The organism is Stenotrophomonas ginsengisoli (assembly GCF_001431485.1).
Taxonomy (GTDB): Bacteria; Pseudomonadota; Gammaproteobacteria; order Xanthomonadales; family Xanthomonadaceae; genus Stenotrophomonas; species Stenotrophomonas ginsengisoli.
Map to the genome: position 1 here is coordinate 1 of NZ_LDJM01000021.1, position 114,339 is coordinate 114,339.

General features: G+C 66.3%; 105 protein-coding genes, 2 tRNA genes and 2 pseudogenes (1 of these 109 only partly in view). 61 read left to right on the forward strand and 48 right to left on the reverse strand.

Annotation, left to right across the window (positions count from 1 at the left end):
* Together ABB30_RS08485 and greB are read left to right on the forward strand one after the other, a co-directional pair.
* The coding region (locus tag ABB30_RS08485; RefSeq protein ID WP_057637875.1) for a DUF4013 domain-containing protein at positions 1-1,262 on the forward strand (1,262 nt) is incomplete at its 5' end.
* 73 nt (positions 1,263-1,335) lie between these two features.
* Entirely contained in the window at positions 1,336-1,839 is a 504-nt protein-coding gene (greB, locus tag ABB30_RS08490) for a transcription elongation factor GreB (RefSeq protein WP_057637876.1), read from the forward strand.
* A 9-nt stretch (positions 1,840-1,848) separates the two neighbouring features.
* Here the strand turns inward: greB and ABB30_RS08495 are convergent, their stop codons facing one another.
* Together ABB30_RS08495 and rimO are read right to left on the reverse strand one after the other, a co-directional pair.
* A complete protein-coding gene (locus ABB30_RS08495) occupies positions 1,849-2,673 on the reverse strand; it encodes a DUF3025 domain-containing protein (protein WP_057637877.1) in 825 nt (274 codons plus the stop codon).
* Between the two features lie 136 nt (positions 2,674-2,809).
* Complete coding sequence (gene rimO, locus ABB30_RS08500) at positions 2,810-4,177, reverse strand: 30S ribosomal protein S12 methylthiotransferase RimO (protein ID WP_057637878.1); 1,368 nt, start codon at positions 4,175-4,177, stop codon at positions 2,810-2,812.
* 161 nt (positions 4,178-4,338) lie between these two features.
* Here rimO and ABB30_RS08505 point away from each other — a divergent pair, with 161 nt between their 5' ends.
* From ABB30_RS08505 to ABB30_RS16620, 3 genes are read left to right on the forward strand one after another with little or no spacing between them, the layout of a single operon-like run.
* Entirely contained in the window at positions 4,339-5,001 is a 663-nt protein-coding gene (locus ABB30_RS08505) for a dienelactone hydrolase family protein (protein WP_057637879.1), read from the forward strand.
* The gene (locus ABB30_RS08510; RefSeq protein WP_057637880.1) at positions 4,998-5,426 is read left to right on the forward strand and encodes an HIT domain-containing protein; all 429 of its coding nucleotides are present in this window, start codon (positions 4,998-5,000) and stop codon (positions 5,424-5,426) included. The genes ABB30_RS08505 and ABB30_RS08510 overlap by 4 nt, the downstream gene beginning before the upstream one ends.
* Positions 5,427-5,459: 33 nt before the next feature.
* Positions 5,460-5,624, forward strand: a complete 165-nt coding sequence (locus ABB30_RS16620) for a LiaI-LiaF-like domain-containing protein (RefSeq protein WP_169788484.1) — start codon at positions 5,460-5,462, stop codon at positions 5,622-5,624.
* Positions 5,625-5,689: 65 nt separating this feature from the next.
* On the opposite strand, the gene dcd is transcribed toward ABB30_RS16620, so the two are convergent.
* The gene (dcd, locus tag ABB30_RS08515) at positions 5,690-6,259 is read right to left on the reverse strand and encodes a dCTP deaminase (RefSeq protein ID WP_057637881.1); all 570 of its coding nucleotides are present in this window, start codon (positions 6,257-6,259) and stop codon (positions 5,690-5,692) included.
* Positions 6,260-6,404: 145 nt separating this feature from the next.
* Between dcd and ABB30_RS08520 the strand changes: the two genes are divergently transcribed.
* On the forward strand, positions 6,405-8,468 hold the full coding sequence (locus ABB30_RS08520; RefSeq protein WP_245626463.1) for an alpha/beta hydrolase family protein: 2,064 nt from the start codon (positions 6,405-6,407) through the stop codon (positions 8,466-8,468).
* A 132-nt stretch (positions 8,469-8,600) separates the two neighbouring features.
* Positions 8,601-11,453 (forward strand): TonB-dependent receptor plug domain-containing protein, encoded by a 2,853-nt coding sequence (locus tag ABB30_RS08525; RefSeq protein ID WP_057637882.1) that lies wholly within the window; start codon positions 8,601-8,603, stop codon positions 11,451-11,453.
* 159 nt (positions 11,454-11,612) lie between these two features.
* Here the strand turns inward: ABB30_RS08525 and apbC are convergent, their stop codons facing one another.
* The gene (apbC, locus tag ABB30_RS08530; RefSeq protein WP_245626464.1) at positions 11,613-12,470 is read right to left on the reverse strand and encodes an iron-sulfur cluster carrier protein ApbC; all 858 of its coding nucleotides are present in this window, start codon (positions 12,468-12,470) and stop codon (positions 11,613-11,615) included.
* A 166-nt stretch (positions 12,471-12,636) separates the two neighbouring features.
* Here apbC and ABB30_RS08535 point away from each other — a divergent pair, with 166 nt between their 5' ends.
* Complete coding sequence (locus ABB30_RS08535) at positions 12,637-14,772, forward strand: M13 family metallopeptidase (RefSeq protein ID WP_057637883.1); 2,136 nt, start codon at positions 12,637-12,639, stop codon at positions 14,770-14,772.
* Positions 14,773-14,916: 144 nt separating this feature from the next.
* Complete coding sequence (locus ABB30_RS08540) at positions 14,917-16,929, forward strand: M13-type metalloendopeptidase (RefSeq protein ID WP_057637884.1); 2,013 nt, start codon at positions 14,917-14,919, stop codon at positions 16,927-16,929.
* Positions 16,930-17,004: 75 nt separating this feature from the next.
* Here the strand turns inward: ABB30_RS08540 and ABB30_RS08545 are convergent, their stop codons facing one another.
* The 6 genes from ABB30_RS08545 to ABB30_RS08570 form a co-directional block, all read right to left on the reverse strand.
* Entirely contained in the window at positions 17,005-17,673 is a 669-nt protein-coding gene (locus ABB30_RS08545; RefSeq protein WP_152980652.1) for a rhomboid family intramembrane serine protease, read from the reverse strand.
* A gap of 28 nt (positions 17,674-17,701) precedes the next feature.
* Positions 17,702-18,112, reverse strand: a complete 411-nt coding sequence (locus ABB30_RS08550; protein WP_425477389.1) for an MGMT family protein — start codon at positions 18,110-18,112, stop codon at positions 17,702-17,704.
* Complete coding sequence (locus tag ABB30_RS08555; RefSeq protein ID WP_245626465.1) at positions 18,040-18,984, reverse strand: DMT family transporter; 945 nt, start codon at positions 18,982-18,984, stop codon at positions 18,040-18,042. Before ABB30_RS08555 ends, ABB30_RS08550 begins: the two co-directional genes overlap by 73 nt.
* A 76-nt stretch (positions 18,985-19,060) precedes the next feature.
* Positions 19,061-20,416 (reverse strand): glutathione-disulfide reductase, encoded by a 1,356-nt coding sequence (locus ABB30_RS08560; RefSeq protein WP_057637887.1) that lies wholly within the window; start codon positions 20,414-20,416, stop codon positions 19,061-19,063.
* 191 nt (positions 20,417-20,607) lie between these two features.
* Positions 20,608-21,846 carry a DUF418 domain-containing protein gene (locus tag ABB30_RS08565; RefSeq protein ID WP_083489772.1) on the reverse strand — a complete coding sequence of 413 codons (1,239 nt, stop codon included), beginning with the start codon at positions 21,844-21,846 and terminating at the stop codon, positions 20,608-20,610.
* 107 nt (positions 21,847-21,953) lie between these two features.
* The gene (locus ABB30_RS08570) at positions 21,954-22,436 is read right to left on the reverse strand and encodes an FKBP-type peptidyl-prolyl cis-trans isomerase (RefSeq protein WP_057637889.1); all 483 of its coding nucleotides are present in this window, start codon (positions 22,434-22,436) and stop codon (positions 21,954-21,956) included.
* A 118-nt stretch (positions 22,437-22,554) separates the two neighbouring features.
* On the opposite strand from ABB30_RS08570, the gene ABB30_RS08575 reads away from it, so the two are divergent.
* The 3 genes from ABB30_RS08575 (at position 22,555) to ABB30_RS08585 (ending at position 25,441) form a co-directional block, all read left to right on the forward strand.
* Positions 22,555-23,061, forward strand: a complete 507-nt coding sequence (locus ABB30_RS08575; RefSeq protein ID WP_245626466.1) for a C40 family peptidase — start codon at positions 22,555-22,557, stop codon at positions 23,059-23,061.
* Positions 23,062-23,159: 98 nt separating this feature from the next.
* Positions 23,160-23,915: a C40 family peptidase gene (locus ABB30_RS08580; protein ID WP_152980653.1), complete on the forward strand. Its 756-nt coding sequence runs from the start codon at positions 23,160-23,162 to the stop codon at positions 23,913-23,915.
* 161 nt (positions 23,916-24,076) lie between these two features.
* Complete coding sequence (locus ABB30_RS08585; RefSeq protein WP_057638021.1) at positions 24,077-25,441, forward strand: sigma-54 interaction domain-containing protein; 1,365 nt, start codon at positions 24,077-24,079, stop codon at positions 25,439-25,441.
* Here the strand turns inward: ABB30_RS08585 and ABB30_RS08590 are convergent.
* The 7 genes from ABB30_RS08590 to ABB30_RS08620 all read right to left on the reverse strand — a co-directional run bounded on the left by ABB30_RS08590 (position 25,429) and on the right by ABB30_RS08620 (position 32,738).
* Positions 25,429-26,775 carry a transporter family protein gene (locus tag ABB30_RS08590; protein ID WP_057637891.1) on the reverse strand — a complete coding sequence of 449 codons (1,347 nt, stop codon included), beginning with the start codon at positions 26,773-26,775 and terminating at the stop codon, positions 25,429-25,431. The genes ABB30_RS08585 and ABB30_RS08590 overlap by 13 nt on opposite strands.
* Positions 26,776-26,821: 46 nt before the next feature.
* Positions 26,822-27,610, reverse strand: a complete 789-nt coding sequence (locus ABB30_RS08595; protein WP_057637892.1) for a hypothetical protein — start codon at positions 27,608-27,610, stop codon at positions 26,822-26,824.
* 25 nt (positions 27,611-27,635) lie between these two features.
* Positions 27,636-28,328, reverse strand: coding sequence for a C39 family peptidase (locus tag ABB30_RS08600; RefSeq protein WP_057638022.1), 693 nt, complete (start codon positions 28,326-28,328; stop codon positions 27,636-27,638).
* A gap of 187 nt (positions 28,329-28,515) precedes the next feature.
* Positions 28,516-29,931: a hypothetical protein gene (locus ABB30_RS08605; RefSeq protein WP_057637893.1), complete on the reverse strand. Its 1,416-nt coding sequence runs from the start codon at positions 29,929-29,931 to the stop codon at positions 28,516-28,518.
* Positions 29,932-29,980: 49 nt separating this feature from the next.
* On the reverse strand, positions 29,981-30,595 hold the full coding sequence (locus ABB30_RS08610; RefSeq protein ID WP_057637894.1) for a hypothetical protein: 615 nt from the start codon (positions 30,593-30,595) through the stop codon (positions 29,981-29,983).
* Positions 30,592-31,116, reverse strand: a complete 525-nt coding sequence (locus ABB30_RS08615) for a hypothetical protein (protein ID WP_057638023.1) — start codon at positions 31,114-31,116, stop codon at positions 30,592-30,594. Before ABB30_RS08615 ends, ABB30_RS08610 begins: the two co-directional genes overlap by 4 nt.
* Positions 31,117-31,430: 314 nt before the next feature.
* Positions 31,431-32,738 (reverse strand): dicarboxylate/amino acid:cation symporter, encoded by a 1,308-nt coding sequence (locus ABB30_RS08620; protein ID WP_057637895.1) that lies wholly within the window; start codon positions 32,736-32,738, stop codon positions 31,431-31,433.
* 136 nt (positions 32,739-32,874) lie between these two features.
* Here ABB30_RS08620 and ABB30_RS08625 point away from each other — a divergent pair, with 136 nt between their 5' ends.
* Genes ABB30_RS08625 through ABB30_RS08645 form a run of 5 tightly spaced genes read left to right on the forward strand, consistent with a single transcriptional unit; the run spans position 32,875 to position 37,677 of the window.
* The gene (locus ABB30_RS08625) at positions 32,875-34,596 is read left to right on the forward strand and encodes an alkaline phosphatase family protein (RefSeq protein WP_057637896.1); all 1,722 of its coding nucleotides are present in this window, start codon (positions 32,875-32,877) and stop codon (positions 34,594-34,596) included.
* On the forward strand, positions 34,586-35,119 hold the full coding sequence (locus ABB30_RS08630; RefSeq protein ID WP_057637897.1) for a hypothetical protein: 534 nt from the start codon (positions 34,586-34,588) through the stop codon (positions 35,117-35,119). Before ABB30_RS08625 ends, ABB30_RS08630 begins: the two co-directional genes overlap by 11 nt.
* A 53-nt stretch (positions 35,120-35,172) precedes the next feature.
* Positions 35,173-36,489: a tRNA lysidine(34) synthetase TilS gene (tilS, locus tag ABB30_RS08635; protein WP_057637898.1), complete on the forward strand. Its 1,317-nt coding sequence runs from the start codon at positions 35,173-35,175 to the stop codon at positions 36,487-36,489.
* Between the two features lie 58 nt (positions 36,490-36,547).
* A complete protein-coding gene (locus ABB30_RS08640) occupies positions 36,548-36,802 on the forward strand; it encodes an exodeoxyribonuclease VII small subunit (RefSeq protein WP_057637899.1) in 255 nt (84 codons plus the stop codon).
* Positions 36,799-37,677: a polyprenyl synthetase family protein gene (locus ABB30_RS08645; protein WP_057637900.1), complete on the forward strand. Its 879-nt coding sequence runs from the start codon at positions 36,799-36,801 to the stop codon at positions 37,675-37,677. Before ABB30_RS08640 ends, ABB30_RS08645 begins: the two co-directional genes overlap by 4 nt.
* A gap of 69 nt (positions 37,678-37,746) precedes the next feature.
* Here the strand turns inward: ABB30_RS08645 and ABB30_RS08650 are convergent, their stop codons facing one another.
* Both ABB30_RS08650 and pmbA read right to left on the reverse strand, forming a co-directional pair.
* A complete protein-coding gene (locus ABB30_RS08650; protein ID WP_057637901.1) occupies positions 37,747-38,142 on the reverse strand; it encodes a DUF4870 domain-containing protein in 396 nt (131 codons plus the stop codon).
* Between the two features lie 84 nt (positions 38,143-38,226).
* Positions 38,227-39,594: a metalloprotease PmbA gene (pmbA, locus tag ABB30_RS08655; protein WP_057637902.1), complete on the reverse strand. Its 1,368-nt coding sequence runs from the start codon at positions 39,592-39,594 to the stop codon at positions 38,227-38,229.
* A 62-nt stretch (positions 39,595-39,656) separates the two neighbouring features.
* On the opposite strand from pmbA, the gene yjgA reads away from it, so the two are divergent.
* Complete coding sequence (gene yjgA, locus ABB30_RS08660; protein WP_057637903.1) at positions 39,657-40,301, forward strand: ribosome biogenesis factor YjgA; 645 nt, start codon at positions 39,657-39,659, stop codon at positions 40,299-40,301.
* 17 nt (positions 40,302-40,318) lie between these two features.
* Here yjgA and tldD read toward each other — a convergent pair whose 3' ends face one another.
* The 4 genes from tldD to ABB30_RS08680 are packed head-to-tail and all read right to left on the reverse strand — an operon-like array spanning position 40,319 to position 47,691.
* Complete coding sequence (gene tldD / locus ABB30_RS08665; RefSeq protein WP_057637904.1) at positions 40,319-41,764, reverse strand: metalloprotease TldD; 1,446 nt, start codon at positions 41,762-41,764, stop codon at positions 40,319-40,321.
* Position 41,765: 1 nt separating this feature from the next.
* Positions 41,766-45,569, reverse strand: a complete 3,804-nt coding sequence (locus ABB30_RS08670; RefSeq protein ID WP_245626467.1) for a YhdP family protein — start codon at positions 45,567-45,569, stop codon at positions 41,766-41,768.
* Positions 45,570-45,602: 33 nt separating this feature from the next.
* A complete protein-coding gene (rng, locus tag ABB30_RS08675) occupies positions 45,603-47,090 on the reverse strand; it encodes a ribonuclease G (protein ID WP_057637906.1) in 1,488 nt (495 codons plus the stop codon).
* A gap of 19 nt (positions 47,091-47,109) precedes the next feature.
* Entirely contained in the window at positions 47,110-47,691 is a 582-nt protein-coding gene (locus ABB30_RS08680) for a Maf family nucleotide pyrophosphatase (RefSeq protein WP_057637907.1), read from the reverse strand.
* Positions 47,692-47,821: 130 nt separating this feature from the next.
* Between ABB30_RS08680 and ABB30_RS08685 the strand changes: the two genes are divergently transcribed.
* Positions 47,822-48,547, forward strand: coding sequence for an SIMPL domain-containing protein (locus ABB30_RS08685; RefSeq protein ID WP_057637908.1), 726 nt, complete (start codon positions 47,822-47,824; stop codon positions 48,545-48,547).
* 128 nt (positions 48,548-48,675) lie between these two features.
* A complete protein-coding gene (locus ABB30_RS08690) occupies positions 48,676-49,350 on the forward strand; it encodes an energy transducer TonB (RefSeq protein WP_057637909.1) in 675 nt (224 codons plus the stop codon).
* Positions 49,351-49,408: 58 nt separating this feature from the next.
* Here ABB30_RS08690 and ABB30_RS08695 read toward each other — a convergent pair.
* The 12 genes from ABB30_RS08695 to ABB30_RS08750 form a co-directional block, all read right to left on the reverse strand.
* Positions 49,409-49,485: transfer RNA gene (locus tag ABB30_RS08695), tRNA-Asn, on the reverse strand.
* 155 nt (positions 49,486-49,640) lie between these two features.
* Positions 49,641-49,717, reverse strand: a tRNA-Asn gene (locus ABB30_RS08700).
* 80 nt (positions 49,718-49,797) lie between these two features.
* Complete coding sequence (gene rlmH / locus ABB30_RS08705) at positions 49,798-50,268, reverse strand: 23S rRNA (pseudouridine(1915)-N(3))-methyltransferase RlmH (protein ID WP_057637910.1); 471 nt, start codon at positions 50,266-50,268, stop codon at positions 49,798-49,800.
* A 67-nt stretch (positions 50,269-50,335) separates the two neighbouring features.
* Positions 50,336-50,764, reverse strand: a complete 429-nt coding sequence (rsfS, locus tag ABB30_RS08710; RefSeq protein WP_057637911.1) for a ribosome silencing factor — start codon at positions 50,762-50,764, stop codon at positions 50,336-50,338.
* Between the two features lie 60 nt (positions 50,765-50,824).
* Positions 50,825-51,508 (reverse strand): nicotinate-nucleotide adenylyltransferase, encoded by a 684-nt coding sequence (nadD, locus tag ABB30_RS08715; protein ID WP_057637912.1) that lies wholly within the window; start codon positions 51,506-51,508, stop codon positions 50,825-50,827.
* Complete coding sequence (gene holA / locus ABB30_RS08720; RefSeq protein ID WP_057637913.1) at positions 51,505-52,557, reverse strand: DNA polymerase III subunit delta; 1,053 nt, start codon at positions 52,555-52,557, stop codon at positions 51,505-51,507. The genes nadD and holA overlap by 4 nt, the downstream gene beginning before the upstream one ends.
* Before the next feature lie 33 nt (positions 52,558-52,590).
* Positions 52,591-53,169, reverse strand: a complete 579-nt coding sequence (locus tag ABB30_RS08725; RefSeq protein ID WP_057637914.1) for an LPS-assembly lipoprotein LptE — start codon at positions 53,167-53,169, stop codon at positions 52,591-52,593.
* 93 nt (positions 53,170-53,262) lie between these two features.
* Entirely contained in the window at positions 53,263-55,908 is a 2,646-nt protein-coding gene (leuS, locus tag ABB30_RS08730; protein ID WP_057637915.1) for a leucine--tRNA ligase, read from the reverse strand.
* 104 nt (positions 55,909-56,012) lie between these two features.
* Entirely contained in the window at positions 56,013-56,594 is a 582-nt protein-coding gene (locus tag ABB30_RS16210) for a hypothetical protein (RefSeq protein ID WP_057637916.1), read from the reverse strand.
* A gap of 152 nt (positions 56,595-56,746) precedes the next feature.
* Positions 56,747-57,517 carry an OmpA family protein gene (locus ABB30_RS08740; RefSeq protein ID WP_057637917.1) on the reverse strand — a complete coding sequence of 257 codons (771 nt, stop codon included), beginning with the start codon at positions 57,515-57,517 and terminating at the stop codon, positions 56,747-56,749.
* A gap of 56 nt (positions 57,518-57,573) precedes the next feature.
* Positions 57,574-62,229, reverse strand: a complete 4,656-nt coding sequence (locus tag ABB30_RS08745) for an ESPR-type extended signal peptide-containing protein (protein ID WP_057637918.1) — start codon at positions 62,227-62,229, stop codon at positions 57,574-57,576.
* A gap of 164 nt (positions 62,230-62,393) precedes the next feature.
* On the reverse strand, positions 62,394-63,335 hold the full coding sequence (locus ABB30_RS08750; RefSeq protein WP_057637919.1) for a helix-turn-helix domain-containing protein: 942 nt from the start codon (positions 63,333-63,335) through the stop codon (positions 62,394-62,396).
* A 371-nt stretch (positions 63,336-63,706) separates the two neighbouring features.
* On the opposite strand from ABB30_RS08750, the gene ABB30_RS08755 reads away from it, so the two are divergent.
* The 15 genes from ABB30_RS08755 to ABB30_RS08825 all read left to right on the forward strand — a co-directional run bounded on the left by ABB30_RS08755 (position 63,707) and on the right by ABB30_RS08825 (position 77,763).
* Positions 63,707-63,892, forward strand: a complete 186-nt coding sequence (locus ABB30_RS08755) for a Flp family type IVb pilin (RefSeq protein ID WP_057637920.1) — start codon at positions 63,707-63,709, stop codon at positions 63,890-63,892.
* Positions 63,893-63,926: 34 nt separating this feature from the next.
* Positions 63,927-64,469: a prepilin peptidase gene (locus ABB30_RS08760; protein ID WP_083489775.1), complete on the forward strand. Its 543-nt coding sequence runs from the start codon at positions 63,927-63,929 to the stop codon at positions 64,467-64,469.
* On the forward strand, positions 64,466-64,954 hold the full coding sequence (locus ABB30_RS08765) for a TadE/TadG family type IV pilus assembly protein (RefSeq protein WP_057637922.1): 489 nt from the start codon (positions 64,466-64,468) through the stop codon (positions 64,952-64,954). The genes ABB30_RS08760 and ABB30_RS08765 overlap by 4 nt, the downstream gene beginning before the upstream one ends.
* A 21-nt stretch (positions 64,955-64,975) precedes the next feature.
* A complete protein-coding gene (cpaB, locus tag ABB30_RS08770) occupies positions 64,976-66,037 on the forward strand; it encodes a Flp pilus assembly protein CpaB (protein ID WP_057637923.1) in 1,062 nt (353 codons plus the stop codon).
* Between the two features lie 34 nt (positions 66,038-66,071).
* The gene (locus tag ABB30_RS08775; protein WP_057637924.1) at positions 66,072-67,361 is read left to right on the forward strand and encodes a type II and III secretion system protein family protein; all 1,290 of its coding nucleotides are present in this window, start codon (positions 66,072-66,074) and stop codon (positions 67,359-67,361) included.
* On the forward strand, positions 67,362-68,648 hold the full coding sequence (locus tag ABB30_RS08780) for a CpaE/TadZ family protein (protein WP_057637925.1): 1,287 nt from the start codon (positions 67,362-67,364) through the stop codon (positions 68,646-68,648). It begins immediately after the preceding gene.
* Complete coding sequence (locus ABB30_RS08785; protein WP_057637926.1) at positions 68,633-69,961, forward strand: TadA family conjugal transfer-associated ATPase; 1,329 nt, start codon at positions 68,633-68,635, stop codon at positions 69,959-69,961. Before ABB30_RS08780 ends, ABB30_RS08785 begins: the two co-directional genes overlap by 16 nt.
* The gene (locus ABB30_RS08790; protein WP_057637927.1) at positions 69,955-70,887 is read left to right on the forward strand and encodes a type II secretion system F family protein; all 933 of its coding nucleotides are present in this window, start codon (positions 69,955-69,957) and stop codon (positions 70,885-70,887) included. The genes ABB30_RS08785 and ABB30_RS08790 overlap by 7 nt, the downstream gene beginning before the upstream one ends.
* Positions 70,888-70,914: 27 nt before the next feature.
* Positions 70,915-71,862, forward strand: coding sequence for a type II secretion system F family protein (locus tag ABB30_RS08795; RefSeq protein ID WP_057637928.1), 948 nt, complete (start codon positions 70,915-70,917; stop codon positions 71,860-71,862).
* Complete coding sequence (locus ABB30_RS08800; protein WP_057637929.1) at positions 71,859-72,716, forward strand: tetratricopeptide repeat protein; 858 nt, start codon at positions 71,859-71,861, stop codon at positions 72,714-72,716. The genes ABB30_RS08795 and ABB30_RS08800 overlap by 4 nt, the downstream gene beginning before the upstream one ends.
* On the forward strand, positions 72,713-73,195 hold the full coding sequence (locus tag ABB30_RS08805) for a DUF3613 domain-containing protein (RefSeq protein WP_057637930.1): 483 nt from the start codon (positions 72,713-72,715) through the stop codon (positions 73,193-73,195). Before ABB30_RS08800 ends, ABB30_RS08805 begins: the two co-directional genes overlap by 4 nt.
* 20 nt (positions 73,196-73,215) lie before the next feature.
* Positions 73,216-75,315, forward strand: coding sequence for a TadG family pilus assembly protein (locus ABB30_RS08810; protein ID WP_152980655.1), 2,100 nt, complete (start codon positions 73,216-73,218; stop codon positions 75,313-75,315).
* Between the two features lie 174 nt (positions 75,316-75,489).
* Entirely contained in the window at positions 75,490-76,164 is a 675-nt protein-coding gene (locus ABB30_RS08815; RefSeq protein WP_057637932.1) for a DUF2968 domain-containing protein, read from the forward strand.
* Positions 76,165-76,317: 153 nt separating this feature from the next.
* On the forward strand, positions 76,318-77,184 hold the full coding sequence (locus tag ABB30_RS08820; RefSeq protein ID WP_057637933.1) for a tetratricopeptide repeat protein: 867 nt from the start codon (positions 76,318-76,320) through the stop codon (positions 77,182-77,184).
* Between the two features lie 126 nt (positions 77,185-77,310).
* Positions 77,311-77,763: a DUF4442 domain-containing protein gene (locus tag ABB30_RS08825; RefSeq protein ID WP_057637934.1), complete on the forward strand. Its 453-nt coding sequence runs from the start codon at positions 77,311-77,313 to the stop codon at positions 77,761-77,763.
* A 62-nt stretch (positions 77,764-77,825) separates the two neighbouring features.
* Here ABB30_RS08825 and ABB30_RS08830 read toward each other — a convergent pair whose 3' ends face one another.
* Both ABB30_RS08830 and ABB30_RS08835 read right to left on the reverse strand, forming a co-directional pair.
* Positions 77,826-79,199 (reverse strand): hypothetical protein, encoded by a 1,374-nt coding sequence (locus ABB30_RS08830; RefSeq protein ID WP_152980656.1) that lies wholly within the window; start codon positions 79,197-79,199, stop codon positions 77,826-77,828.
* A 63-nt stretch (positions 79,200-79,262) separates the two neighbouring features.
* A complete protein-coding gene (locus ABB30_RS08835; protein ID WP_152980657.1) occupies positions 79,263-80,627 on the reverse strand; it encodes a hypothetical protein in 1,365 nt (454 codons plus the stop codon).
* A gap of 220 nt (positions 80,628-80,847) precedes the next feature.
* Here ABB30_RS08835 and ABB30_RS08840 point away from each other — a divergent pair, with 220 nt between their 5' ends.
* The 9 genes and pseudogenes from ABB30_RS08840 to ABB30_RS16900 form a co-directional block, all read left to right on the forward strand.
* The gene (locus tag ABB30_RS08840) at positions 80,848-81,525 is read left to right on the forward strand and encodes a DUF502 domain-containing protein (protein ID WP_057637937.1); all 678 of its coding nucleotides are present in this window, start codon (positions 80,848-80,850) and stop codon (positions 81,523-81,525) included.
* Between the two features lie 153 nt (positions 81,526-81,678).
* Entirely contained in the window at positions 81,679-83,466 is a 1,788-nt protein-coding gene (locus tag ABB30_RS08845) for a DUF885 domain-containing protein (RefSeq protein WP_425477392.1), read from the forward strand.
* A 5-nt stretch (positions 83,467-83,471) separates the two neighbouring features.
* Positions 83,472-84,557, forward strand: a complete 1,086-nt coding sequence (locus ABB30_RS08850) for a serine hydrolase domain-containing protein (protein ID WP_057637939.1) — start codon at positions 83,472-83,474, stop codon at positions 84,555-84,557.
* A gap of 102 nt (positions 84,558-84,659) precedes the next feature.
* Positions 84,660-85,100 carry a DUF2147 domain-containing protein gene (locus tag ABB30_RS08855; RefSeq protein ID WP_057637940.1) on the forward strand — a complete coding sequence of 147 codons (441 nt, stop codon included), beginning with the start codon at positions 84,660-84,662 and terminating at the stop codon, positions 85,098-85,100.
* Positions 85,101-85,285: 185 nt separating this feature from the next.
* Positions 85,286-85,717 carry a hypothetical protein gene (locus ABB30_RS08860; RefSeq protein WP_057637941.1) on the forward strand — a complete coding sequence of 144 codons (432 nt, stop codon included), beginning with the start codon at positions 85,286-85,288 and terminating at the stop codon, positions 85,715-85,717.
* Between the two features lie 3 nt (positions 85,718-85,720).
* The gene (locus ABB30_RS08865; RefSeq protein WP_057637942.1) at positions 85,721-85,945 is read left to right on the forward strand and encodes a helix-turn-helix transcriptional regulator; all 225 of its coding nucleotides are present in this window, start codon (positions 85,721-85,723) and stop codon (positions 85,943-85,945) included.
* 103 nt (positions 85,946-86,048) lie between these two features.
* Positions 86,049-88,133: a methionine--tRNA ligase gene (gene metG / locus ABB30_RS08870; protein ID WP_057637943.1), complete on the forward strand. Its 2,085-nt coding sequence runs from the start codon at positions 86,049-86,051 to the stop codon at positions 88,131-88,133.
* A gap of 471 nt (positions 88,134-88,604) precedes the next feature.
* Positions 88,605-88,916 carry a hypothetical protein gene (locus ABB30_RS16215; RefSeq protein ID WP_152980658.1) on the forward strand — a complete coding sequence of 104 codons (312 nt, stop codon included), beginning with the start codon at positions 88,605-88,607 and terminating at the stop codon, positions 88,914-88,916.
* Positions 88,917-89,146: 230 nt separating this feature from the next.
* Positions 89,147-89,245: pseudogene (locus tag ABB30_RS16900) on the forward strand (DUF1153 domain-containing protein); the annotation flags it as partial.
* Positions 89,246-89,412: 167 nt separating this feature from the next.
* Here the strand turns inward: ABB30_RS16900 and ABB30_RS16220 are convergent.
* The 4 genes from ABB30_RS16220 to ABB30_RS08890 form a co-directional block, all read right to left on the reverse strand.
* Positions 89,413-90,006, reverse strand: coding sequence for a hypothetical protein (locus ABB30_RS16220; RefSeq protein WP_152980659.1), 594 nt, complete (start codon positions 90,004-90,006; stop codon positions 89,413-89,415).
* Positions 90,007-90,179: 173 nt separating this feature from the next.
* Complete coding sequence (locus ABB30_RS08880; RefSeq protein WP_057637945.1) at positions 90,180-90,722, reverse strand: hypothetical protein; 543 nt, start codon at positions 90,720-90,722, stop codon at positions 90,180-90,182.
* A gap of 247 nt (positions 90,723-90,969) precedes the next feature.
* The gene (locus tag ABB30_RS08885) at positions 90,970-92,319 is read right to left on the reverse strand and encodes a hypothetical protein (RefSeq protein ID WP_057637946.1); all 1,350 of its coding nucleotides are present in this window, start codon (positions 92,317-92,319) and stop codon (positions 90,970-90,972) included.
* A gap of 52 nt (positions 92,320-92,371) precedes the next feature.
* On the reverse strand, positions 92,372-93,679 hold the full coding sequence (locus tag ABB30_RS08890) for a zinc ribbon domain-containing protein (protein ID WP_161808847.1): 1,308 nt from the start codon (positions 93,677-93,679) through the stop codon (positions 92,372-92,374).
* Between the two features lie 479 nt (positions 93,680-94,158).
* Between ABB30_RS08890 and ABB30_RS08895 the strand changes: the two genes are divergently transcribed.
* The 7 genes from ABB30_RS08895 (at position 94,159) to ABB30_RS08925 (ending at position 99,406) form a co-directional block, all read left to right on the forward strand.
* On the forward strand, positions 94,159-96,051 hold the full coding sequence (locus tag ABB30_RS08895) for a PAS domain-containing hybrid sensor histidine kinase/response regulator (protein WP_057637948.1): 1,893 nt from the start codon (positions 94,159-94,161) through the stop codon (positions 96,049-96,051).
* Positions 96,052-96,137: 86 nt separating this feature from the next.
* Positions 96,138-96,602, forward strand: coding sequence for a YciI family protein (locus tag ABB30_RS08900; protein WP_057637949.1), 465 nt, complete (start codon positions 96,138-96,140; stop codon positions 96,600-96,602).
* Positions 96,599-97,546, forward strand: a complete 948-nt coding sequence (bla, locus tag ABB30_RS08905; RefSeq protein ID WP_057637950.1) for a subclass B3 metallo-beta-lactamase — start codon at positions 96,599-96,601, stop codon at positions 97,544-97,546. The genes ABB30_RS08900 and bla overlap by 4 nt, the downstream gene beginning before the upstream one ends.
* Before the next feature lie 75 nt (positions 97,547-97,621).
* The gene (rnfB, locus tag ABB30_RS08910; protein ID WP_057637951.1) at positions 97,622-98,038 is read left to right on the forward strand and encodes an Rnf electron transport complex subunit RnfB; all 417 of its coding nucleotides are present in this window, start codon (positions 97,622-97,624) and stop codon (positions 98,036-98,038) included.
* A 21-nt stretch (positions 98,039-98,059) separates the two neighbouring features.
* Positions 98,060-98,425: a DUF6404 family protein gene (locus ABB30_RS08915; protein ID WP_057637952.1), complete on the forward strand. Its 366-nt coding sequence runs from the start codon at positions 98,060-98,062 to the stop codon at positions 98,423-98,425.
* A 61-nt stretch (positions 98,426-98,486) separates the two neighbouring features.
* A complete protein-coding gene (locus tag ABB30_RS08920; protein WP_057637953.1) occupies positions 98,487-98,999 on the forward strand; it encodes a GNAT family N-acetyltransferase in 513 nt (170 codons plus the stop codon).
* 41 nt (positions 99,000-99,040) lie between these two features.
* Complete coding sequence (locus tag ABB30_RS08925; protein ID WP_057637954.1) at positions 99,041-99,406, forward strand: VOC family protein; 366 nt, start codon at positions 99,041-99,043, stop codon at positions 99,404-99,406.
* Between the two features lie 82 nt (positions 99,407-99,488).
* Here ABB30_RS08925 and ABB30_RS08930 read toward each other — a convergent pair whose 3' ends face one another.
* The 5 genes from ABB30_RS08930 to ABB30_RS08950 form a co-directional block, all read right to left on the reverse strand.
* Positions 99,489-99,836, reverse strand: a complete 348-nt coding sequence (locus ABB30_RS08930) for a RidA family protein (protein WP_057638024.1) — start codon at positions 99,834-99,836, stop codon at positions 99,489-99,491.
* Positions 99,837-100,510: 674 nt separating this feature from the next.
* Complete coding sequence (locus ABB30_RS08935; protein WP_057638025.1) at positions 100,511-100,681, reverse strand: oxidoreductase-like domain-containing protein; 171 nt, start codon at positions 100,679-100,681, stop codon at positions 100,511-100,513.
* Positions 100,682-100,747: 66 nt separating this feature from the next.
* Positions 100,748-101,368, reverse strand: a complete 621-nt coding sequence (locus ABB30_RS08940) for an HD domain-containing protein (RefSeq protein WP_057638026.1) — start codon at positions 101,366-101,368, stop codon at positions 100,748-100,750.
* A 45-nt stretch (positions 101,369-101,413) separates the two neighbouring features.
* Positions 101,414-102,007 carry a 2'-5' RNA ligase family protein gene (locus ABB30_RS08945; protein WP_057637955.1) on the reverse strand — a complete coding sequence of 198 codons (594 nt, stop codon included), beginning with the start codon at positions 102,005-102,007 and terminating at the stop codon, positions 101,414-101,416.
* Between the two features lie 604 nt (positions 102,008-102,611).
* Positions 102,612-102,950 carry a zinc ribbon domain-containing protein YjdM gene (locus ABB30_RS08950; protein ID WP_057637956.1) on the reverse strand — a complete coding sequence of 113 codons (339 nt, stop codon included), beginning with the start codon at positions 102,948-102,950 and terminating at the stop codon, positions 102,612-102,614.
* A 110-nt stretch (positions 102,951-103,060) separates the two neighbouring features.
* Between ABB30_RS08950 and ABB30_RS08955 the strand changes: the two genes are divergently transcribed.
* The 9 genes and pseudogenes from ABB30_RS08955 to ABB30_RS09000 all read left to right on the forward strand — a co-directional run bounded on the left by ABB30_RS08955 (position 103,061) and on the right by ABB30_RS09000 (position 112,180).
* Positions 103,061-103,876, forward strand: coding sequence for a DUF6491 family protein (locus ABB30_RS08955; protein WP_152980661.1), 816 nt, complete (start codon positions 103,061-103,063; stop codon positions 103,874-103,876).
* A 97-nt stretch (positions 103,877-103,973) separates the two neighbouring features.
* Positions 103,974-105,341 carry an Hsp70 family protein gene (locus ABB30_RS08960; RefSeq protein ID WP_057637958.1) on the forward strand — a complete coding sequence of 456 codons (1,368 nt, stop codon included), beginning with the start codon at positions 103,974-103,976 and terminating at the stop codon, positions 105,339-105,341.
* A 283-nt stretch (positions 105,342-105,624) separates the two neighbouring features.
* On the forward strand, positions 105,625-105,852 hold the full coding sequence (locus tag ABB30_RS08965; RefSeq protein ID WP_425477390.1) for a YkgJ family cysteine cluster protein: 228 nt from the start codon (positions 105,625-105,627) through the stop codon (positions 105,850-105,852).
* Positions 105,853-105,875: 23 nt separating this feature from the next.
* Positions 105,876-106,070, forward strand: a complete 195-nt coding sequence (locus ABB30_RS08970) for a hypothetical protein (RefSeq protein WP_057637960.1) — start codon at positions 105,876-105,878, stop codon at positions 106,068-106,070.
* A 75-nt stretch (positions 106,071-106,145) separates the two neighbouring features.
* Entirely contained in the window at positions 106,146-107,453 is a 1,308-nt protein-coding gene (locus tag ABB30_RS08975) for an alkaline phosphatase family protein (RefSeq protein ID WP_057637961.1), read from the forward strand.
* A pseudogene (locus tag ABB30_RS08980) lies at positions 107,453-108,022 on the forward strand (mechanosensitive ion channel domain-containing protein); the annotation flags it as partial. The gene ABB30_RS08975 and the pseudogene ABB30_RS08980, both read left to right, overlap by 1 nt.
* 173 nt (positions 108,023-108,195) lie before the next feature.
* Complete coding sequence (locus tag ABB30_RS08985) at positions 108,196-108,813, forward strand: hypothetical protein (protein ID WP_057637962.1); 618 nt, start codon at positions 108,196-108,198, stop codon at positions 108,811-108,813.
* Between the two features lie 380 nt (positions 108,814-109,193).
* Positions 109,194-110,423: a sugar transporter gene (locus ABB30_RS08995; protein WP_057637964.1), complete on the forward strand. Its 1,230-nt coding sequence runs from the start codon at positions 109,194-109,196 to the stop codon at positions 110,421-110,423.
* Positions 110,424-110,518: 95 nt separating this feature from the next.
* On the forward strand, positions 110,519-112,180 hold the full coding sequence (locus ABB30_RS09000; protein WP_057638027.1) for a dipeptidyl-peptidase 3 family protein: 1,662 nt from the start codon (positions 110,519-110,521) through the stop codon (positions 112,178-112,180).
* A gap of 667 nt (positions 112,181-112,847) precedes the next feature.
* Here the strand turns inward: ABB30_RS09000 and ABB30_RS09005 are convergent.
* Both ABB30_RS09005 and ABB30_RS09010 read right to left on the reverse strand, forming a co-directional pair.
* On the reverse strand, positions 112,848-113,114 hold the full coding sequence (locus ABB30_RS09005) for a DksA/TraR family C4-type zinc finger protein (protein ID WP_057637965.1): 267 nt from the start codon (positions 113,112-113,114) through the stop codon (positions 112,848-112,850).
* A 72-nt stretch (positions 113,115-113,186) separates the two neighbouring features.
* The gene (locus ABB30_RS09010) at positions 113,187-113,966 is read right to left on the reverse strand and encodes a hypothetical protein (protein ID WP_152980663.1); all 780 of its coding nucleotides are present in this window, start codon (positions 113,964-113,966) and stop codon (positions 113,187-113,189) included.
* A 274-nt stretch (positions 113,967-114,240) separates the two neighbouring features.
* On the opposite strand from ABB30_RS09010, the gene ABB30_RS09015 reads away from it, so the two are divergent.
* Positions 114,241-114,339, forward strand: the start of a protein-coding gene (locus ABB30_RS09015) for a hypothetical protein (RefSeq protein ID WP_152980664.1). Its footprint extends 489 nt past the window's final position; 99 of the gene's 588 nt are visible here — the first part of the coding sequence; the start codon lies at positions 114,241-114,243; its stop codon lies off the right edge, out of view.

Genomic DNA, 114,339 nt, shown 5'->3' on the forward strand with positions numbered 1-114,339 from the left:
GCCCTGCCACCCGGCGCGAACTGCCGTTCTGGGAACAGCTGCCGCAGGTACTGCTGTACCCATTGCACGCCTCGGTGCTGTTGGCCAGCGCCGCCTTGAGTCTGTTCTCGGTACTGGCCTCCCTGCCCGGGCTGGTCGGCACGATCATGCTCTGCATCACCTGGCTGGCCACCTACGGCTACGGCTTCGAGATCCTGCGCCGCAGCGCGCACGGCAACCCGGCCCCGCCCGAGCAGCTGGGTGAATTGTTCGATGGCGGCGTACTGCGCCTGGTGGCCCTGATGGTCCTGTGCCTGGCCGCGGTGATCTGCGGCACGGTGCTGTTCGGTGCGTGGGCGATGCTGGGCCTGACCGCCCTGCTGTTCGTACTGCACCCGGTGTGGCTGATCTCGCTGGCCCTGGATGGCAGCCTGCGCCAGGCACTGAACCCGGCCACCGCCATATTCACCCTGCAACGCATTGCCGGCCCTTACGCCGTATCGCTGCTGTTGATCGGCGTGCTGCAGTTCGCTGCTCTGCTCCTGTATGCCCTGGCCCACCGCGGCCTGCCCGGGGTGCTGGCCTGGCCGCTGTCCACCTTCGGTTACGCCATGGCGCTGGCAGCCAGCTTCCGCCTGCTCGGGGTGATGGTGCACAGCCACCGCCACGAACTGGGTTTCCAGGCCGATGGCGCTCCTTCAGAAGAACGCCTGCCCAGCCCCACCGAACGCGCCGACCAGGCGCTGCTGACCAAGGTCGACGGGCTGCTGCAGGAGGGCCGCCGCGACAGCGCACGCCAGTTGCTGCAGCAAAGCGTGCGCAGCAGCCCGGCCGGCGATGCCGTGCACGAACAATTGCAGGCACTGCTGGCCGATCAACCGCTGGCCGAGCGACAGGCCCATACCGGGCAGTGGCTGCTGCACCTGCTGCAGTCCGGGCAGAGCCTACGCGCCTTGGGCCTGTGGCGTGCGGCACTGGCCGAGGACGCCCACTTCTGCCCGACCCTGACCAGCACGGCCGAACAGCTGGTGCAGCTGGCCAGCGAACGCAACCAACGCCAACTGGCACACGACGGCCTGCGCGCCCTGTTGCACCAGCACCGGCAAGCGCCCGGTGCGGCCGGCTGGGCATTGCAGGCGGCGCTGCTGACCTGCGACCTGCACGGCGACGTGGCCGCCGCCCGCCAGCTCATCGCCCAGGGCCTGGGCAGCCAGCCCAGCGCCGAGCTCGAGCGGCGCCTGCACGCTGCGCTGGCCACCCTGCCCGCCGATACCCCGGCCTGAGCCAACGGCAGCATGGCCGGCCTGCACCGGCAACGGCTATCCTTGCCACCCCGTCGTTACACATGCCTGTCCCATGAGCCGTTGGCGCCCACCGGGCGAGAAAAGCACTGCCCTGATCACCCGTACCGGCCACGACCGGCTGAAGGCCGAGCTGGACGAGCTGTGGCGCGTGCGCCGCCCGGAGGTGGTCAAGGCCCTGGCCGATGCTGCCGCCGAAGGCGACCGCTCGGAGAACGCCGAGTACACCTACCGCAAGAAGCAGCTGGGCGAGATCGACCGCCGCGTGCGCTACCTGTCCAAGCGGCTGGAAGTGCTGCGCGTGGTCGAAGGTGCGCCCAGTGACCCGGAAGCGGTGTTCTTCGGTGCCAGCGTGGTGCTGGAGCGCATTGATGACGGCAGCGAGCTGACCTACCGCATCGTCGGCCCGGACGAGACCGATGCGCCGACCGGCTACATCTCCATCGATTCGCCACTGGCCCGCGCCCTGCTCAAAAAACGCGTTGACGATGAGTTCGAGGTGGACCTGCCCGGTGGCCGCACCGGCTTTGTGATCGTGGACGTGGCCTACGAAGGCTGAGCCCGGGCTTCAGCCCGGCACCTGCAACGGGGACGGATAGGCCCGCCCCTCGCGCAGTGGGCGGAAGTAATCGGCATCACGGTAGAAGGCGGCATCCTGCGCCGCCTGCCAGCCGGCAATGCCGGCCAGCGGCAGCGGCCGTAGTTCGCTGGCCGCCTGCAGCACGCGCGCGCCGGCGATTGCACCGGCCACGTGGGCGATCGCGGCTGCATCGTCCTCACCGACCACCACCAGGGCCTTGCCGACCAAGCGGCGGCCCGGCAGCAGGCACTGCTCCAGCAGGGCATGGCCGAAGCTGGCGACCACGGCGATGTCGCCGCGCTGCCAGGCCGGTGCCTGGTCGACAAACAGGGCCTGCCAGTGGTGCGCATCCCAGGCGGCCAGCAGCGCCGGATCGCGCACCCGCACCACCAGGCCGCTTTCGTCGAACTGGGTCAGTGCCTGCTGGGCAGCATTGCGGGTCTTGTTGCCGACCTCGGCAATGGCCGCGCACTGGCGCCCGTTCAAGGCCCGCTTGATCGCCGGGTAACGGGCCCAGGCCAGGGCATTGAAAAAGTCGTGCCAGTTCTGCGCCCGGGTGGCGATGCGCCCGGCGGCAATGCGCTGCTCGTAGTGCAGGCCATCGGCCAGCAGTGCCGCGTCCTGGGCCACAAAACATGCGCCGGCCACCGGCGCGGCGGCATTGAGTGCGGCCATGTCCGGCCAGTGTGGTGCCCGGATCAGATCCGCCCAGGCAGCGAACGGGGCCAGCAGCGGGTGATCGAAACACGCCGCCTGCACCTGCCCGCGCAGCGGTGGCACGAAGCGCCGGGATGCACTGCCTTGCCCGCTCATGCCCTGCGGCCTTGTGCCGCCATCACGCGTACACCGCCTGCGCGCGCCCGGCCGCTGCCGGCCCACGCCACTGCCCTGCCAACGCAACAGGGCGGCACATGGCCGCCCTGTCGCTTCAGCCGGACGTCGCCCTGGCTCACAGCACCTTGAGGTTGAACGCCGGGCCGGTGGGCTCTTCAGCGGCAATGGCATCACCGAACAGGTCATGCTCATCGCAGTCGGTGATTTCCACATCCACGAACTGGCCCACACGCAGGCCGGCTTGCTCACCGTTCTGGATATGCACCAGGCCGTCGATTTCCGGCGCATCGGCCTTGGAACGGGCCACGGCAATGCCGTCCTCGATCACATCGACCAGGCACTGCTGCACAGTCCCGACCTTGGCTTCCAGCTTGGCAGCGGAGATTTCGGCCTGCACTTCCATGAAGCGGGCCAGACGCTCCTGCTTCACTTCTTCTGGCAGCTGGTCCGGCAGGGCGTTGGCGGTGGCGCCTTCCACCGGCGAATAGGCAAACGCACCGACGCGGTCCAGCTGGGCGGTCTTCAAGAAGCCCAGCAGGTCCTCGAACTCGGCCTCGGTCTCGCCCGGGAAGCCGACGATGAAGGTCGAGCGCACGGTGATGTCCGGGCAGATCTGCCGCCAGCGCAGCACCCGCTCCAGGGTCTTGTCCACCGCGCCCGGGCGCTTCATCAGCTTGAGGATGCGCGGGGAGGCGTGCTGGAACGGGATGTCCAGGTAGGGCAGGATCTTGCCTTCGGCCATCAGCGGGACCACGTCGTCCACGTGCGGGTACGGGTAGACGTAGTGCAGGCGGGTCCAGGCATCCAGCTCACCCAGGCCCTCGCACAGGGCCTTCATGCGGGTGGCGTATTCCTTGCCACGCCAGGTGCCCGGGGCGTACTTGCGGTCCACGCCATAGGCCGAAGTGTCCTGGGAGACCACCAGCAGCTCGCGCACGCCGCCCTTGACCAGGCGCTCGGCCTCGCGCAGCACCTCGTCCACCGGGCGGCTCATCAGGTCGCCACGCATGGAGGGAATGATGCAGAAGCTGCAGCGGTGGTTGCAGCCCTCGGAAATCTTCAGGTAAGCGTAGTGACGCGGGGTCAGCTTGATGCCGTAATCGGGCACCAGGTCGATGAAGGGATCGTGCTTGGGCGGGATGGCCGCATGCACCGCTTCCATCACCGTGGTGTAGTCCTGCGGGCCGGACACCGACAGCACGTTGGGATAGTGCTCGCGGATCATCTCCGACTTCTTGCCCAGGCAGCCGGTGACGATGACCTTGCCGTTCTCGTTCATCGCCTCGCCGATGGCGTCCAGCGATTCGGCCACGGCCGACTCGATGAAGCCACAGGTATTGACCACCACCACGTCGGCCGAATCGTAGGACGGGACGATGTTGTACCCCTCTACCCGCAACTGGGTGAGGATGCGTTCGGAATCGACGAGGGCCTTCGGGCAGCCGAGGCTGACAAAGCCCACCTTGGGGTTGGTCTTGGACATGGGACTCAAGCAATCGGGGCGCCGCCACCGGGATGGCGCGGGCGCAAACGGCACATTATAGCCGCCTGCGCCTGAGCATCCGCCCACCATACTTTCCACACCTGCAAGCGAGGGGCCGGCCTGCTAATGTCAACACCAGTTCTTCACATAGGCCGCCCCCCATGTCCCGATGGATCGAACTTTCCACCCCGCACGGCGTTGTACATGCCTGGGAACAGCTGCCACTGGGCACCCCGCGCGGCGCCCTGGTCATCATCCAGGAGATCTACGGCGTCAACGCGCACATGCGCGCGGTCTGTACCCGCGCCTCGATGGCCGGCTACGCGGTGCTGGCCCCGGCTTTCTTCGACCTGGTCAGCGCCCCGGGCACCGAGCTGGACTACAGCCCCGATGACACCGTGCGCGGCAAGGCCCTGGTCGATGAGCTGGGCCTGGAACGCGCCCTGGACGTGGTGGACAGCGCCGCGACCTACCTGCGCAAGTACGGCAAGGTCGGCACCTCTGGCTATTGCTGGGGCGGCACCGTAGCCATGCTCGCCGCGCAGCGCCTGGGCCTGCCTTCGGCCAGCTATTACGGCGCCCGCAACGCGCCCCTGCTCGATGCCCCGTTCAAGGCCCCGTGCATCTTCCACTTCGGCCTGCTCGATGCCTCCATCCCGGCCGACGTCGTTGCACTGCATCGTGAAAAGCAGCCGGCGATGCCTGTATACGTGTATCCAGCCGACCATGCCTTCAACCGCGAGGTGGGCCGCAACTACCATGCCCCCAGCGCCGACCTGGCGCGGGACCGCACCCTGGCCTTCTTCAGCGAGAAACTGAAATGACCGATACCGCAACCGTGGATTGTGATTTCCAGCTTGATGCGCGACTGCTTGCCGACAGTGTGTTCGTTATCGATGGTCCGTTGTCCCAGATCCGCCTGATCAATGACACCCGCTTCCCGTGGCTGGTGCTGGTGCCGCGCATTGCCGGCCTGACCGAGCTGCCCGAGCTGGATGACGCGCAGCAGCAGCTGCTGCTGCGCGAACTCAACCGCGCCGGCCGGGCCATCCGCCAGGAACCCAAGGTGCACAAGGTCAACATCGGCGCGCTGGGCAACATCGTGCGCCAGCTGCACATCCATGTGGTCGGCCGGCACGAGGAAGACGCCGCCTGGCCGGGCCCGGTATGGGGCTCGGGCGCGGCCGAGCGATTCACCCCTGAAGCCCTGGCCGAACGTGTCGCCCACTGGCGTTCGCGGCTAGGATAAGCACCTGTCCTCCAACGAGCTGCCGCCATCACCATGGGTTCGAATCTGTTTGCCGCCGTCGTCCTGATCCTGGTCGGCCTGTTTTTCCTGGCCCGCAACCTGGGCTGGATCGATGGCAACCTCGGCGCCATCCTGGCCACCTGGTGGCCGACCATCCTGGTGGCCTGCGGTATCGGCATGCTGTTCAAGCGCAAGTAAACCGCGCTGCGAACAGACACAAAAAGGGCGCCATCCGGCGCCCTTTTTCGTTGATCCTGCCCGCATCAGGTCCGCGGCAGGGTCACCCCGGTCTGCCCCTGGTACTTGCCGCCGCGGTCGGCATAGGAGGTGGCGCAGACCTCGTCGGACTGGAAGAACAGCATCTGCGCCACGCCTTCATTGGCATAGATGCGCGCCGGCAACGGCGTGGTGTTGGAGAACTCCAGGGTCACATGACCCTCCCACTCCGGCTCCAGCGGGGTCACGTTGACGATGATGCCGCAGCGGGCATAGGTGCTCTTGCCCAGGCACACCACCAGCACGTCGCGCGGGATCTTGAAGTACTCCACGGTGCGCGCCAGGGCGAAGCTGTTGGGCGGAATGATGCACTCATCGCCGACCACATCGACAAAGCTGCCCGGGTCAAAGCGCTTGGGGTCCACGATGGTCGAGTTGATGTTGGTGAACACCTTGAACTCGTTGGAGCAGCGCACGTCATAGCCGTAGGACGAGGTGCCGTAACTGACGATGCGGTTGCCGTCACTGCCGTGCTTGACCTGGCCCGGCTCGAACGGATTGATCATGCCGTGCTGCTCGGACATCCGGCGGATCCAGTGGTCACTCTTGATGCTCATGGGGCTCCTGAAGCGGTGGCCGGCGGGCGCCGGATCAGCGCTGATTCTGACAGGCCAGCCCCGGCCTGCACCAGCTGCTGGCGGTGTTGAAAATGATCAGTTTCTGTTAGCTTTCGCCCAGCAATACATGAACAGAGCATTAAAAATGATCAATCTGCGCCATTCCACCATGACCAGCAAGGCTCCTCGGGCCTTGGCACTGGCCCTCGCCCTCACCCTGGGCACCACCTTCGCTGCCGGCTCGGCCGTCGCCGGGCCGATCCCGGCAGAGCAACTGGCGCGCCTGCCCGCCATCCAGTCGGTGTCCATGAGCTCGGATGGCAAGACCCTGGTGGCCCTGATCGCCGCCCCGGGCGATGCCAGTGGGCAGAACACCGCCCTGGCCAGCTGGAGCATGGACCGCCTGGAAGCCGGCCCGACCCGGATCACCCCGTCGGCCGACCGCATGAAATTCATTGCAGCCAATGCCCTGAAGGGTGACCACATCCTGGCCATTGCGCGCCAGGAATGGACCGGAGCCCTGGGCGGCTGTGGTGAAGGCAACTCCACCGGCTCGACCAAGACCTTCATCAGCAAGGCCTACCTGACCAACCTGGAACACAGCCAGTTCGACGAGGCGTTTGCCAGCAACAAGCGCACCACCGGCGTCAGCGAGGCCACCTTGCGTTGCCTGGAGCTGGCCGGCACGGCATCGCTGGCCAACGCACTGCCGCTGGATCCGGAGCACGTGATCATCTCGCGCCTGGATCCGACCTCTTTCAGCTCCAACTACCTGCGCTACAACCTGCGTACCGGCAACAGCGAACTGCTGTTCAGTGGCGGTGGCCGTTCCTCGCCCGGCCTGTTCCATCCGCGCAGCGGCGACCTGCTGACCCGTTCGCAGATCGAGCCGGTTGGCGGCTCGGAATACGAAGTGCAGGTCCTGATCCGTGATGCCAACGGCCAGTTCGTGGTGCACAAGCCGCTGAGCACCCGTCTGACCGAACGCTATACCGTCAGCGTCGAGGGCATCGACGATGCGACCGGCAACTTCTACGTCATTACCGATCAGTTCTCCGAGCACGCGCAGCTGCGCCTGTACGACCCCAAGGCACAGCAGTACCTGCCGGACGTACTGGCCGCCCATCCGGAGTTCGACATCGCTGATGTTGTCTTCGGACAGCACGAAAGTGACTTCAACCAGGTGCTTGGCTTCCGCGTCAACGGCCCACAGGTCAGCACGGTCTATACCGATACCACCATGGAGCAGCTGCAGGCCGCACTGCAGGGCAGTTTTGCCGGCAAGGACATCAACATCATCGATTACAACGATGACAAGAGCCGCGTCCTGTTCCGCGTCAGCGCCCATGACACCCCGCCCAGCTACCACGTACTGGCCGATCGTCGTCGCCTGATTGCCCTGGGCGCTGAGCTTCCCGATCTGGACACCAGCAGCATTGGCGAACAGCGCTGGGTCACCTACCCTGCGCGCGACGGCAAGCAGATCCCGGCCATCCTCGACCTGCCGGCCGGCTGGAGCGCCGACAAGGGCCCGCTGCCGACCATCATCCATCCGCATGGCGGCCCCTGGGCGCGTGACTACACCGGCTGGGATCGTTCGGGCTGGGTGCCGTTCCTGACCTCGCGTGGTTATGCCGTACTGCGCCCGCAGTACCGCGGTTCGGCCGGGCTTGGCCGTGACCTGTGGATGGCCGGTGACAACCAGTGGGGCCTGGCCATGCAGGATGACAAGGACGACGGCGCCAAGTGGCTGGTCGAGCAGAAGATCGCCGATGCCGACCGCATCGCCATCTTCGGCTACTCCTATGGTGGCTTTGCCGCAGCGGCGGCCGCTGTGCGTTCGCCCTCCCCGTACCAGTGCGCGATTTCCGGCGCTCCGGTCACCGATCTGGGCCGGTTGGGCACCAGCTGGAGCGACAACCGCCTGCAGCGGATCCTGCAGGGCCGCACGGTCAAGGGCATGGATCCGATGCTCAACACCGACAAGGCCGTGCTGCCGACCCTGCTGTACGTGGGCGACCGTGACGTACGCACACCGGCCTTCCATGCCCGCGGTTTCTACAACGCGATCAAGGGCAAGGTGCCGGCGAAGTTCGAGCTGATTGCCGACATGCCGCACAGCATGCCGTGGTACCCGCGCCATGCGCAGCAGACCCTGACCCTGATGGAATCCTTCCTGCGTGACGAGTGCGGGCCCGGCGGCTTGTAACGCCAAACCTGAATGCAGTGACGACAGAACCAGCGAACGCTGCACAAAAAAATGTGATGTTAATGTTGCGTTTACGTTAAGCCTGCACATACACTCAATTAACTCAGCTGTAACAGATTCACGGAGAGACACATGAAGAAAACAAATTCCCGCTTCGGTCGCCTGCCGCTGACCGTTGCCGTCGTCGCCGCCCTGCAGGCTACCGCTGGCCTGGCCATGGCCCAGGAAGCCCCGGCCCAGCCGGCCCCGAAGGCCGGCGCGACCGATCTGGACCGCATCCAGGTCACCGGCTCGCTGATCCGTCGCCCGGATTACGAGACCACCTCGCCGGTGTTCACCATCGAAACCGAAGCCAACCAGGCCCAGGGCCAGGTCAACGTCGGCGAGTTCCTGCAGAAGTCGGCCATCGGCGCTGCCGAAACCCAGATCAACCACCAGTTCGGCGGCTTCGTCGTCGACGGCGGCACCGGCGTGCAGACCTTCTCGCTGCGCGGCCTGGGTGCCAACCGCACCCTGGTCCTGCTGGACGGCCAGCGCCCGGGCCCGGCCGGTACCCGTGGTGCCGTCGGCGCGTTCGACCTGAACGTCATCCCGACCGCCATCCTGCAGCGTGCTGAAATCGTCAAGGACGGTTCGTCCTCGATCTACGGCTCCGACGCTGTGGCCGGCGTGGTCAACCTGATCACCAAGAAGAACTTCGACCGTCCGGAACTGACCGTGACCTCGCGTATCCCGCAGCACGGCGGCGGCGAAGTGTTCTCGGCCTCGCTGGCCAATGGCTGGAACTTCGACAACGGCTCGATCGTCGCCGCTGCCGAGTGGTACCGCCACAATGAACTGACCCGCGGCGAGCGCGACTTCCTGGCCTGTGCTGAAGATCTGGCCATGGACGAGAACGGCAACCGCATTGATCGCGTGGACAACTCGATCAATGCCGGCACCTCGCTGGCCGGCTGCAACAACATGCTGCACAACGTGATCGACCAATACGGCAGCACCGTGCGTTACGTGCCGACCCGCGATGGCAGCACCGTTGGTCCGTTCGCCGGCTATGCCCCGCGCCAGAACACCACCTATGCCAACAGCGCCCAGGCCTCCTATCAGGATCCGCTGAACTTTGCCGACTACGGCAATGCGCACATCATCAACCGTCAGGAGCGCAAGTCGGCCTATATCGCCGCTGACTTCGGCTTCGGTGACGTGAACTGGAAGGCCCAGGCCCTGTTCAACCGCCGCGAGACCGAAAACTTCTCCTGGCGCCAGTTCTTCCCGATCGTGGCCGCCCCGGCCGGCGCCGGTTTTGCCTACGCCAACCCGGTGATGCCGTTCCACTCCAAGTCGGCCGTGCAGGTTGACTACATCTATGTCGCCAACAAGCTGGATGGCCTGTTCTCGGGCAGCGACAGCTGGGGCTGGCAGGTCAATGCCAACTACAGCCGTTCCAGCGGCGACTACAGCAGCCTGGGCATCAACAATGCCCTGACCGGCGACCTGAGCCGTCCGGGCGCTGGCACCACCCCGGCTGCCAACTACTTCGACCCGGGCTACCTGAGTGGCGCCAAGGTTGATGAGCTGGTCAGCATTCTGGGTCAGTGGGACCACGGCAAGACCACCTACGACCAGGGCATCGTCAACGCCATCTTCAGTGGTGAGCTGTTCCAGCTGCCGGCCGGCCCGGTGGGCAGCGCCGTCGGCCTGGAATACCGCACTTACGAGATCGACGACCAGCCGGGCGAACTGTCGCGCAACGGCCAGCTGTGGGGCTCCTCCAGTGCCAACGTGACCAAGGGTGACGACAAGGTCAAGGAAGCCTTCGTCGAGCTGGACTTCCCGCTGATCAAGGGCGTGACCGGCATCGAATCGCTGAGCGTCAATGCCTCCGGTCGGGTGTTCGAATACGACACCGTTGACGGCTCGGACAACGTCTGGAAGCTGGGCATGAACTGGCAGGTCAACTCTGCCCTGCGCGTGCGCGGCACCATCGGCACCTCCTACCGTGCCCCGGGCCTGTACGAGCTGTACCTGGGCAACCAGACCGGCTTCCTGGGCCAGACCGCGATCGACCCGTGCATCCGCTGGGACGAAAGCAGCAACGACCAGCTGCGCGCCAACTGCGCCGCCGTCGGCATCCCGGGTGACTACGCTGGTGTTGGCAGCAGCGCCACCGTGTTCACCAGCGGCGGTGCCGGCCAGTTGCAGCCGGAAACCTCCAAGGCCAAGAGCGCCGGCATCGTCTTCACCCCGGCCTTTGCCAACCTGAGCATCGCCCTGGATTACTTCGACTACCAGGTCAATGGCCAGATTGCCTCGCTGGGTGCCGGTGACATCGTCAGCGGCTGCTACGGTGCCGCCAACTTCCCGAACACCTTCTGCAGCCTGCTGGTCCGTAACCCGGCCACCGGCGCTGATGCTCACAGCATCCGCGAGGTGTATGCCCAGTACGTCAACATCAACAAGCAGCGTACCCGCGGCTGGGACATGACCCTGAACTGGGATCATGAGTTCAGCTACGGCAAGTTCGGCCTGGAAACCCAGGTCACCTACACCCTGGAAGACGTCAGCCAGCTGTTTGACAGTGCAGAAGCCAGCGGCCTGTCCGATTCGGACCAGCTGAACTACGTCGGCCGTCCGGACCTGGTGGCCAACCTGGCGCTGAACTTCAAGCGTGGCGACTGGACCTGGAACTGGCTGACCAGCTACATCGGCGAGACCAGCAACACCGACATCACCGATACCTTCACCTATCAGGGCCGTCCGAACTCGCGTCGTGACATCACCGCTGATGCGCGCTTCTACCACACCGCCTCGTTCTCCTACGACCAGCCGGATTGGCAGATCCTGGTCGGTGTGTCCAACGTGTTCGACACCAAGCCGGCTCTGATGACCACCGGTGCCGCAACCCGCTACGGCAACATGCCGGCGTTCGCTACCCAGTACGACCTGTATGGCCGTACCCCGTACGTGCGCCTGAAGTACAAGTTCTGATCGCCCGCGATCCGAGCTGAAGCAACACACAAAGGGCGGCCATTGGCCGCCCTTTGTCATTTGGCTGTGCCGATGAAACCATTGCGCGGGCCGTTATTGCCGGCATGAAAAAGGCGACCGTGGCGGTCGCCTTGTCCTGTGCGGTCGGCAGGGTGGCCCTCAGCTGATCAACGTATTCAACGCGATCTGCGCACGCGGCAGGCCACCGAGCTGCGTCATCAACGCCTTGGCCACTGCCGCATAAGCCTGGCTGACGGTACCGTCAGGCTGGGCGGCGACGATCGGCGTACCGGCATCGGCCTGTTCGCGGATGGCCACATCCAACGGCAGCGAGCCCAGCAGCGGCACGTTGTAGCGCTGCGCCATGGCCTGGCCACCACCACTGCCGAAGATGTGCTCGGCATGGCCGCAGCTGCTGCACACATGCACGGCCATGTTTTCCACCAGGCCGAGCACCGGAATCTTGACCTTCTCGAACATGGCGATGGCCTTGCGCGCATCCAGGGTGGCCACTTCCTGCGGGGTGGTCACCACCACCGCACCAGCCACCGGAATCTTCTGCGACAGGGTCAGCTGGATGTCACCGGTGCCCGGCGGCAGGTCGATCAGCAGCACATCCAGATCATCCCAGAGGGTGTCGTTGAAGAACTGGGTCAGGGCCTGGGTAGCCATCGGGCCACGCCAGATCATCGGGGAATCGTCCTCGATCAGGTAGCCGATGGACATGGTGTCCACACCCAGCGCGCGCATCGGGACGATCTTCTTGTCATCCGTGCTTTCCGGGCGGCCGGACAGGCCCAGCATCAGCGGCACGCTGGGGCCATACACATCGGCATCCAGTACGCCCACACGCACGCCCATCTGCTGCAGGGCCAGGGCCAGGTTGACCGTGGTGGTGGATTTGCCCACCCCGCCCTTGCCCGAGCCGACAGCAATGACATTGGCGATGCGCGGATGCGGCTTCAGGCCGGCCTGGACGACGCGTGAGGATGGCGGGGTAAGGGTCTGGGCAACCACGGCAACTCGATCGGTAATCAAACAGGTGCCTATGGTACAGCCCGGCAGCTGAGCGCAAGGGTCAAGCGCCATGGACTGCATGGCCCGCGTGACCTGGAGCCAGGCCACGGGCATGACCTCCGACACCCCTGCACGTGCCCGAACCGGCGTATCGTCTGCAACAAATATGCATGCGTGGGCATGCACCAACCGGCCGGAGGCCACCGCAGTGAATACCCGTACTCCCAAGCTCCTGATCCTGTCGCTGGCCGTGGCCGGCGCCCTGGCAGCCTGCGGTGGCGACGAGCCCGCCGCCACCACCGCCGCGACCCCGGCCGCCAAGCCGACCCTGACCCTGGACGAATCCAAGCTGCCGGCCTACAACGCCTTCACCGCGGCCGACCTGGACCCGTCCATCGACGCCTGCACCGACTTCGGCGGCTACGTCAACAACAAGTGGCTAGCCGCCAACGCCATCCCGGGCGACCGCACCAGCTGGGGCGCCTTCACCATCCTGGACGAGCGCTCGGTCGCCGTGCAGCACCAGCTGGCCGAACAGGCAGCGGCCATGAGCAATGCCACCGGCATCGAGAAGATCGTCGGTGACCTGTGGGCCACCGGCATGGACGAGGCCGCGGTCAATGCCGCCGGCATCACCCCGCTGAGCGCCGACCTGGCCGCCATCGACGCCCTGAGCGACGGCAAGTCCGTTGCCGCCTGGTTGCGCGACAACGCCGCCAAGGGCTTCAACCCGCTGTTCGGCTTCGGTGCCGAGGCCGACTTCACCGATTCGGCCAACAACATCGCCTACGCCATGCAGGGCGGCCTGGGCCTGCCGGACACCACCTACTACACCGATGCGGCCAAGAAGGACAAGCTGGACGCCTACCAGGCCCACGTGGCCCGCGTGCTGACCCTGTCCGGCGTGGATGCAGCCTCTGCCAACGAGCAGGCAGCCAAGGTCGTGGCCTTTGAAACCCGCCTGGCCAAGGCCTCCAAGTCCAGCGTGGAACTGAGCCGCGACGTGTCGCTGTTCTACAACCCGGTCAGCCTGGCCGATGCCGACAAGCTGACCCCGAACTTCAGCTGGACCGAGTTCTTCGCCTCCCAGGGCGTGGCCGCCCCGGCCAAGTTCTCCCTGGCCATCCCCTCCTTCCATCAGGAAGTCAGCGCTGCCCTGGGCGATACCGACATCGGTACCTGGCAGGCCTACCTGCGCTTCCACACCGTGGATGGCGCCTCGCCGTTCCTGAGCAGCGATTTCGTCGCCGCCAACTACGAGTTCTACGGCAAGACCCTCAACGGCCAGGCCGAGCAGACCCCGCGCTGGAAGAAGGTGCTGGGCACCATTGAATCCGGTGCCGGCGAAGCCCTGGGCCAGATGTACGTGCAGGTGGCCTTCCCGGCCGAATCCAAGGCCAAGATGGAAACCCTGGTGGCCAACCTGTCCACCGCACTGAAGGGCCGCATCGAGAACCTGGCCTGGATGAGCGCGCAGACCAAGGCCAAGGCCCTGGCCAAGCTGGCCACCTTCACCCCGAAGATCGGCTACCCGGACAAGTGGCGTGACCTGTCCGGCCTGGCCACCAGCCGCGACGGCTACCTGGCCAACGTGCGCGCCGCCAACACCTTCAACTACCGCTTCAACCTGTCCAAGATCGGCAAGCCGGTGGACAAGAGCGAGTGGGGCATGACCCCGCAGACGGTCAACGCCTACTACAACCCGTTGGCCAACGAGATCGTGTTCCCGGCCGCGATCCTGCAGCCGCCGTTCTTCGATCCCAATGCCGATGACGCCCTGAACTACGGCGGCATCGGCGCGGTGATCGGCCACGAGATGACCCACGGTTTCGATGACCAGGGCAGCCGCTTCGGGCCGACCGGCAACATGGAGAACTGGTGGACCGATGCCGACTCCAAGGGCTTTGCCGGCCTGACCGGCAAGCTGGTCAACCAGTTCAACCAGTACACCGTGGGCGACCAGCACGTGAACGGCTCGCTGACCCTGGGCGAGAACATCGCCGACCTCGGCGGCCTGGCCACGGCCTACGACGCCTACAAGGCGGCCACCGCCGGCCAGGAAGTGGCACCGATTGACGGCATGAGCGGCGACCAGCGCTTCTTCGCCAACTGGGCCACCGTGTGGCGCACCAAGTACACCCCGGAAAACGCCAAGGTGCGCCTGGCCACCGACCCGCACGCGCCGGCCCAGTTCCGTGCTTCCGGTGCCCCGTCCAACCTGCCGGCCTTTGCCGCCGCCTTCCAGTGCAAGGCCGGCAGCGCAATGAGCCGCCAGGGCGATGACCACATCGTGATCTGGTAAGCCGCCCAAGGCAGCGCACTGCCGATGGACAGCAAGGGCCCGGTGGCAACACCGGGCCCTTGCCGTTGCCGGACCCTGGCAAGGGCAATGACAGCCGCGGCGCTGTTGCTACACTCAGCGCTTCCTTGCCAAGCCGGGCTGCCCATGATCGTCAACCGTCCGCTCGTTGTTGCCATCACCTTCTGCCTGGGCCTGAGTGGCCTGGCCGCCAGCACCGATGCCGAGGCCCAGCGTCGCCGCGCGGCGCGGGCGCCGGCCGTGCCGCCGGCCTGCACCGATTTCTATGCCACCAGCAATGCCGACTGGCTGAGCGCCAACCCGGTGCCGGCCACCGGTGCGGTCAGCGCCCTGGGCCAGCTGGTGGGCAATGCCAACACCCAGCAAAAAGCCCTGCTCGATGCCGCTGCCCTGCAGCCGGCCAACAACGTGCAGAAGCTGCTCGGTGATTTCTGGGCCTCCGGCCTGGATGAAGCGGCGGTGGAGGCCGATGGTTCCAATCCGATCGCTCCGCTGCTGACCCGCATCAATGCGCTGGGCCGCAACCGCGACCTGCCGGCCACCATCGCCGCCCTGCACCAGGTCGGCATCCCGGTGGCCTTCAACTTCGGCGCCGATGTCGACCTGAAGGCGCTGGACCGCCACCTGGGTTACTTCATGCAGGGCGGCACCGGCCTGCCCGACCCGGCCTTCTATACCCGCAACGATGCCGACATCCAGACCGTACGCAGCCGTTACCGCGACTACATCAAGCAGATCCTGGCCCTGACCGGCACCCCGGCAGGCCGCCTGGAAGCCGAAGCCAACGCGGTGCTGGCCATGGAAACCGCCCTGGCCACCCCGTCCCAGGCCCTGGCCCAGATCAACAACCCGTTCAACAACTACGCGCCGGTGCCGGTGGCCGGGCTGGACCGGCAGTACCGCAACCTGCGCCTGGGCGACTTCCTCAAGGCCCAGGGGGTCACCGCCGAGCAGGTCTCGCTGGCCGAGCCGGCGGTGTTTGCCGCGCTCGACGGGCTGGTCAAGAACCGCCCGGTGGCCGACTGGAAGGCCTACCTGCGCTGGCGCGTGGGTGATGCCATGGCCCCGTACCTGTCGCGTACCTACCGCGAGGCCGAATTCGAGTTCCGTGGCCGCCTGCTGCGTGGCCAGACCATCGCCCCGGCGCGCTGGGAGCATGTGCTGGAGGCGGTCAACCTGGCCGCCGGGCCGATGCTCGGCCGCGAGTACACCGCCACCCACCTGACCAGTGCCGACCGCCGCCAGGCCGGGTTGATCATCGACAAGCTGCGCGATGCGCAGATCGCCGCCCTGGTGCGCAACCCCAACCTGAGTGAATCAGCCAAGAGCGAAGCACGGGCCAAGCTGGAGGCGATGAAGATCGAGATCGGCGCGCCGCAGCGCGACCTGGACTACAGCGTGCAGCCGATGGGCCGCGGCAGCTTCGGCGGCAACATGCTGATCGCCTCGACCTGGCGTCACCGCGAGGAAATGAAGCGCATCGGCCAGGCCAATGCCGACCGCCGCTGGGACGTGCTGCCGCAGCAGCCGGCCCTGGCCTATGACATCGCGCAGAACCGCCTGATCGCCACCGCGGCGGTCCTGCAACCGCCGGTGTTCGACCCGGCGGCCAGCACCGCGGCCAAGTTCGGCAGTTTCGGCGCCCTGGTCGGCCACGAACTGACCCGCGCCATCGACAACAAGGGCGCCCTGATCGATGCCCGTGGCGAACTGCGCAGCTGGTGGACGCCCGCCGACCAGACCGCCTGGAACCTGCTGGCCGAGCGTCTGGGCAACCAGTTGTCCGGCCTGGCCTATCCGGGCGTGCGCGATGCCAAGGTGCATCCGGCCAACGTGCGCGAATCGGCGATGGCCGACCTGTCCGGGCTGAGCCTGGCCTGGCAGACCTGGCAGGGGATCGAACCGGAAGCGGACAAGAGCCAGGCCCAGGCCTTCTTCACCGCCTGGGCGCGGCTGTGGCCGCAGGCCGTCTCGCCCAACGAGGCCATCGCCCGCCAGGCCGCCGAAGTGCAGCTGCCCGGCCCGGTGCGGGTCAATGCCAGCGTGGCCAACCTGCCCGCCTTTGCCCAGGCCTTCGGCTGCAGTGCCGGCCAGCCGATGCAGCTGCCCGACACCGAGCAGGTGCAGTTCTGGCCGTAACAACGCCCGGGCACACACAGACAAAAGGCGCCGCAAGGCGCCTTTTGTCATTGGTCTGCGAGCGTGCGCTCAGGGTTACTTGATCACCCGCAGGTGGTCGCGCTTGCCGCCGCCACTGCCACCACCACCGCGGCGGCCACCGCCGTTGCGCCAGTGCCGGATCAGCAGCCAACCGGTGATCATGCCGCCGAGGTGGGCAAAATGGGCCACACCCGGCTGCAGCCCGGTCATGCCCAGGAACAGCGCACCGACACCGAACAGGATCACGAAGGTGCGCGCCTTCATCGGGATCGGCGGGAACAGCAGCATCACCCGCTGGTTGGGGAACAACATGCCGTAGCCCAGCAGCAGCGCATACACCGCACCGGAGGCGCCGATCACCGAGGCCTGGCTGCCGGTCAGGGCGGCCAGGAGCAACTGGCAGATGCCCGCACCGACGATGGCCACCAGGAAGTAGGTGGCAAACCGGCGCTCGCCCCAGACCGCTTCCAGCGGCGGGCCGAACATGAAAAGCGCCAGCATGTTGAAAAACAGGTGCATGAAATCGCCATGCAGGAAACCGTAGCTCAGCAGCTGCCACGGCATGAAGGTGCCGGTGCTTTCAAACGGATTGCGCGGCTCGCTGCCCAGCGGCCACAACGCCAGGGCATCGGTCAGGCCGTCACCGAAGACCAGCTGCAGGACAAACATGGCGATATTGGCAATCAGCAGGGCCCGGGTCATCGCAGGAATACGCGACAGCATGACAACTCCACAAATCAAGGACCGCCCATCATACCGGGCCGGAGTGATCGCCCTGCCACAGCCAGGCGTCCAGCGCCCGGGCCGGCCGCCATGCCGCGCCCACCCGGTTGCCGACCACCAGTACCCCTTCAGCCTGCAGCGCACGCGTCTGCGCCAGAGCCTGCTCGCTGCCGGCGGCAAAGGCGATGCGGCCATCGGCACGCAGCACCCGGTGCCATGGCAGGCTGCCGCCACTGCCGGCCAGCAGCCGGGCCACCTGACGCGCATGCCCGGGCAGGCCGGCCAGCGCCGCCACCTGCGCATACGAGCGCACCTGGCCGGCGGGAATGGCCGCAATCACCGCGACGATACGTCCGGCCGCGTCCATCAGCGCCGCCCCGCACCACGGCCGAGCAACAGCACCCCGGCCAGCACCAGCAAGGTGCCGATGCTTTGCCACAGGCCCATCGGCTCGCCCAGCAGCCACACGCTGAGCACGATGGTGGAGACCGGGCCGAGCATGGAGACCTGGGCAGCCAGGGCCGGGCCGATGTGCTTGACCCCGATCATGATCGCCAGCACCGGCAGCACCGTGCACAGCGTGCCGTTGACCAGCGACAGGGTGTAGACCGGCGCAGCGAAACCGAGCAGGTCACCGGCCGGGCGGGTCAGCAGGTACTGGCCCACGCACAGCACACTGGCAATGCCGCTGGCATAGGCGGTCAGGCGCAGGGCACCGATGCGCGCCACCACCTGGCCGCTGCCGAACAGGTAGATGGCATAGCTCAGTGCCCCGGCAAACACCAGGCCACTGCCGATCACGGTGGCGCGGCCGTCAAAAGCGATGTCATGGCCGAAGGCCAGCAACACCCCGCCGTAGCTCACCAGCAGCGCCAGCAACTGGCTGCGGCTGGGGCGCTGGCCCAGTACGACCAGGGCAATCAGCATCACCAGGGTCGGGCTCAAATACAGGATCAGCCGCTCCAGGGTGGCGCTGATGTAGGCCAGGCCGAGGAAATCCAGATAGCTGGACAGGTAATAGCCACTGAAGCCCAGCCCGGCCACCTGCAGCCACTGCCGCCAGTCCAGACGCTGGTGGGAACGGCGCGTCGCCCACAGGCCCATCAACACAAAGAACGGAAACGCCACCAGCATGCGCAAGGCCAGCAGCGACATCGCATCAATGCCGTGACGGTAGGCCAGCTTGACGATGATCGCCTTGCCCGAGGCCGCCACCGCCCCGATCGCCGCCAGGGCCAGGCCGGACAGGGCCAGACGGCGGGCCGTGGGGGCAGGATCAATACGCAGTGCGCGTGGAGGGACAGTACTCACATCGACAGGATCGGCCAGGACAACCGGCATTATCGGCCGCCTGCCCGGGTCCCGGGCAGGGGCCTGCCATACCTGCTTACTTGGCCAGCACCACTTCCTCGGCGGCGGTGGGATGGATGGGCACGGTGCGCTGGAAATCGGCCCAGCGCGCGCCGCACTGCAGGGCCACGGCAAAGCCCTGCAGCATCTCGTCACTGCCCTCGCCCAGCAGGTGCACGCCCACCACCCGTTGCTCCGGGCCGGTGCATACCACCTTGAACAGGTGGCGCTGCTGGCCACCGCCGGCGCCTTCTTCCAGCGAGCGGAAATTGGCCCGGTACACCTGCACCTGGCCAAAGCGCTCGCGTGCCGTGGCTTCGTCCAGGCCGACCTTGCCCAGCGGCGGGTGCGAGAACACCACACTGGGTACCAGTTCGGCATTGATCGCCGGGCCGGCCCCGGGGCCGAACAGCGCATCGGCCAGACGCCGCCCCTGGGCCACGGCCAACGGGGTCAGGGCCAGCTGGCCGCTGGCATCGCCGACCGCCCAGATGCCTTTGGCACTGGTGGCCAGGCTGGCCGGGTCGGTGCGGATGAAACCACGCTCATCCAGCGCCACCCCGGCCTGCTCCAGGCCCAGGCCATCGGTGTTGGCGCGGCGCCCGGTGGCCGCCACCACGGTATCGAACAGGCCATCGGGCAGGCCGTCACCACGCAGCTGCAAGGCCCCCGGCTGGCCGTGCAGACCCTGCAGGCGGGCGCCGAAATGCAGCTGCACGCCGTGGGCGGCCATCGACGCGGCCAAGTGCTCGGCCAGCTCGTGGTCAAAGCCATCCAGCAGCCCCTTGCCGCGCACCAGCAGGTGTACCTGGCTGCCCAGCGCATTGAGCAGGCCGGCCAGCTCGACGGCGATATAACCACCACCGATGATCGCCACCCGTTGCGGGCGCTGTTGCCAGGCGAACACATCATCGGAGGAGTGCAGCCACTGGCTGCCGGGAAACTGCGGCAGATGCGGCCGTGCACCGGGGGCAAGGATGATCTGCGCCGCCTGCAACTGGCCGCCGTCATCGGTGGCGATGCGTCCCTCACCAAGCAGGCGCCCCCGCAAGGGCAGCACCTGCAGCCCGGGCAGGCCATCAAAAGTGCGTTGGTAACTGGCATGGATACGCGCGATATAGGCCTGCCGCGCGGCCACCAGCCGGCCCCAGTCCAGCGCCACCGTTTCAGGCAGGTCCAGCCCGAGGGCACGGGCACGCGGCAGGTGGCCGGCCAGCTGCGCTGCTTCCCACATCACCTTCTTCGGCACGCAACCGGCATTGACGCAGGTACCGCCGATGGCGCCCGGCTCGAGCAGGGTCACCCTGGCCCCATGGCGGGCGGCGCGGATCGCGCTGGCCAGCCCGCCGGAACCACCGCCGATGACCACCAGATCGGTTTGTTGATCACTCATGCAAAACACTCCTGGCAACAAGGCAGGCGTGCCATGGCCCGGGGCGAGGCCAGATCACCGCGCGCAACCACCCGGGCACAGGCAACACCTGCATGGGGCCAGCATGCCATGGCTGGCGTCAGCCACGCTGCATGCAGCTGCGGCCGGCACGGTGTTGCACGCACGCGCTACCGCTTTGGCCGCACAACGCTTCAACGACGGCGCAAGGCGCTGACGCGGCCGTAGGTGGCCGCACGCCACAGCCATTCCACCGGCCCTTGTGTGAAACAGCGCAGCCAGCAGCGGGCCAGCAGCACCTGCACGGCGAACAGCGCCAGCACAAACAGCAGTTGCCCGCTGCGACCAAGCTGGCCGAAGTAGCCCAGGCCATAACCGTAAAACACCAGGGTGCAGACCAGCGACTGCCCCAGATAGGTGCTCAGGGCCATCTGCCCGGCCGGCTGCAGCCAACGCAGCCGGTGTTGCCAGCGCAGGCCCCAGGCCAGCCAGCCCAGGCCCATCAGGCTACCGCCGAGCAGCTTGAGCAGCTGGGCGTGGATATGCGTCATGCCCAGTTCCCACGGCGGGTTGTACGGCGAGCTGTGCCAGGCCCACAGGTTGAGCAGCAGGCCGGCCGGCCACGCCGCCCAGCGCAACCAGGCCCAGGTCCGGGCATGACCGGCCGGATCGGCCAGGGCCCCGGTGCCGACCAGCCCGGCACCGATCAGGAACAGGCCGAGCAGCTGCCCACCGATCACCAGCAGGTTCTGCAGGCTGGCGGCCACATCGGCCGCACGCTGCTGCACCGCCTGCCAGTAACTGCCATGGCCATAGGCCTGGACCTGCGCCTGCACCTGGGCCTGGACCTGCTCGTGCACACTGCGCAGCACCTCGCTGTCCGGGTTGGCCGCGATCAGGCTCATCAGCAGCCCCATCAGCAGCAAGGCCATTGCCGCGCAGCCGATGCCCAGCGCGCCGGCCCAGCCCAGCCAGCGCCTGGGCAGGACATCAAAGGCCGGCAACAGCAGGCCGAGCAAGGCATACATCAGCAGGATGTCACCGGACCACACCAGCACCCCGTGGAGCAGGCCGATAACCAGCAGGCAGGCCATGCGCCGCAGGTGGATCCGGGTGAAACCGGCCCCACGCGCGCGCAGACGCTGGCCCATCAGGGCAAAGCCGATGCCGAACAGCAGCGAGAACAGCGGGAAGAAGCTGCCCTGCACCACCACATAGATAAAGGTGTCGATCCAGCGGTCCCAGCCGGTCTGTTGTGGCTCGATCCCGGCACCGGACAGCCACAACGGGCCATTGAAGCCCTCGATGTTCATCAACAGGATGCCCAGCAGGGCAAAGCCACGCACCGCATCCAGGCCAGGCAGACGATCGGTCTGCGGGCCGGCCGGCAATGGCGGCGACAACGGGGGAGGCAACGGCGGGCTGGAAGACATCGGGGCACTGGCTCCTTTTGGGGCGATCCATACGCAAACGACCCGCCGGAGCGGGTCGTCTGCATCATGCACTCAAACCACCACAAACGGCGGTCTGTACATGCTCATCAGTGCTGGTGGCCGCCGGCACCGTGCACGTGGCCGTGCGCGATTTCTTCTTCGCTGGCCTCGCGCACTTCCACGATCTCCACGTCGAAGTGCAGGTCCTTGCCGGCCATCGGGTGGTTCAGGTCGACGTCGACCACGCTCATGCCGACCTTGACTACGGTCACGGCGCGCGGGCCGAAGTTGGTCTGCAGCACGACCTGCTGGCCAGCGGCGACCTTGGCGGTGCCGAAATGCTTCTTCGGCACGCGCTGGGTCAGGCCCTCACGGCGTTCGCCGTAGGCTTCGGCCGCCGGCACGTCGGCGCTGATCGACTCACCAGCTTCCTTGTCCATCATGGCCTTTTCCAGGCCCGGGATGATGTTGTTGTGGCCGATCAGGATCGCCATCGGCTCGCCGCGGTCCTTGGACGACTCGATCGGCTCCTGGCCGACTTCGGACACGGTGTAGTGGAAGCGGACAACGCGGTCTTTTTCGATCTTCATGACAAAACTCGGGTTGGGCTGCTGGGCAGCCGGTAAGCGCGGCTTGATCTGCCGCCGGGGTTGCCGACATCATGACCGGCAACGACAGGGCAACCATTATCCGGACTCCATGCCTTACATGCCAGTTTCCGCCCGACTCGCCTGCACCACCCTGCTCGCACTGGGCCTGGTGGCCTGCAGCAGCCGCCCGCCGGTGGCCGACCGCCCCAGCGCCGGCCCCGCCGCGCAACCGGTGCGGGGCGGTGATCCCTTCCAGGCCACCTCGGTCACCATCCGCGCCCTGGGCCTGGTCGGCACCCCCTACCGCTACGGCGGCAACACCCCGGACAGTGGCTTTGACTGCTCCGGCCTGGTCACCTATGTGTTTGCCGACATGCTCGACCTGCGCCTGCCGCGCACCTCGCGCGAGCTGGCCCGGGTGCAGGGGCCGAAGATCGCCCCGGAGCGCCTGAGCAGTGGCGACCTGGTGTTCTTCGGCAGCGGCGCCGATGTCTGGCATGTGGGCATCTATGTCGGTGAAGGGCGTTTTGTGCACGCGCCCAGCAGCGGCGGCACGGTGCGCCTGGACGCCTTGAGCAACCCGTATTGGCAACGCCATTACAGCGGCGCAAAGCGGGTTTTGTGACGAGCTCGTCAACTTTTAACCATTTTTTAACGAAAAACCTACGTTTCCCATCAAAAAGTGCGGCACTATCGGCCTCAATCTTTTTTTGTGACCGCCGCGTGACGACTGAACGACTGCCCCAAGCAGCGCCAAAGCGCTCCCCGCTGCGCCTGACCGCCCTGCTCACACTGACGCTGGCTGCACTGCCCGCCCTGGCCCAGGCCACCCCACAAAACGATACCGCCACCACCCCGGCTGCCGAAGCTGCGCCGGCACCGGCCTTGCCGGCCAGCCCGGTCAGCGGCGCCCGCGCCCGCGCCGATGCCGCCGCCACCGCCACCCTGGCCGCCCTGTTGCCGCATCTGGCCGCCAGCGACACCATCCCGTTGATGGACCGCTCGGCCATGTTTGCCGGCGACCTGGGCCGCCTGATGGCCGCCTACGATGCCGGCCAGGGCGCCCCGCTGGGCGCCGAGGGCGAGGCCGGCAACAGCAAGAGCCAGTCCCTGCTCAGCCGCGCCATGTCCCTGCTCGGCACCCCCTACCGTTGGGGTGGCAGCAGCCCGGAAGGCGGTTTTGACTGCTCCGGCCTGGTCAGCTACGTGTTCCGTACCGCCCTGGGCATCGAACTGCCGCGCGTCTCGCGTGAAATGGCCAGCATCACCAATGGCCAGGCGATCGAGCGCAGCGCCCTGAGCGTGGGCGACCTGGTGTTCTTCGGCCGCAACGGCAAGCGCGTGGACCATGTCGGCATCTATGTCGGCGAGGGCCGCTTCCTGCATGCCCCCAGCCGCGGCAAGGATGTGCGGGTGGACACCCTGGCCAGCGGTTACTGGAGCGGCAAGTTCCTGTCCGCGCGCCGGGTCGAGATGTAAGCATCACGCCCCCGTCAACATCCTGAAAATGGCCGCGCTTGCGCGGCCTTTTCATTGGCGTATGGTGATACCCGTCACGCTTTGACTGCTGCACACGGTCACAGGCCCGCAGCCACGGCGTGCGGGTCCTGGCTACCGGCAATGGCAAGGGGGGGAGCAAGATGGCTGCAATCGTGCAGGACGCACCGCATTGCCTGATCTGGTTCGGGCAATGCCCCGAACACATTCGGCAACTGCTGGCCGCCGATGGCTGGTCCCTGCGCGAACAGCCACCCGAATTACCGGTATCCCTGTCCCTGCGCGGCCACGGCATGGTCGCCCTGTTGTTTGACCTGTGCAGCATGGCCACCAGCCAGCTGCCGGCCCTGCTCCACAGCCTGGCCGTCAGTGCCCAGCTGCCCCGGCTGTGCGTGCTGCCCGAAGGGCCACCTTCCAGCCACCGGCAATGGGTCCCCCTGAGCCGGCAATGCGACAGGGTCCTACAGGGGCCACTGCAGGAACAGCAGCTCAGCGATGCCCTGCTGTCATTGCGCGGGGCCGGCCTGCCCGCCAATCCGGCCCCGTTGGACAAGCTGCTCGGCCAGAGCCCGGCGATGCTGCTGACCCGCACCACGGTGCGCAAGTTCGCACCGGTCGAGCTGCCGGTGTTGATCACCGGGCAGACCGGTACCGGCAAGGAACTGGCTGCCCACGCCCTGCACCAGCTCAGCCCGCGCGCGCAGCAGCCGATGCTGGCCATCAACTGCGGGGCCATCCCGGCGGCATTGATCCAGTCCGAACTGTTCGGCCACGAGCGTGGCGCCTTCACCGGTGCCCTTACCCGCCGCCTGGGCCTGTTCGAACACGCCGACGGCGGCACCGTGTTCCTGGACGAGGTCGGCGACCTGCCCGCCGATGCCCAGACGGCCCTGTTGCGCGTGCTGCAGCAGGGCACCCTGGAGCGCGTGGGCAGCCATACCCCGGTCAAGGTCAACGTGCGCGTGCTGGCCGCCACCCATGTCGAGCTGGAGCAGGCCGTGGCCACCGGCCGCTTCCGCAATGACCTGTATTACCGCCTGAACGTGTTGCGCCTGCACATGCCGCCGCTGGCGGCACGCGGCAATGACATTGCCCTGCTCGCCGGCCATGCGCTGGAGCAGTTCCGCCAGCGCCATGGCTGCCGTGCCCGCGGTTTCAGCCCGGCCTGCCTGGCGGCCATGGCGCACTGGCCGTGGCCGGGCAATGTGCGCGAGCTGATCAACCGCATCCAGCGCGCGGCAGTGACCTGCGAGCATGAGTTGATCCAGCCGCAGGACATGGAGCTGGCCGCACCAGGCAGCCCGGATGCGGCCAGCGAAGGCCCGCTGGGCAATGCGCGCCGCCAGGCCGAACGCCAGGCGCTGCTGCACTGCCTGCAGGAGCATCAGTTCAACATCAGTGCGGCGGCCCGGGCGATGGGCCTGTCGCGGGTGACGATCTACCGCCTGTGCCGCCGCCATGGGATCGAACGGCAACCGGCAACCGGCGCGCTGGATCAGAACGCGTAGGGCAGCTTGAAGGACAGGCTGAAGTCCGGCGCATCCGGGCTCAGGCCGACGCCCAACTGGGTCACCACGGTGGCATGACGGTTGATCGCATAGGTCATGCCCAGGTTCAGGGTGCCGGCATTGCCGTCACTGCCGATCACCTTGGTCCATTCCCCGCCACGGTAGCGGGTCCTGGCCCGCGCACTGAAACGCCCCGAATAGGACAGGCTCAGGCTGGTGCGCTCGTTGAAGGCAAAGGCCAGACCGGCACCGGCATAGAACACGTTGCCCAGCTTCACATCACCGGGATTGACCGTGTCCGGGTTCGAATCCAGGTCATCAAAGCTGCCCTGCTGGGAGTAGATGTAACCGAAGTTGGCAAACAGGATCGCCGGGTCGGCGGTCTTGACCATCGACACGCCCAGGTTGGCCTGCCAGACCCCGTTGCCGGTGGGCTGCTCGCCCGGCACGGCAAAGCGGATGAAATCATCGTCATCGCGCTCTATCACCCGCCAGTCCACCCCGTAGGGCTCACGTCCGGTCGGCGCGGTGATGCCGGCGGTGAGCACGGTTTCCGGCCAGCGCGCCCGCTCGGACAACAGCTTGAAGTTGGCGCTCACGCTCGCATCGCCCAGGCCGCCGCCACTGGAGGTCTGCTGGGCAATGGCCGCTGCCGAGCCGCCGGCACCGCCCTTCTGGTATACCGTCTTGCGCTCGATCCACGGCACCTCGGCGCTCAGGGTCAAGCGCGGGGTCACCCCCCAGCGTGTGGCCAGGCTCAGGGTGGCGGTGTCCGATTCGACATTCTCGATGCCGATGTTGCCCAGGAAGATCGCATCCAGGGCCAGAAAACCATTCAGGGTGAGCTGCTTGCGGTCATACCGGGTGTAGGCCAGCCCGGCCTCCACGCTCAGGCGCCGGTTGAACAGCGCCGCCTGCTGCTGCTTGACGTCATCGACGCTGCGCAGGCTCTGGCTGCGCGCCTGCTCGGCCTCGGCCGCGGTCCCGGCCTGGCTGGCCAGTTCGGCCCCGTTGGCCGCGCTGGCCGGCGCCGGTGGGGCCGCTGCGGGGACTGCTGCTGGTGCTGCCGCACTGGTTGCCGGCAATGCGGCAGCGCGCCCGCCCAGGCGCGACTGCAGTGCCTGGACCTGCATGTCCAGTTCGCGCAGGCGGCGTACTTCCTGCGCATAACTGGCCTTGAGCGCCTCCAGTTGTGCGACCAGGGCCTGCACCTGGTCCTCGTTGCCCGCTTCGTCCTGCCCGGTCATTGCCGCTGTGCCCTGCCCGTCCTGGGCCATCGCCCGGTTGGCAAGCAAACCCAGACTGACCAGCGCCGCCATCGCCAGTGGTTTCATGATTGATGCCTCTTGTCTGCCGGACCCGGATCAAGCGCCTGCGCGCTCAGGGCCCACCGATGTTGCCCAGCCCCCGGCTGCTGCCGAGTGCCTGGGCCACGTTCTGTGCCAAGCCACTGCCAGCCACCGCTGGCCCTCGCACCACCTCCAGCCGCAGCTGGTTGCTGACCCAGCTGCCGTCGCTGGCCAGCGCCACCGATTGCCCGACCTGGCCGCCACCCAGCCATTGCCGTACCTGGCCCTGCCCGGCCAGCTGCAGGGTTACCCCGGCACGCTGGCCATCCACCCAGGCCTGCACCGAGGCCGGGCCGTTGACCGCGCCGGCGCTGCCCGCCGCGCTGCCGGCCGCCATCTGCGGCACCGGGCCGTCACGGATCACCAGCTCGGCCTGGTTGCTGACCTGGTTGCCATCACCGGCCAGCTGCACCGCCTGGACAAAGCCCGATGCGTTGGCAAGGCCCGCACTGTCGATCTGCCGCAGCGTGGTACTGCCCAGGCTGCCAGCGTCCCCTTGGTAGGCGATGTTGACCGTGGGCTGGTAGGTGAAACGGGGGCTGCCCGAGCGCAGGTCCACACCCAGCTGCAGGCCTGCCGCCAGCTGCTGGCCATCACCGCTGCGCCATTGCGAGATCAGGCTGACCCCGAACCAGGCCACCGCATTGCCGGCCAGGGTGTAACGGCCGCGCATCGCGGCCAGTTCGGCATCGCTGATTTCCTGCAGGCGCGGCTTGTCTGCTGCCGGCGACTGCGCCTGTGCCGCAGCCGTGCCCAGCAGGCCGGCCAACAGCATCATCGAGGCCGCGGCAGCACCGCGTTTGCCGTTTTGCATGTTCATTGCCCTGACTCCTGACGGTGCATGTTCAAAACAGATCCGCATGGCTGAAGCCGAAATCCAGCAGTTCGGCCTCGCTCAACGGCCGCACCCCCTGACGCGCCAACAGGCTGCGTGCACTGGGGCGTTGACTGGGTTGCAGCAGGGCCGTGTTGCGGTCAAAACCCGAGCCGATCACCACAAACACCGCACGGGACGGCCAGGCCGCCATGAACTGCTCCACGCTCAGGCTGCGGTTGCCCAGGATCGGATCGGCCACTTCCACGGTGTCCCCGTGGACTTGCTTGAGCACCACGAAATGACGGAAGCCGGCCACATCCATCAAGGCCAGGGCCGGTACCCGCAACGCACGCAGGCGCTGCTCGTTGATGCGGTAACCACGTCCACGCATGCCCAACGACTGCACGTACTGCTTGATGTCCAGCAACGAAAATCCGCGTTGGGCCACCAGTTCCGGATCGGCCACACCCAGCAGGCCTTCGATGACGGTGGCCTCGTCCACATCCAGGCCATAGCCGTAACGCAGGATGGTGGCCAGTGAAGCCGCGCCGCAGCTGTAATCGGTCTGCTGCCGGACCAGGTTGGCGTAGCGCTGCTGCTGCATGCTCTGCACCGGGGCCTGGTACAACGCACCATTGGGCAGTACCCCGGAAAAGCTCACCTGCTGCGCGGCGGCCATCCACGGCGCCAGACACATCAGGCCAATCCAAGCTGCACGCATCATTGCCACTCCTGGTTGCAGGCCCTTGCCACAACGGCACGGCACCTGGCTGGCTGCTGCCGCAAAGACAGGTACCCCAGCCCACGGGGGAGTGAGGGCTGGAGTACCCCGATTCCCGGCACCTTGGCGGAGGTGCCGGGTCTCAGAACGCACGGGGCGTTGCGCCGCCATGCCCCGCTCCAATCCGTTACTCGCCGCCGCCGTTGCCACCGCCGGTGGACGGCTGGGCCACGGCCAGGGCCAGGCTGTTGGCCTGCAGGTTGCCGGTACCCGAAGCCACGTTGACCCCGATGTTGCCCGAGGCGTTGGAGAACGCACTGCCACTCAGGCCGGCCGTGTTGGTGGCATACACCGCAATGAAATCGGTGGTGGTCACCGTGCCGGTCAGGCTGGCCTGCAGGTCGGCCGTGCCCATTTCTTCCATCGCGATGCTGCCAGCCTCGTCGGTATCCCAGGCCATGCCACCGACGCCAGGACGGTTCGGGTTGGCGACCGCACCCTGCGTATCGATATCCCAGTCGCTGTGACCATCGGGATTGCCGCCGGTATGGCGGTTGCCGGTCCAGTTGTCCACGTAGAAGTTGGTCTTCTGGTAGGAATTGCCGCTGCCGGCATAGTCGCCGCTGCCGCTGCTGCTGGTGGTGCCGGCAACCGTGCCGCCCAGCGAGATCTGGGTGGTGGAGGTCACTTCATCGAAGTAGCCCTGGTTGTTGACCGCGTTGCCGCTGGAGGTCTGGTTGGAGCTGATCGAGGACTGCGCATAGGCGCTGGTGGCCACCGACGCGGCCAGGGCGTTCTTCTGCTCATTGTTGTTGCCCGAGGCAACGTTGACACCGATGTTGCCGGCCGCGCCGCTGAAGGCATTGCCGGACAGGCCAGCGGCGTTGGTCACGCCCATGTTGACGGTGTTGTTGCCCGAACCATGCTGGTTGACGAAGACCTCGGCATCGGCCATGCCGAAGCTGAAGGAGGCATCGGCAGCCGACAGCGAGGCGGCGTTGTCCTGGGTGTTGTTGTCACCAGCGGCGACGTTGAAACCCAGGTTGCCCGAGGCATTGGCAGCCACGTCATCGGTGATTGCCGCATCGTTGTCCAGCAGGTGGTTGGTGGCCTGGTTGCCGGTGATGCTCTGGCGGTTGTCGACCACGGCAATGGCCGCCGAGTCGATGGCGATGTCACCGCTGATGGTCGGATCACCACTGAAGGCGATATCCGAGCTCAGCGACAGGTCCTTGCGCAGGCGCACGCCCACATCATGCTCGTTGACCTCGGTGCGCACATCGGTGTTGGCGTTGTGGCTGTAGTTGATGTTGGTGTCACTGTTGACGGTGGTGTCGTGGTCGACCTGGCTGGTCTCGCTGTAATTGCGTTCCACGGTGGAAGAATCATGCGCAGTGCGCTCCCACTCGGCCCGGTCACGGACCTGGGTGTCGGTGCGGTTGTAGAGCAGATTGGCCTCGGCATTGAGCAGCAGGTTGGCCTCGGCATTGAGGGCCAGGTTGGCTTCGGCATTGACCACCGGGGGGGCGGCAATGGCGGCCGGAGCGGCGATTACTGCGGCAACAGCCAAGGCAACAGCATGCTTGCGATACGTCGCGTTCATGGTTTTCTCTCTCGTTGACAGTGGACACTACGACATGGCCTGGGTGGGTTTACGGTCCGGTCTGCACGTGGAGCCCCAGGCGGTTCTCCACGGCATTGAATGAGCCGGCTATCTGGTTCAGTTGCAGTACGCCGGCATAGCCGCGCAGGGCATCAGCGCCCAGCGTTGCCTGGCGCAGGCCCGCCGCAGAGGGGCGACGCATGGCCACTGCGGTGGGTACGGCCGGCAGCAGGGCCTGCGACAGCGGCCGCTGTGGGCTGGCCACCACTGCTACGGCATTGGCCTGGTCATTGGCCTGGCCGCTGACCTGGTTGATCGAGGCCAGCCCGCTGCCGCCGGCCAGGACCTGCCCGTCCAGTTCGGCACGGGCCTGCAGCGGGGTATCGGCAGCAAGCCGATCGTCACCACGCTGATTGATGGCCACCTGCACCGCGGCCTGGCCGCCGCTGGCCAGGGCATGGCCGTTGTATTGCCGGTTCAGGTCGCCCGCGGCCTGGTTGAGCTTGATCGAGCCGCTGGCACCGGCAAGGACCTGGCCATCAAGCCGGCTGTGGGTCAGGTAGGCCAGCATCTGGCTGTAGCCGTCCGCCGTGGCCGACGATGCTGCCGCAACACCGGGCAGCAGCATCGTCAGCACAGCCACTGCGGCAGCACGCACGTTCACGGCCCACCTCCGGTCCTGGCAGCCTGGCCCATCGGCAATTGCCCCAGTGCACCGGTGATGGTGTTGGCCAGCGAACCGGTGGTACGGCCAATGGCCCCGGTCGGGCCGGCAATCGCGCCACCCAGACGGTCACCGGAAAGCACGCCATCACGTCCGGTTACCCGGCCCAGGCTCTGGCCCAGGGCCTGGTCGGTGATCCGGCCCACACTGCTGCTGGCCGGTGCCAGCGCCGCCGGCGGACTGGCGCCGAGGCTGGCGTAGTCCTGCTCGTCCAGTTCCTGCATGCCGTCCGGGGTACCCAGGGTCTGGGCCAGTTCACGCCGGGGGGAGGGATCGGCGATCAGGGCCATGCCCGGGGGCTGCATGCGGTAGGCCGGCCGGGTGCTGACATCACGCAGCAGGACCATCTCGCCGTGACGCGGGGTCACCCCCTGACGGGCTCCGGAGGCCTGGGCCAGACCGGCAGACAGCACCAGGCCGGTGCCGGCAACGATCAGCAGCAAGGGGCGGTAGAGGGACATCGGCATGCTCCGTGGGCAATCCCCCCAGAGCTGAGCAGTTAGCGTGCCAACTTTTAATTTCCATTATTTTCAACCGCTTGCAGCTGAAACCAGTACTCACGCTGTGCTCACTGGATGCAACGCCAGCTGAGCATCGCCACCGGGTAAACCGCATATGAACACGTCAACGGGTACGCCGCACAAGGCCTGCAGCAGGCTGTAACAGCCCTGTTACACCCCCTGTTACAGCTGTACACCAGCGGACAACGCTGCACAGGCAGGCACAAAAAAGCCGCCTGAACGGCGGCTCTTTGCAGGCCAAGCGTGGACAAGGCTCAATGGCTGTCTGCAGGCGCCTGTGCCCGTTGGTACTGGGCGGTATCCAGCAACCCGGTCTCACGGGCCACCAGCACCGGCACCAGCATCTGCCCGGTGACATTGGTCATGGTGCGCATCATGTCCAGGATTCGGTCGATGGCGAACAGGTAACCGATCACCTCCAGCGGCAGGTTGGCCGCGCTGAGCACCACGGTGGCCATCACCACCGCCGTGCCCGGCACCCCGGCGGTGCCGAAGCTGCCCAGCACCGAGGCAATCAGGATCACCACGTACTGCTCCGGGGTCAGTGGCACCCCGGTGTACTGGGCGATGAACACCGCGCACAGGGCCGGGAAGATGGCCCCGCAGCCATCCATCTTGATGCTCGCCCCCAGCGGCACGGCAAAGGCGGCGTAATCCTTGTTCACGCCCAGGTTGTCGGTGATCGAGCGCATCGCCACCGGCATCGAGGCAAAGCTGGAGGAGCTGACAAAGGCCACCTGCATGCCCGGGGCCGCACCGCGGAAGAACTTCAGCGGGTTCAGGCCATGGGCCAGCAGCAGGCCACCGTAGACCACCACGATGTGCAGGGCGCAGGCGATGTACAGGGCCAGCACGAAGTTGCCGAACGGCAGCAGCTTCTCGAAGCCATAGCTGCCGACCAGGCCGGCAATCAGGCCGAAGGTGCCGATCGGGGTGAGCTGCAGCACGAAGCGGGTGACCTGGATCATCACATCGGCCAGCTGGCCGACCAGCTGCCGGGCCAGGCTGACCTTCTCGCCCAGCTTGACCATGGCAAAGCCGAGCAGGCCGGCAAAGAAGATCACCGGCAGGATCGAGCCACGCCCGGCGGCCAGCACGGTCTCACCGGCGGCATTGACCTTGGTGCCGATGCTGGTCATGGCATAGAACACATTGGACGGCACCACATCCATCAGCACCCGGCCGATGGAGGGCACATCACGCGGCACCCATTCCGGATCGGCGGCCAGCCCGATCAGGCCGGCACCGGGCTGCAGCACGCTGCCCACGGTGAAGGCCACGCCCACGGCCAGCGCGGCGGTGGCCACGAACCAGGCAAAGGTGCGCCCGCCCAGTGCGGCCACCGATTTTTGCCCGTGCAGGGAGGACACCGCATTGATCACCGCAAAGAACACCAGCGGCACGGCAATCATCTTGATCAGGGTCACATAAAGCTCGCCCAGCGGCCCGAACCACTGCGCGGCGGTCGGCCCGAGCAGCCAGCCGGCCAGGGCACCGAGCACAAAACCGGTAACCACGCGCTGCCAGAAGGGGCGCGCCAACCAGGCGGTGAGCAGTTTCATAAACAGGTCCACGTTGCGAGGGATGAACGATACCGCATGACTGATGGCACTAGGTCGCCATTTTTGGAACACCGCTGTATCACGACTGTCGTGCAACCGGACCATAATGGGGGCCTCTGTACCTGATCGTGATCCCATGTCCCGCACCACCTTGCTGGCCACCGCCCTGGCCTCGTTGACCCTGGGCGCCTGCGCCAGCCATCCGTCCACCACCACCGCAAGCCCCGACCCGGCTGCCGATGCCATCGTCGTGCCGGTGCCGGCAATCTCCCGGCCGCAGGGCGAGACCCCGCAGTGGTGGTACACCCACGGCGCGGCCGAAGCCGCCGCGCGCGGTGCCATGGCCGGCAAGGCCCGCAACGTGATCGTGTTCCTGGGCGATGGCATGAGCCTGACCACGGTGGCCGCCGCCCGCATCCTGGAAGGCCAGCGCCAGGGCCAGCCGGGCGAGGAAAACCTGCTCAGCTGGGAGCACTTCCCGGCCAGCGCGTTCTCCAAGACCTACAACACCGATGCCCAGACCCCCGACTCGGCCGGCACCATGACCGCCATTGCCTCCGGGGTGAAGACCCACATGGGCGCGATCGGCGTGTCGGCCGGCAAACGTCTGGACTGCGCCGGCTCCTTGCACAAGCCGGTGCTGAGCTGGCTGCAGCTGGCCGACAGCGCCGGCCTGGCCACCGGCATCGTCACCACCGCGCGCCTGACCCATGCCACGCCGGCGGCCACCTATGCCCACAGCCCGGACCGCAACTGGGAAGCCAGTGTGCCGGCCCAGGCCCAGGCCGAAGGCTGCCGCGACATCGCCCAGCAACTGCTCGATGCACCGCGCTATGGCAGCGGCCCGCAGGTGGTGCTGGCCGGTGGCCGCAGCTTCTTCACCCCCACCGATACCACGGACCCGGAATACCCGCAGGTCAAGGGCCGCCGCACCGATGGCCGCAACCTGATCAACGAATGGCAGGCCGCCAACCCCGGCGGCCAGTACCTGTGGAATGGCCAGCAGTTCCTCGCCCATGCCGCCACGGCCCCGGCCGTGCTCGGCCTGTTCGAGCCGGACCACATGCAGTACGAGCACGACCGCAGTGGCGATGCCGCCGGCGAGCCGTCGCTGGCGCAGATGACCCAGGCCGCCATTGCCAACCTGTCGCGCAATGACAAGGGCTTCGTGCTGCTGGTGGAAGGGGCCCGCATCGACCACGCCAACCATGCCGGCAACGCCTACCGCGCGCTGAGCGACACCATTGCCCTGTCCGATGCGGTGCGTGCGGCGGTGCAGGCCACCGATGAGAAGGACACCCTGATCATCGTCACCGCCGACCATTCCCACACCCTGAACTTCGTCGGCTACCCGGCCCGCGGCAATGACATCCTGGGCAAGGCCCGTGACCATGGCGGCGAAGACGGCGAAGGCCCGCTGGACCTGGCCCGTGATGCCCTCGGCCTGCCCTACACCACCCTGAGCTATGCCAACGGCCCGGGCTACACCGGCGCCACCGCCAGCCAGGCCGCCGGCCCCAAGACCCACCCGCACCGCGCCCGTGAGGTGCAGCCGGCCGCTGGCCGCCCGGACCTCACCCACGTTGACACCGCCCATCCGGACTACATGCAGGAAGCGCTGGTGCCGATGAGCAGCGAGACCCACGGTGGCGAGGATGTGGGCATCTGGGCCCGCGGCCCGGGCAGCAAGGCGCTGTACGGCACGATGGAGCAGAACTCCATCCACCACGTCATCGTCCAGGCCACCCCGGCCCTGCGCCAGGCCATGTGCGATGCCGGCAACTGTGATGGCAACGGCGTGCCGGTGACCCTGCCGCAGCTGGAGCAGTTCCACAAGCCGGCAACCGATGCGCGCTGAGGCACCCAACACCCGCTGGTGGGCTGCTGCCCTGGGCAGCGGCCTGCTGCTGGCCGCCCTGCCGGCACTGGCCCAAGCCAGTTGCCGGCAGTTGCTCGAGGATGGCCCGCAGCCCCTGCCCGGCTGCCGCCTGCAGGACGGGCAACCGCTGCTTGATGCCAGCGCCCTGGCGCATCTGCACCATGATGCCGACGGCCTGGCGGTGATCCTGGCCGACGGCCACTTCTACTACCAGCACCGCAATGGCCGCCTGCTGCAGGTGGCCACGCTGGACAACGGCCCGGATGACTTCCAGCTCGGCCTGGTCCGCGGCATCGTCGCCGGCCGCTACGGTTACTACGACCGCGACCTGGCCCAACGCATTGCCCCGCAGTTCGATGGCGCCCTGCCGTTTGACCCGGACAGCGGCAGCGCTGGGGTCTGCCAGGGATGCCGGGCGGTGCCGGCCAGCCCCGACGGCCAGCATTCGCTGCTCGGTGGCCGCCACTGGCGCATTGACCTCCACGGCCAACCGCTGCCGTGACTGCCGGCAGCGCAGCGGCGATACTGCCCGGCGTTGCCGCTTCCCGCCTGCCCATGTCCACTGCCCTGCTGCCAACTGCCCCTGCACCCGGTGCCCCGTTGCTGGTCGGTTTCAGCGGCGGCCTGGATTCGACCGTGCTGCTGCACTGGCTGGCTGCCAACCCGGCCATCCGTGCAGCCGGCCTGCAGGCCGTGCATGTGCACCACGGCCTGCAGGACGCGGCCGATGCCTGGGCCAGCCATTGCCAGCAGGTGTGCACGGCGCTGGATGTGCCCCTGCACATCGAACGGGTGCAAGTAATCAGCCATGGCCAGGGCCCGGAGGCCGGCGCGCGCGATGCCCGCCGCGCCGCCTTCCTGCACTGCCTGCAAGCGGGCCAGTGGCTGGCCCTGGCCCATCACCAGGACGACCAGGCCGAAACCTTCCTGCTGCGCGCCCTGCGCGGTTCCGGTTGCGATGGCCTGGCCGCGATGCAGCCAGTCAGCCAGCTCGGCGCCCATCAGCTGTGGCGGCCGTTGCTGGCCCATCCGCGCAGCGCCCTGCTCGCCTACGCACGGCAGCACCGGCTGCACTGGATCGAGGATCCCAGCAACGCCAGCGATGCGTTTGACCGCAACTTCCTGCGTCAGCAGGTGCTGCCCTTGCTGGCCCAACGCTGGCCGCAGGCGGCCGCCAGCCTGGCCCTGAGCGCCCAGCGTTGCAGCCAGGACAGCGGCCTGCTGCGGCAACACGACCAGCAGCTGCTCGATCAACTGCAGCCAACCGGGCACAGCGCTGACCACCTGCCGATCCCGCCCCTGGCCGCGCTGCCCGATGCCCAGCGCGCACGGGTGCTGCGCCGCTGGCTGCAACAGCATCTGGCCCCGCCCCTGCCCGGCCACCTGCACCGCCTGCTGGACACCCAGGTGCTGGGCAGCGAACACGACCGCCAGGCCAGTGTGTCGTGGGCCGGCGGCTGGCAGCTGCGGCGCTGGCGTGAGCACCTGTACCTGTTGCCGCCGCAACCCCGCCCCGACCCGCACTGGCAGGCGCACTGGGATGGCCGTGAGCCACTGGCCCTGCCCGATGGCAGCCTGTGGCAGCTCAGTGGCAGCGACGGCTTTGCCAGCACCTTGCAGGTAAGCCTGCGCCAGGGCGGCGAGCGCTTGCGCCTGCCCGGCCGTGATCACCACAGCGCACTGAAGGATTGCCTGCAGCACCTGCAGCTGCCGCCCTGGCAGCGCGGCTGGCTGCCCCTGCTGTGGGACGGTGACGAGCTGCTGGCGGTGGGCCAGCTGCTGTTGGCCCAGGGCTTTGCCCCGCCACGGGTGGCCGCCGGGGCGCGCCTGCTGCAGCTGCGCCCGACCGGCCCAGCGGCCATGCCGGGTTGAGCCGGCAACAACGGCGCGGACGTTGACCCAACCCGGCACGCCGCCCACACTGGCGGCCATGGCCAAGAAGTCCCCTACCTCCGAATCTCCGGTTGCCCAGTTCGAGCAGTCCCTGCAGGAACTGGAACAGCTGGTCACCACCCTGGAAGCCGGCGAACTGCCGCTGGAACAATCCCTGTCCGCCTACGAGCGCGGCGTGGGCCTGTACCGGCAGTGCCAGCAGGCGCTGGAACAGGCGCAGCTGCGGGTCAACCTGCTCAACGATCCGGCCCAGCCGGACACTGCCGTTGCCTTCGATCCGCCCAGCGCATGAGTACCGAGATCCTGCTTGAACAGTGGCGCGCCCGCGTCGAGGCCGCGCTGGACGCGGCCCTGCCCGCCGCCGACCTCGCCCCGCAACGCCTGCACCAGGCCATGCGCTATTCCGTGCTCGGTGGCGGCAAGCGCCTGCGCCCGCTGCTGGTGTATGCCGCCGGCCGCTGCACCGGCGCGGCGGTGGAACAGCTAGATGCCCCGGCCGTGGCAGTGGAAATGGTCCACGCCTACTCGCTGGTGCATGACGACCTGCCGGCCATGGACGATGACAGCCTGCGTCGCGGCCAGCCCACCACCCATATTGCCTTTGACCAGGCCACCGCGATCCTGGCCGGCGACGGCCTGCAGGCGCGTGCCTTCCAGGTGCTGGCCAACGCCGATGTGGCCCCGTCCACCGCGATGGGCTGGTTGCGTTCACTGGCCGCCGCGGCCGGTGCACCGGGCATGTGCGGCGGCCAGGCACTGGACATCGATGCCACCGGCAAGCAGCAGAGTCAGGCCGAGCTGGAACGCATGCATGCCCTGAAGACCGGCGCCCTGATCCGCAGCGCGGTGCACATGGGCGCACTGGCCGGCACCGATGATGCGGCCACCCTGGCTGCGCTGGACCGTTTTGCCGACCTGCTCGGCCTGGCCTTCCAGGTCCGCGATGACATCCTGGACATCGAGGCCGACACCGCCACCCTGGGCAAGACCGCCGGCAAGGACGTGGCCCAGGACAAGTCCACCTATCCGGCCCTGCTCGGCCTGGACGGTGCCCGCAACTACCTGCAGCAGCTGGACCAGCAGATGCTGGCCTGCCTGGACACGGCCGGCGACCAGGCCGACGCGTTGCGCGCCCTGGCTCACATGGCCGTGCACCGCCAGCACTGACCCACGCGGCGATGCGCACAAAAAAGCCCGGCCATTGGCCGGGCTTTTTGTTGCTTGCGCCTGGGGCAATTACTTGATCAGGCGGATGATGAAGGGGTAGCGGTAATACTCGCCCTTCTGCGCGGCCAGCCCGGCGATGATCAGGAACACTGCCACAGCGATGCCGAAGACAACCATCAGCGGGATGAAGACAAACGCCCCCAAGCCGAAAGTGACAGCCGTCAGGATGCCGCCGATGATCGACAGCACAATGCTGGCCACGATCACGTTGATATGGAAGTTCAGGGCTTCCTTGGACTGGTCGTTGAGGAAGGCCTTGTTCGGGTTGTCCTTGTTCACCAGCCACACGATCAGCGGCACGATGAAGCCCAGAATGATGCCCGACAGATGCACCAGCAGGGCAAGGCTGTTGTCATCGCCGCTGTTGGTCGGCGGCGGCGGAGTCTGGTTCTCGTACGAAGTCATGGCATTCCCTGGAAATTGTGGGTGAAAGAGTTGGGTAGACCGTCGCGACTTTCGGTCCCCCTGCGCGACTGCCCATAAGCATACTCAATCATCACCGGCCACGGTCATTTGATCAATCAGCACTGAACCGATCTGCACCGAAGAGCGCGGGTCCACGTCATTGCCCACCGCGACGATGCGCTGGTACATCTGGCGCAGGTTGCCGGCGATGGTGACCTCGTCCACCGCATGGCCGATCTGGCCGTTTTCCACCAGGAAACCCGCGGCACCCCGCGAATAGTCACCGGTCACCGCATTCACACCCTGCCCCATCAGCTCGGTGACCAGCAGGCCGTTGCCCATCTGCGCGGCCATCTGCTCCAGGTTGCCGGCATTGGCCCGTACCTGCAGGTTGTGCACGCCACCGGCATTGCCGGTGCTGCGCAGGCCCAGCTTGCGTGCCGAGTAGCTGCTGAGCACATAGCGCTGCAGCACGCCGTCATCGACCAGACGCGAATTGGCCGTGGCCACGCCTTCGCCGTCAAAGGCGGTCGAGCGCCAGCCACGCGGCAGCAGCGGCAGCTCCTCGATGGCGAACCAGTCCGGGAACAGGCGCTGCCCCACGCTGTCGAGCAGGAAGCTGGACTTGCGGTACAGCGAGCCACCGGAGATGGCCGCCACGAAGTGTGCCATCAGCGAACGGGCCACTTCCGGAGCGAACAGCACCGGCATCTGCCCGGTGGCCAATGAACGCGGCTGCAGGCGCTCCACGGTACGTTCGGCAGCGGTACGGCCCACACTTTGCGGCGTCCACAGGTCGGCAAAGGCCAGCGCTGCGCTGTACCAGCCGTTGCGCTGCATGCCATCGCCGTGGCCGGCAATCAGGGCGCAGCTCAGGCTGTGGCTGGAGCTGCGCTCGGCCCCGATGAAGCCGTGCGAGTTGGCATACACCGACAGGCTGGTGTTGCTCGACACCCCGGCACCGTCGGAATTGCTGATCCGTGCATCGGCATCACGCCCGGCCTGCTCGCAGGCCAGGGCAAGCTCCAGCGCCGCATCGGCATCCGGGGCGGCCGGGTGCCAGGTGTCCAGGTCCGGGAACACGCTGGCCAGCGCCGCGGGGTCGGCCAGGCCGGCGGCCGGGTCGTCCTCGGTGTAGCGGGCAATCGCACAGGCCTGGGCCACGGTGGCCTCGATGCTGCCTTCGGCCAGGTCGGCGGTGGAGGCGCTGCCTCGGCGCTGGCCGAAATACACGGTGATGGCCAGGCCGCGGTCGCGGCTGGACTGCACCGTCTCCACCTCGCCCAGGCGCACATTCACTTCCAGCCCGCTGTCCTCGTTGCAGCTGACCTCGGCTTGGCTGGCCCCCAGCTGCTGGGCGCGCTCGAGCATGCGCTGGGCGGTGTGCGTCAGCCGCTCCAGGCGCTGGGAGCTGTCATCGGCCGCGGTTGTATTCAGGGCGTTGGGGTTCAATGCTTTATCCTGTGTGCTTGGGCCCGGCACCGGCCAGGCCATGATTTCTGGAAAGTTTGACGATGCGTGGACGTGACGAAGAAACCGGTGAGTACCTTGATATCAGCCGCAGCGAGAACCGCCGCAATGCGCTGGAAGTACTGGCCCTGGGCGAACAACTGGTCGGTCTGACCCCGGCCCAGCTGGCCAAATTGCCGATTCCCGAAGACCTGCTGCCGCACATCGAATACTCCAAGCGCATCACCTCCCACGGCGCGCGCAAGCGCCAGCTGGCCTTTCTGGCCAAGCACATGCGCCGCGAAGAGGACGCCACCCTGCAGGCGATCCGCGATGCGCTGGATGTGACCAGCGAGGTCAGCCGCCGCGAAGTGGCACAGATGCACCGTGTGGAACAGTGGCGTGACCGCCTGATCGCCCAGGGCGATGCGGCGCTGGGCGAATTCGTGGCCGCCTTCCCCGATGCCGACCGTCAGCAGCTGCGTACCCTGGTGCGCAACGCGGTGGCCGAAAAGGCCAAGAACAAGCCGCCGCGCGCGTTCCGCGAGTTGTTCCAGGTACTGCGCGGCCTGGTCCTGGCCGCAGGCGGCGCTGCCCTGGCTGCCGATCGCGACATTGACGCCGACGACCTGGCCCAGGACGACGCCGACGATGCGGCGTTTGACCTGGAGCAGGACATCGATCAGGACGACGACGCGCTGGAAGACTGATCCGGCCACGGCGGTACTCAGGCCTGGGTACCGCCAACGGTCAGGCCGTCGATCAACAGCGACGGCTGGCCGACACCGACAGGCACGCTCTGCCCGTCCTTGCCGCAGATGCCGACACCGGCATCCAGGGCCAGATCATTGCCGATCATGCGCACCTTCTGCATGGTTTCCGGGCCATTGCCGATCAAGGTGGCGCCCTTCACCGGCGCGGTGACCTTGCCGTCCTCGATCAGGTAGGCCTCGGTGGCCGAGAACACATACTTGCCCGAGGTGATGTCGACCTGGCCACCGCCGAAGTTGACCGCCAGCAGGCCGCGCTTGACCGAAGCAATCATCTCCTCGCGGGTATGGCTGCCGGCCAGCATGTAGGTGTTGGTCATGCGCGGCATTGTCAGGTGGGCGAAGGATTCGCGCCGGCCGTTGCCGGTCGGGGCCATGCCCATCAGGCGCGCGTTGTGGCTGTCCTGCATGTAGCCGACCAGGCGGCCATCCTCGATCAGGGTGGTGCACTGGGTCGGCTGGCCCTCGTCATCGATGTTGAGCGAGCCGCGGCGCCCGGCCAGAGTGCCGTCATCGACGATGGTCACGCCCTTGGCCGCCACCTGCTCACCGATGCGCCCGGCGTACACGCTGGTGCCCTTGCGGTTGAAGTCGCCCTCCAGGCCATGGCCGACCGCCTCGTGCAGCAGCACGCCCGGCCAGCCGGCGCCCAGCACCACCGGCATCACCCCGGCCGGGGCCGGAATCGCCTCCAGGTTGATCAGGGCCTGACGCAGGGCCTCGCGCGCCAGTTCTTCCGGGCGGCCATCGGCAAACAGCTCGGCATAACCGTAACGGCCACCACCGCCGGCATAGCCCGATTCGCGGCGGCCATTGGATTCCACCAGCACCTGCACGTTCAGACGCACCAGCGGGCGCACATCGGCCCCCAGCACGCCATCGCTGCGCGCGATCAGCACCGTGTCCACCCCGCCGGACAGGCTCACCATCACCTGCACCACGCGCGGGTCGGCCGCGCGCAGGTAACGGTCCAGCCGGCGCAGCAGCTCGACCTTGGTGGTGTTGTCCATGCCGTCAATCGGGTCGATGGCCGGATACAGCGCGCGTGCCGGGCGTGCGGCCAGCGCATGCGCGCCGGCGGTGTTGCCGCTGCGGGCGATCGCCCGCGCCGAGCGCGCGGCGGTGAGCAGCGCCCCCGGCTGGATGTCATCGGAGTAGGCAAAGCCGGTCTTCTCGCCGGCGATCGCGCGCACGCCCACGCCCTGCTCGATCGAATGTGCACCGTCCTTGACGATCCCATCCTCCACGCTCCAGCTCTCGCGCCGGGCGTGCTGGAAATACAGGTCGCCAAAATCGATGCCCGGGCCCAACAGGTGCGCAAAGGCACCGTGCAGGCGGTCCAGGTCCAGTCCAGCCGGCAGCAGCAGGCGCTGCTGGGCCAGGTTGAGCATGTTGTCGGTCATCTCACTCTCGTATCGTTGTTGCTGGCGCGGCCACCGGCGCATCGGGCGCGCTGGCGGCATCGCGTTGGGAATTGCGTTCGATCACCTGCACCTGCGGGTCCTTCCACGGCCCGGTGACCTGGTAAGTGCGGGCGCCGATGCCCCCCAGCGGCTTGGCCAGCACCGCATTGGCCGCCGCACCGACAGCCGCACCCACCGGGCCGCCGGCTACCGCGCCCACCACGGTGAGCAGGTTGCCCGAATGCGGGTTGACCTCCACGGTCTGGTCGAAGGTCTGCGCGGCCAGGTCGGCCTGGCCATGGATGCGGATCTGCGCGGCCGATGAATCGATCTGGATGTCGCGCGTGCGCGCCATGCCCTGGCCGAAGGCCACATCGGCGGTGACCTGGTTGAAGGCCAGGCCCTTGGAGAACAGGTCGCGGAAATCAAACAACATGCGCCGCGGCAGCTGGGTCAGGCTGAGCAGGCCCAGTACGCGTCCGGCACCGGGCTCCACCTCCAGCAGCTGGCCATCGCGGGCATCGAGCTGCAAGCGGCCCTGCAGATGGGCCAGGGCAAAATCCTGCGGCCCGCCCGGCCACTGCGCCTGCAGGTCCACACGTCCCTGGCCGCCCCGCAGCTGGCCCTGCTGGCCGGACAGCGCGCCGAAATCGCGGCTGTTGACCTGCGCCTGCAGCGCGGTGCGGGCCTGGGCCCCGGTGCCACGCCAGCTGCCCTGCACATCGATGGACTGGCCCGGGCTGCGCAGCTGCAGCACATCCAGCTGCAGGCCGTCGGCCAGCTGGTGGCTGCGCAGCAGGGCACTGCCCAGCGCACGCTCGCCGATTTTCAGCTGTTCCACATCCAGGGCCAGCGGCGGGATCGATGCCGGGTCGAAGGGCGTGTCCTGGCCGCCTGCCGGGCCAGCCGCCGTATCGGCACTGGCTGTTTGCCAGTGCAGGCGCTGCAGGTTGCCTACCACGGTGGCGCCCTGCGCATCGGGCACCACCAGGTGCCCGGCCAGGGTCGGCCCATCCAGTTGCACGGCGACCCGGGCATTGCCCGGGGTCAGGCGCAGACGGGTCCGGGCGAACTGCCCGCCGGCCAGCAGCAGCTGTTCGGCATGCAGGTCGATCTCGCGCAGCACCAGGCCATCGCCATCATCGCCGGCTTGTGCATCGTCTGCCGCGCCATCGCCCTTGGCCACCGCCAGCCAGGCCAGTGCATCCAGGCGCGCGGTATTGCCATTGACCTTCAGGCCGTGGTCGGGGACCACACCCTGTGCCCGCGCACTGCCCAGGGTGGCCAGGACCGCGGTGCCGGCAGCGCGTGACTCCACCTGCAGGCCCAGGCGCTGGCCGAAACCGATTTCCACCGGGCCGCTGCCCATCGGCAGCGGTGCCCGTACCCGCGTGGGCAAGGAAGCTGACGCCGCCTTGGCCAACGGCGCCGGCAGCAACATCTGCGTGCCCTGCAGCGAAGAGGCCAGGTTGAGCACGGCCATCGGCTGCCCGGCAGTGCCCGCGTCGCGGGGCACATCCACGCCGATCTGCCAGTGCGAGCGGCCCTGCAGATAACGTCCCAGCCAGATCAGCTCCGGTGCCCGGGCCAGCAGGTCGGTGATGGCCTGCTCGCCATCAAAGCGGGCCTGGAAGGCCTGGCTGCTGTCCTGGGTGTAGCCACCGGCACGCAGTGACACACTCATCGGCGCGCCCTGCAGGCTGCCCTGCAGCGCCGGGGCGGAAAACCCCTTGTTGCCGTATTCGGCCTGGCCGCGCACCTGGTCCAGCTGCAGGTTCCAGCGCCGGTCGGCCAGGCGCACACCCTCCAGGTCGACCGTGCCGGCAACCCGGGCCGCACCGCGCCCGAGCGCGTGATCCAGGCTGAAACGCACCTGGGCCGGGCCCTGCGCACTGAGGGCATCCAGGGTGGAGCCGTACTCGGCATGCAGCGGGCTGTGCTGCAGCAGTTCCAGCAACCCGGCCGCCTGGCCACGGCCCTGCGCGCGCACCTGCAGCAGCGGCTGGCCGAAACGGGCGATGTTGGCACTGAAGGCCGGCACCTGCACCTGACCGAGCTGGCCACGGCCGCTGAGCTCAAAGCCCGGGCCGACAAAAGCCACCTCACCATCGACGGCGGACAGGTCATGCCAGCCGTCGGCAAAATGGACCACGCCGTCATCGATGCGCGCGCGCGCCTCGAAACGGCCATCGTTGTCATCAAACGGCCAGTTGCCCAGCTCACCACTGACCAGGCCCTGGCCATCACGCACATGGCCGCCGACCAGGGCCGCATCGAGCCAGTCGATGGCGCCCTGGCTCATCTTCGAGCGCACCCAGAAGCGCTTGGCCGCGGTCATCGGCGCATCATCCAGGTCGGCCGCCAGATCCAGCCGTGGCAGGCGCCCGTCGGCATGGAAGCGCATGCCACCACGCAACCAGGCGCCGTAGTCGGTGCCCTGGACCCGCAACGCACTGCTGGCCACCCGCCAATCCTTCGCCTCCGGCCAGATGCCGATACGCCCATCCAGGCGCAGCTGATGGGTCACGCCAAAGCCGGTGGGCCAGTCCAGCTGCACCTGCCGCTGGCTGTCCAGCACCACTTCGATGCCCTGTTCGTCGGCCTGTACCTGGCCGGCCAGGCCCTGCAGGCCAGGCGCGCCACCGACGGCAGCAAAACCCAATTGCACGTGCTCGGCCTGGCCACGCCAGCGCCCCTGCGCCGCGCCCTGCCACTGCACCTGCTGCAGCTCCACCTGCGGGCGGGCCTGGCGCAACCAGTGGCGGGTGCTGGCCGGCACCTGCTCGCTCAGGGCCAGGACCTGCAACCAGGGCCCCAGGGCCAAGCGCGGGGCCTGCAGACGGATCTGCTCCCCCCAGGCCAGCTGCAGGCCATCCATTTTTTCTTCGTCAATGCGCAGGCGCGGCAGCTGCAACTGCCAGCCGTCGCCCTGGCGCAGCCAGCGCCCCTGCACTTCCACCGTGCTCAAGGCCAGGCTTTGCCCGCCGGCGCCGCGCAGGCGCAACTGCTGCAGCGCCACCTCGGCACGTGCCTGCTGCAACTGCCACTGGCTGATATCCAGCCACACCGATGCCTTGCCGCCCCCATCGGCCAGGGTGGCACCGTCAAGACGCAGCAACGGCTGCCAGCTGGCCAGGTCCAGCGCGCGCGCGCCGAGCCAGATCTGTCCATCGCCGCGACGCCGATCGATATCCACCACCGCTGCCAGCGGCTGGTCATCCGGCCCCGGCCAGCCACGCACACCGGCACGCAGGCGCTCGCCATTGATGCGCAGGCGCAGGTCCACCCGCTCGATCCGGCGCTGCAGCTGCAGGTCCGGCGCGTCGATGGCCAGGCGCGCGCCGCTGACCTGGATCTCGCCCAGGCGCGACAGCGCATCCAGCGGATCGCCCTGGCCCTGGCGGGTGCTGGCCAGGCCATCAACCTGCCAGCGCCCATCGGCCAGACGCCGCAATTGCAGGTCCAGCCCGTCCAGCTGGACCTGGGTCAGGGCCTGGTCGGGCAGCAGGCCGGTATAGATGGCCAGTTGCAGACGGGCCCGGCCCACCTGCAGCTGCCCGCCCTCGCCCAGGGCCAGGCCCTGCAGCTCCAGCACCGGCCCACGGCGGGTCCAGTGCGAGCGCACGGCCGCCACCTGCACCGGCATGCCGGCACGCTCACCCAGCCACTGCCCCACCGCCTGCGGCGACCAGGCAATGCGCGGCAGCACCGCCGCCGCCAGCCCCACCAGCACGGCCCACAGCAACAGCCACGCCAGCACGCCATACAACAGCGCGCGCCCGAGCCGGCGGCGCGTGACTGCCAAGTGCCCCATCAGCCTGCCCCGTGTCCCGGGTGCTTACAGCAGGACCACATCGAACTGCTCCTGCAGGTACTGCTCGTCGGCCTGGAACTGGATGCTCTTGCCCAGGAATTCCTCCAGCTCGGCCACCGCGGCCGACTCTTCCTCGGTGATGCGCGCCACCACCTTGGGCGAGGCAATCACCAGCAGGCGCACCGCATCGAACTGGCGCACCGCGCGGGTGATCTCGCGGAAGATCTCGTAAGTCACCGTTTCGGCAGTCTTGATCGAACCGCGGCCGGAGCATTCCGGGCAGGGTTCGGAGAGCTGGCGCTCCAGGCTTTCCACCGTGCGTTTGCGGGTCATCTCCACCAGGCCCAGCGGCGAGAAGTCATACACCGTGGTCTTGGCATGGTCGCGGGTCAGCGACTTTTCCAGGGTGCGCAGCACCTGGCGGCGATGCTCCGGGTCGAGCATGTCGATGAAGTCGATGATGATGATCCCGCCCAGGTTGCGCAGGCGCAGCTGGCGGGCCACGGCCTGGGCCGCTTCCAGATTGGTGCGGAAGACGGTTTCCTCCAGGTTGCGCTGGCCGACGAAGGAACCGGTGTTCACATCGATGGTGGTCATCGCCTCGGTCTGGTCGATCACCAGGTAGCCGCCGCTCTTGAGCGGCACCTGCTTGTCCAGTGCACGGCCGATCTCGTCCTCGACCCCGAACATGTCAAAGATCGGGCGGTCACCGGTATACAGCTCCAGCTTTTCGGCCAGCGGCGGCATGTACTTGGCCACGAAGGCCTGCAGCTGCTCGAAGGTCTCGGCCGAGTCGACCTTGACCTTGTCCACGTCACGCCGGATCAGGTCGCGGATGGCCCGCTGCGGCAGGCTCAGGTCCTCGTAGATGATGCTGCGCGGCTCGGCTTCGCGGCCACGCCGGGCCACCACGTTCCAGACCCGCGACAGGTAGGCCATGTCTTCGGCAATGGCCTCGGCCGGCTGGCCCTCGGCATTGGTGCGCACGATGTAGCCATGGCCGCCGTGCTGGGCCGACAGTTCGGTCACCAGCTGCTTGAGCCGGGCACGTTCGGCATCGTCCTCGATCCGCGCCGAGACCCCGACCACGCGCGACTGCGGCAGCAGCACCATGTAGCGCGAAGGAATCGAGATCTGGGTGGTCAGGCGCGCGCCCTTGGTGCCGATCGGGTCCTTGACCACCTGCACCACCACGTCCTGGCCATCGCGCAGCAGCTCCACGATCGAGGCACTGGGCGGGTTGACCACCACATCGGCGGCCGCGTCCTCGCTCTCGGCCGGGACCGGGCGGATCACGTCATTGGCGTGCAGGAACGCGGCACGTTCCAGCCCGACCTCGACGAAGGCGGCCTGCATCCCGGGCATCACCCGCTGCACCCGCCCCTTGTAGATGTTGCCCACCACCCCGCGGCGCCAGCCACGTTCGATGTGCAGCTCCTGCAGCATGCCGTTCTCGATCACCGCCACACGCGTCTCGCGTGGGGTGACGTTGATCAAAATCTCTTCAGACATCAAACGTCCCCTGATGTGGTCACGACACTGCCTGCAGGCCATGGCGTTGCAGCAACTGCGCAGTCTGCTGCAACGGCAGGCCCATTACCCCCGAAAAACTGCCACACAGGCGGCTGACATGACGCTCGGCCTGGCCCTGGATCGCATAGGCACCGGCCTTGCCCATCGGCTCGCCGGTGGCCACATAGGCGGCGATCGCGGCCGCATCCATGGCTTCGAAACTGACCTCGCTGGTCACCGTGATGACCTCGGCCGCACCATTGCTGCCGACCAGGGCCACCGCGGTGATGACCTGGTGGGTACGCCCGGCCAGGCTGGCCAGCATGGCCTGCGCATCGGCGGCATCGGCCGGCTTGCCATAGACCTGGTCGCCCAGTACCACCTCGGTATCCGAGCCCAGCACCCAGCACGGCTGTGCTGACGGCATGAGCCCGGCCAGGCCGGCGCGGGCCTTGTCCGCGGCCACCCGGCACACGTACTCCAGCGGGGTTTCGGTGGCCGTGCGCACCTCCTCCACCTCCAGGTCCAGGGCAGTGAAAGGCACGCCCAGGCGGCCAAGCAGGTCGATACGTCGCGGCGAGCGGGAGGCAAGATAGAGCATCGTGCAAGCATAACCTGCGGGGGCTGACTCCAACGCTGCCACCGTACGCTGCCGGCTGTGACTCACTGCCCATTCATGGGCAGCCGGTCAGCGTCATCCTCTACCGCCATCACCACACAGGAAGTCGACCATGCGCCTGCTCCACACCTCCCTCTGCCTGGGCCTGATGCTGGCCCTGGCCCCGGCCAGTGTCCTGGCCCAGAGCCTGGCCCCGGTTCCGGTGGCCGCCGATGCCACGGTGCTGACCATCCATGCCAGCGCCCAGGCCAGTGCGGTGCCGGACGTGGCCATGATCAATGCCGGCGTGCTCACCCAGGACAAGGACAGCAACCTGGCCTTGCGCCGCAATGCCGAGCAGATGCAACAGGTGATGGCCGCCCTCAAGGCGGCCGGCATCGCCGAGCGCGACATCCAGACCAGTGGCATCAGCCTGAACCCGCAATACCACTACGCCGACAACCAGCCGCCGCAGCTGCAGGGCTACCAGGCCAGCAACGGGGTGAACATCAAGGTCCGCGATCTTGGCCGCCTGGGCCGGGTCCTGGATGCCCTGGCCGCGCAGGGCGCCAACCAGATCAACGGCCCCAGCTTTGCCATCGACCAACCCGAACCACTGTACCAGCAGGCCCGGGTTGAAGCCCTGCGCAAGGCGCGCCAGCAGGCTGATACCTATGCCAGCGAGCTGGGCCTGAAGGTGCGCCGGGTGATCAGCCTGCAGGAAAGCGGGGGCGGCGGCATGCCGATGCCGATGATGGCCATGCGCGGTGCTGCCAAGATGGAAATGGACACCCCGGTGGCGGCCGGCCAGAGCAGCATCCAGGTGCAGCTGGACGTGGTGTTCGAGCTGGGCCGCTGAGCCCAATCTGAGCAAAGGCAAAACGCACCGGCGGCAGCAACTTGCCGCCGGCGCACGCGTACAGGCAACGTGGGTCCACGGCCTTCATCGCCGTGAGCAGTACTCCACCAACAAGGAAGGAGGTTGCCATGACCCACGCCGCACCCAGCCCCACCGCGACCACTGCCCTGCAGCCGCAGCGCATCGCAGCCACCAGCCTGGCCATCGCCATCCATCTGGCTGCATTCGGCCTGTTGTTGATGCCGCTGGCCAACCAGGGCACACCGGCGCCGGCAACCGAGCGCATCCAGGTGCAGTGGCAGCAGGCCCAGCCGCCCGTTCCACCGCCGCCAGCACCGCCCGAGCTGGTGCGTCACACCCCGGCTCCTCCGCAATCCACCCCGCATTCGGTCCCCCTGCCACAGAGCATCCCGGTGGTTGTGGATACCGTGGATCCGGCCGTGGTTGCCGCCGCCGCCCTGGCCCTGACCCCCACCCAGATCCAGGGCAGCCCGGCCGAGCCGCTCAGCCTGGACAGCACGGGCACGGCCCACAGCGCGTTGCAGGTCCTGCAGTCGCCGCCACCGCCCTATCCGCCCCAGGCCCTGCAGCAACGCCAGCAGGGTGAGGTGCTGTTGCGGGTAAGCATCGATGTCAGCGGCAAGGTCAGCGCGGTGGAGATCGAACGCAGCAGCGGCCATCGCCTGCTCGACCAGGCCGCACGCCGGCAGGTACTGCGCCACTGGCGCTTTGCCCCGGCCCAGCGCGATGGCCAGCACATCCCTGCCCAAGGCCTGGTGCCGATCAATTTCCGCATCGAGTGATGCCAGCGCCATGCGCACAACAAAAAACCCGCTACTTGCGTAGCGGGTTTTTCAAATCTGGCGCCCGAAGTTGGACTCGAACCAACGACCCCCTGATTAACAGTCAAGTGCTCTAACCGGCTGAGCTATTCGGGCGGAGCGCGCACTTTACACTGGTTTTCGCATTTAGGTAAGTCTTTTTTGCCTGCCATGGTGATATCCGCACTCCCGGCCGCACACCGCCAGCACCGGCAAACTGCGTACGCCGGACAACAAAAAACCCGCTGCTTGCGCAACGGGTTTTTCAAATTTGGCGCCCGAAGTTGGACTCGAACCAACGACCCCCTGATTAACAGTCAAGTGCTCTAACCGGCTGAGCTATTCGGGCGGGGGCGCAAATTGTAACGTCAGGTTTTCACATCGCGCAAGGCTTGCAGGCAAAAATTTCCGTCATCGACGCCATACGGCTCAGGCACGGTGGTAGGGATGGTTGGCCAGCATGGCGCAGGCGCGGTAGAGCTGCTCGACCACGATCAGGCGCACCATCATGTGCGGCAGGGTCAGCGGGCCGATCGACCATTTCTCATCGGCCAGCGCCACCACATCCGGCGCATGCCCTTCCGGGCCTCCGATCAGGAACACCATGTCGCGCCCCTGGCCACGCCAGTGCTCCATGCGCACGGCCAGCTGCTCCGAAGACAGTTGCTTGCCCGGCACATCCAGCGCCACCACATAGGCGCCCTTGGCAATGGCCGCCTGTACCCGCTTGCCCTCTTCCTCGATTGCGCGCTTCGGGTCACGCCCCTTGCCGCGCAGGCCGGGCTCGACCTCGACCAGCTCCAGCGGCAACCAGTGCGACAGGCGCTTCTGGTAATCGGCAAATCCCTGCGCCACCCAGGCCGGGGCACGCTCGCCGGTGGCGATCAACTTGGCCTTCATCGCCGTGCTCCTTGTTCAATGACAACGGCGCCTTTCGGCGCCGTCTGGATCAACGCAACGGCGCCTTTCAGGCCGCGTTGTCGTCACCGGTCTGGTTGGGATCTTCCGGATCGGCCTGACGGGCATCACCCACCGACCACAGACGCTCCAGTGCATACAGCTCACGCACGCGCGGCAGCATCACGTGCACCAGCACGTCGCCCAGGTCCACCAGCACCCATTCGGCCTCGCGGTCACCTTCAACACCCAGCGGCATCACGCCCAGGTTCTTGGCAAAGCGCACCACCTCGTCGGCAATGGACTTGACGTGACGGGTCGAGGTCCCGGCGGCGATCACCATGAAATCGGCGACGCTGGACTTGCCGCGCACGTCGATCTGGACGATGTCCTTGGCCTTGAGCGACTCCAGGCCGTCCACGGCAGCAGCCAGCAGCTGCGGCACCGACGGCGGCGGATTGGGGATTTCGGTCTTGATGACTTGGGCTTCGGTACTCAAAGCGGCAGAACTCTTGGGATTCAATGGGGGGATTATAGGCTGCCAGGCCTTGCTGCGCGTTCAGCCAGCATGGAAGCGGTACAGCTTGTGCGCGTCGATGTAGGCCGCCACTGCCGGCGGTACCAGTCCATCGACCGCTTGCCCACCAGCCACGGCCGAGCGCACGGCCGTGGCCGAGCCCTCGCGCAAGGGCAGCGGCAAAGGATACAGGCAGCCGCCGGGCCGGGCATGCAGCTGCTGCGCATCCATGCACCAGCGGCCTCCGGCGACCTGCGCAGCCAGGTCCGTCGGCAACACCTCCGGCAGGAGGTTGCCCGGCCGGCCGACCACGATGATGTGGGCCAGGGCGAACAAACGCTGCCATTGGTGCCAGCCAGCCAGCCCGGCCAGGCTGTCACCCCCGATCAGCCAGGCCAATGGCTGCTCGGGGCCCAGCTGCTGGCGCAGCTGCTGCAGCGTATCCACGGTGTAGGACGGCCGCCCCTGCAGGCGGGCGGCGCGCTCCAGTTCGATCCGGTCCAGCGCCAGCCCAGGCTGGCCGGCAATGGCCAGAGCCACCATCTGCGCGCGTTGCGCAGCACTGGCACCGGGCACGGCCCGGTGTGGGGGGTCGGCTGCCGGCACCAGGTGTACCCGGGCATGCAACGCATCACGTGCACCGATGGCGATGGCCAGGTGCGCATTGTGGATCGGATCGAAGGTGCCGCCGTAGTAGACCGGCAGCCGGTCCGTCCCGCGACTCATGCGCCCGGGCTGCTGCGGGCCAGCAGGCGCGCCGCCGGTGCCGCTGCCACGGCCAGCAGCAAACGCTCCAGGCCCAGCCAGGGGTCGCCGTCCAGACGGCCCTTGGCCATCCGGTCTACCCGCGAGGCTTCAGCCAGCAACCGTTCCCAGCGCCTGGGATCGGCATGCCGGTCCAGCGCCCGCCGGTACGGCGCCTGCCTTGCCTCCCAGACCCCGCGCGCCTTGAATTCGGCGGCCAGGTTGCCGCCGGCGGCCGACACCTGGGCCAGACCGGCGGCGGCGAGCAGCTCGCGGATCACCATTGGCAGCAATCCGGCCACCTGCTCACCTTCACCACGCAGGCCGGCCAGCATGCGCAGCACGGCATCGGCCTGCCCGGACAGGCAAGCCTCGAGCAGGCGGAATACGTCATAACGGGCCGACTCGGCCACCAGATCCTGCATCGTGGCCAGATCCAGGGTCTTGCCCTGGGCCAGCAGCACCAGCTTGTCGATTTCCTGCGCGGCGGCCAGCAGATTGCCCTCCACCCGCTCGGCCAGCAGCATCACCGCATCGCGTTCGGCGCGCAGGCCATGACGGCGCAGGCGACGCTCGATCCAATCAGGCAGTTCATGCGGCTTGATCGCCCAGGCCACGGCCACCACCCCGGTGCGCATCACCGCCTCGAACCACTTGCCCTGCTGATGGGCGCGACTCCATTCCTCGGCGGTGACCAGCAGCACCACGTCATCAGGCGGCTGTTCGCAGAACTGGCGCAGCACCTCGCTGCCTTCCTTGCCCGGCTTGCCACTGGGCAGGCGCAGCTCGACCAGGCGGCGCGGCGAGAACAGGCTGGGCGCATTGAAGCCGGCCGACAGCTGGCTCCAGTCAAACTCGCGTGCATCGGCCTGGAATACCTCGCGCTCGGCGATACCCTGACCACGGGCGGCCTGACGCACGCCATCGGCCGCCTCCAGCACCCGCAGGCGCTCCGGGCCGGCAATCAGGTACACCGGCGCCAGCGGTTTGTCAGCAGCCAGCTCGGCCAGCTGCTCCGGTCGCAGTTCCATCAGCCCACCCCGGCCGGGATGGACACCGCAGCATCAGCGTGTCGGTGCATCTTCGCCCTGACGCACATCCAGGGTGCCCTTGGCTGCCTGGGAGCGCACCACCCCGTCGATCCGGCGCAGGATCGAGGCCGCCATTTCGCGGCGCAGCTCGGTGGCCAGGATTTCACGCTCGGTGGTGGTGCCGGTGGCATCGGTCGGCGGGGCAACATAGTCGCGCGACAGCTCGATCACCTGCTGCGGCACCAGGTCGGTGCCGTCGGCCCGCTTGAACACGAAGATCGCCGCATAGCGCATGCGGTATTCCTGCGCACGGCCCTGGCCATCGATGGCGATCGGCAAATCGCCCCAGCGCTCGGACAGCACCTGCAGGCGGGCGGCGTCGGCGGCCAGTTCGACCTTGCCCGGGTCGGCATCATCGCCGGCACTGGTGATGATCTGCGCACCGGAGGCGCGCAGGTTGCGCTCCAGCAGCTTGCTCAGCTCGCTGTAGGGCACATTGGAAGTGACCTGCACCGCCGGCACGTCGGCAGGCAGCATCAGGGCATTGCGCGGATGGAAGCCGCACCCGGCCAGGCCGGCGGCAACGAGGAGGCTGATCAGCAATCGATTCATGGCATCAGTGTGAAGCAGGCTGACGAAAGCAGCAACGGGCACCCAAGGTGCCCGTTGCTGTGTGAACGCAAGGCGTGCAGGCGCCGGCAGCGGTCAGGCCGCGACGATGTTGACGATCTTGCCCGGCACGATGATCACCTTGCGCACGCTCAGGCCATCCAGGAACTTGGCCACGTTCGGCTCGGCCAGGCCCAGCGCCTCGATCTGCTCGCGGCTGGTATCGGCCGCCACCTCGATGGTGCCACGCAGCTTGCCGTTGACCTGGACAGCCAGGGTCAACGCATCACGCTTGAGGGCCTGTGCATCGGCCTGCGGGAAGGCCATGTCTTCCAGCAGGGCTTCGGCATGACCCAACTGCTGCCACAGGGCATGGCAGGCGTGCGGGGTGATCGGGTTGAGCAGCAACACCACTGCCTCCAGCGCTTCCTGACGCAGGGCACGGCCATTGTCGGAGGCGTCGTCGGTCTTGCCCAGCACGTTGAGCAGCTCCATCACCGCGGCAATGGCGGTATTGAAACTGTAGCGGCGGCCATAGTCGTCACCGACCTTGGCGATGGTTTCATGCAGCTTGCGACGCAGGTCCTTCTGCGGCCCGGTCAGGCTGGCCACATCCACCTTGCCCGCCACCACGCCGGCATCGGCATGCTTGGCCACCAGCGCCCACAGACGGCGCAGGAAGCGCGCCATGCCGTCCACGCCGGCCTCGTTCCACTCCAGCGACTGCTCCGGCGGCGCGGCGAACATGGAGAACAGGCGCACGGTATCAGCACCGTACTTGCCGACCATCACCTGCGGGTCCACGCCATTGTTCTTGGACTTGGACATCTTTTCCACGCCGCCGATCACCACCGGCGCGCCGTCGGCACGCAGGGTGGCACCGGTGATGCGGCCACGTTCGTCGCGCACCACATCCACATCGGCCGGATTGAACCAGTCCTTGCCGCCGTTGGGCAGCTCGCGGTAGAAGGTCTCGGCGATGACCATGCCCTGGCACAGCAGGTTCCTGGCCGGCTCGTTGCTGTCCACCATGCGCGCATCACGCAGCAGTTTGTGGAAGAAACGGAAATACATCAGGTGCAGGATCGCGTGCTCGATGCCGCCGATGTACTGGTCCACCGGCAGCCAGTAGTTGCCGCGCTTGTCCACTGCTTCACGGGCACCCGGGGAGGTGTAGCGGGCGTAGTACCAGCTGGACTCCATGAAGGTGTCGAAGGTGTCGGTCTCGCGCTCGGCATCGCTTCCGCATTCCGGGCACTGGCACTTGCGCCACTCCGGGTCGGCCTTGATCGGCGAGCCGGTGCCTTCCAGCACCACGTCCTCGGGCAGCAGCACCGGCAGCTGGTCTTCCGGCACCGGCACCGCACCGCAGTTGTTGCAGTAGATCACCGGAATCGGGCAGCCCCAGTAACGCTGGCGGCTCACGCCCCAATCGCGCAGGCGGTAGTTGACCCGGCGCTGGCCCTGGCCCTTGCGCTCGAAACGCTCGGCCAGTGCCTCGAAGGCGCCCTGGAAGTCCAGGCCATCGAACTCGGCCGAATTGACCAGCTCGGTGGCACGGGTCTTGTCGCCGTACCAATCCTTCCATTCATCGGCCGACCAGCTGCGCTCCTCGTCGTTGCGCGGCTCGACCAGGGCAATGACCTGCTGCTTGGGCAGGTTGTACTTGCTGGCAAATTCAAAGTCGCGCTGGTCATGGCCAGGCACCGCCATCACCGCGCCGGTGCCGTAGCCCATCAGCACGAAGTTGGCCACCCACACCGGCACTTCGGCGCCGGTGACCGGATGGATCGCCTTCAGGCCGGTATCCATGCCGCGCTTTTCCTGGGTCTCCAGCTCGGCTTCGGACACCCCGCCCTGCTTGAGCTCGGCCAGCAGCTCGGCCAGGGCCGGGTTGGCCTTGGCCGCATGCTGGGCCAGCGGGTGCTCACCGGCGATGGAGACAAAGCTCACGCCCATCAGGGTGTCCGGACGGGTGGTGAACACGCGCAGCGGCTCCAGTGCGGTGCCGGCGGCATCACGCACCTGGAATTCGATTTCCAGACCTTCGGAACGGCCGATCCAGTTGCGCTGCATGGTCTTGACCGATTCCGGCCAGCCGTCCAGCTCATCCAGGCCATCCAGCAGTTCCTGGGCGTAATCGGTGATGCGCAGGAACCACTGCGGGATCTCGCGCTTTTCCACCAGCGCGCCGGAGCGCCAGCCACGGCCATCAATGACCTGCTCGTTGGCCAGCACGGTGTTGTCCACCGGGTCCCAGTTCACCACCGAGTTGCGGCGGTAGGCCAGGCCCTTGCGCATCAGGCGGGTGAACATGCGCTGCTCGTGGACGTAGTAGTCCGGAGTGCAGGTGGCAAATTCACGGGTCCAGTCGATGGCATAGCCCAGCGACTTGAGCTGGCTGCGCATGTGGGCGATGTTGGCGTAGGTCCACTTGGCCGGCGCGGTCTTGTTCTTGATCGCCGCGTTCTCGGCCGGCAGGCCGAAGGCATCCCAGCCCATCGGCTGCAGCACATTGAAGCCGGTCATGCGCTTGTAGCGGCTGATCACGTCACCAATGGTGTAGTTGCGCACATGGCCCATGTGCAGTGCACCGGACGGGTACGGCAGCATCGACAGGCAGTAGTACTTGGGCTTGTCCGTGGTTTCGCTTACCTCGAACGCACGGCTGGCCTCCCAGAAGGACTGGGCGGTGGATTCGACCTGCTGCGGGTCGTAGGCGCTGTTTTCTACGTTGGACATGGACCGGTGCTTGGACGGCAACAAACCGTAAAGGTTACCGCAGTGCCGCAAGGGCTACCAATCCAGCCTCGATGCGGCAACGCATGTCATTGACCGACAAGGGATTAACCCGCACTCCCGGCAGAACCGGGGCGCAGCGGCGCGCCCAGCCGCGCCAGGCCGGCCGCCCAGCCCATCCACAACAGCCAGGCCAGTGGCTGGGCCAGGGGCGCAGCCAGCCCGGGCACCGGCAAAAGACTCAAGCCCGCCAGCAGCCCGCCCGCCAGCAATGACAGCACTGCCGGCCTTCGCTGCCCTTGGAGGGCCAGACTGGTGGCCACGGCCACGCAGGCTGCCACCGCAGCGGCCAGCCACAACAACCATGCCAGGGCCTGGCCACGCATGGCTGACTCCAATGCCCCCTCAAGACCCACCCCGAGCACGCCCATCAGCATGAAACCCAGTGCTGCAATCACCCCCAGATGCTGGCCGATCCTTCCGGCGCGGTTGCCCAGCAGTGTGCCTGGCAGGCACAGCGCACTGGCACCGAGCATCAGACCCGGCACGATGAACAGCATCCAGCGGAACCCCATGCCTGCGCCTTCCGGCAAACTGCCGAGCAGGGCCGGCGGGTGCTGCGTGGGTTGGTAGCCGGGCACAACCAGGACTGCCACCAGCAGGGCCAGCACAAAAAAAGCGGCCGCCATAACGGCAGCCGGGAGAGAGAAGCGGTTCATTGCTCGGACGCGCATTGCAGGTCAGCCAGGGCGGTAGCCCACCATTGTGCCCTGATCGACCACTGCCCGACGCCAAGGGGGAGATTGGCGCCGGGCAGCGTCGAGAAAACGCCGCCGGTGGCTTATGACTCGGCAATCCCGGAGATTTCCACCCGGCGATTGGGCGCCAGGCAAGCCACCAGGGCCTGACGCTGGCGCTGGTCACACTGCACGATGGGCTCGGCCATGCCACGCCCCTCTGCCTGGATCGAACCGGACGCGACGCCACGGCCAATCAGGTACTGACGCACCGCTTCGGCACGCTGGCGGGACAGATTCAGGTTGTACTCGGCGCTGCCGATGCGATCGGTGTATCCCACGACCTTCAACTCACGCACATCGTCCAGCTTGCCTGCCAGGGCGCTGTCCAGCGATTGATGTCCGCCACTGGAAAGCTCGGCACTGTCAAACGCGAACAACGCATCAGCAGACAGACGGAGCGGCGCCTTGCTCACCGGAGCCGGAGGAGGCGGGGATGGAGCTGCCGGGGGAGGCTGGAGCAAGGCGCCGCAACTGGTTGGCTGCCAGGCATGCCCAGTGGCCATACCGGCAGCGTCAAAATGGACCTGGAACTGACAGGTCAACGGCGCAGCCCCGAGGGACGGCCGCAGGTTGAACACATAATTCCATTGCCGCACTCCCCACATCCCTTCGCTGAAGTGCGGTGTCCCCAGCAAGCGATAGAGCTGGTCCTTGCTCATGCCCTCGCTGTACTGGCGCAGGTCGTCCAGGTTGACGTAAGTACCTCCTGCCGGATATGCCTTGGCCACATCCGGAAAGCCGGCCTGACTGGCGCCTGATGAGGCACAACCGGCCAGGGCCAGGATTGCTGCAATGCCGATGATCTTTTTCATAAGTCCCCCACCTGAAGTTGGCCGGGGCGCTGCCTGTGCAGCGCCCCGGGCAGATATCACCACTGGATGCCGGCACCGACGGTCACACCGCCATCGCCGCGGGTATTGGCCGAGCCGCTGAGCTTGTAGATCCAGCGGCCACCCTCACTGACACCGGAGATGCCCACCGCGATGCTGCCTTCACCGTTGAAGCTGCTGGCGGCGAACGAGGCCATACTGCGACCCGCCTCGTAGGGCTGCGGCAGACCGGCCATGGCCATCGCCGAAGCGATACCGGCCGAGGCGCGGTTGTCGATGTCACGCATGTCACGGCTGACGCTGTTGAAGCGGTCATCGGTGTAATTGCGCGACCAGTCCTTGACCTGATCCAACCCGGCCTGCATCTGGCCGACATTGACCGCATCGGTGGAGCTCACACCTGCCGCGACATTGCGCACCAGGGCCGGGCCGCTGCTGGTCTGGCCCAGGGTGATGCTGTTGTAGTTGGTGCTGCCGTCGGTGTTCTGGTCATAACGCACCGTGCCCTGCTGCGAGGCCTGCAGCTGACGCAGGTTGACCGCATCGGTAGCTTGGCTGGCATCGGCCACGTGGGTGATCTGACGCTCATCGCCAGCTGCACCCACCGATACCGTGTTGGCCCGGTCCGCCACCGAACCGGCACCCAGTGCGACGCTGTTGGCCGCACTGGCGCTGGCACCCTGGCCGATGGCCACGGCTGCCTGGCCATCACTGCTCGCGGCCGAGCCCAAGGCGATGGCCTCACTGCCGGTTGCCTGTGCCGGGGCACCGGTGGAGTTGACGTCCAGGTACGGGCTGGGGGTGGTCGAGGGCGTGCCCGGCGGCACATTGCTGATGTTGGTCAACGACTGGCTGACCGAGTTGAAGGCCGCCGTGACATCGTTGAAGGTACTGGTGGACAGGGTGCCATCGGCAGCCACGGTGGTCAGGGCAAAGGTCGGCCCGACCCATGCATTGCTGCTGCCATCAAAGCTGGTGGTGCCGCCCAGATACGTGGACAGAGCTGCATTGGTGGCAGCCAGTTGGTCACCATTGACCGCATCGGTACTGCCGGCCACCACCTGGGCGGCAGCCAGGTTGGTGATGCTCACTGCGCCGCTGCCACTGCCGGTCAGGCGCAGCAGGTTGCTCGGGTTGCCCTGGGCATCTGCCAGGTAACGCACGGCCAGCGGATCGGTGGCACCGGTACCGTTGTTGAAGATGTTGCGGATCGACTGGCCGACCGCATCAAAGGCGCTGCCGACATCGCTGTAGCTGCCAGCCACCAGGTTGCCGTTGCCATCGACGGTATCAAACGCGTAGGTCGGTGCCGTCACCGAACCATCCGCCGCGACCGCCGCGCCACCACCCAGGTGGGCTGCCACACTGCTGGCATTGCCATGCAGCTGGCCACCGGTCACCGCATCGGCGCTGCCGGCCAGCACGCTGCCAGCGGCCACATTGGTCAGCAGGGTCGGAGCATTGCCATCACCAAAGGTGACCCGGGTGTAATCCACCGCCCCGGCAGCATCGCGGTCATACAGCACGGCGCCACCAATGGCCACGCTCAGGTTGTTGGCAACGTTGTTGATCGAGGCATCCATGGCGCTGAAGGCGGTGCCGACGTCGCTGTAGTTGCCCGTGGTACGGCCCAGGCTGGCATCAATGCTGGTGATGGCAAAGCTCGGCGCCGTCAGGTTGCCATTGGCATCCACGCCGGCACCGGCGCCGATCACCGCGGCCACACTGCTGGCATTGCTGTACAGCTGGGCACCGGTCAGGGCATCGCTGCTGCCGGCCGCCACGCTGCCATCGGCCACGTTGGTCAGACGGGTCGGGCCGTTGCCATCACCCAGGGTCACCTGGCTGTAGTCCACCGCACCGCTGGCATCGATGTCATAGCGCACCGCACCGGCCAGGCCCGTGGTGATGCTGGTGTTGATGTTGGTGATCGACTGGTCCACCGCATCGAAGGCACTGCCGACATCGTTGTAGTCGGCACTGCTGGTGCTGCCGTTGGCGGCCACCGAGGTCAGGGTGTAGGTCGGGGCGGTCACGCTGCCATCAGCGGCGATCGCACTGCCACCACCGAAGTTGGTGGCCACACTGGCACTGGCAGCATGCAGCTGGGAACCGGTCACCGCATCGCTGCTGCCGGCTGCCACGGCACCATCAGCCACATTGGTCAGGCGGGTCGGGCCGTTGCCATCGCCAAAGGTCACCTGACCAAAGTCCACCGCGCCGCTGGCGTCGGTGTCGTAGCGCACCGCACCGGCCAGGCCATTGGTGACCGTGGTGTTGATGTTGTTGATCGACTGATCCATCGCGTCAAACGCACTGCCGACATCGTTGTAGTCGCCGGTGCTGGTGCTGCCATCGGCAGCCACGCTGCTCAGGGTATAGGTGGGTGCGGAGACCGTGCCATCGGCATTGACGGCGGCATTGCCACCCAGGGCTGCGGCCAGGCTGTCGGCGGTGCCATGCAGCTGGGCGCCGTTGACCGCTTCGCTGCTGCCGGCACTCACCTCGCCATCGGCGAGGTTGCTGATGGTGGTGGCGGCCGTGCCGTCGCCCAGGGCGATGCGGGTGTAATCCGGTGCCCCAGCACCATTGTCGGCATACAGCACCGAGAACGGATTGCTGCCCACGCTCACCGTGCTGATCGCACTGCGCAGCTGGGCCACATTGACCGCATCGGTATCGCCACTGCCGGCAGCGACATGGGTGATCTGGCGCTCACGCCCGGCCGAACCCACCGCCACTTCGCCGATCGAGGTCTGCGCCGCCGTCAGGCCATAGGCGCTGTAGTTGTCCATGCCGCCACGGCTGGCATTGGACTTGAAGCCCAGTGCCACCGAGTTGGCCTTGTCCGAGGTGGCACCGGCACCGATCAGGGTCTGTGCATTGGCAGTACCCAGGGCGTTGTCGCCGATCACCACCGAGTGACCCAGGCGGGCATCGTAATCGGCGGTCGGCACACCGGTGGGGTTGGTCGGATCATTGACGCCGTTACCGGTGAAGACATCGTTCGCATCGGCCAGCGGCAGCTGGTGACGCGCATTGGTGCCGATCACCACTTCCTTGGAACCGTTGGCATAGGCGCCATCACCGATCAGCACCTGGTAATCCTGCGCAGCATTGACTGCCCAGCAGTCAATGGAGGCCAGGCCAAGCACATTCAAGCAGGACTGGGCCCAGGCCGGTGCGCTGTCAGGCAGGACCAGACCGAGCAGACCGTTCGGGTCGCCATTGTTGATGTTGTAGATGTAGCTGTCCGAGGTGGCGCCGCCGAGCACGGTCAGGTGCGAATTGGAACCAGTGGTCACCCCACCCAGACCATCGAGCAAGGTACCGACCGGGCTCAGATTGACCACCGGCAGGCCCAGCACATTGGTCACCGAATAGGCCTGGACGATATTGGCCGAATTGATGGCGGTGTCGCCATTGCGCACATAGCCATCACCGCCGAGCAGGTCCTGCAGGGTCGGCCCCAGCAGCGTGCCCACGGTGCCGACCAGACCACCGGTACCCACCACCAGACCGGAAGTGCGGCTGCCACCCGGGACCAGCCGCGGGTCGCCCGGTTGCAGGGCCATCGGGGTGACCATCACCGATGACGGTGCGACATTGCCGGTCAGCGAACCGACGGTGTTGGCCAGGCCATTGCTCAGCCCACCGGTCAGGCCACCGACAACACCGGTCAGCCCGGCCACTTGCGTGGTCGAGCCGGTCACACCGCCAACCGTGTTGGTCAGCCCGCCGACCACGGCATTGCCGGCATTGTGGACCGTGCCGCCGACCGCACCGACCACCCCGGCCAGGTTGGTGTCTTCCAGGTTGTCCCCCACCGCCGACAGGCCGCCGTCCACGGCATCGGTCAAACCGGTCACCGTACCTGCCAGCGCCTGCGAGCCGGTCAGACCGCCCACCACGGCCCCTGCCACATTGCCGACACCGGCCACAACGCTGCCGACACCATCCAGCAGACCCGAAGCCACCTGACCCAGATGGGTCTTGTCCAGCAGCTTGCCGGTGCCATCCTCGACCAGGCCGACCACGGTGACCAGACCTTCGCGAACCGGATTGGTACGGTTGTCGATGGCCGGATCACGCGGACGCAGGGCGGCCAACAGGCGACCGGCCGGCGCACCGGCCTGGCCGGTACCCGAACCAGCCAGGGATTCAGAGACCGCGCTCAGCGACGAGGCGATACCGGTGTTGCCCGGCTGCAGGCCCGCCGTCCCGACCGAGGCATTGGCCAGTGCGCTGGCCACCGTCTGCACCTGCACCGCCGGAGTCACCGACAGGCCTGCATGACGCACCTTGCGCACCACCGGCAGCGCGGGCGTGGCACGCACGCTGGCCTGGGCGCTGACAGCCACATTGGCCGACACGCTCACACTTGCCGGCGCCATGCTGGCACTGGCCGATACCTGTGCCGTTCCCGAGGCCCGGGCCACCAGGGCCGAGAGGTCCTCCACCGGCTGGCTGTAACGGGCGACCAGATTCTGCAGGTCGGCCAGTTCAGCCTGTTGCGCCCGTGCACCGAACGCGGTGGCCATCAATGCCATGCCGCAGGCCGCGCTGAGCAAGGCCAGACGCGGTGCAACCGGTGAGCTGGCGGCGCTTGCACGGCCCTGGCCACTGGCCAGCTCCGAAGCGACGACCATGGCACGCAGTTGCGGATTCCAGACCAGCTTGTAGATGCGGTTCATTTGTTGCCTCCTCAGATGGCTGCCCCGACAGCCTTGGAGGACATTCAATCAATCAGCGCCGCCTGCAACTGCACCGATGTGGCACACCGACAGGCGCATACGGCAAGGTCATGACCAGTTGCGGCAAGCGTATGCGCATAATCGGCAATTCACGCGGTCATCACTTAAAACGCGGGCACACCTCGCTGCAGCGTTTCGCGCGGTAATTCACCGAAAACCCGACGGTAGCTGTCGGCAAAGCGCGACAGGTCCCACAGACCGCAGTTCAACGCCACCGACTTGACCGATTGGCTCATCACATCGGCCTGTGACAAGGCCCGGCACGCCTCGCACAGGCGGAACAAGGACAGGTAGCGGCTCGGCGAAACACCGGTCAGGTCCTCGAAGGCATAGCGCAGCAGGCGCTCACTGACACCGGCGGCATCACACAACTCCTGCATGTAGATCTGCTTGCGCAGGTTGTCACGCATGAAGTCCTCGGCCTTGCGGAACACCAGGTAACGGCTGCGTCGCGTACGCAATGACAGCTGCCCATCGTTGTAGCCGGCCGCGGTGGAGGCCTGTAGATGCAGATCGACGAGCTGATCCACCACTTCATCGCTCAATGCGGTATCGGCAAGTTGCTGCACCAGATCGCGGTAAAAATCCGTGGCTGGTTTGTACCGCCGTACGCCGGGCTGGATTCCGGCCGGTGAACGCAACAAAGGAGACACCGCACCAGCAGCAGGCAGACGACTCATCGGCACCAGACAGAACACGATGCAGCTGCCTTCGGAAAAGGAAAATTCTGCTGCCCCCTGCGGCAGCACCGTGATCAATGCGCCCGCCCCCAAGGGCATGCCATGACACCAGGACACCACTTCATCGGCAGTCTCGACATAGGCCAGCAGGGCCCAGTCCGAAGGCAGCACGAAGCGGCCACGCACACGCATGCCCAACGCGACCCTGCCGATCAAGGCACCGTCATGCACATGCGATTGCAATGCCGAGCGCGGTGCATTGCCATCGAGCAGGACCAATTCGCAGTCACACACACGCAAGACCGACTCCAGCGAGCTCAGCTCGAAGGAAGCCAATTCATTGAAATTGTCACAAGGAAGCGACATCGATTTCCCCACAGCAACCACCAGGCACCCTGGCCCGTGGTCACTGAATTCCCCTGGCGTGATGGGATTCACGCATGCCCGGTGTTTACCACGCACCCAGGTGTAGAGGATGCAAAACTACGCCGGCGAATCGATGCGATGCCGCATGTTTTAGACGCAACGCACAAAATTGCGTGACAGTCGGTTCAGGTCTGAATTTGTGCGCATCTTCTTCACATTCATTCTGTCAGCGTTCATCTTGCAGGCGCCACAGGCATGCCTGCACAGGGGGAGTTCGAAAGGTCGCAAACGCCATCGGCACAAGGCCCACTCGCCCTGCTTTGCAGCAGTGTCTGCCAATCGCAGCATGACCTTATCGACGGAGAACAAGCATGAACATCATCAAAGCCACGAAGCGGTTCCTGCATGAAGAAGACGGCGTGACCGCTCTGGAATACGGCCTGCTGGCTGCCGTGGTTGCCGGCGCCCTGGTCGTCATTGCCGGCCCGGCCCTGCGCACCTTTTTCACCAACCTTTTCGATCAGTTGAACGATGTCCTGAGCAACGCCTTCAGCTGATTGTTTCAAACCGGTCTCGGGGGAGAGCCGCTCCATGGCACAGTGGTCAATTGGCATCACCGCCCTGCTTTGCACGGCTGTGATCATCAGCGACCTTTACGCAAGGCGCGTGTCCAACAAGGCACTGCTGATTGCCCTGTGCCTTGGAGCGGTTGTTTTATTGTGTGAATCCCGGGATGGCAACAGCACCGCAACAGCAGCCGTGTGTGGCTTGTTGCTCGGTCTGCTGGCCCTGTTGCCATTCCACCTTTTGGGCTGGATGGGCGCTGGCGATGTGAAGTTCTTCGCGGTGATCGGCTTTTTGCTCGGCCCTGCCAGCCTGTTGCCAATCTGGCTGATTTCGATGCTGCTGCTCAGTGCCCACGGTGCCGCCAACTGGGTATGGCGTGGCACCGGCACCTGGCGCTGCATGCTGCTGGCCAGCGTTGGCGCTGACGGTGCCGGGCGTATCCAGCAATGCAACCAGCACTGGCTGAGTCGTCTGCAACATGCCCGCGGCAAGCGTCAGGGCATGCCGTATGCGGCGCATCTGGGAATCAGTGCGCTGCTGTGGATGGCATGGAGGGCATCGCAATGAACATCGGCACCCATGTGCAGGGCAACGCACGCCGGCAAACAGGTGTAGTCACACTGGAATATGCCTTCCTGCTGATCATCGCCTTGATTCCGCTGTTGCTTTTCACCTTCACCGGCACGCTGATCTTTGCCGCCAAGCAGTCGTTGACGATGGCAGCGGCAGAAGGCAGCCGCGCCGCGCTGCATTACGGCGACATCAGCCAGCGCCAGCAATCGGCCTGCCAGGCGGCACGCCGCTCGATGCTCTGGCTGCTGAACTTTTCCGGACAGAATCCCAGCTGCGCCAATGCCAGCTCCGCACCGATACAGGTCTCCGGTGCCTATCCCTGCGAAGCGGGCTCCAGTGTCAGCTGCATGCGCGTGACGGTCAGCTACAACTATGACCAGCACCCCTTCATTCCCGGCACCGGCGCCATGTATGGCTGGACCATCGGTGCGCCGCTGACCAGCCAGGCCGTGGTCCAGCTGGGCAACACCTCCCCTTAACCTGCACACGAGCCCCCGGAAATGCCAAAGACATTCCGCATCATTGCCCTGTCCCTGGTTGGCCTGGCGCTATTGCTGGCAATCATCGCCATTGGTCTGGGCAAGCGTGGCCAACCCGCCCCGCTGCCGCAGCAGGAGGTGGCCAACGGCCAGACGCCAGCGCGCCAGCCGCTGACCATGGTGGTGGCCGCACGCAAGCTTGATACCGGCAAGCCGATCAGCCTTTCCGACCTGAAGAGCATCCAGGTCGAGCAATTGCCTGCCGGTGCAACCAGCAGCCTGTACCAATACGACAACGCCATTCCCTCGCGCGACATTGCCGCCGATACGCCCTTGCGGCCGGAGCTTTTTCTCGGCGGCCTGTCCAGCCAGCTGGCTCCGGGCGAACGCGCCATCGCCATTGCGGTGGATGAGATCACCGGTGTCGGCAACCAGATTGTTCCCGGTGATTTCGTCGATGTATTCGTGGCCTTGCCCGAAAGCCGTGCCGGCATGGGCGGCGAACAGGAGCCGGCCGCTGCACGCATGATTGCCTCGCGCCTGCGGGTGTTGACCTACGGCCAGCAGAGCCTGGTCAACGATCAGGTGGCGACACCTGTCGAGGCCAGCCAGCCAGCCGAAGCCGCCCAGGACGAGCGGGCCCAGGCCATTACCGCACGCAGCCAGAACCAGACCAACAGCGGCAGCAGCAATCGCAACCTGGCCAGCTCGGCCGTGCTGGCAGTGCCACCGGACCAGGCCGGCCCGGTGTTGCTCGGTGCCCAGGAAGGCCGTCTGTTCCTGGCCCTGCGCAACCCGGCTGACAGCGGCATCGCCGACCGCGAACGGTTTGCCCAGCCCGGCAGCCTGCTCAGCGCCTCGAGCAATGCAATGCAGGGCAGCGACAGCCTGACCGCCGATGACCGTGCCTACGCCGGCATCACCCTGAAGGGCCTGACCGGGCAGAAGACCAGCCAAAGCAACCTGCGCAGCACGCCCGCCCGGATCCAGCCGGTTCGCCGCAGCAACCATGCGCCGGCCAGCAGCCAGGGTGTGCAGATCATCCGTGGCGCTGACGCTCCGCGCGCCCTTACCTCCCAGTGAGAACAACAACTTCATGAAAGCCCACTTCCCTTGCATGCTGTTCTCACTGGTACTTTTCGGTGCCGGCGCGTGGCAACCACTGGCTGCCCAGGCCACTGCCAGCGATGCCGGCCAGGCCACCGCACTGGTGATCGAGGTCAACGAGCAACGCCCCTGGACCCTGCCGGACAATCTGGAACGCATCGCCATCGCCGACCCGGCCGTGGCCGACATCACCCGCATCGGCAACCGCGGCCAGGCCCTGCTGGTGGGCAAGTCCGCAGGCCAGACCACCCTGCTGCTGTGGCATCGCGGCATGCCTACGCCCACCCGAATCCGTGTCGATGTCCGCAGTGCGATCCAGAACGCACTGCTCAACGGCGCCAGCGGCCAGGTCGCCATCCAGGGCGGCCAGGCCTTGCTGCAGGGGCGCAGCGACAACGCGCTGCAGCACCACTACACCCGCCAGGCCGCTGTCAGCGCCCTGGGCAACGATGACGCCATTACCGACAGCGCCGTCATCAACCATGGCGGTGTGGTCCAGGTCGAGGTGAAAGTGGTGGAGTTCAGCAAGTCGGTGCTGCGCCAGATCGGCATCAACTTCACCAATACCAACGGTGGCTTCAACTACGGCGTGACCAGCCCCAATGCCAGCGGTGATGGCGGCGCCCTGTCTTCGGCATTCAACCTGGTGGCCAGCTCGCTGCGCAACAGCTGGAAGGCCAACATCGACCTGCTGCAGGGCAACGGCATGGCCCGGGTGCTGGCCGAGCCGACCCTGGTCGCCCTGTCCGGGCAGAGCGCCAGCTTCCTGGCCGGTGGCGAACTGCCGATCCTCGAACCCCAGGGACTGGGCAGCACCAGCATCACCTTCAAGCCCTTCGGCATCGGCCTGACCGTCACCCCGACGGTGCTGTCGCCGGACCGCATCGCGCTCAAGGTTGCCCCGGAAGCCAGTGACCTGGATTACAGCCGCGGCATCACCATGGACGGGATGATGATCCCGGCCATTTCCACCCGCCGCGCCGATACCACGGTGGAGCTGGGCGATGGCCAGAGCTTTGTCATCGGCGGCCTGGTCAGCAGCCAGACCACCTCGATGGTCAACAAGGTCCCGCTGCTGGGAGACATCCCGGTCATCGGTGCGTTCTTCCGCAACCTCAACCAGAAACAGGAAGAAAAGGAACTGGTGATCATCGTCACCCCGCGCCTGGTGCAGCCGCTCAGTGCCGGCACCCAACTGGACCTGCCCGGCCAGCAGCAGGCCGAAGCACGCCTGCCGGCCTGGGGCAGCTGGCTGCTGCAGCCGGCCAGCCCGGACCCCCTGCCCGGATTCTCGCGCTAAATGACCATGGCCGCCTCCAGCTCTTTTGCCCCTACCAGCGGTGACAAACAGCGCCGCGTTGTCCTGTACGCGCCGGACAACCATTTGTTGCTGGCACTTTCGGCCATCGAAGGGTTGCAATCGACCTACTGGATCGACAGCCGCGATGTCGAACCGGCGCGCCTGATGGGCGCCAACCCGGATACCGTTCTGGTCCTGCTCGATTACACCGGCAACAACGCACATTATTCGCAGGCCATGGCCCAGGCGATCAGCCAGCAGCCGGCGGCACCGGCGATGCTGGGCGTGGGCACGATTGCCGAAGGCCCGGACCAGAGCAGCCAGTTGCTGGCGGCCATCCGCGCCGGCGTGCGCGACTTCATCGACCTGGGTGCTCCGGCCCACGACATCCAGGACATCCTGCGCCGGATCAAGCGCGACCTGCGCAGCAACCAGCCCATCACCGTGGCCGGAGTTCCGGCCCAGCCCAGCCAACCTGACGGCAAACTGTTGCTGCTGTTGGGCGTACGTCCGGGCTTGGGCACCAGCACCCTGGCCGCACACCTGGGCAGCCGCCTTGCCGCTGACAGTGGCGATGACAACAGCCCGAACAATGCCTTCCTGCTGCTGGATTTCGGGCTTCCGGCCGGCGACACCGCGCTCTATCTGGGGGTGGAAGGTGGCTTCCATCTGGATGATGCCCTGCGCAGCATGGATCGTATCGATGCCACCTTTGCCGCCAGCGCCATCTCCCGTCATGGCAGTGGCCTGAGTGTGCTGGCCCGCAGTTCCAGTGCCTTTCCCGGTGACGAGACCGCCGCCCTTGTGCAGCGCCTGCGCTGCCTGTACCGCAACGTGCTGTGCGACCTGGGCGGCCTGGACAGCAACAGCATTCCCACCGCGATGCTGGCCAAGGCCGATGAGATCTGGCTGGTGGCCGACCAGTCCATCGGCGCCCTGCTCTCGCTGGACCGCTGCCTGCAGGCGCTGGAACAGCGCGGCCAGCGTGACGAACGCCTGCAACTGGTACTCAACCGTCACGACGAAAGCTTCGGCATCACCGCCGAGCAGGTTGCCGCACGCTTCAGCCTGCCCTTGCTCAGCACCCTGCCCGAGCGCTCCCGCCAGCTGCGCTCCAGTGCCAGCATCGGCCGCCTGCTGCACGAACAGCATCCCAATGATCCCTATCTGCAGGCTCTGGCACCGTTGGCAGCGCGTCTTGCCCCGACCACGGCCAGCACAGCACCCAGCGGCACCTTCTCACGTCTTGCCACTTACATGAGTCCATCGAAATGGAAGAAAACCTGAGCCCGCTGATGGAACCGGAGGCACCCTCGGTCACGGCCTTCGAGCATACCGAGCAGTTCCAGCGTGCACTGGCCGCAGCGCACGAGCACCTGCTCAACCGCATCGAGGACGAGCGTGTGGATATCGACTCATGGTCGGCGCCGACCATCGAGAACTACATCCACACCCACACCGCCGCCTTCGTCAAGGAATGGCGCATCCCGATCAATGCCCAGGAAATGCAGGCAGTGGTGGTTGCCCTGCAGAAGGAGCTGACCGGTTTCGGCCCGCTGGACGACCTGCTGCGTGACCCCGCAGTGGAAGACATCCTGATCAACGGCCACAAGGACATCCACGTATCACGCGGCGGCCAGCTGCAGCGCGCAACGCAGCGCTTTGGTGATGACCGCCACCTGATGCGCATCCTGCGCCGCATCCTGGCCCCGCTGGGCCGGCGTCTGGATGACTCCAGCCCGATGGTGGATGCACGCCTGCCTGATGGCGGCCGCCTCAACGCGATCATCCCGCCACTGGCCGTGGATGGGCCAATGGTGTCGATCCGCAAGTTCCGCAAGGACCCGTACCGTCCCGCCGAACTGATGGCACTGGGCGCCTTCGACGAGGCCATCTACGCCCTGCTCGACGCGATGGCACGCAGCCGCTGCAACATCCTGATTTCCGGCGGCACCAGCTCGGGCAAGACATCCCTGCTCAATGCCCTGGCCCATTTCATCCCGCCCACCGAGCGCGTGGTGACCATCGAGGACACCGCCGAGCTGTCTCTGAACCACCCGCATGTGGTGCGCCTGGAAAGCCGCATGGGCGGCGCTGACGGCGATGGCGAGGTCAGCATCCGCGACCTGGTGCGCAACAGCCTGCGCATGCGCCCGGACCGCATCGTGCTGGGCGAGGTGCGTGGCGCCGAAGTGCTGGAAATGCTGCAGGCGATGAACACCGGCCACGATGGCTCGATGGCCACCATCCACGCCAACTCCGCGCGCGACTGCCTGTACCGCATGGAGATGCTGGCCGGTTTTGCCGGCTTCCAGGGCAGCGAGGAAAGCCTGCGCCGGCAGATTGCCAGTGCCATCGACTTCATTGTGCAGATCTCGCGCCTGAGCAACGGCCGGCGTGTGATCACCTCGATCACCGAAATCAACGGCGTGAGTGATGCGATCATCACCTCGCAGGAACTGTACCGCCACGAGCCCTGGGTCGATGCCGATGGCAAGGACCAGGACCGTTGGCAGGGCTCGGGCTTCCATCCGCATACACACAAGCTGGAACCGTACCGCCAATACCTGCGTGATGCTGCCGGGCAATCCACATGGTGAGCCAGGCCCTGTTCGCCGTCTGTGGTGCCCTGTTGCTGCTGGCGGCCGCCGTGGCCCTGTGGCACGGGCCGGCACTGAGCAAGCAGAAAAAGCAGGCCACCCAGCATGTGGAGAGCATGCTGCAGAACCGTCAGGCAGCCGGCAACGGGCAACGTCCAGCGGGATTGGCAACACCTCCCAGGACCAGTGAACAGGCGGCCTGGCAGTCCTGGCTGATGCGCGCCAACCTGCCCCCCAGCAGCAGGACTGCGCTGCTGATGTGCCTGCCGCCGCTGCTGGTTTCCCTGTTCAGCGTGCTGCGCAGCGGCAGCCTGTTGCTCGGCCTGTTTGCACTGCTGCTGTGCAGCGCCGGTGTCGCGCTGTGGTGGTACCGACGGGTGAAGAAGATCCAGGCGCGGATGATTGCCCAGCTGCCGGACTTCCTCGAACACATGGTGCGCATTGCTGCGGTCGGCAACAGCCTGCCAATGGCCTTCCAGGGAGCGACCGCGCACAGCGTGGCACCGTTGCGGCCGGTGCTGGAGAACGCCCAGATCTACACCCGCGCCGGCATGGACATGGACCGCGCCCTGCTGCTCGCCGCCCAGGCCTGGCAGGTCAAACCACTGGAGATGCTGGCCGTGGTGATGGGCACCAGCATGCGCATCGGCGGGCGCAGCGACCAGATCCTGCAGCGCATGGCCGATTTCATGCGCGACCTGGAACAGGCACAACGTGAGTTCAGTGCCACCACCAGCGAAACCCGCATGTCGGCCTGGGTGCTGGGCCTGCTGCCCCTGGCCTGCGGCCTGATGATGGCCCTGGTCAACCCCGACTTCTTCACCCCGATGTTCAGCGAACCGCTGGGCAAGAAGATCATCGCCATTGCCCTGGCCCTGGAAGTGATCGGCGCCACGTTGCTGTGGCGCCTGTCGCGCTCGATCTGATCCACCCCGCAACAAGGTCCCCAACCCATGACAGCAATCTGGTCACTTTGCATCGGCGTATTGGCCCTGGCGCTGCTGGTGGCAGCCATCGGCCTGCTGGTGCGTGGCAGGCACAGCGAGAGTGCCGAAGCCGCCCTGAGCAATGCGGTCAAGCGCAGCCAGAACCAGGCCCCCGTCAGTGTCGATGCGACGCTGCCCTGGTGGAAGCGCATGGCCAACGAGCTTTCCCATTTCGGCCAGCAATTGGAAGGCAGCCGTGTGCAGCAGCTGCTGCTGGCCGAAGAAGACCGCATGCTGCTGGACCAGGCCGGTGTCGGCCACAGCCATGGCCAGGCGATCTTTCTTGGCGCGCGCCTGATGACCGCCCTGCTGCTGCCATTGCTGGTGGTGCTGTTTTCCGATGCCAGCGGCGTGCGCTGGCTGGTGATCCTGCTGGCGGCCATCGCCGCCGGATTGCTCCTGCCCAAATTCCTCCTGCGCGCCTGGGCCAAGCGCATCCAGAAGGCCGTGCATGACGAACTGCCGTTGTTCATCGACTTGCTGCGGTTGCTGCAGGGCGTGGGTTTTTCCATCGACCAGAGCCTGCAGATGCTGGGCGACAAGATGCGCCTTGCCCTGCCGGTGATCGGCCGCGAGCTGGAAATCGCCAACCTGGCCTACGGCCGCGGACGCAGTCGCGAGCAGTCATTGAACCGGCTGGCCGAGAGCTTCGACAACGAGGACATGCGCAGCCTGATCCAGATGATCGTGCAGGTTCATTCCCATGGTGGTGCGGTGCAGGAACCGTTGAAGAATTTCGGCATCCGCCTGCGCGAGAAGCGCCGCATGAACCTGAAGGAACAGGTCGGCAAGCTGTCGGTGAAGATGACCGTGGTGATGATGGTCACCCTGCTGCCGGCCCTGCTGCTGGTCCTGGCCGGCCCGGCCATCATTGCCCTGGCGGCGGCTGTCTCACAGATGGGGAGTACGTCATGAAGCACACACCGATCCTGCCCCGGCGCGCACGACAGCGGCTGCTGGCCACCACCCTGGCCGTGCTGTTGCCGGCTGCCGTTGCTGCCAGCGAGGCCGTGCAGCCACGCGAGCCGGCCATGTACCTGCAATTGATCGAGCAGATGCAGGCTCAAGGTGCCTGGTTTGCCTCCCTGGCCCATATCCAGGCCTATCGCCAGCAGCATGGCGACAGCCCGGCCCTGCAATTGCGCCTGGCCGATGCCCTGCGCCAGACCGAGCAGGACGAGCAGGCCGCCGAGATCTATCGCCGCCTCAACCGGGGGCCGACCCAGGCGGCCGCATCCCACGGCCTGGGCCTGATCGCCATGGCCCAAGGGCAGACCGCTCAAGCACTGGAGCATCTGGGAACTGCGGCCCGGCTGTCACCGTTGAAGGCGGATTATCTGGGCGACCTGGGCTATGCCCATCTGCTCGGTGGCAACTATCCGGCAGCGCGCGCCCCGCTGGCCCAGGCCGCCGAGCTCAATCCCGGCGATGGCCGCAGCATCGCCAACCTGGCGCTGTGGCAAATGCTGGTCGGCAACAACAGCGCCGCCGAACAGATCATGCGCCAGGCCCAGCTGCCGGCCAGCACCCAGCAGGCGGTGGCTGCCCAGGCCGTACGCCTGCGCCAGCAGCACCTGCCCGCCGCTGCGGTGCCGGCGGCAACAGACCACGGCCCCACCCTGCCCAATGCAGCCCCGGGCAGCACAGCCGGTGCGGCAATGCAGCTGGCACAGCAGCCAGTCAACCAGCCGCCTCGGGTGCAGCCACCGGTGTCGATGCTCGAACGTTTCGCCCCTTCCACCTCCAGCCAGCAGGGCAACACCCCATGAATGCCAACCGCACCGTCCTTGTCCTTGCCCTGATCAGCCTGTTCGGCAGCGCCCAGGCACAGCACAACCGCCTGGTCGATGCCCCGGCCGAAGTGGCGGTGGGCGCCGATGCCAGCCTGCAAGCGGCACGCCATGTGGAAGCCGAACACCTCAGCGAGGTCACCCTGGCCGCAGCCGGGGACAGCCCCGCCGCGACAGTGCCCGCGCACAGCCCGGCATACCCCGCAGACAACGCCATACCGGCAGCGGCGGGCAACGCACCGATGCCGGAGGTCCATCACCGGCAACCGCAGCGCATCGGCGATGCCACCCGAGGCCTGCTGCAGTTGCAAGCCAGCGGCCGTGCCGCCGCCCCGATGCTGCCCATGCTCGGTGAGCCGGCCAATGCGGCCTACAAGCGGCACCTGGACAGCTTCAGCCACCCGATTCCCGAGTTCTTCGATACCGCCGTACCGGCCACCACCGGCACGCCACAGTAATTCCAGCCAAGGAGATGGCCATGCACCTTCCAACGCGTTCGCCAGCAAAGCAGCAGGGTGCTGCCGCCATCACCATCATGTTGTGCATGCTGGGCCTGATCGCCATCCTCGGCCTGATCGAGGTCGGTTACCTGTACTGGGCCAAGCGTGATGTGCAGAAAATCGCCGATCTGGCCGCACTGGCCGGTGCCCAGCGCCTGGAGCTGTGCACCAGCGATCATGCCGACAACCAGGCTGCGCGCAGCAACGCCCTGGTGGACAACACCTTCGGCGGTGAGCTGAGCATCCGTTGCGGCCACTGGTCGGTGGCTACCGGGGCCGAAGCGGTGGTGGCCGTGGGCAGCGGCCGCAGCCTCAATGCGGTGCAGGTGCAGGCCAGCCGCGCGGCGCTGCCGTTGTTCGGCCAAGTACCCGGCGTACCGCGCCTGAGCGCGCGCGCCATTGCCCGCCGCAGCGAACCGGTGGCTGCCTTCTCGATCGGCTCGCGCCTGCTGGACATCACCAGCAATGGCCCGGTCCAGGGCCTGCTGCGGCTGGTCGGCGTTGACCTGAGCAATACCGAGATCGCCAGCTTCCGTGGCCTGGCCCAGGTCAAGGTCACCCCGCGTGGCCTGCTGCAGGCCTTGGGCATCCCGGTTACCGCCGACCTGTCGGTGGGCGATTTGAACAACCTGCTGGCCACCCACCAGGTCAGCGTGGGCAGCCTGGTCGATGCCGTGGTCGATATCGGCAACCAGCAGGGGGTGGCCAACATCGAGGTCGGCGTACTGCGCGCCAAGCTGGCCAGCCTGGGCATCAACAACCTGCGTCTGGCCCTGGGCTCGGCCAACGGGGTTGGCGGGCTGTTTGCCAATATCGCCGCCGGCGCCTCGGCCAATTCGGCCCTGGATGCCGACATCAACGCATTGAACCTGCTGATGACCAGCCTGCAGATTGCCAACAGCGAGCATGCCGTGTCCATTCCGCAGTTGAACCTGCTCGGCATCGAAGCCAAGGCCAGCGTGATCGAACCGCCATCCATCGCCATCGGTCCGATCGGCACCACCGCCTACACCAGCCAGGTCCGTCTGTTCCTGGACATCGACACCAACCGCATTCCGGCCCTGAACCTGGTGCTGGGCCTGCTCGGCGCGCGGGTCAAACTGCCGGTGTATGTGGACGTGGTGGATGGATTTGGCCGGCTCGCTGCGGTGGACTGCGCGTCCACCCCGCGCACCGCCACGGTGGATGTGACCTCCAGCGTGGCCAACATCTGCATCGGCAAGGCCATCACCCCGTGGGACAGCACCACCGAGCTGTGCAGCAGCGGCCTGGCCAACGAGGAGCTGGTGCGCCTGCTGGGCAAGACCGTGCTCAACCACAAGATCCACCTGCCCGCGCTCAGCGACACCGACAGCCTGACCCTGGCCGCCGGCCAGAGTGGCTCGGTGCAGCCCAATGCCCTGCGCATCGGCGACCTGCTCTCCAACCTGGTCAACACCCTGCTCGGCACCCTGGGCTCGCTGTTCCAACAACAGGGCGATCCGGCCGCCAATGCCAAGGAGCTGGCCGACCGCTACCTGCAGGCGACCAAGAAGAGTTCCGGTGCGTATGACCCGGAAGCGGTGATCACCGCCCTGCGTGACGGCAACAGCGCGCAGAACCTGCCGGCCCTGGGCAGCTGGACCACCGATATCCCGGTGTGCACGTCCTACGTGCTGGTCAGCAACTGCGTGATGCAGCCGGGCAATGTCTGGGATGGCTTCCGCCACTCGGTCACCATCAACGACGCCAGCCTGCTCGGCGGCCTGTTCGACGTGCTCGGCCTGAGTTCCTGCCAGGGCCTGCTGGCCGGTCTGCTGGCCTACAACACCTGCGTGCGCAACAACCTGGCCAGCTACCTGCAGACCAAGCCCGGCGGGCTGCAGGGCGGCAGCTATGACCCGGTCACCGGCAGCGGCAGCTGCAACACCGTGCTGTGCATCCTGCTCAAGCCGCTGCTGGAGGTATTGCGGCCGATCCTCAACGGCATCGGCCAATTGCTGAGCCAGCTGCTGAGCGAGGTGCTGGGCATCAACCTGGGGCGCAGCGTGGTGGAAATGCACTCCATCCAGTGCGGTGGTGCCGATCTGGTACGGTGATCACCCAGGGCCCTGCCGGCGGGCTTCCAGTGTGCCGGTATCTCCATGCTAGACTCGCTTGCGACCCGGCAGACAGCTGGGGGCACGCCAACGCAACCTCGGGGAAAACATAGCTCCATGATTCGGAACCTGACCGTTTCTGGCCGTTGGCGTCTGCCTCTGGCTGCCTGCGCAATGATGCTCAGCCTGACTGCCTGTGCCCACGATGCCTGGCGTGCCCAGGCACCGGTGACCACGGCCAGCCCTGCAACCCCGGCCAGCCCGGTTGTTGCCGGCAGCGCGATGAACAGCACCGTAGGCAACACCGCCGCGGAAATGCAGCGGCTGATGGCTGCCGGCAGCCTGAGCGAGATGCGCACCACCTACAACGGCCAGTACGGCGCCAGCCTGCTGTTCCATGCCGAATCGCTGTCCTATTACGTGGCCCTGTTCCACGACAAGCAGTTCTGGCGCGTGATCCGCACCGATCAGATCGACAATGCCGAATCGATGTACCGCGCCTTTGCCGAGCAGACCCAGCAGCTGGCCCAGGTCTACCTGGATACCCTGCGCCTGGATGCCGGCAAGCGTTACACCGAAAAGCTGGTGGCAATGAACGAAAACCGTCTGCAGGGCATGCAGCAGGAACTGGCCCAGCAGCAGCAACAGGCCACGGTGGTCAGCCAGGCCATCGCCGAGAACCGCCAGCAGGCAGCCAGCCTGTCCGGCGACCTGCGTGCGACCAACTCGCAGCTGGAAGCTTTGCAAAGCCAGATCCAGGCGCTGCAGGCCATCCAGTTGGACACCTCGCTCAAGCTGCCGGTGGCCGAGCCGGCCACTCCGCCGGGCCCGGCGGCCTCGGGCGAGTAATTTCCGCCCCGCTTTGCCCAGACAACCGCCGCCTGCCGGCGGTTGTTTGTTTTCATGCCAACCCGCACCGATACCGGCCCGGCAACAGAGGCTTGTAATGGCGCCCTTGCGCCACCATCTGCTGGGTATCCCGTTATCAGCCGAGCCGCATGCATGAGCCCGCAGCCCTACGTATTTGATGTCACCGCCGAAGGCTTCACCGCAGATGTTGCCCAGCAATCGGCCTCCGTTCCGGTACTGCTGAACTTCTACACCCCGCGCAGCTCGCACTGCATGGACCTGTTGCAGCTGTTGGAAAAGCTGGCCGCCGAATACAACGGTGCCTTTGTGCTGGGTCGTGTCGATGTGGACCAGCAGTACGAGCTGCGTACCGCCTTCCGCATCGATTCGGCACCGACCGTGTTCCTGATGGCCAATGGCGAGATCATCAACGGCTTCCCGGGCCTGGTGCCCGAGGAAATCGTGCGCCAGATGCTGGCCCAGCACGGCATCGTGCCGGCCGAGGCCACCACCGAAGACCTGGGCCAGATCGCCGAGGAAGTGGTGCTCAGCCCGGCCGAGCAGGTGCAGGCCGCGCGCGATGCGGTGGCCGCCGAGCCGGACAAGGAAGAACTGAAGCTGGACCTGGCCCTGGCCCTGCTCAAGACCGGCAGCACCGCCGAGGCCTCGGCCTTGATCGACGCCCTGCCGGCCAACCTGTCCACCGATGACCGCGCCGTGCGTGCCAAGGCTCGCCTGGATTTTGCTGCCGCACTGGCCGATGCTCCGGCACCGGCCGAGCTGGACGCGCGCATTGCCGCCGATGGCAAGGACCTGGCTGCCCGCCACCTGCGCGGTGTGCACCACCTGCTGGGCGGAGAGGACGAGGCCGCGCTGGAGCAGTTCATCGCCATGCTGGCCGCCGACCGCAGCTTTGCCGACGGCCTGCCGCGCAAGGCCTTGATCGACGCCTTCCGGGTGATCGAGGACGAGGAGCTGGTCAGCCGCTACCGCCGCAAGATGAGCTCGATCCTGTTCTGAGCCGCATCTGGCATCTGCAAGCCGCCCCGACAAAGCCCCGCCTGCGGGGCTTTGTCGTTGGTGACACATTCCGTACGGGGGCGGATGTTAAACTCGCTGATCCCCTTCCAGCGCCTGTTTCCCGCGATGAAAGCTTCGATCTTCCGCCACGGCATGAACCTGTGGCCGCCCTACCTGTTTGCCGGCATCCACGTCACTGCGATCAGCGATGACTACCGCCACATCCGGGTGGAACTGCGCCAGCGCTTCTGGAACGTCAACTACGTGCGCACGCACTTTGGCGGCAACCTGTTCTCGATGACCGACCCGTTCTGGATGCTGGCCCTGCTCAAGAACATGGGCCCGAAGTACTTCGTCTGGGACAAGGCCGGCAGCATCGATTTCGTCAAACCCGGCAAGGGCGTGGTGTTTACCGAATTCAAGCTGGACCAGGCCATGATCGACCAGCTCAAGGCCCAGGCCGCCGGTGGCGACAAGGTGCTGCACTGGTTCGAGAACGAGATCCTCGATGCCCGGGGCGACGTGGTGGCCCGCGTGCGCAAGCAGGTCTACATCCGGCTCAAGCCGGACCAGCGCTGAAGCCCTGCAGCAGACACAACAATGGCCGCAACAGCGGCCATTGTTTTTTCCTCGTAGGGCAATCAGGGCGATGCCGAACTGCCAACGGTTGCCGGCGGCCACCAGGCACTCGGCAGTGATACGCGCATCGGTGCAGCCGCTTGCGGCCCTTTGCGGTAATAGCGCGGGCCTACCTGCAAAGCCCGGCCATCAGTACTCAGGGTGATCGGCCGCTGTGCCGACACCAGACCGGCAGGCAGGTTCTGCAGCTGCTGCGCGATATCGTCAGGCGCCAACGCGGGCTGCTCACGCAGCCAGACCAGTGCACCCAACAAGCGCTGTTGTGCAGCCGCATCCTGGGCACGGTGCATGAACTCGGCATAGCCCGGCCCGGCCGCGCCGTTGCCGGTAAGCAGGCAGCCAACTGCATTGGCCGGGCATTCCATCTTCCACAGCGACCAGACACTGGCGTCGATCACAGCAGGTTGGTCCTGTGCCAATTGCTGCTGTATCGGCTCAAAACACCCTTGGGCCTGACCCGTGGCGATACGGTCCATGGTCTTGTCCACATTGAACAACCAGGAGCTGCCCGGCATGTCCATTTCATACTGGTAACTATCGGCCATCGCGGCGCCGCTGATCGCATAATCCATGCGCATCGCCCGGCACAGGCCCAGGTCCTGGGGCTGCAGTGGAACCAACGCGGCCGTGCAACTGGACGGCAATGCGTGCCCTGCGGGCAGCTCGGCCAACACCTGGCCCAGCATCTGAGTGTTGCCCACCAGCATGGCGTTACCGACCATGGCATGGATCAAGCTGTCGCTGCGGGTCAGCAGCATGCGTCCACTAGCCATGTCACGGCACAGGCCGGCCAGGGCCTGGTCGCTGTTGCCTTGCACATGCGCCAGAGCATGTGCGCTCAGGGAATCAAACAGCGCGCCCGTGGAATGCAGGTACGGCATCGACACATCGCCTGGATAGGGCGAGCGCACATGGCCGAAATCAGCCAGCTGCGCCACCCGCTGCAAGCGGGGCTGGCGTTGTGCCAGCGCCGCAGCCACCGCATCAGGTGCCTGGCGCACCTTGTCCAGACACTGCTCCGCCTGATGCCGCTCGCACAATACGTCGCTGCGCGGCCACGTGGTCGCTTGTCCGCCCAGCGCCGGCACGCCGGTCTGCTGCTGTTCCCCGGCAGCGCGCAGCCGGGCATTTTCCTGCTTCCACGCGGTAAACCGGCGCACCCGCTCATCCACCAGCGCCTGCCGCTGGGCCATGTCCAGGCCGTCATGGTCCAACGTTTCCAGCAGGGCCCAGGCGTTGGCCCCGGGCCAGTCCAGCGGCTGCTCCAGCGCCGCACGGGCCTGCTTCTGCATTTGCGAGGCAGGCCACAGGCGCGAGGCCAGCATCAGCAGGGCCACGGTAGCCAACAAGGCCAGCAACAGATAGACAATTCTCATCGCATTACGCATGACACTCCTTTGCTTGGTTCATCGCCGGCAGGCCGGCTGCAAAAACTGGCCTTACTGCACGGCGGCCTTATCTGCTGTAGGCAGCGGCAGCTGCAGCAGGTCGTTTCCTTCGCCTGTGTAATAACGCACTACCTCCAAGGCGGTGCCATCGGCATTGAGCTGCACCGGCCGATGTGCGCTGCGCAGCTCTTGCGGCAGTTGTGCCAGTTGCCGGGCCACATCCCCATCGCCCGGATGCTCGCGCAGCCACAACCAGGCACCGAGCAGGCGCTGGCTGGCGGCCACGTCCTGCATGCGTACGATGTACTTGTCATAAGCCGGCGCGGCGATGGCCGACAGCACGCAGCCGATGTAGTTGGTCGCGCATTCGATGTGCCATGGCGAACGCGCCTCTGCCGGTGCCAAGCCACCGTCCACTGGCAAGTCCTGGGCAATGCGTTGCTGCAATGGCATCTGGCAGGCAGCGCCCAAGCTGGCAGCCTGACGATTGAGGGTCTTGTCCAGGTCAAACAGCCAGCTGCCTACGGGATGTTCTGCCATGACAGTTGCATCGTGATGCCCATTAACAGCCGCATTCATCGCATATTGACCCTGCAGCGGGCGGCACAGGCTGATTGCCGCCGGCGGCAGTATCTCCAGGCCCGCCTTGCAGTTGGCAGGTGGGGTCACATCGGCAGGCAGCTCGGCCAGTACATGGGCCAGCAACTGGCCATTGGCCTGCAACCAACGCGCCCCGACCACGGTCAGAAACAGGTTGTCGCTCTGACTGGCCAGCATGCGGGCGCTGCCCATGTCACGGCACAGGCCCTCCAGTGCAGCAGCACTGTTGCCTTGGACGTGGGCCAGGGCATGGGCTGCCAGCGGCGTGGGCAACCTACCCATTGTATTCAGCATCGGCGAGTCGATATCCGCCACATAAGGCGAGCGCGCATGCTCAAAGTCGGCCAGCCCGGCGATATTGCGGATCAAGTCCGCGCGCGCCTGCATGTCGGCAGCCACGCCCTCCGGATTGGACCGCACCGTGGCCAGGCAGGTCTCAAGGCTGCCGTAACGGCAATACTCCAACGCCGGCAGCGCTGCCGGTGGCGCCACCGCAAGTTCCGGGACGGCGGGCACATCCTCGACCGCAGACCCATTGCCATATCGCTGCGCGGCCGTGGCCTTGGCCCAGAGCTCAAATGCCTGCACCCGCTCATCCACCAGCGCCTGCCGCTGGGCCATGTCCAACCCGTCATGGTCCAGGGTTTCCAGCAGGGCCCAGGCGTTGGCCCCGGGCCAGTCCAGCGGCTGCTCCAGCGCCGCACGCGCCTGCTTCTGCATGGCCGAGGCCGGCCAGAAGCGTGAGGCCAGCAAAAACAGGGCCAACAAGGCCAGCAAGCCAAGCAGTGCGGCGGCCATGCGTTTGAACATCGTCATCCTTTCCCCTTGATGCCGCCCTGCACGATCCAGCGTGCAAGGGTGAATGGCAGCTGATTATCTACAGGTGTTATACAACACCAGAACACCAATGCAAACCCGCGCCGTCACGCTTCCACTAAGCCCTGCACCTCACCGGCACCGGCATAAAGGGTGGGTCGCGACGGAAGATGAATGAGACCAAGCCGAATTCATCTTCACACCCCGATACAATGCGCGGATGTCGCCTGATGCAGCCTCCCCGCTCCCCCGCCCTTCCCTGCAGCGCCTGTTCCTGACCGGTCTGCTCACCCTGTTGCCGATCTGGCTGACCTGGGTGGTGGTGAAGTTTGTCTTCGTCCTGCTGTCCGGTTTGAGCCACCCCTTGGTGGTGCCGTTTTCCGAACGCGTGGCCGCTTCCTTCCCGCAGTCACTGGGCTGGTTCAAGGCCGAATGGGTGCAGGATGTGATCGGCCTGGTGGCCACCGTGCTGCTGATCATCTTTGTCGGTGCCCTCAGCCGCAGGGTGATCGGGCAGAAGCTGCTGGCCTGGACCGGCGCTCTGATCCAGCGCATCCCGCTGGCCAGCATCATCTATGACAGCGCCCGCAAGCTGCTGGACATCCTGCAGACCAAGCCGGGCAGCACCCAGCGCGTGGTGCTGATCGACTTTCCGCACCGTGACATGAAGTCGGTCGGCCTGGTGACCCGGGTCATCCGCGAGACCGGCACCGGCCGTGAACTGGCCGCCGTGTATGTGCCGACCACCCCCAACCCGACGTCCGGTTATCTGGAAATCGTGCCGGTGGAACTGCTCACCCCGACCGACTGGAGCGTGGACCAGGCGATGAGCTTCATCATCTCCGGCGGCGCGGTCGCCCCGGACACGGTGCCGTTCACCCGCGCCGGCGAACGCTGAACCCGGACAACCACACAGGCAGCACACCGATACCGGGCAGGCTGTCATTGCCCGCCCGGATCAGGCACTCTGCGGGAATACCTGTTCGTATGGTTGTTCCCCATGTCCGTAGCCCTGTTCCGTCCGCTGTTGCTTGCCCTGGGTGCCTGCCTGATGGTGCTGCCGGCGCTGCCGGTCGAAGCCCAACGCCGCAGCGCCAGCGCGCCGGCCGACACCGCCACCCGCCTCAACGCCCTGTACGCCGAGTACTGGGATGCGCTGATGAAGCTCGATCCCCTGCAGGCCACCCTGCAAGGCGATGCCCGCTACAACGACCAGCTGCCCAACACCCTGTCGCTGGCCTTCCGCCAGCAGTACATCGAGTTCAACCAGCACTGGCTGGCCCGCGCCGAAGCCATTGGCGATGCCGGCCTGCAGGGCCAGGACCTGCTCAGCTACCAGATCTTCGTGCGCGACACCCGCGCCGCCCTGGCCGGGCGTGACCACCCGGCGTGGATGCTGCCGGTCAACTCCTACTACAACCCGGCCACCATCATTGCCCTGCTCGGTTCCGGTGCCGGGGCCCAGCCGTTCACCACGGTCAGCGATTACCAGAACTGGTCCAAGCGTTCGCTGGGCGTGCCCACGCTGTTCAACCAGATGATCGACAACATGCGCCAGGGCATCGCCGCCGGCGTGGTGCAGCCGCGCGCATTGATGGAAAAAGTGCTGCCGCAGCTGGACGCGGTGCTGGCCGCCGGCAGCGCCCAGGACAGCCTGTTCTGGGGCCCGGTGCGCAACATGCCGGCCGATTTCAGCGACGCGGACCGCCAGCGCCTGACTGCCGAATACCAGCGCATGATCGACAACCGCCTGCTGCCGGCCTACCGCGCCCTGCGTGGCTTCATCGCCACCGAATACCTGCCGGCCACCCGCAGCAGCGATGGCCTGGGCGCCTTGCCCGGCGGCGCGGCCTGGTATGCCCACAACCTGCTGCAGTACACCACCATCAGCCAGCAGCCCGAGCAGCTGCACCAGCTGGCCAGTGAGGAAGTGAGCCGCCTGCAGGAGGTGATGACCACCACCATGCGCAGCCAGCGCATCCGCGGCCGCCGTGACCGTGCGGTCAAAGCGCTGTACAGCGACCGTGCCCATGTACTGCCCTCGGCCGATGCCTTGCTCCAGGCCTACCAGCAGACCCAGCGCGAGCTGGCCCCGGCCCTGGCCCCGGTGATGCCGGCACTGGAGCTGGCCCCGCTGCAGATCCAGCCGCTGGACCCGGGCCGTGCGCTCACCGCCAGCGCCGCCAGCTACCAGCCCCCGGCCGCCGCTGACCAGCCCGGCACCCTGTGGATCAACACCCACGACCTGGCCCAGCGCCCGCGTTGGGCGATCACCCAGCAGTACCTGCACGAGGCCATTCCCGGCCACCACCTGCAGCTGGGCCAGCGCCACAGCGGCCCGGCCCTGCCGCGTTTCCGCCGCCACACCGGCGACACCGCCTATGTCGAAGGCTGGGGCCTGTACGCCGAGGCCCTGGGCCAGCAGCTGGGCCTGTATGACAGCGCGGCCGAACAGCTGGGCTACCTGCACACCAATGTGGTGCGCACTGCCCGCATCGTCGCCGACACCGGCCTGCATGCCATGGGTTGGAACCGCCAGCAGGCGGCGCAGTACCTGATCAAGCAGGCCGACATGAGTGCGGCCGATGCCTCCCTGGAGGTGGAACGCTCGATGGCCATGCCCGGCCAGGCCTTGTCGGCACGCGCCGGCCAGTGGCAGCTTGAAAAGCTGCGCGAGCAGGCCAGCCTGGCGCTGGGTGAGCGCTTTGACCTGGCCGCCTTCCATGCCGAAGTGCTGCGCGACGGCTCGCTGCCGATGGATATCCTGCAGGCCAAGATCCAGCGTTGGATCGACAGCCAGTCCGCCACTTCCACCGCCCCCTCGACCACGACACCGTGAGCCCCATGCGCCTGTTCCTGCCTGCCCTGCTGTTGGCCGCCACAGCCACCATCACCCCGGCCCATGCCGGCACGCCCACTGCGGCCGATATCAGCGCCCGCCAGCAGGCCACCGACCGCCTGATGGCCGATTACCAGGGCCAGGTGCCCGGCGCCGCCCTGTTGGTGCTGCACGATGGCCAGCCGCTGTACGCCCGCGGCTACGGCCTGGCCTCGCTGGAGGACAACACCCCGGTCGATGCGCAGACCAACTTCCGCCTGGCCTCGGTGAGCAAGCAGTTCACCGCGATGGCCATCGTGCTGCTGGCCGCCGATGGCCGCCTGCAGCTGGATGACCCACTGGCACGCTGGCTACCCGGCCTGCCGCCGGCCACACGGGACATCACCCTGCGCCACCTGCTGGTGCATGCCAGCGGCCTGATCGATTACGAGGACGTGATGCCCGACGGCCTGCAGGGCCAGCTGCGCGATGCCGACGTGCTGGAAATCCTCAAGGGCCAGGACCGCACCTACTTCACCCCGGGCAGCAGCTACCGTTATTCCAACAGTGCCTATGCCCTGCTTGCCCTGGTGGTGGAAAAGGCCTCCGGCATGGCCTACCCGCAGTTCCTGCACGAGCGCATCTTCAGCCCGCTGGGCATGAACGCCAGCGTGGCCCGCACCGACGAAGGCCCGGCCGTGGCCCAGCGCGCCTGGGGCTACAGCCACATCGACGGCCAGTGGCAGCGCACCGACCAGAGCCCCACCTCGGCCGTGCTCGGCGATGGCGGCATCTATTCGTCCATCAGCGACCTGGCCCGCTGGGATGCGGCCCTGTACGACCAGCGCCTGCTGCCTGCCCAATGGCTGCAGCAGGTGTTCACCCCCGGCAACACCGTGCAGGGCGAAACCGATGTCAGCCACTACGGGCTGGGCGTGCGCCTGCAGGGGGAAATGGTCTGGCACAGCGGCGAGAGCATCGGTTTTCGCAACGTGCAGATCCGCTGGCCGCAGCGCAAGCTCAGCGTCATTGTGCTGAGCAACCGCAATGCCCCGGAGCCTTATGCCCTGGCCCGGCGCATCGCCGTGATCTGGGGCGCCCCGGCCCCCTGATTCTTGCTGCGCTGCATGATTTCCGTACGTGTGCGGATGTGCTTACATTCGCCTCGTTGCGATCCACATCGCCCACCACCATCCCTGGGAGGGGACATTCCCATGAACACCGCAATCAAGGCCCTGCTGCTGGCCCTGCCGCTGACCTTCGCCACCGGCCTGGCCCAGGCCAACAACAACGCCGAAGGCCGCTGGCGCCAGATTGACCCGGACACCGGCCGGGCCAAGTCCATCGTGGAAATCACCCGCACCAGCAACGGCGCACTCAATGGCCGCATCGTCGAGCTGATCAACCCGTCGCGCCCGAACCCGGTCTGCGACAAGTGCGAGGACGACCGCCGCAACCAGCCGATCACCGGCATGGAAATCATCCGCGGCATGCGCGCTGACGGCGCCGGCAAGTGGAAGGGCGGCAAGATCCTCAAGCCGGACGAGGGCAAGGTCTACAACTCGAAAATGGCCCTGATCGAAGGCGGCCGCAAGCTGGAGGTGTCCGGCTGCATCGCCTTCATCTGCAAGAGCCAGGTGTGGGAACGCCTGTAAACCAGGCCCATACGCAAGCGCTTGCCAACAACCCGGCCACTGGCCGGGTTGTTGCGTTGTACGGGCATGGCGGCGGCCACGGATTGCGCGTGATGTAAAAAATAATTGACATTCACATCCGCCCGGGAGCAGCCTGACGATGTCAAGTTTGTTTGACATTTCCTGCCCTGGCCCCGGAGCCTGCCATGCCACTGTCCTTCCAGGAAAAAAGCCTCTGGCTGCTGCTTGCCAGTCTGTGCGCGGTGTTCGGCGTGTATTTCATCAAGGTGGTGCCCCACACCGGCTCCCAGATCGGCCCGGCCGAAATCGGCAGCTTCATCGGCCTGCTGATCGTGCTGGTGGTGGTCCAGGTCATCGGCCATACCGTGCTTGCGCTGGGCAGCCTGCGCGAGCTGGGGGCACGCGGGGTCAGCCGTGACGAACGCGACGTGTTGATCGAGCTCAAGGGCAGCCGGCTGTCGGGCTGGCTGCTCGCCTGCGGAGTGTTCTGCGCCCTGTGCGTTGCCCTGCTGGTGCCCGGCAATGCCGCCTTTATGCATGTGCTGCTGGGCTTTTGGGTGGCCTCCCAGATCCTGGCCCTGGCCAGCCAGCTGTATTTCCATCGCCGGGGCGTGTGAGCCATGGGCAAGACAACCGGCCGCCTGGGCAACCGCCTGCGCGAACTGCGCCAGCAGGCCGGCGGGCTGACCCAGCAGGAGCTGGCCGAGCGGGTGGGCGTGACCCGGCAGACCATCATCGCCATCGAGGGCAACCGCTATTCACCCTCGCTGGAGGTGGCCTTCCTGATCGCCGCCGCCCTGGGCGTGGGCATCGAGCAGGTGTTCCAGTTCGAGCCCGACGCCTGAGCGCCCGGTCAGCACGCCCACCAGCACGGCCGGGGCCTCGGTTCCCCGGTGAGACAGGCCAGCCGTGCGATAATTGCCCGTTCCCACGTCTCATCGAACGGTCATGACCCGTAGCGCACTTGTCACCAATGCCCTGCCGTATGCCAACGGCCCGCTCCACCTCGGCCACCTGGTCGGTTACATCCAGGCCGACATCTGGGTGCGCGCGCGCCGAATGCTGGGCGAGAAGGTCTGGTATGTGTGCGCCGATGACACCCACGGCACCCCGATCATGCTCGGCGCGGAAAAGGCCGGCCTGAGCCCGGAGGCCTACATCGCCGGCATCCAGGCCAGCCACGAGGCCGACTTTGCTGCCTTCGGGGTGGATTTTGACCACTACGATTCGACCAACTCGGCCGCCAACAAGGCGCTGACCGAATCGCTGTACCTGAAGCTGGAAGCCGCCGGCCACATCTCCAAGCGCAGCGTGGCCCAGTTCTATGACCCGGCCAAGGGCATGTTCCTGCCGGACCGCTACATCAAGGGCACCTGCCCCAAGTGCAAGGCGGCTGACCAGTACGGCGACAACTGCGAAGTCTGCGGCGCCACCTACGGCCCGACCGACCTGATCGAGCCGAAGTCGGTGGTCTCCGGTGCCACCCCGGAAATGCGCGATTCGGTGCACTACTTCTTCGAAGTGGGCAATTTCGACGCCTTCCTGCGTGAGTGGCTGGCCGGCGATGTGGCCCTGCCGGGCGTCAAGGCCAAGCTGGCCGAATGGCTGGATGCCGAAGGCGGCCTGCGCGCCTGGGACATCTCCCGCGATGCGCCCTACTTCGGTTTCGAGATCCCCGGCGCCCCGGGCAAGTATTTCTACGTGTGGCTGGACGCGCCAATCGGCTACCTGTCCAGCTTCCAGAACCTGTGCGCGAAGACCGGCGATGACTTCACCGCCATCACCGCCGCCGGTTCGGCCACCGAACTGCACCACTTCATCGGCAAGGACATCGTCAACTTCCACGGCCTGTTCTGGCCGTCGGTGCTGCACGGTACCGGCATGAAGGTGCCCACCCGCCTGCACGTCAACGGCTACCTGACCGTGGACGGAGCCAAGATGAGCAAGTCGCGCGGCACCTTCGTCAAGGCCCGCACCTTCCTGGACGTGGGCCTGGAAGCCGAAGCCCTGCGCTACTACTTCGCCGCCAAGAGCGGCGGCGGCGTGGACGATCTGGACCTGAACCTGTCCGACTTCGTGGCCCGCGTGAACAGCGATGTGGTCGGCAAGTTCGTCAACCTGGCCAGCCGCGCGGCCGGCTTCATCTCCAAGCGCTTTGACGGCCAGCTGGCCGCCAGCCTGCCCGATGCCGCCCAGTACGACCGCTTCGTTGCCGCCCTGGGTGACATTCGCGCCGCCTACGAGCGCAACGATGCGGCCGCCGCCATCCGCCTGACCATGGCCCTGGCCGATGAAGCCAACAAGTACATCGACGACACCAAGCCGTGGGTCATCGCCAAGCAGGAAGGTGCTGAGGCGCAGCTGCAGTCGGTCTGCACCCAGGCCCTGAACCTGTTCCGCGTGCTGGCCGCCGCCCTGAAGCCGGTGATGCCGCGCACCACGCACGCAGCCGAAAGCTTCCTCAATGCCCCGGTCAACGCCTGGAGCGATCTGGACGCGCCGCTGACCAATCACACCATTGCGCCCTACCAGGCGCTGTTCACCCGTATTGACCCGAAGATGATTGACGCCATGACCGACGCCTCCAAGGACACCTTGACCGCCGCCACCGCCGAAGCCCCCAAGGCCGAAAAGAAGGCTGACAAGCCGGCCAAGGCCGAAGCCGCCACGGCTGCTGCCAAGGCCGCGGGCGATGCCCCGCAGTACATCGGCATCGAGGATTTTGCCAAGCTGGACCTGCGCATCGGCAAGGTGCTCGAGTGCGATTTCGTCGAAGGCTCGGACAAGCTGCTGCGCTTCAAGCTCGACGCCGGTGACCTGGGCCAGCGCCAGATCTTCTCCGGCATCCGCGCCAGCTACGGCGAGCCGGAAAAGCTCATCGGCCGCAATGTCGTCTTCATCGCCAACCTCGCCCCGCGCAAGATGCGCTTCGGCATCAGCGAAGGCATGATCCTCTCGGCCGGCTTCGACGGCGGCGCACTGGCCCTGCTCGATGCCGACGACGGTGCACTGGGCGGCATGCCGGTGCGTTGATCAGCACTTGCTGACATCACCGAGAGGTACAAAAAGCCGGCGCAAGCCGGCTTTTTTGTTAGCGCCGGACATTCCACGGCGTATGGAAAGCCCCAAAAAAACCGGAAAATTGGCAAATCATTAGCGCCAGCAAATTAGGCATTTAGTCGACACAGATCACAGTTTGCGCCATATCCAGTGCAGCCACCTGGATTTACACAGCCACCAACGCCTACACTCGGCACTGAATTACCAAGTACTCGTCAACATTTAGCGCACTCATACCTAACCAGCATGAGTGTATTTATTTAATAAAGTTACCCACCACTTAGTGGCCACCCATGGACTTTACGCTACGCACGCCAACGTCTGACATCAATTCTCGGAGCGAATTAATTCATACTTAAAGAACTATACGGGGGAGTTATGGCCACCAGATACTCAAAGCGACAGTTTGACGGAACCACTGAGCACTACGACTCACGGGAGGAAATGGAAGCGGCCAATCCAGAAATATCGACCAGACAACTAATATCAGAAATATCCAATTCATTCAATCCTTTTTTTGCGATACTTGGCTTCGTTGTCTCGGGAATTTCTGCAGTATTTATACTTTCCTTCTTCAGTGAATTCTCAAGCCTGGCAACTTGGATCAAGTTTTTCATTGCTGCCGGCATGGCCGTCCTAGTTGGCTACATATCTGGAAAGTTTGGCAATATTCTCTTCATACTCACGATTGCACTTTTTATCCTAGGCGCGACGGGCGGGATCATCGCACTCATATGGATGATACTTAGCATCTGACAATTAATACGAGCGGCCGGCACAACTCTGGCTTACGAACCCGGGTAAGAGCTTAGACTCAACTTCCAAGTGCAGCGCCCCCATATCGGGTCGTTGCCATGTCCAGAACCTACCAACACCTAAGCCCTGAAGAATCTGCCGCAATCATGCTCGAGCGGCAGAACGGAAGAACGGCTGTAATGACCCACTGAATTCCTGCTCAGGTGTTACAACTCCCGAAGGCGACACCAATGAGCGTAGTGATGGAAGAAGAAATCAAGCGTTGGACCGCCCGGCGCAAGTCGGCACTGGTCCTTGAGATCATCCAGGGCAAGACGACTGAAGTGGCCCGTGTTTCGTGGACAGGATAGTCAGGGGACAGTCCTGACCTGTTGATATCGCTGCTCGGCTTGTGTGTGAGCCGTATAACCCATGCCGGAACGGGGCCTCCCCGGCTGTAGAAAACTTCGATGCACTCAAAGATCGCGGCTCGGCAATCCCCCGACATTTTCGCGATCTACAACAAGCCTTTATTTTCGTACCGTTGATCATGCGCCCAAGTATCAATCACGTTCTGGAGGCGCTCATCCTCCGCTTCCTGGAGCGTGCTCATGTCGCACTCTATGTTGCTGGTCGCACGTGCGCTCCCAGCGGCCGATTTCTGCAACCCGGCGATGGCGAAACCATTACCTTGTATTGAGTACAGCGCGTAACGTGTTCCATCGGTTGTCGTCGATAACACCAGCCCACCGGCACCGCCCATCAGCATCAGGCGTGATCGCCTGAAATCGCTTGATGGAGCATGGCCAATCTCCGGCACCTTCACTTTCGGCACTCCCCTTGATTTACCAAGGGCAAACCGGAATTTCAGATCGCGGGAAGTGGAAGCCGTGTTGGTGCAGATCGATGCCCATTCGTCACGTTCTTGCAGACGGCAAGAGATCACGACCTGCTCACTTGCATTGCACTGGGCGCCTTCAATCGCTTGGCCTGAGCCAGCGGGGAGTGTCGAGGCCAACAGGGCCTGATCGACGCGGTTTGTGGCCCCTGACTTTTGACAACAAATAAGTCCAGAGATCATAACGAATACGAGAACGGCATTGAACTTCACGGCGAAGCTCTCCTTGCGGGACCACAGGTTGCTTGCGATGACAGTAGCAAAGCCCCCCCCTGAACAACGGGATCAGGCTCACTTATTTCGATGGTGAAGACGCCACCACAGTGGTCTCGGGCATAAAAAAGGTGTCATGGCTCACTTTCCAAAACGATGAATAGCTGCATCCGTCAGAACCAGTTGACCTTGACCCTCGCACCATCGATCAACGGCATCCAAGCATCGCCCAGCGACAATTTCGTATCCACCCAGAACGTCACCTCGCGTGTGCCGATGGGCAAGCCGGAGAATGGTGCATCCACGCTCATCGCAATGGTTTTGTTACCGGGACGCATCAATTCTTGACGCAGACGACGCAAGGATTGCTGCCCCACCTCGTCCAGACGCAGCTGATAAACGACCACGGGCATATCACTACGAAAAATCCCCGTACTGCGCGTATCCGTCTCCTTATTGATTAGCACAAGCGGCAATGCCTCACGCTGGCTGTACCCACCAGTACTGACATCCAGATTCAAGCGTGCGCCAGCCACGTCCAGTTCCACACCGTGCGGCAACGCCATGCGCACGCGTACCTGCGCAGGATCGGCCTGTGCCAGCGCGGCCGGTGACAGCGACGACAGTCGCAAAACGGTACTTACGGGAACAGAGGCACAGCCAACCATTCCTAACAGCACCAACAACATACCAACAGCTAATTTGCGCATGATCATCCCTGAGGATTTGATACAACCTATTCAAAATAACAATCACCGACACCCATCTCAATATCACGTTGAAAAATCATCAACGGAATCACATTTACTCACGACCGACGCACGGAAGCAGACATAGGACTGCACTTCCATCAGGCATCGGAATCACCGTAGCTAGGCTCACCAATCAACCGACGGGGGCTATCAGCGTCACGCAGCACATCAGGCAGCTCCGTTTGCTCCACTTACCCTGGCCGTCACTTGCTCAACCGGCCGGGGGATTGAAGTCATGCAGAATCTCGCCGTTGTTGTCGATCAGCAGTGCCGGCGCGGCGGGGTTTGAGCGCAGGTAGAACGCATCAGGCAGGGCATCGGCGGAGAGCTGGGCGCCGCTGCCGGTGATTTGCGGCAATTGCTCCAACGTGCGGCTCCACACCATCTTGCCGGTGGCTGCATCGAGCAGTTCCAGCACCCGGCCCTGGTCGGTCACCGGGGTGGTGTTGAAGACGATCAGCACACGCTGTGCATTGGCGGCCAGCACCGCGCCGCGATAACGCAACTGCAGCGGCGCGATCAGCTGCAGCCCTTCCAGGCCGGCGTGTTGGATGCGCTCACGCCCGCTCACCCAGCCGCCAGCCAGCGGGACGAAATCCTGCGCCGCGGCCATTACTGCCGGGTCATCCTGCCGGCGTACGGCCAGTGACGGCAGCAGCTGATAGCCGCCCTTGCCAATGCGCTGGGTGTAGCGCAACAACAGGCCCGGTGAGCTGGCAGCCTGCAGGCCATCGCCGCCGCCTTCCACCCGGGCGAAGGCGAACTGCGGCTTGGCCACGGCCGGCAGCTGCGTAGTGCGTTGCTGGAAATCGGCCTGCAGCAGGGCCAGTGGCACGATCTGCCCGCTGAGCCAGAACACCACAAAACGCTCGCCGGCATTGCTGGTGACCATGAGGCTGTCCGGTTGTTGCGCATCACCGGGGGCTATGCGCGACACCCCGGCACCCAGCTGTGCGGGATGGCGATTGACCAGGGCATCGTCCACCGCAGTGAAACGAGCATCCTCGCGCTGCAGGGCCAGCAACTTCTGGCCGTTCATGATCAACAGGATGCTGCCGTCGGAGAAATGGGCAAAGCGCGGCGGTTGCGACAAGGTGGTACGCGCATAGCTCAGCTGCAATGGCTCGCCCAGGGTACGGCCGTTGCCGACCTCACTGACGCTGACGCGGTAATGGTCATCGCGTCCTTCGGTCCTTTCCAGCACCTGCACCTGGGCATAGGCACCAGCCTTGTGCTGGTACACGGTGGAGGCCTGTAGCCTGCCGTGGTCCGGCGGGGTGGGCAAGGCCTTGTGCAGCAAGGGCCACAACAACGGCAGGCCGATGGCCAGCAACAGCACCACCCCCACGGCAAGGCCGACATGGCGCCCGGGTGCGGCGCTACCGGAGGCACCCGGCTCCAGGCGATGGGTGACATGCACCTGCTTGGGTGCATTGTTGTCGCTGAGCACAAACTCGCTGCCGCAGGCACTGCATACACGCAGGTTGGGGCTGGCCGCCACCGGCTTGCTGCTGCCGGAGCCGCAGCGGGGGCACATCAGGGGTTTGATCTGTACCGACATCGCGATTCCTTGCATCGCCCGCCATGCAACACCGGCATGGCAGGCCCTGGCGTCATTGGAAGGAGTGCAGCACGTTGCCCTGGTTGTCCATCAGGAAACCGGGCTCAAGCGGGCTGCTCTGCACGAAGAAGCCCGAGGGCAACCCTTGTGCGGTGAGGTAGGTGCCGCCACGGTCGCTGGCCATCAGCGGCACCTGGGCCACCTCACGGCTCCAGACCACCTGCTGGCTCTGCTTGTCCAGCAACTGCACCACCCTGCCCTCGCTGCTGGTCGGTGTCGGGCTGTAAACCAGCAACAGATGGCTGGCATTGTGCGCCAGCACCTGCGCATTAAAGCGCGGCGTGGCCGGGGCAATGAGCTCCACACGCTGCACGCCCTTCTCATGCACATGGCAGGAAACCCACAGGGTCGGCGCCACCTGCCGGTACCACGCGGGCGAGCGCTCAACATCCTTACTGTGCTGCGTGTACAAGCTGAAGTACCCCAGATACTGCGGCTGGCCCGGATCGGCCCGCTGCCAGTAGCGGATCAGCTGATAGCGGCGGTTTTCAATGCTGTGCGAGCCTTCCAGTTCGGCATACAGCCAATGTTCGCTCAAGCCGGTGGCCTGTGCGGCACGCTGCTCGTCACTGTCGGAAATGCCCACTTCGGGCAGCAACTGCCCGGCCAGCCAGTAAGCGTGGTAAACCGTGCCATCGGCGGTGGTGATCTTGAAACTGTCCGGCCGGTCACGGAAACCAAACTCGATCCTGGCAATGCCGCCGCCGAGTTGATCGGGATGGCGGGCGAGCAACTGCGGGGTCAGGTCCACGAAAGCGTTGGCACCGGGATCAAAGCGCAACACCATCTTTTTTTCCAGCTGCAGGTAGAGCTGGCCATCGCTGAAATTACGCAGGTAGGCGCGGTTGTCCTGCCTGTTGATGCGCCAGGTCTGCGGCTCGGCCAGCAGTGCCCCGCTGTGGATGTCCGTCACCTGGACAAGGTAGGCATCGCCCTGCGCCTCGTTGCGCCGGCTGTAAACATCAATACGGCTGAACTTGCCTGCCGCCTCGTACAGCGCCGATGCCTCGGCGCGCTCGCGCGGATGCACAACCGGCGCGCTTTGCTGGCTGCGATCCAGCAGCCCTGGCAAGACTGCCAGCACCAAACCGGCCAGCAGAACACCCACAACAACGGCGGCACCGATCCATCGATGGCCACGCCCGCGATCAGTGGCCTGGCCACCTGCGCCCTGCTCCGCCTTGTTGAACACAGCCGTGATGGAGAACACCGTGCCACAAGCGGCGCAGGCCCGCTCCGGTGCGCGCGGTGTGGCTGGCAGCAGTGATCCACCACAGTGCGGACAGAAACGCAGCGTCATGGCCTGACCATCCCGGCCATGCCGGTGCCGCAGGCGGGCGGCACAGCACCTGCCCGGCCATCAAGCCGTAGCTTGCTTGCATCACAACGGCAGTACAGAGCAGTGGGCATGCAACAGTCGTCAGTCCATGGATTCGGTATGCCCCGGCAGGAAAAATCGACCTTGCCGTGCCACATACAGCATTGCACAGGCACAGGCCCAAGGCTCTACGCAGTGCATCAAACCAGTAGCGTACGTCCATGGCAGGCCGGTGTCAGAGCAACGCGCCACTGTGCCCAAGCGCAACCGCATCCTGTGATTGAAGGCACAGGTTTTTCCACCGGGCAGCGGGTTCTGCCAAACCTGGACGACACCACGGGTTGCTCGTAACTGAATACTGCTTGATAGTCGGCGCTGACCACATCCCGGGACCGAGGCCCTGACCGACCATGCCTGCACCAGCACTGGCGCATTACCCTGGTCTTTATGATGCCTCCCGCTTGGCCGTTTCCGTGCTCGATGCGGACAGTTTCGAACTGTTTTATGCCAACGATGCCTTCCAGCATTACTACCGGGCACGACTGCTGACCAACAGCAAGCACCTGCTGCGCGATGCGCTGATCCAGCAGGCAATCAAGCAATGCCATGAAAACCACCAGACACTGAGCATTACCCCGCTGGGCAGCCAGCTGTGTTTCGAGTTCTCCCCCTTCAATGCCGCCACGGCCATGCCGCGTCTGGTTCAGTGCATCCTGTTGCCACGCGACATGGAAATGCCGCAACCACAGCGCGATGACCTGCCCCACGACCTGCTGCTGGCGCTGGCACGCATCATCGACCACTTCCCGCACAACATCTGGCTGTACTCGATCAAGGGCGAGGTGCTGTGGACCAACAACACCTCCAACCGCTTCACCATCGGCACCAATGGCGCACGCCATATCGTGGACCTGGCCAACACCCGTCACATCACCAACGTACATCCTGATGACCTGACCGAGGCGGCCGTGGCCATGTCCCAGGTAATCAATGGCACGCCTATGCAGCAGCCAAAACGTTACCGGCTGCGCAACCACACCGGGCAATACTGCTGGTTCGAGTTTTCGATGTCGCCCGTGCACGACGATGCCGGACAGGTGCTGTACTGGGTCGGCACCAGCATCAACATCGAGCACATCGTCGCCCTGGAACAGGAGCATGAGCAGCAACTGCAGCTGTTGCAGCAACAGTTGCGCAGCGCCAACGACGAACTGCACAGCCATCACCAGCGCAACCTCAACGCTGAAAAGATGGCCTTGATCAACCATCTCTCCGGCGGCGTCGCGCATGACCTGAACAACCTGTTGCAGGTCATGCGCACCTGCACCGAGCTGGCCATGCTCAAGCGCCCGGAAGCCTCGGTGGAAACCAAGCTCAAACTGATTGCCGACTGCATCGAACGCGCCAGCCGGCTGTCTTCGCAGCTGGCCAGCTTCACTGGCCGCACCCCGCAGAATGCGCGCCAGCTCGATACCAGCGAGGTACTGCGCGAATGCATGCTGCTGCTCAAGCGCGCCGTGGGTGCCGAGGCCGATTTCAAGGCGGATATCCCCGATGGCCTGCACCCGGTACTGGCCGACCGCGCGCATCTGGAAAATGCCCTGATCAACCTGGCCATCAATGCGCGCGATGCCGTCGACGGCCGTGGCCAGATCCGTTTCGCGGCCCGCAACATCGAACATGCCGAGCCGGATGGACAGATCTGCGAAGCGGTGCAGCTGTGCCTGCGCGATGATGGCAGCGGCATCGATGAAAGCCTGCGCGAACAGGTGTTCGAGCCATTCTTCACCACCAAGCCCGAGGGCAAGGGCACCGGCCTGGGCCTGGCCATGGTCAAGCGCTTCGTGCAGTCCAGCCATGGCAGTATCGAATTGAGCTCCCGCCCCGAGCAGGGCACCAATGTCAGCATCGTGCTGCCCCGCAGCCGCCAGCAGGCAGAGACGGCAAGCCACAACACGCCCGTGCCGGCCAGCCTGCAGGCACGTGTGCTGCTGGTGGAGGACGACGAACCGGTGCGTCTGGCCATCCACGCCCTGCTCAGCCAGCTGGGCTGCACGGTGATCCCCTCCTTCAACATCGACCACGCACTGGGCCTGCTCGACAGCGGCCTGTGCCCGGAAGCCATCGTCTCGGACATCCGCATGCCCGGCAGCCACACCGCCAGGGACCTGATCGCCCGTATCGAACAGCGCCCGGACATCGCCCTGCTGTTTGCCACCGGCTACAGCGCCGACGTGGCCGTGGCCGAGGGGCTGATCGACGGGCGCTGGCCGGTGCTGTTCAAACCCTTCGACCTGCATGGCCTGGCCGCCGCCCTGCGCCAGGTCCTGCCGCAGGCAGCGGACACCGAGTGAAGCCCGCTGCGTGACCGCCTGCCCGGCTGGCCAGCCGGGCACTTTCGTGCTGCAGTGGTGCCCTCCATCCCTTGGGTACTGCGCCGATGAAGACAGTTCTTGCCTGCCTGTGCCTGGCGCTGCTGCCGGTGTTGGCCCACGCCCAGCCGGCAACGCCAGCCACGCCTTCGGCGGTGGCCGACCCCGGGCTGGCCAGCCAGCTGGGCGCCGATGAACGCGGCATGCGCCAATACATGCTGGTGATCCTGAAGACCGGGCCGACGCCGCTGGCTGATGGGCCGCAGCGCAGCGCGATGTTCGCCGGCCACTTCGCCAACATGCAGCGCCTGGCCGCGGCCGGCCAACTGGCTGTGGCCGGGCCGTTCACCGACAAGGGCGACTGGCGTGGCCTGTTCATTCTGGCCGTCAGCAGCCAGGCCGAAGCCGAAGCGCTGGTGGCCACCGACCCGGTGATTGCCCAGGGCGAGATGGTGGCCGAGTACCACCCGCTGTACGCCTCGGCCGCGCTGATGGCGGTCAATGCCACCCACCTGCGCATTGCCCCGCAATGACCGCCCGCACGGTCCTGAAGGCGCGCAGCCGCGCCGGCCTGACCGCACTGGCCGCGGCCGGCCTGTTCAGCGCCTGCGCTTCCGGCCCGGTTCCGCCTGCCGCCGTGCCGACTGCAGACAACGAGCACATCGCGCCCTGCCCGGACGGCATGGGCGTGATGGACGGCTGGGACCGGCCTGCCCCGCCCCACCGCATCCACGGCAACACCTGGTATGTGGGCACCTGCGGCCTGACTGCGCTGCTGATCACCTCTGACCAAGGCCATGTCGTGATCGATGGCGCCAGCGCCGCCGCCGGGCCGTTGATCGCGGCCAACATCCGCGCCCTGGGTTTCGACCCGGCCCAGGTGCGCTACCTGCTCAACAGCCATGAGCACCACGACCATGCCGGCGGCCTGGCTTACCTGCAGCAGGCCACCGGTGCGCCCTTGCTGGCCCGGCAGGCGGCCGTAGCCAGCCTGCGCCGCGGCCACGGCGACCGCAGTGACCCGCAGCAGCTCGAACCCGGCAGTGGCTTTGCCCCGATCGGCCAGGTGCAAGCCATCGCCGATGAGCATGTGGTGCGCGTGGGCGGGCTTGCCATCACCGTGCACGCTACCCCGGGACACACCCCCGGTGGCACCAGTTTCAGCTGGCGCAGCTGCGAACAGGGCCAATGCCTGTCCATTGCCTACACCGACAGCGTCAGCGCCATCTCCGATGCGGTGTACCGCTACGACCAGCATCCAAAGGCCGTGGCCGACTTCCGCGCCGGGCTGCAGACCCTGGCCGCGATGCCCTGTGACCTGCACATCACCCCGCACCCGCTGGCGTCGGACCTGTTCGCGCGCTTGCAGGGCCAGGCCCCGCTGCGCGATCCACAGGCCTGCCAGCGCTATGCCCAGGTCGGTCAACGCGGGCTGGAGCGGCGCCTGGGCGAGGAGGCCGCCGGGCGCAAACCCTGAGCACCATCCTGAGCGCATGCCCCGCTGCCGGCATGTGGCTGCGATAATGACGCCCCGTTGTTGTGTGCCCTGCCCATGTCGCGCCTGACCACCCCGCTCGTTGAACGCCTGGACCGCCTGCTGCCGCAGACCCAATGTGGCCAGTGTGGCTTCGATGGCTGCCGTCCCTATGCCGAGGCCATGGCCCGTGGCGAAGCCGGCGTGGAGCGCTGCCCGCCCGGCGGCGACGCCGGCGCGCGCCAGCTGGCCCAGGTGCTGGGCGTGGCGGCCCGGCCGTTCGACCGCGGACGCGGCGAGCACAAGCCGGCCCAGGTCGCGGTGATCGTGGAAGAGGACTGCATTGGCTGCACCAAGTGCATCCAGGCCTGCCCGGTCGATGCGATCATCGGCGGGGCCAAGTACATGCATACGGTGCTGAGCGATCTGTGCACCGGCTGCGAGCTGTGCATTCCGCCCTGCCCGGTGGACTGCATCGACCTGAAGCCGGTTTGATTCCGGCACGCGGAGCGTCCCATGTCGCTGAGCTTTGAACAGAAAACCCAGGCCATGCGCCGCCAGCTGTCCGAGCGCAAGATTGTACCGGGCATTGCCGCACCACCGTTCTGGCGCCTGCTGTGGAAGCTGGGCATCGCCCTGCCACCGCCGCTGTTTTTGGGCTTTGTCCCCTTGACCCTGTTGTGCGGCGGTTTTTTTGCCGTGTTGTGGGGGCTGGTGATGTACCTGGCCAGCTGGCGCGCCCAGGGCACACCGCTGCCCACCATGCTGCTGGTCATGCTCGCTGCCGGCGCCCTGTTCGGCCTGATCATGGCGGCGGTGTTCCGCAGCCACGCACGCCGCCTGCAGCTGCCGGCCTGGCGCGACTACACCGGCACCCACTGATGGCACAGGCCCGTGCCTGATCGAGCCGGCCAGAATGGGGTTTGCCCAACGCTCCCCGCCCATGCAACTGCAACTCCTGACCCCGACTGACCAGCACTGGCTGCCAGACTTGAGCCGCCTGCTCCAGCACACCGTGGATGGCGGCGCGTCGGTCGGCTTTCTGGCCCCGCTCAGTGCCGACCAGGCCCAGGCTTACTGGCTTGATGTGCTGGCCGGGCTGGGCCCGCAGCTGCAACTGTTCATCGCCCACCACGACGGCCAGCTGCTGGGTACGGTGCAGCTGGCCCTGTGTGCCAAGGCCAATGGCCGCCACCGTGGCGAGGTGCAGAAGCTGATGGTGGCCCCGGCCAGCCGCGGCAGCGGCATTGCACGCCAACTGATGGAGGCCGTGGAAGCGGCCGCACGCCACGATGGGCGCAGCCTGCTGGTGCTGGACACCCAGCAAGGCTCGGCCGCAGAAACGGTGTACGCACGGCTGGGCTGGCAACGTGCCGGCAGCATCCCCGATTTTGCCGCCAGCCCGTACGGCGAACTGGCCGCGACCGTGTTCTACTTCAAACGGCTGCAGCGGTAACCGCCGCTGGCGGTCATCACACACCCCGGAGGTCAGCGGCCATGAGCACCCACGCCCACGAAAAGATCAACTACCTGGAATTTCCCAGCAGCGACCTGGCCGCAACCAAGCAGTTCTTCAGCACCGCGCTGGGATGGGCTTTTGTCGATTACGGCCCCGAATACAGCGCCTTTTCCGGCCAGGGCCTGGATGGCGGCTTCTTTGCCGCCAGCCGGGTTGCCCGGCCCCACGAGGGCAGCGGCCTGGTGGTGTTCTACAGTGCCGACCTGGAAGCCACCCAACGCAAGGTGATCGCCGCCGGGGCGGTGATTGCCCAGCACATCTTCGAATTTCCGGGCGGGCGCCGTTTCCACTTCGTCGAACCGGGCGGCAATGAATTTGCGGTGTGGAGCGAGCCGGCCGCCTGAGCCGGCCGCAGCGGTGTTTGTGCCAGACACAAAAAAGCCCGCTGCCAACGGCCGCGGGCTTTGGGCATCACACCGGCTGTCCTCAGACGATGGCAGCGGTGATCACGATCTCCACCTTCCAGTCCTTGTTGACCAGCTTGGCTTCCATGGTGGCGCGGGCCGGAGCATGGCCGGCCGGTACCCAGGCATCCCATGCCACGTTCATGCCGGGCGCGTCGTTGATGTCGGCCAGGAAGATTTCCGCGCGCAGGATGTTCTGCTTGGACGTGCCCGCACGGGCCAGCAGGGCATCGATCTCGGCCAGCACCTGGGCTGTCTGCCCGGTGATGTCGGCGCTGGTGTCTTCGGGAATCTGCCCGGCCAGGTAGGCCACGCCATTATGGACAGTCATTTCGGCCAGACGCGGGCCACAGTCAAAACGTTCAATCATCACGGCAGTTTCCGTTGGGAGAATGGAGGGGGAGATCGCATCCGGCGCAGCTGGCCGGGGCCTGGCATGGCGCAACACGGCAAGGCTGATCAGCACCATCGAGCTGACCAGCACCGCGATGAGCAACTTCTGCCCGACCCCGCGCGGCAGCCAGTCCAGACGGCCAATATGGATCATCGCCAACAGCCAGCACAATGCAGCGCAGATACCAGTCGGCACTGCCCAGCCGCGCCAGTGCCGTGCAGTGGCAAAACGCAGCGCCTGCAGTGGCAGGGCCAGCAGCGCTGCGGCAAAGGCGACATAGGCCGCGCTGTAGTGGAACCAGCCGGGACGGCTCAGCTCCAGCGGTGGGCTCAAACGGTCTCCGATGGCCACGGCCGCCAGGCCGATCCCGGCCAGGCCCAGGCAGGCCATCACCAGGGCCCCGCTGGTGGATGGCGCCGGTGCCGTGCGTTGCAGCACATAGCCCATACCGGCCATCACCACCCCCAGCAGCACATACACCAGGCACAGCCACAGCCCGCCCGGCCCATGCAGATAGAAACTCAAGGTGTGCTGGACCAGGTCCAGGTCGCTGCGCTGCCATTGCAGCCAACCGGCGGTAAGCAGGAACAGCAGGCAGGACACCAGGCAGGCCATGGCCAGACGCCGGATCGTGGCCAGCTCCAGTGCGCTCACGCCTGCCCGGGGTGGCGTTGCAGCCATTGCGCCAGACGCTGCCGGTAGGCGGCCAGCTCGTCGGCGTACAGGTCCAGCACGCACAGCGGGCAGCCGCTGCCACAGCACTCGTTCTCGCCGGGCGGCTCGGGCGGCAATGGCCGCGGATCATCGTTGGAATCGGTCATGGCGATGGCCGCAGGCGCGGCAAAAAACACAGAACCCCGATTCTAATCATCCCGGCCCGCCTTGGTTCAAGCCTCGCCACGCAGCCGGCGTGCCAGGTTGGCCCGCGCCGCGGCATCAAACCGCGCGTGGCCCCAGCCGCTGAGGTAGATGCGTGGCCGCTTGAGCACGGCCTTGAGGAAGGCCCGCCGGCGCCAGGCAAACAACCAGCCCGGCACCACGCCCCGGTACTCTTGGGCAATAGCCGCGTCATAGGCGCAGAACACCGGCCACGGCGCGGCCAGGATGGCCATGTCGCAATCCAGGAACAGGGCCTGGTCAGCACTGACCTGCTCCGGCAACAGGGCACCATGGCGCGCGGTCAGCTCGATCAGGCGCACCACCGCGCCGGTGTCGATACCGGCAGCGGGCAGCCAGCGCTGGATCTGGCGGCCGGCAAGCTCGGCACTCATCGCCTCGTTGTCGCTGCGCCCGGGCACGTACACCGCATCGTGGTAGAGCGCCGCCAGCTGGACTTCGGCCGGCTGCTGCCAACCGGGGCCAGCTGCCACCTCGGCACAGTGCTGCAGTACCGCCTGGGCATGGCCGAAATGATGGTAGGCACGCGGCGGCTGCGCGTACTGCGTGCGCAGCTGTTCCAGCATCGGGGCAGGCAGCTGCAGCGGGGCGAATGCAGGCGACAGGTTCATGCCTCCATCATCGGCACAGCGCGCGCGGCCGGCAATGCCCGGCACTCAGCCCAGTGACCAGATACCTTCCAGCTCCTCGCGGTCCTGGCCCAGGAACTGGCGCAGCAGCACGAACTCACGCACCAGCCAGCGCATGGACTGCACCGGCTGTTCGGCCACCTGGCGGCTGTCGGTAAGCATGGGGATATGCGGTGCCGGCCCGGGCTTGACCCGCCCCAGGATCGGCTGCATCGCCTTGAGGATGTCCGCCTGCAGGTCCAGCAGCAGGTCCTGGCCCGGGCCGCATTGCAGGGCAAACGGATAACGGCCATCGCCCGGCAGGGAGCCAACCTGGTCAAAGCAGACTTCAAAGGCCGGGCGTTGCAGCTTGCCGGCGGCCATGCAGATGCGCTTGAGCGTGCGCGCGTCCACCCCGGGGAAGTCACCCAGCTGCTGGACGATGATCAACGGCACTTCCTCGCCGGTCAGCACCGCCTGCAGGCCGTGTTCACTGCGCAAGGCCTCGGCCAGTTCGCCAATCCGCTCGCACACCTCCGGCTCGGGCACCACCGCAAAGTAGAGCCGCTGGGTCGGGATGTCATTGCCAAGACCCAACGACAGCTGGGCCTCTGCCGAGGACGGGTAGGACTTTTTGGCCATGATCGGCAGCGCACCGCGTCAGCAACGGGCGCCAGGCAAGTAGAAGCGGCGGGCTGTGGATACTAGCAGGCGCAGCCACGCCACGGCGCACACTGGCCATTTTTTCACCAGCTTTCGCAAAGCCTTGTGCCACAGGGGCTGGCATGGCTTATCCACATGCTTGCCCAAGCCCTGTGCACATCCACTGTGGGCAACCACTTCTGGCTTGATGGTTTTTTGACCAGCCCGTACAAAGCCTTGCCGTGCAAGGGCTGCCGATACTTATCCACAAATTAGCCGTGCGCTGACCCACACCGGCTGTGGGCAAACCTGCCAACCACCGCACACCGGGCTTGCGGCCGCCCGCCCGGCCAGGTTGACCACAGCCTGCCGACAGGCGCTGCAGAACATCCTCGCAGGCTTGTCCACCTGCCGCCAGCGGCCCGGTTGCCCTTGTTCCGGCGCCACCACCCGGGCGCTGCCCCCGGTGCTCGCCCGCGGTCTGCCGGGCGCCTGGATACTTTTTCACCAGGCATCAAAAAACCCTTGCAGCACAGGGGCTGACAAGGGTTTTCCACAGGCTTTTTGTACACCTGCACACAGCGGCGGTGGACAGCGCGCCGGCTCAGGCCTTGCGCAGGAAGCAGGTCTTGAGCACCAGGCCCTTGATCTTCTCCGAGTTGCCTTCGATGTGCTCGGCATCATCGGCAACCAGACGGATGTTGCGGATCACCGTGCCCTGCTTGAGCGGGATCGACGAGCCCTTGACCTTCAGGTCCTTGATCACGGTGACCGTGTCACCGGCGGCCAGGACATTGCCATTGCTGTCGCGCACCACCAGCGCCTGATCGCTGTCGGCATCACCGGCAGCCCATTCAAAACCGCAATCGGCGCAGATCATCAGCGCGCCGTCGGCATAGGTGTTTTCCAGCGTGCACTGCGGGCAGGCGGGGACGTTGGACATCAACTTCTCCAGATCAATGTGTTGCGGATTTCACATTCTAACGTGCTGCCCCGACGCCCTTGGCATCAATGCGCTAGAGTCGGCAAACCAAGCCCACCAAGGAAGTGACCATGTCCAGTATCCTGCTGCTTGCCCTCGCCTCTGCCACTGCCGCCGCTGCCGGCCCTGCTGACATCCGTCAGGCACCGGCCGAACACTGTATGGACACCCGGCAGGTGGACAGCGTCTACCAACCCAATGACACCCAGCTGCTGGTGGCCAGCGGCTCGCGGCACTTCCAGCTCACCCTGTCCTCTGCCTGCCCGGGTCTGACCCAGGCTGATGGCCTGAGCCTGCGTGCACCGCAGGGCTTTGTCTGTGGCAGCGGCCAGGAAACCGTGGTGGCGGGCAACCAGCGCTGCCCGGTGGTGGCCGTCACTGAGATCGACAGCCGCAGCTACGCCTTGGGCGCCCGCCAGTCCCAGCACCATTCCAACCGCCAGTCCGGCACCCTGGACACCGTGGAAGTCACCGCCAAGGCCGGCGTGGATCGCGAGCAACGCTTTGCCCGTGGTTTTGTCGGCACCAGTGACTATTGCTTTGACCCGGCCCAGATGCGCAGCTGGACCGAAACCCCCGAAGGCCTGCAGGTCATGGTCAACCCGCGGCGCAACCAGGGCAATGTCACGTATGCGGTGGAGCTGCAGGGCAGCTGCCCGATGCTCAGCTCCAGCCCGTCGGTGTTTTTCCGCTCCGGCATGGGCCTGGGCCAGATCTGTGGCAATGCCGGTGACCGCGTGGTTGCCGTGCGTGATGCCTTCAGCGGCGAGCCGGGCCCGGCCTGGAACAACATCGGTGCCCAGCCGATGGCCAGTGCCGGTGCCGGGATGACCACCGTAGCCACCGGGCAGTGCCAGATCGCCGCGGTCTACCCGGTCCACAGCTGAGCCACACACAGCTGAACACCGTTGCACGCCGCCCATTGCCAGCGGCGTGCAACTGGCGCAAAGTGCGCGCCCCCAGTTGAAGTACGAGACACCGTCCATGCGCCTTGGCATCGATTTTGGCACCAGCAACTGCGCCGCGGCAGCGGTGGTCGATGGGCAGGTCAGGGCGGTGGATTTTGATGGGGCAGCGCAGTTCCGCACCACGGTGTGGTTTCCCGATGTGATGCGCGATGCCGACCAGTTCGAGCTGGACGATGCCATGGCCTCCCAGGTGGACCAGCTGGTGGAGGGGTTTACCCGCGATGCGCGCGCCAGTGGCCGCAGCCGCAGCGCGCAGGCCATGCGCAGCGAGGCCATCCGCATTGTCCGCCGCGAGTGGATGGAGGCGCGCATGCGCGAGCCGGCCAGCTCCACCACCCTGCTGCAGAACGCGGTCTACGGCGACGCGGCCCTGGATGCCTACTTCATCGAGGAAGAAGGCAACCTGGTGCAGAGCCCCAAGTCCATGCTTGGCTACCAGCTGCACCCGCGTGCGCGGCAGACCATCGCCGGCATTGCCGCCCACATCCTGGAACACATCCGCCTGACCGCCAGCCGCCAGTTCGGCGAGCCGGTGCGCACGGCCATGCTCGGCCGCCCGGTGCAGTTCCGCAGCTCGATCGGCGATGCCGGCAACGAACAGGCCCTGGGCATCCTGCGCGAGGCCGCCCTGCAGGCCGGCTTTGATGCCGTGGAGTTCCTGGAAGAACCTGCGGCAGCGGCGATGGCCCACCATGCCGCCAGTCAACAGCGGCATGAAGTGGTGGTGGTGGATATCGGCGGCGGCACCACCGACATCGCCCATGCCAGCGTCGGCGGCGCGCAGCCGCCGCAGGTGCACCGCGCCTGGGGTATCCCGCGTGGCGGCACCGACATCGATCTGGCCCTGAGCCTGACCGCCTACATGCCCTTGTTCGGCCGCGGCATCACCCGCGTGCCCAACCACCATTACGTGGAAGCGGCGATGGTTCAGGACATGCCCCGCCAGCGCGAATTCCGCACCCACAAGTACGACGAGGTGGATGCGCCCTACGGCCCGCGCCTTGCGGCCCTGCAGGAAGCAAGCAACACCTCGCGCCTGTACCGCGAAGTGGAAGGCTGCAAGATTGCCCTGAGCAGCCAGGACGAACACAACAGCCCGCTGTACTTCATCGAACGTGCCCTGCAGATCACCACTCCGGCACCAGTGCTCGACGATGCCGCCGCCGGCTACCTGCGCGAATTGAACACCCTGCTGGCCCAGGTGCGCCAGGACATCGGCCATGACCCGGCCGTGGTGTTTGTCACCGGCGGCATGTCGCGTGCGCCGTACCTGCGTGCGGCCGCCGCTGCCGCATTCCCTGGCGCCGAACTGGTGATTGGCGATGCCTCCTTCGGCGTGGTCGCCGGTCTGGCCCATGCCGCCGCTGCAGCACTGCCGGCCTGATCGTACCGGCTCAATGGCCTGACGCAGTCACATGCCCGGCCAGCAAAGCGCGTAGGATGCAGGGGCAGCAACGCGCATCGCCTGCCTGCATCCTTCCTGCCCCGGCATGCGCCGCGGCCAGGCCTTCACGCCCGCACATCCTCGATGATGTGCTCCCCGGCCGCTCAGGCCGGGACGTCAAGCAAGGCCTGTCATGCCCCTGCCTGCCCCCATGGCTGCCTCAACGCACAAAAACAGCTGCCAACGCTGTGCGGCGGTATGTTGCCGCCTGATTGTCGTGTTGATGCCCGAAGACCGCATCCCCGCCCACCTGACCACCACCTCACCCGAAGGCCTGCTGGTCATGGCCCGTGGTGAGGATGGCTGGTGCACTGCGCTGGATCCACTGCGCATGAATTGCACCATCTATGACCAACGCCCGGACACCTGCCGTCGCTTCGTGATGGACGGTACCTATTGCCGTGCTGCACGCAAGGATTATCAACAGCCACAGGCCGCACTTCTGCCCTGACCACCCGCCCTGAGAGGTAACCGATGAGCCGCACCGCACCGCGTCAACCATTGTTCCCGCGTAACCGTGCCGACAGTGACCGCAAGGCCGCGCAAGGGCCGATCAACCACGAACGCCTGCAGGCCGACGTGGCCGCCTTCTGCGCCTCCGGCGGCACCATCGAAGTGCTGGGCACGACCCCGGTGCTGAAGAAGATTCTCCCCGACAGCGGGCAATGAAGACAGGCTTGGTCAACTGACACCAGCGCACGGCTGGGCGACAATGGCGATCCACCTGCCAAGTCTTGCCTGCCGATGCGCCGTTTGTTGCCGTTGTTGACCCTGCCCCTGCTGCTTGGCGCCTGTGCCAGCCTTGCACCACCGGCCGGCAATGCCGCCAACGCCACCACTGCGGCGGCCGCCGGCCAGACGCTGCCGGCACGCCTGCCGCAGCGCGCCGATACCCCGTTGATCCTGGTATCCATCGATGGCATGCGCAACGACTACACCCAGCGCGGCATCACCCCTGCCCTGCAGCAGATGATCGACAACGGCACCCGTGCCCGCTTCCTGCGTCCGTCCTATCCCTCGATCACCTTTCCCAACCACTACACCCTGGTCACCGGCCTGCGTCCGGACCGCCACGGGGTGATTGCCAACTTCATGCATGACCCGACCATCGCCGGGGTGACGTTCTCGATGTTCGACCGCGACACCGTCGGCGATGCGCGCTGGTGGAATGACGGCAAGCCGCTGTGGACCAGCGTCAGCGAAGCCGGCGGGCGCAGTGCGGCGATGTTCTGGGTCGGCTCCGAAGCGCCGGTGCATGGCCGCCATCCCGAGTTCTGGCATCCGTTCGACATCAGCGTCAGCTCGGCCCAGCGGGTGGACAACGTACTGGCCTGGCTGGACCTGCCGGCCGAACAGCGCCCGCACTTCATCGCCCTGTATTTCGACATCGTCGATACCGCCGGCCATCTTCATGGCCCGGATTCGGCCCAGGTCAATGCTGCCCTGGCCGAAGTGGATGCCGCCCTGGGCCAGCTGCTTGCAGGCATCAACGCCCGCGGCCTGGCCGAGCAGACCAACCTGGTGATTGCCGCCGACCACGGCATGATCGCCACCGACGATGCCCACCTGCTGTATCTGGACGACCACCTGGATGCCAGCCTGATCCAGACCATCTGGACCGGTGCTTATGCTGCTTTCGACGCCCTGCCCGGTGGCCAGGCCCAGGCCGATGCCCTGCTCGGCAAGCACGAGCACTTTGAATGCATGACCCGCGAGCAGATTCCGGAGCGCCTGGCCTATGGCCAGCACCGCCGTGTGCCGCGTTACCACTGCATGGCCAGCCCCGGCTGGCAGCTGACCACGCGTGATGCCTTCAAGCGCAAGGGCCATGCCCTGCGTGGCGAGCACGGCTATGACAATGCGCTGGCACAGATGCATTCGCCCTTCATTGCCTATGGCCCGGCGTTCAAGCGCGGCCACACCATCGCCGGGATCGACAATGTCGATGTCTATCCGCTGCTGGCCCATCTGCTGGGAATCTCCCCGGCCGACAACGACGGTGACCTGCAGCACACCCGCGACGCCCTGATCCCGGCCAAGGAGGCCCACTGATGATTGCCCGCACCCTTCCGGACTGGCTGCAGGACTGGGTCACCCCGATCCAGGTCGCCATCGAGATCGTGATCATCCTGCTGCTGGCCTGGCTGCTGCGTCTGGTCGCCCGCCGCCTGCTGGCCCGCCTCGGCCGTGCCTACACCTTCCCGGTGTCGATGGAGCTGGCGGCCAAGCGCCTGAGCAACTTCGTGATCTGGGTCGGCGCCCTGCTGGCCATCCTCGATGCGGTGGGCGTGTCGGCCACCGTGCTGTGGACGGCCTTCACCGGCTTTGCCGCGGTCGGCGCGGTGGCCTTCTTCGCCGCCTGGAGCGTGCTGTCCAACATCTTCTGCACCCTGTTGATCTTCACCACCCGTCCCTTCCGCCTCGGCGACAGCATCGAGATCGTGGAAAACGGCGAAAAGCCCGGCTTCCGTGGCCGGGTGATCGACATCAACCTGATCTACTCCACCCTGGAAGAAGCCGGCGGCGCCCACGGCGGCGGCAACTACGTGCAGATTCCCAATTCGCTGTTCTTCCAGCGCGCACTGCGGCGCTGGAAACCCGGCACCGAACCGCCGGCCAACACCCCGGCCCCGGCCCTGGACCCGTTTGCCGGCTCGGCCCCGGCTGCCGGTGGCGGTGCCAGCCCTGCCCCGGCCAACGATCCGTAACCGGGCGCACAGATCACGTGTTTGCCTTTTGACAGGCCCGCAGTGGCATTGCCACCCTGCGGGCCTGTTGTCATGGAGGCCAACTGATGCCCATCGCTGCACTGCGCCACACCCTTGCACCCCTGACCGCCGTCCTGCTGCTGGCCGCCTGCACCGCCAGCTCGGACAGCAATGCCGCCCCGGCCAACCTGGCCGTGGCCAGCAACGCCGCCATCGCCGCCCAGCCCCGGCCGACCAATTACGGCCACGATGACCTCGCGGCCGATCACGACCTGGACGATGTTGATGGCGTTGATGACGACGATGACCTGGATGAGCTTGACCCGGCCGCGCATATCCGCCGCCAGATGGCCCAGCAGCCGGCCCGGCGTGGCAGTGGCGGCCCGGTGCAGGCCTGCACCCTCAGTGGCAGGGTCACCATCGCCGGCCACAGCGAGGACATCCGCGACTGCATGCAGTCCAACGGCACCTATTCGGTGGCCGAGTTCCAGAAGGCTTGTGAAGGCCTGGCCAACGGCCTGAACCAGACCGGCAATGCCCCGGCCAGGATCGAGTACGGCAACCGCTGCCCGAGCCCGGCCCAGGGCAGCTGCCGCAACTTCATGAATTCCGGCATGGATGCCTACTACTACCAGCGCACCGAGCTGGCATCGCTGCCCGGCTCGTGTACCAATGCCGGTGGCCGCTGGCAGGCCGGCGGCTGATAGGGCGCCACCGCCCTTGCCCCCTGCCGGGCCCGCCATCGCGGACCCCGGCAGATCCCACCACCGCTCGGCACACGGCAGCATGCGTTGTCCCTGCGCGCCGGCCTGGGCCGTGATCCTGGCCAGCGGGCCTGCATGACGCCATCGCCGGCGGCCAGCACCGCACCCGTGTCGCGGCGTGCGCGGCATGAACGCAAACCCTGCCTGCAGCGCCCCAGCCGCGGCTGGGCCGTGGCCAGCCTCATCTGCGCAAACACGCTTGCACTGGATCTGCACGCTGGCCACGCCACCGCCGTGGCCAGCGTGCGCAGGCCGGTGCGCTGAGTGTGGGAAAATACGCGTTCCTGCAGCACCTCCCTGCGCCGTAACCACTGGTCCGCATGTCCTCCCCTGTCTGTCCGTCATCCCCTGCTGCTCCTGCGCAGGGTCTGGCACCTTCCGATGCCCAGCGCTGGGCCGCCGTGATTGCCCTGGCCCTGGCCGCCTTCATCTTCAACACCACCGAGTTCGCCCCGGTGGGCCTGCTCAGCGACATCGGCCACAGCTTCGGCATGCCGGTGGAAACCACCGGCCTGATGCTCACCATCTACGCCTGGCTGGTCGCCCTGACCTCGCTGCCACTGATGCTGGCCACCCGCCGCCTGGACCGCCGCAAGCTGCTGCTGGGGGTGTTCGTGCTGTTCTGTGCCAGCCATGTGGTCTCGGCGCTGGCCAGCAGCTACCCGATGCTGCTGGCCAGCCGCGCCGGCATTGCCCTGTCACACGCCGTGTTCTGGTCCATCACCGCCGCCCTGGCCGTGCGCATCGCCCCGGATGGACGCCAGGCCCAGGCCCTGGGCCTGCTGGCCACCGGCACCTCGCTGGCGATGGTGCTGGGCATCCCGCTGGGCCGGGTGGTGGGCGAAGCGCTGGGCTGGCGCATCACCTTCGCCGGCATCGGCGCGGTGGCCCTGCTGGTGATGGTCGCCCTGGCCCGCCTGCTGCCGCCGCTGCCCAGCGTCAATACCGGTTCGCTGGCCAGCCTGCCGGTATTGGCACGGCGCCCGGCGTTGGTCCTGTTGTACCTGCTGCTGATCGCCACGGTCAGCGGCCAGTTCGTGATCTACACCTACATCGAGCCGTTCGTGCAGCGTATCGGTGGCCACTCCAACCAGGTCACCACCGCCGTACTGCTGTTGTTCGGTGGTGCCGGCATCATCGGCAGCGTGCTGTTCTCGCGCCTGGCCCCGCGCCATCCGCGTGGCTTCCTGGTGGTGGGCATTGCCGGCATGGCCACGGCCCTGTTCGCCCTCGCCCTGGTCGTGGGCCATGCCTGGCTGCTGTATCTGGTGGCCACGCTGTGGGGCATTGCCATGATCATGTTCGCCCTGGACCTGCAGTCCAAGGTGCTGCACCTGGCCAGTGATGCCACCGATGTGGCGATGTCGCTGTTTTCCTCGCTGTTCAACATCGGCATCGGTGCCGGTGCCCTGCTCGGCAGCGTGGTGGCAAGCCACTACGGCCTGCAGCACATCCCGCTGGCCGGCGGCAGCCTGGCCTTGCTGGGGCTGGTCCTGGCCGCAGTGATGGTGGGCCGCTATCGCCAGGCCATGCCGGCTGCCCAACGCTGATCGCACCGGCACAACGCCCGCCACCGCGGGCGTTGTGCTTTTTCCCGGTCGCGCACTGGCCTAGGATGGTGGCTTTCCCATTGCAGCAAACCGCCATGACCTTGCGCCCGCTCACCCTGGCCTTGTCCCTGGGCCTGGCCAGCCTCACCGGCTGCCAGGCGGACACCGCCACGCCTACCGCCACCACCGCTGCCAGCCCCAGCGAAGGAACCGACATGGCCGCCCGCGTCGCCCGTTATGCCGAAGTCCCGTTGAGTGCGGACCTGTCCCACCTGTCCGAAGGTGACCGCCAGGCCGTGGGCCTGCTCATCGATGCCGGGCAGATCATCGATGCCCTGTTCTGGAAGCAGGTCTGGGGCGACCGCCAGGGCCTGCTGGCCCGCACCAACGACCCGGCCACCTCCCGCTACATCGACATCAACTATGGCCCCTGGGACCTGCTGGACGATGACAAGCCGTTCGTGGACGGCATCGGCCCGCGCCCGGCCGGCGCCCAGTTCTATCCGGCCGACATGGGCAAGGACGAATTCGCCGCTGCCGACCTGCCCGGCAAGGACAGCCTGTACACCCTTATCCAGCGTGATGATGCCGGCAAGCTGGCCGTGGTGCCCTACAGCCAGGCCTACAAGGCCGAGCTGGAGCAGGTGGCCGCGCTGTTGCGCCAGGCCGCCGACGTGGCCAGCGACGCCCAGTTCAAGGCTTACCTGCGCCTGCGTGCCGATGCGCTGTTGTCCAATGAGTACCAGGCCAGCGACATGGCCTGGATGGACAGCAAGACCAGCCCGATCGACGTGGTGATCGGCCCGATCGAAAGCTACCAGGACCGTCTGTTCGGCACCAAGGCGGCCTTCGAGGCCTTCGTACTGATCAAGGACCAGGCCTGGAGCGAGAAACTGGCCCGTTTCGCCGCCCATCTGCCGGCGCTGCAGCGCGGCCTGCCGGTCGATGCGGCCTACAAGGCCGAAATGCCCGGTACCGATGCCGACCTGAACGCCTACCACGCGGTCTACTACGGCGGTGACGCCAATGCCGGGGCCAAGACCATCGCCATCAACCTGCCCAATGACGAGCAGGTGCAGCTGGCCAAGGGCTCGCGCCGCCTGCAGCTGCAGAACAGCATGCGTGCCAAGTTCGACACCATCATGGCCCCGATCGCCGCCGAGCTGATCGCCCCGACCCAGCTGGACCACGTCACCTTCGATGCCTTCTTCGAGAACGTGATGTTCCACGAAGTGGCCCACGGCCTGGGCATCAAGAACACCCTGGATGGCAAGGGCACCGTGCGCCAGGCCCTGAGCGAGCTGGCCAGCAGTTACGAGGAAGGCAAGGCCGACATCCTTGGCCTGTACATGATCACCGAGCTGGGCCGCATGGGTGAGCTGGATGCGTCCAAGCGCATGGACAACTACGTCACCTTCCTGGCCGGCATCTTCCGTTCGGTGCGCTTTGGCGCCTCCTCGGCCCATGGCCAGGCCAACATGGTGGCCTTCAACTACCTGGCCCAGGCCGGCGCCTTCAGCCGCGATGGCAGCGGCCACTACGCGGTGGACTTCGACAAGATGGAGAAGGCGGTCAATGACCTGTCCGCGCGCATCCTGACCCTGCAGGGCGATGGCGACCATGCCGGTGCCAAGGCCCTGCTCGACAGCCATGGCCATATCGGCAAGGACCTGGAGCACGACCTGGCCCGGATCGAGGCGGCCAACATCCCGGTGGACATCGTGCTGCGCCAGGGCCGCAGCGAACTGGGCCTGTAAGCCACCACCCAGGCAACGACACTGGAACCGGCGCCCTCAGGGCGCCGGTTTTTTGATGCCCTGCGCCCGGAACCGGCGCCTGGACAAAACTTGACCATCCATTACAAGTGCATGATTCAATGTGGAAAATCAGACTTTTCCACAGGATTCACCCATCCCCGCCCACCTGCTGTGTGGAAAACCCATTCAGGCCAGTGAAACGCGTCTGGACAAATCTTGACCAATCAGTGCAAGTCATTGTTTTTAAATATCTTCGAACAGATATCCACAGACTGATCTACTTCACATCCACATCGGCGGTGGACAACCTCGTGCAGCCCGCAACAGGCCTCGCCCTGATCGATGAAAAGGGCCTGGACAATCCTTGGCCACAGCATGCAAACAGCTGTTCTACAAGCGGTTTAATGGGATATCCACAAGCTTTTCAAGCGCCGGCCCACACCCGCTGTGGAAAAGCCCGCTGATCGGCACCCAGCGCCCTTGGACAATATATGACCACTGCAGCAAAACCCTTGCGCGAGTAAGGCTGCAATGACTTATCCACATCTTTGTTGATTTCACATCCACACGAACGGTGGATAGTCCGTCGCCCGGCCGGCAGCGCTGGGCGCCCATGCCAGCCGCGTCCGCACAGCCAGCCCGCTGCATCCTGCGCCGTACCAGACCCTCAGCGCAGCTGGCTGTCCTTGCTGCCGCGCCGGTTGATGCCCGACTGGGCCTGCGCATCGGCATCGGCCTGCTCTTGGCAGGCCACGCACAGGCGTACCCCCGGCACGGCCGCACGCCTGGCCGGCGGGATCAAGGCATCACATTCCTCGCACTGCTCGCGCCCCGGACCGCTGGCCAGCTGCGCCCGCGCGCGCTTGACCGCGTCCTCCACGGTGGCATCGATCTGCTGCTGTACGGCGTCATCGCCGGCCCAACCGGTGGCCATGTCTGTCTCCAGATGCAATCAGCACTGCCTAGCGATGGTAGCGCCGGCAGCACCTGTCGTCGCTGGCCGGGTTCACGGACAGTCGTGCTGCCAGCGGTCCTGCGCGATGTCGTAACACAAGCCTGCGAGCTCGAAGTGCTCGGCCACCACTTCCGGCCAGGCCAGATACGTAGTCGGCGCCTGCTCGCGGCACAACAAAGTCTGCGCCCGCGTCTCGGCCCCGTCGGTACGTGCATCAATCGGGGCAATGTGGATCCCCGCACTATAGGCAGACGCCTGGAATGGCCCGCCACCAAGCCGGTCATACCTGAGCCAGCCCTCCAGCTGCTGCTGGCCATCGACAAAGATGATGTTGCCGTATACGCCGCGCCCAAAGCCCAGCCAAGGGCCTGACGCCTGTGCCCCCTGCATTGGCTGGCTCCACTGCTGCACCTGCTTGCCATCGTCAATGTGCAGGCTTACCTGCGGCGACGGGGTATGTGCGATGCACATCTTCGCCTGCCGGCCATCGTCCAACTCACAGGAAAACACCGTGGTCTGTGCGCAATCGCGATGACGCAGCAGACGTACGCGTTGGTCATTGAGCCGCGCCAGAACACAGGCGTCATAGGCCGGGCTCGGTACCTGGCCCGGCACAGAGCCCTCTTCCACGGTCTCCATGCAGGCCTCCCGCTGCTTGTACAGCCAGGAGTCCATATCCACCTTGTCCCCCTCATTGCTGTCGCGCCACAACTGCTCCAGCTCCCGCTGAAGCGGTTCTGATTGTGCAGCCAGCACACCCACAGCAGCGGCTACCCGGGCACTGCCGGCCAACAACACCGGCATCACCACCAACGGCCATACAAACAACACCTTGTGCATCCTGCCACCTGTTGCACATCCGCCATGGATGCAGGCAATCGTAACGACTGCCCGACAGCAAACTGTGCAAGGCCTCACACAACGGCACGTTGCCAGCTGCAATCCACCGCCGCCCATGATCTACCATCGCTATCGATCCGGCTTCATGGCAGGCAAGCAACCAATGACTCAAACCACCGGCGTCCAACAGCGCCTGCCATGGCCCCGTATTTCCCTGCTGCTCGCCCTGCCCATGCTGCTGGCGGCCTGCCCATCGGAGAACCGCATGTCATCTGCAAACACCCCGGCTGATGCCCAGGCCAGCGACGGCCAGCAACCACAGGCCCGTACCCACGATCATCCCCTCCAGGCCGTCGAGCTGCTG

Coding starts and splice junctions, on each gene's coding strand:
- greB (WP_057637876.1), top strand. CDS start 1,336: ATGAGCCGTTGGCGCCCACCGGGCGAGAAAAGCACTGCCCTGATCACC.
- ABB30_RS08495 (WP_057637877.1), bottom strand. CDS start 2,673: ATGAGCGGGCAAGGCAGTGCATCCCGGCGCTTCGTGCCACCGCTGCGC.
- rimO (WP_057637878.1), bottom strand. CDS start 4,177: ATGTCCAAGACCAACCCCAAGGTGGGCTTTGTCAGCCTCGGCTGCCCG.
- ABB30_RS08505 (WP_057637879.1), top strand. CDS start 4,339: ATGTCCCGATGGATCGAACTTTCCACCCCGCACGGCGTTGTACATGCC.
- ABB30_RS08510 (WP_057637880.1), top strand. CDS start 4,998: ATGACCGATACCGCAACCGTGGATTGTGATTTCCAGCTTGATGCGCGA.
- ABB30_RS16620 (WP_169788484.1), top strand. CDS start 5,460: ATGGGTTCGAATCTGTTTGCCGCCGTCGTCCTGATCCTGGTCGGCCTG.
- dcd (WP_057637881.1), bottom strand. CDS start 6,259: ATGAGCATCAAGAGTGACCACTGGATCCGCCGGATGTCCGAGCAGCAC.
- ABB30_RS08520 (WP_245626463.1), top strand. CDS start 6,405: ATGATCAATCTGCGCCATTCCACCATGACCAGCAAGGCTCCTCGGGCC.
- ABB30_RS08525 (WP_057637882.1), top strand. CDS start 8,601: ATGAAGAAAACAAATTCCCGCTTCGGTCGCCTGCCGCTGACCGTTGCC.
- ABB30_RS08535 (WP_057637883.1), top strand. CDS start 12,637: ATGCATGCGTGGGCATGCACCAACCGGCCGGAGGCCACCGCAGTGAAT.
- ABB30_RS08540 (WP_057637884.1), top strand. CDS start 14,917: ATGATCGTCAACCGTCCGCTCGTTGTTGCCATCACCTTCTGCCTGGGC.
- ABB30_RS08545 (WP_152980652.1), bottom strand. CDS start 17,673: ATGCTGTCGCGTATTCCTGCGATGACCCGGGCCCTGCTGATTGCCAAT.
- ABB30_RS08560 (WP_057637887.1), bottom strand. CDS start 20,416: ATGAGTGATCAACAAACCGATCTGGTGGTCATCGGCGGTGGTTCCGGC.
- ABB30_RS08565 (WP_083489772.1), bottom strand. CDS start 21,846: ATGTCTTCCAGCCCGCCGTTGCCTCCCCCGTTGTCGCCGCCATTGCCG.
- ABB30_RS08570 (WP_057637889.1), bottom strand. CDS start 22,436: ATGAAGATCGAAAAAGACCGCGTTGTCCGCTTCCACTACACCGTGTCC.
- ABB30_RS08575 (WP_245626466.1), top strand. CDS start 22,555: ATGCCAGTTTCCGCCCGACTCGCCTGCACCACCCTGCTCGCACTGGGC.
- ABB30_RS08585 (WP_057638021.1), top strand. CDS start 24,077: ATGGCTGCAATCGTGCAGGACGCACCGCATTGCCTGATCTGGTTCGGG.
- ABB30_RS08590 (WP_057637891.1), bottom strand. CDS start 26,775: ATGAAACCACTGGCGATGGCGGCGCTGGTCAGTCTGGGTTTGCTTGCC.
- ABB30_RS08595 (WP_057637892.1), bottom strand. CDS start 27,610: ATGAACATGCAAAACGGCAAACGCGGTGCTGCCGCGGCCTCGATGATG.
- ABB30_RS08600 (WP_057638022.1), bottom strand. CDS start 28,328: ATGCGTGCAGCTTGGATTGGCCTGATGTGTCTGGCGCCGTGGATGGCC.
- ABB30_RS08605 (WP_057637893.1), bottom strand. CDS start 29,931: ATGAACGCGACGTATCGCAAGCATGCTGTTGCCTTGGCTGTTGCCGCA.
- ABB30_RS08615 (WP_057638023.1), bottom strand. CDS start 31,116: ATGTCCCTCTACCGCCCCTTGCTGCTGATCGTTGCCGGCACCGGCCTG.
- ABB30_RS08620 (WP_057637895.1), bottom strand. CDS start 32,738: ATGAAACTGCTCACCGCCTGGTTGGCGCGCCCCTTCTGGCAGCGCGTG.
- ABB30_RS08625 (WP_057637896.1), top strand. CDS start 32,875: ATGTCCCGCACCACCTTGCTGGCCACCGCCCTGGCCTCGTTGACCCTG.
- ABB30_RS08630 (WP_057637897.1), top strand. CDS start 34,586: ATGCGCGCTGAGGCACCCAACACCCGCTGGTGGGCTGCTGCCCTGGGC.
- tilS (WP_057637898.1), top strand. CDS start 35,173: ATGTCCACTGCCCTGCTGCCAACTGCCCCTGCACCCGGTGCCCCGTTG.
- ABB30_RS08640 (WP_057637899.1), top strand. CDS start 36,548: ATGGCCAAGAAGTCCCCTACCTCCGAATCTCCGGTTGCCCAGTTCGAG.
- ABB30_RS08645 (WP_057637900.1), top strand. CDS start 36,799: ATGAGTACCGAGATCCTGCTTGAACAGTGGCGCGCCCGCGTCGAGGCC.
- ABB30_RS08650 (WP_057637901.1), bottom strand. CDS start 38,142: ATGACTTCGTACGAGAACCAGACTCCGCCGCCGCCGACCAACAGCGGC.
- yjgA (WP_057637903.1), top strand. CDS start 39,657: ATGCGTGGACGTGACGAAGAAACCGGTGAGTACCTTGATATCAGCCGC.
- tldD (WP_057637904.1), bottom strand. CDS start 41,764: ATGACCGACAACATGCTCAACCTGGCCCAGCAGCGCCTGCTGCTGCCG.
- rng (WP_057637906.1), bottom strand. CDS start 47,090: ATGTCTGAAGAGATTTTGATCAACGTCACCCCACGCGAGACGCGTGTG.
- ABB30_RS08680 (WP_057637907.1), bottom strand. CDS start 47,691: ATGCTCTATCTTGCCTCCCGCTCGCCGCGACGTATCGACCTGCTTGGC.
- ABB30_RS08685 (WP_057637908.1), top strand. CDS start 47,822: ATGCGCCTGCTCCACACCTCCCTCTGCCTGGGCCTGATGCTGGCCCTG.
- ABB30_RS08690 (WP_057637909.1), top strand. CDS start 48,676: ATGACCCACGCCGCACCCAGCCCCACCGCGACCACTGCCCTGCAGCCG.
- rlmH (WP_057637910.1), bottom strand. CDS start 50,268: ATGAAGGCCAAGTTGATCGCCACCGGCGAGCGTGCCCCGGCCTGGGTG.
- nadD (WP_057637912.1), bottom strand. CDS start 51,508: ATGAGTCGCGGGACGGACCGGCTGCCGGTCTACTACGGCGGCACCTTC.
- holA (WP_057637913.1), bottom strand. CDS start 52,557: ATGGAACTGCGACCGGAGCAGCTGGCCGAGCTGGCTGCTGACAAACCG.
- ABB30_RS08725 (WP_057637914.1), bottom strand. CDS start 53,169: ATGAATCGATTGCTGATCAGCCTCCTCGTTGCCGCCGGCCTGGCCGGG.
- leuS (WP_057637915.1), bottom strand. CDS start 55,908: ATGTCCAACGTAGAAAACAGCGCCTACGACCCGCAGCAGGTCGAATCC.
- ABB30_RS16210 (WP_057637916.1), bottom strand. CDS start 56,594: ATGGCGGCCGCTTTTTTTGTGCTGGCCCTGCTGGTGGCAGTCCTGGTT.
- ABB30_RS08740 (WP_057637917.1), bottom strand. CDS start 57,517: ATGAAAAAGATCATCGGCATTGCAGCAATCCTGGCCCTGGCCGGTTGT.
- ABB30_RS08745 (WP_057637918.1), bottom strand. CDS start 62,229: ATGAACCGCATCTACAAGCTGGTCTGGAATCCGCAACTGCGTGCCATG.
- ABB30_RS08750 (WP_057637919.1), bottom strand. CDS start 63,335: ATGTCGCTTCCTTGTGACAATTTCAATGAATTGGCTTCCTTCGAGCTG.
- ABB30_RS08755 (WP_057637920.1), top strand. CDS start 63,707: ATGAACATCATCAAAGCCACGAAGCGGTTCCTGCATGAAGAAGACGGC.
- ABB30_RS08760 (WP_083489775.1), top strand. CDS start 63,927: ATGGCACAGTGGTCAATTGGCATCACCGCCCTGCTTTGCACGGCTGTG.
- ABB30_RS08765 (WP_057637922.1), top strand. CDS start 64,466: ATGAACATCGGCACCCATGTGCAGGGCAACGCACGCCGGCAAACAGGT.
- cpaB (WP_057637923.1), top strand. CDS start 64,976: ATGCCAAAGACATTCCGCATCATTGCCCTGTCCCTGGTTGGCCTGGCG.
- ABB30_RS08775 (WP_057637924.1), top strand. CDS start 66,072: ATGCTGTTCTCACTGGTACTTTTCGGTGCCGGCGCGTGGCAACCACTG.
- ABB30_RS08780 (WP_057637925.1), top strand. CDS start 67,362: ATGACCATGGCCGCCTCCAGCTCTTTTGCCCCTACCAGCGGTGACAAA.
- ABB30_RS08785 (WP_057637926.1), top strand. CDS start 68,633: ATGGAAGAAAACCTGAGCCCGCTGATGGAACCGGAGGCACCCTCGGTC.
- ABB30_RS08790 (WP_057637927.1), top strand. CDS start 69,955: ATGGTGAGCCAGGCCCTGTTCGCCGTCTGTGGTGCCCTGTTGCTGCTG.
- ABB30_RS08795 (WP_057637928.1), top strand. CDS start 70,915: ATGACAGCAATCTGGTCACTTTGCATCGGCGTATTGGCCCTGGCGCTG.
- ABB30_RS08800 (WP_057637929.1), top strand. CDS start 71,859: ATGAAGCACACACCGATCCTGCCCCGGCGCGCACGACAGCGGCTGCTG.
- ABB30_RS08805 (WP_057637930.1), top strand. CDS start 72,713: ATGAATGCCAACCGCACCGTCCTTGTCCTTGCCCTGATCAGCCTGTTC.
- ABB30_RS08810 (WP_152980655.1), top strand. CDS start 73,216: ATGCACCTTCCAACGCGTTCGCCAGCAAAGCAGCAGGGTGCTGCCGCC.
- ABB30_RS08815 (WP_057637932.1), top strand. CDS start 75,490: ATGATGCTCAGCCTGACTGCCTGTGCCCACGATGCCTGGCGTGCCCAG.
- ABB30_RS08820 (WP_057637933.1), top strand. CDS start 76,318: ATGAGCCCGCAGCCCTACGTATTTGATGTCACCGCCGAAGGCTTCACC.
- ABB30_RS08825 (WP_057637934.1), top strand. CDS start 77,311: ATGAAAGCTTCGATCTTCCGCCACGGCATGAACCTGTGGCCGCCCTAC.
- ABB30_RS08830 (WP_152980656.1), bottom strand. CDS start 79,199: ATGAGAATTGTCTATCTGTTGCTGGCCTTGTTGGCTACCGTGGCCCTG.
- ABB30_RS08835 (WP_152980657.1), bottom strand. CDS start 80,627: ATGACGATGTTCAAACGCATGGCCGCCGCACTGCTTGGCTTGCTGGCC.
- ABB30_RS08840 (WP_057637937.1), top strand. CDS start 80,848: ATGTCGCCTGATGCAGCCTCCCCGCTCCCCCGCCCTTCCCTGCAGCGC.
- ABB30_RS08845 (WP_425477392.1), top strand. CDS start 81,679: ATGGTGCTGCCGGCGCTGCCGGTCGAAGCCCAACGCCGCAGCGCCAGC.
- ABB30_RS08850 (WP_057637939.1), top strand. CDS start 83,472: ATGCGCCTGTTCCTGCCTGCCCTGCTGTTGGCCGCCACAGCCACCATC.
- ABB30_RS08855 (WP_057637940.1), top strand. CDS start 84,660: ATGAACACCGCAATCAAGGCCCTGCTGCTGGCCCTGCCGCTGACCTTC.
- ABB30_RS08860 (WP_057637941.1), top strand. CDS start 85,286: ATGCCACTGTCCTTCCAGGAAAAAAGCCTCTGGCTGCTGCTTGCCAGT.
- ABB30_RS08865 (WP_057637942.1), top strand. CDS start 85,721: ATGGGCAAGACAACCGGCCGCCTGGGCAACCGCCTGCGCGAACTGCGC.
- metG (WP_057637943.1), top strand. CDS start 86,049: ATGACCCGTAGCGCACTTGTCACCAATGCCCTGCCGTATGCCAACGGC.
- ABB30_RS16215 (WP_152980658.1), top strand. CDS start 88,605: ATGGAAGCGGCCAATCCAGAAATATCGACCAGACAACTAATATCAGAA.
- ABB30_RS08880 (WP_057637945.1), bottom strand. CDS start 90,722: ATGATCATGCGCAAATTAGCTGTTGGTATGTTGTTGGTGCTGTTAGGA.
- ABB30_RS08885 (WP_057637946.1), bottom strand. CDS start 92,319: ATGTCGGTACAGATCAAACCCCTGATGTGCCCCCGCTGCGGCTCCGGC.
- ABB30_RS08890 (WP_161808847.1), bottom strand. CDS start 93,679: ATGACGCTGCGTTTCTGTCCGCACTGTGGTGGATCACTGCTGCCAGCC.
- ABB30_RS08900 (WP_057637949.1), top strand. CDS start 96,138: ATGAAGACAGTTCTTGCCTGCCTGTGCCTGGCGCTGCTGCCGGTGTTG.
- bla (WP_057637950.1), top strand. CDS start 96,599: ATGACCGCCCGCACGGTCCTGAAGGCGCGCAGCCGCGCCGGCCTGACC.
- rnfB (WP_057637951.1), top strand. CDS start 97,622: ATGTCGCGCCTGACCACCCCGCTCGTTGAACGCCTGGACCGCCTGCTG.
- ABB30_RS08915 (WP_057637952.1), top strand. CDS start 98,060: ATGTCGCTGAGCTTTGAACAGAAAACCCAGGCCATGCGCCGCCAGCTG.
- ABB30_RS08920 (WP_057637953.1), top strand. CDS start 98,487: ATGCAACTGCAACTCCTGACCCCGACTGACCAGCACTGGCTGCCAGAC.
- ABB30_RS08925 (WP_057637954.1), top strand. CDS start 99,041: ATGAGCACCCACGCCCACGAAAAGATCAACTACCTGGAATTTCCCAGC.
- ABB30_RS08930 (WP_057638024.1), bottom strand. CDS start 99,836: ATGATTGAACGTTTTGACTGTGGCCCGCGTCTGGCCGAAATGACTGTC.
- ABB30_RS08935 (WP_057638025.1), bottom strand. CDS start 100,681: ATGACCGATTCCAACGATGATCCGCGGCCATTGCCGCCCGAGCCGCCC.
- ABB30_RS08940 (WP_057638026.1), bottom strand. CDS start 101,368: ATGAACCTGTCGCCTGCATTCGCCCCGCTGCAGCTGCCTGCCCCGATG.
- ABB30_RS08945 (WP_057637955.1), bottom strand. CDS start 102,007: ATGGCCAAAAAGTCCTACCCGTCCTCGGCAGAGGCCCAGCTGTCGTTG.
- ABB30_RS08950 (WP_057637956.1), bottom strand. CDS start 102,950: ATGTCCAACGTCCCCGCCTGCCCGCAGTGCACGCTGGAAAACACCTAT.
- ABB30_RS08955 (WP_152980661.1), top strand. CDS start 103,061: ATGTCCAGTATCCTGCTGCTTGCCCTCGCCTCTGCCACTGCCGCCGCT.
- ABB30_RS08960 (WP_057637958.1), top strand. CDS start 103,974: ATGCGCCTTGGCATCGATTTTGGCACCAGCAACTGCGCCGCGGCAGCG.
- ABB30_RS08965 (WP_425477390.1), top strand. CDS start 105,625: ATGCCCGAAGACCGCATCCCCGCCCACCTGACCACCACCTCACCCGAA.
- ABB30_RS08970 (WP_057637960.1), top strand. CDS start 105,876: ATGAGCCGCACCGCACCGCGTCAACCATTGTTCCCGCGTAACCGTGCC.
- ABB30_RS08975 (WP_057637961.1), top strand. CDS start 106,146: ATGCGCCGTTTGTTGCCGTTGTTGACCCTGCCCCTGCTGCTTGGCGCC.
- ABB30_RS08985 (WP_057637962.1), top strand. CDS start 108,196: ATGCCCATCGCTGCACTGCGCCACACCCTTGCACCCCTGACCGCCGTC.
- ABB30_RS08995 (WP_057637964.1), top strand. CDS start 109,194: ATGTCCTCCCCTGTCTGTCCGTCATCCCCTGCTGCTCCTGCGCAGGGT.
- ABB30_RS09000 (WP_057638027.1), top strand. CDS start 110,519: ATGACCTTGCGCCCGCTCACCCTGGCCTTGTCCCTGGGCCTGGCCAGC.
- ABB30_RS09005 (WP_057637965.1), bottom strand. CDS start 113,114: ATGGCCACCGGTTGGGCCGGCGATGACGCCGTACAGCAGCAGATCGAT.